The sequence below is a fragment of the Microlunatus panaciterrae genome, from assembly GCF_016907535.1.
In the GTDB taxonomy this organism is placed as follows: domain Bacteria; phylum Actinomycetota; class Actinomycetes; order Propionibacteriales; family Propionibacteriaceae; genus Microlunatus; species Microlunatus panaciterrae.
In genome coordinates this window covers 1,661,845-1,775,047 of the sequence record NZ_JAFBCF010000001.1, presented here as the reverse complement: position 1 = coordinate 1,775,047, position 113,203 = coordinate 1,661,845, and the positions used below count along the sequence as shown (strand labels likewise).

Genomic DNA, 113,203 nt, shown 5'->3' with positions numbered 1-113,203 from the left:
AAGATCCTGGGCGTCCCCGAGTTCGCCCCGACCGGGTCCGCGTCCTACCTGCTGGACCGCTACGGCATGTCGCCGGCCGGCATCCGGGACGCCGCGGTGCAGACCATCGCCCGGCGAGCGTGAGGCTCAGAGAGCGAGCAGGATGCCGCCGACGACGAAGCCGACCAGCAGGATGGCGCCCACGATCAGCAGCTGACGGTCGGAGAGCCCCATGAACTTCGCCCCGACCTTCGGGTTGGGCGGCAGCGACCCGCGTGGGCTGGCCGACAGTCCGGCCAACAGCGCATAGCCGGTGGCGGCGAGGAACGCCACACCGATCACGATGTAGGCGGCCTCGGACTTCATGATGCCGATGACCACGCCGGCCACACCGGCTGCGATGCCGAAGATGCCGCCGATGATGGTCTGGATGGTCTTGAGGTTCATGACGTGCTCCTTGGTGAGATTCGTGCTCGCCAGAAAGAGGCGCCGGCCGCCAAGTCAGATACCCGCACCGGTGAGGTATCACCAGAGCGAAGCCGCCCTCCTTCAGTCATGACGACAGAGCCGCCAGCTGGCCCAGGCACGCCGGCTGGCGCTGTGCCGTTCACTGTCACGGCTCCGGCCGAGCTGAAGCTGGCACCCGACCGCACCGGCACGACCACCTTCACGGTCACCAACCTCACCGGCCGTCCGGTTCGGGCCAGGTTGATGCCGCGCGGGGATCGTGGAGCCGAGACCTTCTCCTTCGCCGTGGTCGGCGGAGCGGAGATCCCGATGAGCGTCGGCAGCACCATCACCGCCGACGTGCGGGTGGTGGTCCCCCCGACAGCCCCGGCGGGCCAGCACCTGCTGATCCTCGAGGTCGTGGCCGAGGACGACACGGAGACGGTAGTCGGGCAGTCGGTCGCGTTCTCCGTAGGTGCGCCGTCCGTGGTGCCGGTGAGACCCCGACGCAAGTACCACTGGCTCAGGATCGCGCTGATCGTGCTGCTGTCACTGTTCGCCCTGATCGGCCTGCTGGTGGTCGGCATCATCGTGCTCGCGGTAGTGAGCAACTGAGCAATTGGGTGATGGGGTGGCAGTTGCCGGTCGTGTATCAGGGCCGGGCGTGGAAACTCTTTGCCAGTATGACCATAGGTCCCGCCGGCGGGGGTGGAGCTCCGGTTCCCCCACCCGGGGCGCCGACGCCGTTCTCGGTGAAAGCGCCGCCCGAGCTCACGCTGGCGGCTGACCGGACCGGCAGAACGACTTTCACCGTGACCAACCTGATGGGTCGGCCGGTACGTGCGCGACTGGTGCCCAAGGGCGGCGACGGCGCCGAGGATTCCTGGCTGTCGGTGACGGGCGAGACCGAGGTACCACTGAATATCGGCGGCACCCTCACCGCGGACGTGCTGGTGCGGGTCCCGGACACCGCTCCGGAGGGCAAGCGCACCCTGCGACTCGAGGTGGTCGCCGAGGACAACACCGAGATGGTCTCCGGCCAGTCGGTCTCCTTCACCGTGCCTGCCCCGGTCGAGCCGAAGAAGTTCCCCTGGCTGCTGATCATCATCGCTGTGGTTGTGCTGCTGGTCATCGGCGCGGCCGTCTGGTTCTTCCTGCTCCGGACCGACCCGACGCCCAAGGTCATCTCCGCGCCGGTGGTGAATGGGACTCCCCAGGTCGGGAAGCAGCTGACCGCCGACGAGGGTGAATGGGACTCCACCATCGACAGGTTCACGTTTCAGTGGGAGTCCTGCACCGCCGTCGGCGTCTGTGCACCCGTCGCCGGCGCCACCAAGTCCACCTTTGTCGCCACCGACGCTGAGGTGGGGCGCACCCTGCGGGTCACCGTGACAGCGGTCACCAAGCGCGGGGCCAAGGGCATGGCCTCGTCGACGGAGACGGCCAAGGTGGCCTCCGACAAGGTGGCCATGCCGGACTTCGTCGGCCTGAGCGTGAGCCAGGCGCAGCGCCTGGCTCAGCAACAGGGCCTCACCTTGTTGATCAACCTGGTGGATCCGCCGATCTGCGGCCCGAGGATCCTCACCCAGAGCATTGCTGCCGGAACACCGGTGGACCCGGGGAGCAGCGTCGCCCTGACGGCGCACAAGGCGATCAAGCCGCCGTTCTGCTTCAGGGACACCACCCGGCCGACGCTCAAGCAGACGGCGAAGTGAAGATCATGACCCTACTGATCATCGCCATCATCTGCGGGGTGCTGCTGGCCGTGTACATCGCGGTGGCACTCGTCCTGAAGGCGTATGACCTGCACAGCCCGCGCGGATGGTTACTGCTGCTCCTCGACTGCACCTGGAGCCTGCCGAACACGCTCCTCGGCACCCTGATCGGGTTGCCGCTCTACGCGATCTTCGGCCGGCCCTCGGCGGCGCAGACCCGCGGCCAGGGCTGGGTCAGCTTCGCGCCGCGTTCGACCACCGGCTTCGGCAACAACGTGTTGCAGACGCTCGGCACGGTCAACCTCGGCAGCGCCGGTCAGCATGAGCGGATGCACCTGCTGCAGGCCCGCCTCTTCGGTCCCGCCTACCTGCCGATCTTCGCCCTCTCCTATGTCGTCACCTTCCTGGTGCAGGGCGGCTTCACCCTGCTGGTGGGCCTGATCCTCAAGGCGACCGGGGTGCGCCGCAGGGCGGCACTGCAACCACCCGGCAAATCCGCGGTCCACGGCTTCTTCGGCTGGATCTACTACGCGACCCCGTTCGAGGTGTGGGCATATGCCAGCGGCAACCCGTAGCCAGACGCCTTCCGCCCAGGGGATCCTGGCGGCTGAGCTCTCGGCGATCCGTGACTGGGTCCAGGACCGGTCGGGGCTGCCGTGCCAGATCGGCCCGGCAGACGACCGGGCGGACAGCTACATCCAGCTGTCCACCGTTCGGTTGGTCGCCGGCGTGCACAACTCCGATCCGGTCGCCGCCCGGGTGGACGCCCATGTGCTGGTGCTGGCGCACGGGCCCGACCACGCCGCCGCCGCCGATGCCGCGGCGGCGCTGATGGTGCAGGCACTGGTCGAACGGTCCTGGGAGCTGCTGGCCGGACAACCCGATCCCGAGCTGTGGCGATCACTCGGGCTTCCGCCGGCGCCGGCGTTCATGATCACCGTGCCGGTGCGGCTGCCGTTGCACCGTGCTGTCGCCCCGCCGGTACGCCGGCCGTTGAACCTGAGGGGCGGCGGGTTGCGGCAGGTCCAGGGGCGGGTGCTGGCCGCGGACGGGACCCCGTTGTCCGGGGCGGTGATCAGGCTGCATCCGGACGGCCAACCCGTCACCACGACCCACAACGGTCGCTGGACGCTGTCGCTGCCGAGCGGACCGGTGCACCTGGACGTCACCGCCAAGGGCCTCTCCGCCCGACACGACCTGGCCGAGCAGTCCGGCGCCGACCGCCAGGACGTCGACATCGTGATCGACGTACTGGGGGCGGCCGACCACCAGGCCGAGCCAGCAGACCAAGACACGCCCGCCCATCCCGAGACGCCTGCAGACCAAGAGAGAGGGAACTGACCATGCCGATCTACCGCACGCCGGGGGTGTACGTGGAGGAGGTGCCGAGCAAGGCACATCCGATCGAGTCCACCGGCACCTCCACCCCCGCCTTCATCGGTACCGGTGGCAAACCGGACGCACCGAGTGGGCCGGTGGCCATCACGAACTGGAGCCAGTTCGCCAACACGTTCCTCGGCGAGGGACCGATGACGCCGTTGGCGCACGCCGTCAACGGGTTCTTCCTGAACGGCGGCTCCCGCTGCTACATCCTCGACATCGGACCCTCCGGCACGCTGACCGGCACCGCCGAACGGCCCGGGCTGGCGGTCCTCGAGGCCATCGAGGAGGTGGCCATCGTCGCCGCCCCCGGCTTCACCGACCCGGCCGACTACGACGCCCTGATGACGCACTGTGAGCTGATGCGGGACCGGCTGGCGATCCTCGACCCGAAGCAGGGCATCAAGGACCTGATGTCGCTCACCCGGGTGGCCGGGGTCGAGGTGCCCGACTCCGATGCGACGCCGGCAGCCGATGCCGGCGAGGGTGGGGGGCAACACCCGCCGCGCCGGTCCGGCGAACCAGACGCGGACGCCCCTCGTCCGTCGCTGTACAGCGCGCGCTACTACCCGTGGTTGGTGGTGATGGACCTCAACACCGGAAAGCCGGTGCTGGCTCCGCCGTCCGGGCACATGGCCGGGGTGTGGGCCAGGACCGACTCATTGCGCGGCGTGCACAAGGCGCCGGCCAACGAGGTGCTGCGGGGCGTGGTCGGGGTGGAGCGGCGGGTCACCCCCGCCGAACAGGGCGAGCTCAACAGTGCCGGTGTGAACGTGATCAGGTTCTTCGACCGACTGGGCATCCGTCCGTGGGGCGCGCGGACCGGGGCCGGCCCGAGCGCACCGGAATGGCGCTACCTGCCGGTGCGCCGCCTGTTCTGCATGGTGGAGGAGTCGATCGCCCAGGGCACCAGCTGGATCGTGTTCGAACCGAACGACCGGCTGCTGTGGAACCTGGTCAAGGCCGATGTGTCGGCCTTCCTGACCCGGCTCTGGCGCGATGGCGCGCTGATGGGCCGCACCCCCGCCGAGGCGTTCTATGTCAAGTGCGACGAGGAGACCAACCCACCGGAGGAGATTGACGCCGGACGGTTGACCGTGGAGATCGGCATGGCGCCGGTCAAACCCGCCGAGTTCATCGTGTTCCAGGTCTGCCAGTTCTCTGGTGGCACCATCACCGAGGAGGGAAGCAGCCGTGGCTGAGAGTGCAGTCGGAACGTGGGTGGACCCGTTCCCCGCCTTCAACTTCAAGATCATGATCGGCGGCGAGGCCGTCGCCCACTTCACCGAGTGCTCGGCTCCGGTGGTCGACGTGGGCACCGCGGAGTATCGCGAGGCCGGCCAGTCCCAGCTGGTGCACCAGATCCCCACCATCACCACGTACCACGACATCTCGCTCCGCTATGGCCTGACGTCGTCGACGGTGATGTGGGACTGGTTCTCGGCTACGGTCCGCGGCGCCGTCGAGCGGAAGGGCGTCTCGATCGTGCTGTTGGACTCGGCCGGGTCACAACCGGTGCTCCAGTGGGACCTCGTTGGTGCCTTCCCCAAGCGATGGATCGGGGCGGTGCTGCGCGCCACTGCCAGGGAGGTCGCGGTCGAGGAGATCGTGCTCGCCTATGAGTCGCTCGGGCGGGCGGCCTGACCATGACCAGCGCCGGCAGCGGGACGAGCGGAGTGCGCACCGCCTTCCGAGGGGTGGTGTCCTCGTTCGGCGTGCTGCTGCGCGAACTGGCCCGCAGCGTCGGCCGGGCGGTGTCCGACGAGGAGCGGAGCAGGCCGGAGCCCGGTCGCCCGGGCGACAGCTCGGGCCCTCCGCAGGCCTGGCTGGACTACGTCAACGCCCACGATCCCGTCTGGCTGCGGCCCGCCGCACCGGCGGAGGGCGGGAAGCTCGACCAACCCACCCCGGTCACCGTTCCACCGACCCTGCTCGCGACGCACCCGCGGCAGAACCACCGGTGGGTGGAGTCGCAGCGACCCAGTGCCCTGCACCGGGTGGTGGACCGGGGCCGGCGCTGGGCCGCGGTCAAGGTCGCCGGGACCGCTGCGGAGACGGCCGACGGTTCGACAGACCGCTCCACGGACAGGGGGAGCCCGACCCCGGCCGCGGACGTCCGGCGACCGACCGGACCGACCGCCGATCGTGGCACTCCGCACTCACCGGGACTCGGCGCAACACGCCCAAGCTCGGAGCCTCAGCCCTCTCCAGCCGAGACCGGCTGGCCGTGGTCAACCGGCCCGACGGGTCGGCGGGGCACTGGCGAGCCTCGGACCGACCAGGCCGGGGTCGGCCGGGACGGTGTCGACCGGCCCAAGGACGATCTGCGGCGGGAGGAGGGGGAGCGGCCACCGGACCGGCGACCGGTTCGCCGGGGTCGGCTCGTCCCGACCGGGGTCGTGGCCGCGGATGACGAGAGACACCCCCCGGCACGCACCCAGACTGCTCCGCCCCCGCCGGCTCGGCGGTTCCAGGTCCGGCCGACCACCACCCCCCAGCAGTCAGCCGACACCACTACCCTCCAGCCGTCAGCCGACACCACCACCCTCCAGCCGTCAGCCGACGGGCAGCCCTTCGACAGGCTCAGGGCGCGGACGGTCGTCCCACCTGTACAGCAGGCACCCACACCGCCGCCCACCGCCATGCCGCGCCCGAGCGAGAGCCGGCAGCCGGTGGCAGACCGGTGGCCGACGCTGCCCGAGCCGGACGACGATGAGCCGGGAACCGGAGCCGTGGCTCGGCTCTGGGAGCTGCTCCAGGAGCAGCGCACCGATCCCGTGATCAACGAGCAGCGGAGGCGATGATGGAGCGCGTCACCTTCATCGTCACCGACAGCGGCAACCGGATCACCTGCCTGCTCAACCCCGAACACCTGGTCCAACGTCGACGGGCCGGGCTGCGCCGTCCGATGGCTGCGACCGGGCCGATCACCGGCAGCGCCCTCAGCGACGACGTCCTGCTGCACACCGGGGGAGGCCGGACGGAGATCGACCTCGACCTGCTGTTCGACGTCAGCCTGGCGCCCGAGACGCCGCCGGTCACGGACGTACGCCAGCTGACCAAGCCGTTGTGGGACCTGGCGGAGAACCAGGAGCCCTCGATGGACGGTGCCCGGATGACGACCGTACGGTTCCTGTGGGGCAAGCCGTGGAACGTGCTGGCGGTCGTCGAGTCGGTGGCCGAGCGGCTGGAGCGGTTCGACTCCGGTGGGACCCCGACCCGATCCTGGCTGAGGATGCGGCTCCGCCGGGTGCCGGATCCCACCCCGCCGGCAGCCGACCCCGTGCCCGGCACGCTGCCCGCCGGCGAGGAGCTGACCACTCTGGCGCAGGCGGCCGAACCGCAGGAGATCCACAACGCGCTCAGTCCCGGTGTGGGCCCGGACGGGTCTCAGACCGGGGGAGAGCGGCTGGACGAGCTGGCCGCCCGCTACTACGGCGGACGTTCCTGGCTCTGGCGGCTGATCGCCGCAGCCAACGGGCTGGACAGCGCGCCCTGGGCGCCACCCGGGGCCGCGCTGGTCATCCCCGAGCCACCGACAGGGGCGATGTAGATGTCCGCGGTCAGTTCCGGCGGCACAGCGGTCCTCTCGGTGCCGAAGGTCACCGTCGAGGTGGACGGACACGAGCTGCCGGTGCCGACGGCCGCAGCTCTGGGCCCGGTCCGGGTGCGTTACGAGGTGTCGACCCCGTCGGTCTGCGAAGTCGACCTGGCGGCACCGAGCGGTAGCCTGCAGCTCACGCACGGACAGGCCCTCACGCTCAGACTCGAGGGTGCGTCGCGGGAGCTGTTCGAGGGCGAGGTGGTGGCCATCCGGCACCACCTGGGCCCGGACGGGACGCACCGGGTGGTGCTGCGTGGCTTCGACCGGAGCCACCGGCTGCGCCAGAACGCACCGATCCGCACCATGACCGATCTCACCGTCGCCGACCTGGTGCAGGCGGTCGCCGGTGACTACGGGCTGGGAGTGGACGCCGAGACCCCGGGGCCACGGCTGCCCAGAGTCATCCAGCAGGGCCAGTCCGATCTCGACCTGGTGAGCCGGCTGGTGGCCGAGGCCGGCCTGTGGTGGCAGCTGGACCAGGACCAGGACCAGCTCCGGCTGTCCTCCTGGCGCCCGAGTGGCGACCTGCGCCGGCTGACGTGGGGTGAGGACCTGCTGGAGGTGACGGTCGCCAGCGACGCGACCGCGGCCACCGACTCCGTACGTGCGCTCGGCTGGGATCCGGTCGAGCGTGCCGTCTGGGACGTGACGGCCACCGGTGCGCAAGGTGGCGCGTCGGTGGCCGCCCAGCTGGACCGGCTCGGGGGAAGCGGCGAGCGCGTCCAGGCGGGTCGGATCTGGGCCTCCACCGACCAGGCCGAAGGGTCGGCGCGGGCGGAGCTGGAGGCGCGGGCGCGGGCGGCAGTGACCCTCCGGGCGGTGGTCCGCGGTGACGCGGAGTGGCGGCCCGGTGACCTGCTCCAGATCGAGGGGGTGGATACCGACCTCGCCGGACCGCACCAGATCACCATGGTCGAGCATCTGGTGGATGCGGTCAGCGGCTATGTCTGCATCCTCGCCGCCGAGGACCCCCCGACCCCGGCCGTACCGACGCAGTCGCGGTCGGCGACCGTGCTCGCTCTGGCGGAGGTGGTCGACGTGGAGGACCCAGACCTCGCCGGCCGGGTGCGGGTGCGACTGCCTGCCCTGGACGGGATGGAGACCGAGTGGCTGCCGGTGATGGCGCTCGGTGCCGGCCGGGACAAGGGCCTGCTCTGCCAGCCGGACAACGGAGACACCGTCGTCCTCCTGCAGCCGGCCGACGACCCCGGTCGCGGCGTCGTCCTCGGGGGTCTGTTCGCCGGCACCCTGCCGGCCGAGGCCGCCGGCGTCTCGGAGCGCGCCGTACGCCGGTTCTCGTTCGCCACCCCCGACGGGCAACGGATGCTGCTGAACCGTGATGGCGATGCGGTGGTGATCAGCAATGCGGCCGGCAGCCGGATCGAGATGACCGCTGACGCCGTTCTGCTGCACAGCGAGGCGAACCTGACCGTTGAGGCGCCCGGACGGCGACTGCTGTTCCGGGCCCAGACCATAGACTTCGAGCGAGGTTGAGATGCCCGACGCCGTCCTCTGGCTGACCCAGGACGCCGATGTGCGTTGCACCCACCGGCTGGGCCGGTCGCCGCAGCAGCCGACCCAGGACCTGGTCCGGATCGACGGGCGGCAGGTGCTGGTCGTCCCCGACCCGGTCGGCAGACCGATCAACGGGTGCCCCAACATCGGGGTCGCGATCAAGCCGTGCACCAATACCCTCGCCATGCGCGCCGGCCAGTCCACCTACATCCGGATCATGGGGCGCTTCGTCGTCCGTGCCGATCTTGACGGTTTCACCGACGGTACGCCGCCCGGGGCGGTGCACTACGAGGTGGTGAACCCGGCTCAGAGCCTGGTCGGGGAGACGCCATGAACGTCCTGTCCGGGCTGCGGTTCGCCCATCCAGACTTCGACCAGACGACGGGTGTCGGGCTGGTCTGCAACGCGGTCGGGCGGCTCGAGCGGGTGGAGAACGCCGCCTTGTTGCGTCAGTCGTTGCTGATCCTGCTGTCGACGTTCCCGGGGGAGCGGGTGATGCGTCCTGACTATGGCTGCGAGCTGCTCGCGCTGGCGTTCGCGCCCAACGACGACACCACCGCCGGGCTGGCCATCCACTACGTGCGACAGGCGGTGGAGCGGTTCGAGCCGCGGGTCCGAATCCTCAACATCGACGCGGCCCGGGCGCCCGACGAGCCACATCGTCTCGACGTCGTTCTCGACTACCAACCGCGACTGGGTGGGGGCGTGGACTCCCTCTCGGTCGGCCTGCTGCTCGACTCAGGATCCGAGGAGGTCTGACATGCCGCTACCGGTACCCAACCTGGACGACCGTGACTTCGCCCAGCTGCTGGCCGAAGCCAAGGCGATGATTCCGGCCCGCTGTCCCGACTGGACCGACCTGTCGCCGGGGGACCCGGGCGTCACCCTGCTGGAGCTCTTCGCCTACCTCACCGACTCGATGCTCTACCGGCTGAACCGGATCCCGGACAAGGCGTTCGTCCAGTTCCTGAACCTGGTCGGGGTGACCCTGACGCCCCCGGCCGCTGCTTCGGTGGAGCTGACGTTCTCGTTGCGCAAACCGGGCGATCGACGACTCGTCATCCCCAGGGGGACGCGCGTCACCACCGCCCGATCCGGTCCCGTGTTCACCACCATCGTTGAGGCCGTGATCGACGCGGGCGAGACCACCACCACCGCGACCGCGCTCAACTGCGACCTCAACCATGCCGAGATGTTGGGCACCGGCACCGGACTGGGCGGGCAGAGCTTCACCGTCGCCCATCCGCCGATCGTCCTCGACTCGGGCGACGGGGCCGACCTGCTGATCGGGGTCGAGGTGCACCAGGGTGAGCTGGACCAGCGGGTGCCGGCGATCCGTCAGGACGGGATCAGCTATCGACTCTGGCGGCAGGTGCCACACTTCGGAGTCGATCATGAGGACCAGCACGTCTTCGTCGCTGACCGCACCGCCGGGACGATCACCTTCGCACCGTCGGTCCGGCACGTCCGTGGCCCGGAGGCCGCGCCGCTGGCCGACGTACCGGGAGCGGGCCGCAAGATCTGCAGCTGGTACCGCAGCGGCGGGGGTCTGGCAGGCAATGTGCCGGCCGGAGCACTGTCCGTACTCAAGGACCCGATCCCGGGCGTCGAGGTCACCAACGTCGCCGCAGCCACCGGCGGCCGGGACGTGGAGCAGCTCGACAATGCGCTGCTACGCGGCCCGCACCAGCTGAACTCGCTCGAGCGGGTGGTCACCGCCCGCGACTACGAGCGGCTGGCGGTCAACTCCAGCGGCGGGGTCAGCCGTGCCCTCGCGCTCACCCGCGCCTCGCTCTGGACGGGTGCTCCGCCGGGGGAGGTGCAGGTCCTGCTGCTGCCCAGTGTGAGCGACGACGAGGCGCCGACGGTGACGGCGGCGCAGCTCATCGAACGACAGTCCCCGCTGGCGCTGGACCGGGTCCGCGAGGCGCTGGCCGATGCCCAACCGCTGGCCACTCGATCCGTGGTGGGCTGGACGGGCCTGAAATCCTTCCACCTCGAGGTCACGGTGGTGGTGCACCGAGCCGAAGACCGGGAGGCGGTGTCGGCCCGGTTGCTGGAGCGGCTGCGCCGGACCCTCAGCCCGCTGCCGATCGACGGGGGGCAGGGCTGGCCGTTCGGTGAGGCGCTGCGCGCCTCGACCGTCTATGACGTGCTGCTCGGCGAACGTGGAGTCCGCTACGTCGACTCGGTCCGGCTGGTGGTCGACGAGGTGCCGGGCGACGTCTCGGCGCTTGTCCGCGACCCGCACCAGGCCCACACCTGGTTCTGCGGCAGCGGCACCAGGGTCTTCCGCTCGCTCGACGACGCGGACGGGTGGGAGCTGGTGTCCAGCTGGGTCGACGAACAGGTCGAACGGCTCGCCACGGCTGAGGGCAGCCCAGGGCTGATCCTGGTGGCGACCCGGGTCGGCAAGACCGAGACCAGCCGGATCCACCTGTCCCGCGACTACGGCGAGACCTGGGAGAGCGTGGCCGAGTTCTCCTTCCACGTCGAGAACTTCTGTGCCGGGACCACCGGGACGACGGCGGTGGCGTTCTTCGCCACCGACAACGGGCTGTTCCGGCTCGACCTCGTGCCCGGAGCCGTGCCGGAGTCGATCCTGGTGGAGGCCGCCACCCCGGCCAAACCGTTCTATGACGTGGAGATCGTCTCCTACCCGGGAGCCGACCTGCAGGTGGCCGCAGCCGCACAGGAGCTCGGTGGGGTGTACCTGTCGTTCCAGAGCGGCAAGGCGGGCACCTACCAGCCGCTGGGGATGAAGGGGGTCGACATCCGGCTGCTCCGGCTGCAGCGCACCCCTGGACGGCGCTTCCTACTGACCGGGGCGTTCGCGATCGGCGACGAGGCCGGAGCCGGGGTCAGCCGGATCGAGCTGCTGCCGTACCAGATCTCACCCGAAGGGTGGCGGGCCGTCGGGAGCCAGTGGGTCGGCGGCATCTGCCGGGACCTGACCACGATCGGTGACCGGATCTTCGCGGCCAGCGCCAAGTCGGGGGTGACGGTCAGCGACACCGGCCGGGACGCCGTGCCGTGGCGGGCCTCCGCGGTCGACTGCGGCCTGCCGCTACGCGAGGTGGGCCGGTTCGAGCCGGTGCTCGCGGTGTCCGCTTCGGACGATCTGCTGCTGGCCGGCTGCGTCGGCGGGGTCTATTCGTCCAGGAACGCGACCCGCTGGGAGCACGCCTCTCAGCAGGTCTTCTCGGAGCGGATCTCGCTGCCGCGCACCTGGCTGTTCGCACCGGGAGCGCACGAGCTGACGGTCAGGTACGACGATGCGCGCGGCTGAGATCGAGCTGCTGCTGCCCGAGGTGATCCGGCGGACCTGCGTTCCCGGTTCACCGATGGCGGCCATGCTCGCGGTGATGGAGGGGCTGCACGAACCGTCGGAGGCAGTCCTCGCTGACCTGCCGGCCGTACTCGACCCGCTGCGCACACCCGAACGCTTCGTCTCGATGCTGTCCCGCTGGGTCGACCTGGAACGGCTGGCGGAGGCGGACGGTGGCGGGATCGAACCGGCCAGGATGCGGCTGCTGGTGGCAATGTCGGCTGTGCTCGGCCGCAGGCGGGGCACCCGGCGAGGGCTGCTGGACGTCCTCACCCTGGCGACCGGGGTCGAGGGGTTCCTGATCGACGAGGCCGTCCCGGGAGCCGACGGCCACCCGCGTCCGTTCCACATCAAGGTGACGGTGCCGGCAGGGGCCGCGGACCTGGTCGGCCTGGTCGGCGCCATCGTCGAGCAGGAGAAGCCGGCGCATCTGACCGCGGAGGTGGTGCAGGCCGACGAGGCGCCCGCGCCGGCGCCCGGCGCCGAGGACGAGGACACGTCGGCGACCGTGCTGATGCCCGCGGTGCCGGCAGCGGGAGGTCAGCCATGAAGAAGGTGGCCCTGGTGGTGCTGGTCGTGATCATGGTCATCGTGGTCGGAACCCTGGTTGCCGGCCGGGTGGGAGGCAACCGGGGCAGCTCGCAGGACCGTGGCCTGGCCGGCTTCGTGGACTCGTTCGCTCCGCACACGGATGTCAAGCCGGCCGACGTCGCCGGGGCCAGTTGCTTCAACGCCGCCCTCGGCGGCTTCGCGGTGGAGCAGTCGTCGGTCTGCCAGGTGAGGATGCCGAGCAAGGCCAACCGGATCACGCTCTGTCTGGTGCAGGGCCAGCTGTCGGCACTGACGATCAAGGGCCGGGACTATCCCGCCCAGCAGCTGGGCAAGAAACCGATGGGATGCGATGACCCGCTGAAGTTCTCGCTGTACGACACCGGCTCGGTGCTCGTGATCGGCTGCCTGCCGTTCAGCGCCCCGTGTCAGATCAGGGTGGTCTAGCCGGGCGTTTGTCGCGCCAGCGCCGACCCGCCGCCCTGACGACCGAGCTGGAGGAGGCGCAGGGCGCCGACGATGCCGCCGATCAAGATCACCAGCGACCAGATGGCACCGACGATGGAGATGATCAGGGCGCCGATGGCGTCGGTGATCGAGACCAGGATCCCGGGCACGATGCTGTGCAGGATGGAGGTGAGCAGGGTCAGCAGCAGCGCCGTCAGGAACAGCAGCACCAGGCCCTTGCTCAGCAGGAACCGTTGCTGCGCGATCACCAGCAGGATCGCCCCGAGCACCTGGAGAACGATCACCACCCCGAGGATCAGCGCCGAGCCGCCGGTGTCGAACGAGCCGAAGATGGCCAGGTAGGCCAGGGTGCCGAAGGGGGCGGCCAGGAACAGCGAGACCATCAACATCAGTGCCACGAAGGCCACAATGGCCAGCACGATTCCGCCGAGCAGCCCCAGCAGGCCCCCGACGATGCTGACGATGCCCTGCACCGTCCCGGTGGCGCGGTCCCCGATCAGCAGCGGCAGCGCTGTCAGCACCAGGATCAACAGCAGCAGCCCGTTGACCAGCGCCAGGTCGGGGATGGCCAACCCGGGCGGATCCTCGGCCCGGGTCTGGGACAGCTGCTGCTGGGCGTCGAACGGGTCGATCCCGCGCTCCGCCAACTGGGCTCGGACGAACGGGTCGTTCATGGCCGAGCTCACCCGCTCACCGAACGGCGGCGGCCCGGTGAAGAGGTTCGAGCCGAGGCAGATCAGCAGCACCAGACCGATGGCGACCAGGCTGCCGATCAGGAAGGGGCGTCGCAGTTGGTCCACAGCAGTCCTCCCCACGCCTGGGCACTCGGTCCTGCAGGAAGGAGCACGCAGCCGGCTCCCAGATACCGGCTGTGCCCGCTGAGTTCAGGGCAGCTCGCCTGACGTCCGGCCGTTCCGCGGCCGACGGTGCTGCCAGGTATCCGCAGGGTGGACGGGGCCGTTCCCTCGCACCGGAGGTGAACACTAAGGTGCACACCATGGGTCCACAGAAGCTTCGGGTGGCAGTTCTCGGCGCCGGCATGATCGGCGAGGTGCATCGGCGGGCCGCCGTGCTCGGCGGCGCGGAGGTGGTGGGCGTGATGGCGTCCAGCCCCGATCGGTCGAAGGAGGTGGCGGCCAAGTGGGACGTGGAGAAGGCCTACGCGAGCATCGACGAGGTGGCCTCGTCGGACCTCGACGCGGTGCACATCTGCACTCCCAACTCATCCCACGTGCCCTACGCCATCCAGCTGATGGAGGCGGGCAAGCACGTGCTCTGCGAGAAGCCGCTCGGGATCAGCCTCGCTGATGCCGAGCAGGCCGCCGCGGTGGCTGAACGGACCGGCGTGGTCAACACGATGCCGTTCGCCTATCGGTTCCACCCGATGGTGCGGGAGATGCGGGCCCGGGTGCAGAGTGGCGACTTCGGTGCGGTGAACCTGATCCACGGCAGCTATCTGCAGGACTGGCTGCTCAACCCGCAGGCCACCAGCTGGCGGGTGGACCCGACACAGGGCGGTCCCTCGCGCGCCTTCGGCGACATCGGCTCGCACTGGTGTGACCTGATCGAGTGGGTGACCGGTGACCGGATCGCCGAGCTGGTGTCGACCACCTCGATCTCCATCCCGCAGCGGCCGAGCAAGTCGGTGGCGAGCTTCAGCGGCGCCGTCAACGACTCGCCCCTGGTGGATGTGACCACCGAGGACAGCGCTCTGGTGCTGTTCCGGACCGCGAACGACATCGCCGGCTCCACCGTCATCTCCCAGCTCAGCGCTGGCCGCAAGAACCGGCTGTGGGTCGAGGTCGACGGCGCCAAGCAGAGCGCGGTCTTCGACCAGGAGCTGGCCGAGCAGCTCTGGATCGGCGCCGAAGAAGCCACCCAGCTGCTGGTCCGCGACCCCACCCAGGGCTCCGCGGAACAGCGCCGGTTGTCCAGCCTTCCCGCAGGGCACGCTCAGGGTTATGCCCAGTGCTTCGAGAACTACGTGGCCGACTCCTACTCCGCCATCCGCGGCGAGGTGCCGGACGGTCTGCCCACGTTCGCCGACGGCGCCCGGGCGGCAGCCATCTGCGACGCGATGCTGACGTCAGCCGCCGAGAAGCGCTGGGTGACCGTCTGAGCGCACCAGGTCGATCTCACAGATAGCCCGACCGATCCGACCGACGCCGGCTCCTCGGCGGCGGCGCCGGGGGAGGACGGATGATGGAGGCCTTGTTCCGCGACCAGGACGCGGGCTCGGGTCGGCGACTGGTCGCCCCCGGTGCTGTTCACCTTCCCGGCTGGCTCAGCCTGGCCCAGCAGCAGTTCCTGGTGCGCCAGTTTGAGGACTGGTCCAGCGGTCCGGTGCCGATCCGGGCGGCGCGGCTGCCGGGCGGTCGCCAGATGTCCGTCCGGATGGTGTGCCTGGGTTGGCACTGGCAGCCCTACCGCTACACCCGGGAGGCGGCCGACGTGAATGCTGCGCGGGTGCTGGAGCTCCCCGAGTGGCTGGGGGATCTGGGGCGCCAGGCGCTGGCCAAGGCCTACGAGGACCCCGGGGCGGCCGAGGCGTACCGCCCGGACGTTGCGCTGGTGAACTTCTACGACGACGCGGCGACTATGGGGATGCACCAGGACAGGGACGAGAGATCCGACGCACCGGTGGTGTCGTTCAGCGTCGGTGACACCTGCAGGTTCAGGTTCGGGAACACCGAGACGCGCACCGGCCCCTACACCGATGTTGAGCTGGTCTCGGGCGACGCCTTCGTCTTCGGTGGTCCGTCCCGGTTCGCCTACCATGGCGTTCCGCGCATCTTCCCCGGGTCGGCCGACCCGCGCTGCGGGCTCAGGTCGGGTCGAATCAACCTCACCCTGCGGGTGACCGGGCTTCCCAGATCGCCATCATGAGTGACGAGTCCGCCCTTGACGCGGACTGAACGACCGTTCAATACTGCTGAACATGCGTTCAGTTGCGGGTGCGGAGAGTCCCTCTGCTGGGCCGTCCGCGGTGGTACGGATCAGACAGGCCGCGCTGAGCCTCTTCGGCGAGCAGGGATACGAGAGCACCTCCGTACGTCAGATCGCCGGAGTGGCCCAGGTGTCGGCGGCCCTGGTCCTCCACCACTACGGCAGCAAGGAGGCGCTGCAGCAGGCCTGCGACGCCTACGTCCTCGACTTCCTGGCGGAGAGTCGCCGCAGCGCGCTGCTCGGTACGGGCGCGGTGCCGACCGTGGCGCGGTTCGTCGAGGAGCATCCGGAGGTGGTGCCGATGAGCCGCTACCTGCGCCGCACCCTGATCCGCGGCGGGACGGCGGCTGCCCGCGTGTTCGACCGGATGGCTTCGGACAACGTGGAGAACCTCCGGCTCGCCGAGGAACAGGGACGGGTCCGCCCCTGTTCCGATCCGCGGGCCCGAGCCGCGCTGCTGACCGCGTGGAACGTCTCGATGCTCATGGTCGGAGACGTCGCCGCCGGCTGGCTGGGTGGCAGCTCCGTGTTCGACCTCAGGATGGGCGAGCGGCTCGAGGCGGTGGCGATGGACCTCTTCACTGACGGCCTGCTCGCCGATGGCACGCTCCGGCAGGAGCTGCTCGCCGGCGCGGGCGACCCAGCAACCACGTCTGGCGATGTCAGGGGACGGGCGACGTCAGGGGATGGGCGATGACAGGGGGCGGGCGATGACAGGGGGCGGGCGATGACAGGGGGCGGGCGATGACGTCAGGAGCGGTGGCGCACGCCTGGGTCCGCGACCTGGGCGACCCGGGTGCCGGGCTCGGCGAGGTGGGCGGCAAGGGGGAGTCGCTGGCCAGGATGATCGGTGCCGGCTTGCCGGTCCCGGGCGGCTTCCACCTCACCACCTGGGCGTACCGGGATTTCGTCGAAGGGCACGACCTGCAGCCGCAGATCGAGGCGCAGGCGGCCAGGGCCGCTCAGGGCGAGCCCGAGGAGGCGTCGGCCGCCATCCGCGCCTTGTTCGTCGAGCATGAACCGCCGGAGGCGTTGCGGGCGGGCGTCACCGAGGCCTATGACCTGATGGGCGCGGGCGCGGTCGCGGTGCGCTCGTCCGCCACCGCCGAGGATTTGCCGGGCCTGTCGTTCGCCGGCCAGCAGGACACCTTCCTCAACGTCGAGGGTGTCGACGCGTTGCTGTCGGCGGTGAAGCAGTGTTGGGCCTCCCTGTGGACCGCGCGAGCAATGCGGTACCGCGCTCGAGCGCGCATCCCGACCGGAGAGGTCAGCATCGCGGTCGTCGTCCAGCGCCTGGTCGCGGCCGAGGTGGCCGGCATCATGTTCACCGCCGACCCGGTGTCGGGTGATCCGAGCCGGCTGCACATCAATGCCGCCTTCGGGCTCGGTGAGGCCGTGGTCGGTGGTCAGGTGACGCCCGACAGCTATCTGGTCGATGCCGGCACCGGCCGGTTGACAGCCAAGACGGTGAGCGAGAAGCTGATCATGACCGTCCCTACCTCGAGCGGGACCGAGGAGCGGCCGGTACCCGTGCGGCGGCGTACCGAGGCCACGTTGACCGATCCGCAGGCGGAGGGGCTGGCGGTGTTGGGGCGGCGCCTGGCCGCGCTCTACGGCCGCCCGATGGACGTCGAGTGGGCTCTGGCAGGCGGCGAGTTCACCCTGTTGCAGGCGCGGCCGATCACCACCGGCGCCGAGCGCGATCCCTGGAACGACAGTCGCGAGGTCAACTGCCTGTGGACCAACACCAACGTTGGCGAGGCGATCCCGGATGTGATGACGCCGGCCACCTGGCACCTGGTGCAGGAGTTCCTGGCCGAGGCGATGACGACCTCGGCGAACGAGAAGTACAAGGGGTTCGGCCAGGTCGGCGGGCGGCTGTATCTGAACCTCAGCATGATGATGTCGCTGAGTGCCGCGCTCGGGATCAGCGAGCGGAGGTTCCGCCGGATGACCCAGGAGGTCTTCGGGCCGCTGCCGGACGGTCTGGCCATCCCCAAGGTCCGGCTGAACCGGGTCGAGCTGGTCCGCACGATCGTGCCGATCGGCCTCCGGGTGGTGCTGAACGCCAGAAGGGATCTGCGGCGGCTGGGGGCCTACATCGACGCCCATCCAGCACTCTGCGACCGGCTACGGGCCGAGATCGCGACCACCGAGACCGCCACCGATCTGGTCCGGCTCTGGCGGGAGACTCTTGACCCGGCCTTCCACGAGGGCGGCCGGATGCTGTCCGCGTCGACCAAGAGCTCCGGGACCTCCTTCGTACTCACCCGGCAGGCGCTGCGCACCCTGGTCGGCGAGGCGGACGCCAATGCGATCACCGCGGGCATGGGCAAGGAGACCGGCGAACTGGCCAGCCTGGGCCTGCTGATGGGGCTGGAGAAGCTCGCCAACGGCGAGATCGACCGGGATACCTTCAACCGCACCTACGGTCACCGCGGACCGCATGAGCTCGAGGTGTCGATGCCGCGTCCGGGGGAGCAGCCCGACTGGGTCGACGAGCAGTTGCGACATCGCCGGCCGGGTGACCGAACCGCACGCGAGCTGCTCGCACGACAGGAGCGGGCCCGCGACGAGGCCTGGGCCCGGCTGCAGCGTACGCATCCGCACAAAGCGGCTCGGCTGCAGAGGAAGCTCACCGTATGGTCGCGAATCGCCAGGGAACGGGAGGCGGCGCGGACCGAGGTGGTGCGGTTGTTCTGGGTGCTGCGGGACTACCTGCTGCGGGCGGGGAAGCTGACCGGTCTCGGCGACGACGTCTTCTTCCTCGATCTCGACGAGGTGGCCGCGGTGCTGGACGGCACCGAACCGGATCTGGCCCTGATCGGGCAGCGGCGGGATGCCTACCGCCGCTATGCCGAGCTGCCGCCGCTGCCGTCGCTGATCAGCGGTCGCTTCGACCCGTTCAGTTGGGCCGCCGACCCTGAACGTCGCAGCGACCTCTTCGTCGAGGGTGGTGGGATAGCCACGAGCGAGACGATCTCGGGCAGCCCAGGCTCCGAGGGGGTGGTGGTCGGTACGGCCCGGGTGCTGGCCGACTTCACCGAGGGGGCGGCTCTTCGGCCGGGCGAGGTCCTGGTCACCAACATCACCAATGTCGGCTGGACGCCGCTGTTTCCGCGGGTCGCCGCGGTGGTCACCGACATCGGCGCTCCGCTCTCGCATGCCGCCATCGTCGCCCGCGAGCTCGGCATCCCGGCGGTGGTCGGCTGCGGGAACGCGACCATGCGGATCAGGACCGGTGACCGGATCCGGGTGGACGGGTCGGCTGGCACTGTCGCCGTGCTCGACCGGCGGGAGGAGGCCCTGCAGCAGGGCTGAGCCAGGCCCTCTTCGGACTGGCTCGGGGCGCGCAGGCAGAATCGAGCCATGGCATGGGATCTGTCCGGCAGAGTCGACCTGGTGGCCCGGTCGCTGCTCGGTGCCACCCTGCGGCACGGGCCGGTTGCGGTCCGCCTGGTCGAGGTGGAAGCGTACGGCGGCCTCGCCGACCCCGCCTCGCACGCGGCCCGCGGCCGGACCCCGCGCAACTTGGTCATGTTCGGGCCCCCGGGGCACCTCTACTGCTATTTCTCCTACGGGATGCACTGGAACGCCAACGTGGTCTGCGGGCCCGACGGGACGGCATCCGGCGTGCTGCTCCGCGCCGGCCGGGTCGTCGACGGGATCGAGGTTGCCCGCGCCCGCCGGGGCAGTTCGACCGATCGCGACCTGGCCCGTGGGCCCGGCCGGCTCGGTCAGGCGCTGGCGATCACCGGCGCGCTCAAGGGCACCTATCTGCTCGACGGTGGGCCGCTGAGGTTGACGCCGCCCGAGCACCCCCCGGACCGGATCGCCAGTGGGCCGAGAGTCGGAGTCGCGCTGGAGGCCGACCGGCCCTGGCGGTTCTGGATCGACGGCGACCGACACGTGTCCGCCTACCGGCGCAGTCCACGGGCCCCGGCCCTGGACGCCCCCATCGTGCGGTGACGGGCAGCTCGTGGTTGGGCGGTGCGGTGATCAGGCCAACGGGTGCAGGGAGCGGAGCATCGACGGGATGAACTCGGCCACTGTCGGATGGATCGGCAGCGCATCGCGTACCGCCGGATAGCGCACGCCGGTCTGGATGGCCAGCCCGACCAGCTGAGCCAGGTCATCACCGTGCAGGCCGAAGAAGGTGGCGCCGAGGATCTCCTCGGTGTCGGCGTCGACCAGGATCCTCATCAACCCGGTGGTCTCGCTGTCCAGGACGGCCCGGCTGACCCGCGACATCGGCACCTCCGCCTTCAGCACCCTGCGCCCCGACCGGCGGGCCTGCGTCTCGGTCATCCCGACCCGGCCGAGCGGCGGGTCGGTGAACATGGCGTAGGCGGTGATCCGGCCGTCGACCGTACGTGACTCGTCCAGCAGGATCTGGCTGTCCTGATAGGCGGTGTGGGTGAAGGCGCCGTGGCCGTTGACATCGCCCAGCGCCCAGACTCCGGGCACCGAGGTCTGGAACCGCGAGTCGATGGCGATGAAGCCGTGGTCGTCCAGGGCCAGCCCCGCGTCACCGATCAGGTCGGCGTTCGACCGCCGACCGGTGGACACCAGCAGGTGGCTGCCGGTCACCGCCGAGCCGTCCCGGAGGGTGACGACGATCTGATCGCCCTGCGCAGCGACCTGGTCGGCCTGACCGGCCACCACCCGGACGCCCTCGTCGGTGAGCAGCTGTTCGATCAGCGTGGACACCTCAGGGTCCTCCCTGGCCGCCACCCGCTCACCGGCCACGATGGTCACCTCGGACCCGAACCGGTGGAACATCTGGCCGAACTCCAGGCCGATGTAGCCGCCGCCGATGACGACCAGGTGCCGGGGCAGCTCGGTCAGCTGGAGCAGCTCCACCTCGGTCATCGCCGCCACCGACTCCAGCCCGGGAATCGGTGGCCGGGTGGCCCGGGCGCCGAGGTCGAGGAAGACCCGACGCGACGTGAGCACTTGGCCGTCGACCGTCACCGTGTGCAGACCGTCAGCGGCGGTCTGGAGCCTGGCTGTGCCGCGGTAGAGGTCGATGTTCTGCTCGCCCTCCAACCAGTCCACGAGCCCCTGGCGCATGGCGTCGATCATCCGGTGCATCCGCTCCATCACCGCGGTGAAGTCCACCGTCACCTCACCGGTCCCGATGCCGTACTCCGCTGCCCGACGGGCCCGGTGGGCGGCGACTCCGCTGGCCCGGAGCGCCTTGGTCGGACGACAGCCATGGTTGAGGCAGGTGCCACCGACCTGCTCCATCTCGACTACCGCGACCCGTTCACCGCGCCCGGCGATGTCGCCGGCGACTCCTGGTCCAGCCTGCCCGGCCCCCACCACGATCGCGTCGTAATCCGTCATCTGGCTACCTCCTAGGTGCCCTCCAACCTATGTGAGATGGCCCACAGAGCGCTGCGGCGGGTGGGCACTCCGGTGCCGCCTTGCCTAGACTCCCACGGGTCGATAACGAAATGATCTCGATCCTTGAGGATGGTGGTTCCCGGTGGCACGACCACGCCCCCGTAGGGCGGCGCGGCGCTCCCTCGCTGCACGGATTGGGTTGCCTGCACGCACAGGGTCGGCTGCACCAACGGGGTTGGCTGCGCGGATTGCGCGCGTGGCGGCCCCCGGCGCAGCCCTCGCCATGGTGGTCACCGGTGTCGCTGTGGCGGCCTGGCCGGACTCGAACGTCGTCAGCGCCGAGCCGCCGCCGACCCAGTCGTCCAGCCAGCCGACCAGATCCCCGGCGGACGGTGCGGTGCAGCGCCCCACCGAACGGACGGACCGGTCGAGTCAGCGTCCCGCGCTGTCGCCGTCGGCGAGCAGCCAGAGCGTCAAGAAGCCGGCGACTGCCCGCACGCCGGCCAAGAAGCGACCCTCCCGGGCCACCTCCTCGGCGGCTCCCAAGGCCATCGGCACCCGGTTCGCAACGGTGAGCCTCAAGATCCGCACCCAGGCGGCCGAGCGGGCCGGGTCGGTCACCGTGGTCAGGCCAGGCAGCCGGCTGGCGATCACCGGCGTCACCGACGGCAGGTGGACCCAGGTCCGCTACCAGGGTGAGGCCCGCTGGGTGACCGGCCGGTACCTGTCCAAGACCGCGCCGAAGGCGGGGCCGAAGGCGGGGCGGACGGGGCCGAAGGCGGGGCAGAAGTCGACCCGGACCTCGGGCGGCATCTCAGACGCTGCCTGCCCGTCCGGTTCGGCGGTCGAGAACGGGCTGACTCCGGACGCGGTCCGGGTGCACCGGACGATCTGCGCCAACTTCCCGCAGGTGAAGGCGTACGGTGGCGTGCGGCCCGACTCACTGCCGGAGCATCCCTCGGGCCGGGCGGTTGACGCGATGATCTCCGATTCCGGCACCGGCTGGCGGATCGCCAACTATGTCCGGGCGAACGCCCGTCGGCTGGGCGTCAGCCAGGTGATCTATGCGCAGCAGATCTGGACCGTCCAGCGCGCCGGCGAGGGGTGGCGATCGATGCCGGACCGCGGCTCGGCCACCGCCAACCATTACGACCACGTGCATGTTTCCGTGTACGGAAACGCCGGCAGCTCCTGACCTCCGGGTAGGTCGCTCGACCCGCTCCGGGCGGTGCTTTCGACCCCTTGTGCCCTACCCAGGCGCGACCTAGTGTTTTGTCTATGGTCGTGGATCCCTACGAGGTGGTGCTTGGCGCATTGGCCATCGCCATCATGATCTGCGTGCCCATTCTGGCGGTGTTCGTCTTCGACCTGCTGGTGGGCCGTTGGGACCAGACCATCGAGCACTGGCGCAACGTCCGCGCGCTGCGCAACCAGCACGGGGTGCCGATCGAACGACTCGCGGCGGACCTGCGCCGGCTCCGCGCCGACCTGAGCCATGACGAGACCAGGTCGGCCACGCATCAGATCGGTGCTCGACTGGCCTATGACGGGCTGCTGATCCAGGCCTGCGACATGCTGGGCGTCCAGCATGACCTGCGCGAGACGACGGCCGGGTTCGACCGCGACATCGAACGTCTCCGGGTCGAGGCTGCGCTGGAGTCTGCCGGGCTGGTGCTCACCGACCCGCGCCGTCGCGGCCAGGACGTCTGGTAGCGCCGCTACCGGTGGAGACGCCTCTTGAGCCGAGTGGGAGCTCGGCGAGCACGGTCGCGACCCGGCGCCGGAACGCGTTCATGTCCGACCAGTCCCGACTGGGGTGGACGCGGTTGGTCAGCAGCACAGCGACCAGGCGACGGTCGGGGTCGACCAGCAGTGAGGTGCCGGTGAAGCCGGTGTGCCCGAAGGTGCGGCCACGGCCGGCAAGGTCGCCCATGAAACCGCGGTCATCGATCCGCCAGCTCAGCCCCGACTGGTAGTCGTTGTCGATGCTGGCAGGGAGCTGCGGCGTCAGCATCTCCGCCATCGTCGCCGCGGACAGCGGACTGGTGCCGTCGGTGATGGAGGCCGGGCCGTCCAGGAAGAAGCGACCGAACCTCAGCAGGTCGGCCACGGTGCCGAACAGGCCGGCATTGCCCGAGACGCCGTTGAGGGACGCGGCGTTCTCGTCGTGCACAATGCCACGGGTGTCGTCGGCACCTCGGCACTCGGTTGCGGCGACCCGGTCGATGTCGTGTCTGCCCAGCCGGTCGAGCGGACGGTAGCTGGTGTCGGGCAGGCCCAGGGGCCTACACACGATCCGCTGCACGAGCTGGTCGAGGCTCTCGCCGGTGAGGCGCTGGGCGAGCAGTCCGAGCGTGATGTAGCCGGTGCAGGAGTAGCGGAACCGGGTGCCCGGCTCGGCCTCCAGCGGGCAGCCGAGGACGGCGGCGGGTCTCGCCGCGGCCTCGCGGACATCTCGCCAGATGAAGATCTCCGCCGGCAGCCCGGAGGTATGGGTGAGCAGCTGGCGGACGGTGACGCGGTCACGGACCGGGGCGCGGTACTCAACCAGGAAGTCGCCGACGGGGTCGTCCAGCGACAACCGGCCATCCTCGGCCAGGTGCAGGATCACGGTTGCCGTGAACAGCTTCGTCAGTGAGGCGAGATCGACGACGGTGTCGACGCGCATCGCGACCTGTTCCGAATCCGGCAGCAGCCGACCGGTCGCATCCGCGTAGCGACGGGCCTGACCGACGCTGGTGGTCCAGCTGCCATGGTCGCTGACGAGGCCGAGCACCGCACCCGGGAAGACCGGATGCGGTTGGGAGGTGATTCCCTCCAACAGCAGCGACTCCAGTGCTGAGCGCAGTCGAGCGTCGGGCCAGTCCCGTCCGGACGCACCCTGAGCAGCCGCGGGCGGAGAGCTGACGGGCTGGGAGGACACGTTCCGGTGAGGCACGCTACGACTCTAGGCGAACCACCACCGGGGCCCGCAGCAGAGCCCAGTACCCTGCGCTAGGTGAACAACTCCTCGGCGCACCGGATCCTGGCCTCACTCTCGACCGAGGAGAAGATCGGTCAGATCATTGCCACGTCCGTCGGGCACCATGCCGTGGACCAGGTCAACGCCGCCGGCGCCTCGTCAGACCTGGCGGCCGCTGGCGCCATTACGGCGGGCGTGCTCCGCACCGCGGAGGAGATCGCCGAGTTCCATCTCGGAGGCGTCTGCTACTTCCCCTCCCGACCTGACGGACAGCTGCCCGGCGAGGTCGCCGAGATCACTGCCCGACTGCAGCAGGCCGCACCGATCCCGCTGCTGGTGTCGACCGACCAGGAGGGCGGCCGGGTCGCCCGGCTCCGCCGAGGCTTCAGCCTGTTCCCGTCCGCGATGGCGCTCGCCGCCATCGGTGACCCCGCCGTGGCCCGGCAGGTGGCGCGGACGAGCGCCGAGGAGATGCGGGCTGTCGGCATCAACCACGTTTTCGCCCCCGACGCCGACGTGAACTCCAACCCGGCGAACCCGGTGATCGGGACCCGCTCGTTCGGCGCCGACCCGGAACGGACGGCCGAGTTCGTGGTCGAGATGATCGCCGGGTACCGCGAGGGTGGAGTGGCCTCGACGGTCAAGCACTTCCCCGGTCACGGCGACACGGCCACCGACTCGCACCTTGGCGTACCGGTGCTGGAACGCTCGGAGCGGGACTGGCGCGCCGTCGATCTGCCGCCGTTCCAGGCGGCCCTTCGAGCCGGGGTCGACACGGTGATGGGGGGCCATCTCGTGCTGCGGTTCGCCGGTCCGGAGCCCGCAACCTACGCGTACCCCATCATGACGACGATCCTGCGCGACGAACTGGGCTTCGAGGGCCTGGTGGTCTCCGACGCCCTTGAGATGGAGGGTGCGGTTGCCGGCCGCGACCCGGACGAGGCCGTGGTGGACGCGCTGCTGGCCGGGATCGACCAGCTGCTGATGCCGCGCAGCACCGCCGGTGCGGTGGCTGCCCTCCGCCGGGCGGCGGCCGACGGGCGGCTGCCGATCGCCCGCCTCGACCAGGCCTGTCTGCGGGTGCTGCGGCTGAAGGAGTCGCTCGGCCTGCTGACGCCACCGCAGCAGGCCGCCCGTGGAGTGGTGGTCGGCCGGCAGCAGCCGGCGGCGGTGGACCTGGCCCGTCGGGCGGTCACGGTGATCGGCACCGTCCGGACGCTGCCGGTCGGCACGAATGTGTTGCTGGTCGCCGACCCGGCACTGGTGGAGGATCTGCGACTGGGGCTGATGGACCGCGGTCTGTGGGTCACCGTCGCCGGAGCGGACCGCTGGAGCGACCCGCAGGAGCTGGCCTCAAGGGCGCCCGGCTTCGATGCTGTCCTGGTGGTCTGCAACGACGCGTGGAAGAACCCGGAGCAGAACCCGCCGGTGGCCGAGCTGCTGGCCGAGCTGCCCGACGCACTGCTCGTCGCGGTCGGTACGCCCTACGACGCGGCACTCGCAGACGGCAGGCACAGCGCCTGGCTGACGTACGGTTTCAACCAGACCCAGGCACTCGGTCTGGCCATCGCCCTCACCGATCCGGAGCGTCCACCGGCCGGCAGCCTGCCGGTGCCGCTGCAGGATCAGGCCGTCTCAGGCCCAGCGGTCTGAGGGACGCCCACCGCAGGCACGATCTCGGGGTCTGGGGCGGCGTGAAGGCGGAGATCCGGCTCCGGATGTCCCCGCCGGGGAGGCAGTGCCTGGCCGGGCCGCCGCCGCGGTGGCGAGCGTCACGTGCTGAGGATCACGCTCCCGGAATGATCCGGAGGGTCGCTGGCGTTCTATAATTAGTTCGAATTCGAAAGATTCGATTGCAAACTCTACGAGATCGTAAAGGGATGGTTCATCATGTCACGCCTCGGGAAGGCCTTCCGCAGCCACCGTGAGTCCAGCCGCAGCCGCCGCGAGCTGAATCGCGCGATCGCCAACGCCGCCACACCGGCCATGCGTGATGAGCTGATCCTCGTCGCCCAGCGACGGGACTACGGATTCCGCGGCTGACGCTCCCGCTGGACACCGGACAGTCACGCGCAGTGCAAGGAAACGACCACTCGTCGGCTGACGGGTGGTCGCTGGCCGCGGTGAGGTCCCCGAGTGCCGCGGTGACTGGTCGATTCCTGTCACGAGCCGCAGCGGAGCGTGCCTGCTGGCAGGCTCAGAGGCCGAGGCGGGCCGCGAAACCGGCCACCAGCTCCGCGACACCGGGTAGCAGCCAGCAGGTCCCGACCACCAGGCCGGACAGGTTGGCCAGCAGGAAGCCGAGGATCCACACCGTCGCCGGCAGCTGGGTCAGCTCGGCGAGCTGGTCCGGGTCGGAGCGGCCATGGGGTCTCCGCCGTCGCTGGGCGGCCAGTTCGATCAGGGGCTTGGGGGCCGCCAGCAGCAGCACCCAGGTGATCAGATAGGCGATCAGTGACTGGACCGTCGCGGTGAGATACCAGCTCACCCCGACCATCGCCAGCCCGACCACCAGCAGGGCGACGAAGCCATAGAAGTTGCGGACCTGCAGCAGCATCAGGGCCAGCAGGACGACCAGCAGCCAGAGCAGTCCGAGGCTCCGGCCGGCGACGAGCAGCAGTGCAGCGCCGAGGCCGAGCAGTGCCGGTCCGAGGTAGCCGGCAGCGAGCATGACGACCATCCCAGGCCCACGTGGCCGTCCGCTGGAGATGGTCAGACCCGACGTGTCCGAGTGCAGCCGGATGGCCCGCAGCCGGCGGCCGGTGAGGACCGCGGCCAGCGCATGACCACCCTCGTGGCTGATCGTGACGATCAGCCGCGTCCACGACCAGCAGGCGGGAACGAGCACCAGGACCAGGCCGAGCACTGCCAGCAGGCCCACCACCTCCGGCTGCGGCGTCGGCTGGACAGCGGTGGCTCTCCGCCAGATCTCCAGGATCAGTTCCACCATTCAAGCCTGCGGGATCAACCTGTGGATCCGGTGCCTTGCGGCCAGACCTCGGTCGGCGACCGGCCGATCACAGGCTGCCGGAAGACCAGAGCAGATCGCTGGTGCCGGCCAGCCGACCGGCGAAGGCCACCGCCTGGGCGTCGGTCAGCGCGCTGACGAAGTCGATGATGCCTCGGCCCCGGCCCATCCGGGCCAGCTCGGTCTCGGAGGCGCGGCCGGCGAGCAGCTCAGGCGTCTGCTCGGTCACCCGCCGGTAACCCAGGTCGGCGCAGTTCACCAGGTCGAGCAGCCGGCGAGGGGCTCTCCCGGCGTCGATGCGATCCGACAGCCACTGGTCGAAGCCGGTCACCAGTCGGGTCAGCGTCTCGGCCTGGCCGCGCTGGAACATCGCCAGGTCGGGCCGGTCGAGGATGAAGTACTGGTGGACGAACTTCAGCACCGACACCTGGTGCCAGGCCTCACGGGTCAGCTCGACGAAGCTCGACCGCACGTGCGGCTGTGCTGTCAGGACGACCGAGGAGATCAGGTGGTGGATCCAGCGCGAGGTGAAGCCGGAGATGGCCCGGTCGGCCGCCATCGACCCGTCGTACGGCTCGGCCAGCACACCGTCGACGAACTCGTCCCCGACCAGCAGCACCGCGTCGCCGAAGGCCTCCTCGTCGAAGATCCAGCCGTCCTTGGCCCGCAGCCGACGGCGTAGCCGCTCCAGCCCGGCACCGGGCATCCGGCCGTGGCTGAGCAGGTCGCCGTCGGAGAGCGAGCCGAAGCGGCGCCGGTCGGCGTCCCAGGACCGGAACTCGCCGGAGACCGGAGAGAACTGCAGCACCCCGGAGCGATGGAAGTCCTCGACGTCGTGCAGCGAGTAGGCGATGTCGTCGGCCAGGTCCATCACCGAACACTCCAACGTCTGCCGACCGGGCGGCAGGTCGGGGAAGGCCTGTAGCACCGTCTGCATCTCGGCCAGGTCCAGGTCGTACGCCGAGAACTTGGCGGCACCGGGTCCGTCGGGGCCGAGTCCCGCGCCGCGCGGTGGCTGCGGCCAGCTGGCGGGATGCGGGTCAGGCGACTGGGACCGGCCCCACGGGTACTTGAGCACGGCGGCCCGGGTCGCGGCCGTCAGGTTGAGCCCCTCGTCACCCGGCCCGTGCACCTCCAGCTCGGTCAGGATACGGAACGTCTGGGCGTTGCCCTCGAACCCGTCAGGCAGGCCGAACTGCTCCCTGGCCAACCGGTCGAGCACCCGCTCGCCCTGGTGCCCGAACGGTGGATGGCCGAGATCGTGCGACACGGCAGCGGCCTGTACGACGACATGGTCGAGCCCTCCGAGGCTGCGGATCAGCTCCGGTGGTTGAGTGGCCAACAGCCCGACCGCGATCCGACGGGCTACCGCCGTGACCTTGATGCTGTGCGTCAGCCGGTTGTGCACCACGCTGCCGGTGGCCCCGGCGGTGATCACCTGCGTGACCTCGGCCAGCCGCGAGAACGACGGTGCGAACCTGATCCGCTCCAGGTCGATCCGCGAGGGCGACTCCGCGCCCTCGTGCGGGTCGGGTTCGGCGCGGGCGCGGGCGAGCCGAGGATCCATAGCGGCAACCTACTGGACGTCGCCCCGGCACGGTTGAGGTGGCTGACGGCCCCTCAGTAGGCTGCCGACAACTGACACTCGACATGATGAGGTTGCGATGACGACTCCGGTGGACCCCACGACCACCGCCGCCTGGGCGGCGCTGACGGACCTCCACAGGGGTCTGCGGCCGGATCTCCGGCAGTGGTTCACTGCCGAGCCGGATCGGGCCGAGCGGCTCTCCTTCCAGGCGGCGGACCTGTTCGTCGACCTGTCCAAGAACCTGCTCACCGACGAGGTGCTCGCCGCGCTGCTGCAACTGGCCGAGCAGGTCGGGCTGGCGGAGCGGACCGAGGCGATGTTCTCGGGTGAACACATCAACATCACCGAGGACCGCGCCGTGCTGCATACGGCGCTGCGTGCCCCGGCCGACGTCGAGATGGTCGTCGATGGTGTCGATGTCGTAGCCCAGGTGCACAAGGAGCTCGCCAAGGTCTACGCCTTCGCCGATCGGGTGCGCAGCGGAGAGTGGACCGGGGTCAGCGGTCGTCGGATCGAGACCGTGGTGAACATCGGCATCGGCGGCTCGGACCTGGGGCCGGTGATGGCGTACGAGGCGCTGCTTCCCTATCGACAACAGGGTCTGTCGGCCCGGTTCGTCTCCAACATCGACCCGACCGATGTCGCTGAGACGACCAGGGACCTCGATCCGGAGACGACGCTGTTCATCGTCGCGTCCAAGACCTTCGGAACCCTGGAGACGCTGACCAACGCCCGGCTGGCCCGGAGCTGGCTCCTTGATCAACTTCGGTCCCGCGGAGTGATCGGCGACGACGAGGCGGAGGCGAAGAACGCCGTCGCGAAGCATTTCGTTGCCGTCTCCACTGCTCTGGAGAAGGTCGCCGACTTCGGCATCGACCCGGCGAACGCCTTCGGCTTCTGGGACTGGGTGGGTGGACGCTACTCGGTCGACTCGGCCATCGGCACTTCGCTGGCGGTCGCCATCGGACCCGAGCGGTTCGCCGAGTTCCTGGCCGGGTTCCACGCCATGGACGAGCACTTCCGCACCGCCGACCCCAATGAGAATGTCCCGGTACTGATGGGGCTGCTGAACGTCTGGTACAACAACTTCTTCGGAGCGGCCACCCATGCCGTACTGCCGTACGCGCAGTATCTGCACCGGTTCCCCGCCTACCTGCAGCAGCTCACGATGGAGTCCAACGGCAAGGGTGTCCGCTACGACGGAACCCCGGTCACGACCGATACCGGCGAGGTGTTCTGGGGAGAGCCCGGCACCAACGGCCAGCATGCCTTCTATCAGCTGATCCACCAGGGCACCCGGCTGATCCCGGCCGACTTCATCGCCGTAGCCACCCCGACCCACGCACTGGTCGATGGCGACAAGGACGTGCACGAGCTCTTCCTGGCCAACTTCTTCGCGCAGACCAAGGCGCTGGCGTTCGGCAAGACCGCGGACGAGGTCAAGGCTGAAGGGACCGCGGACGAGATCGTCCCGGCCCGCGTCTTCAGCGGCAACCGACCGACCACCTCGATCATGGCTCCGGCGCTGACCCCCTCGGTGCTGGGCCAGCTGATCGCGCTGTATGAGCACATCACCTTTGTGCAGGGTGTGGTGTGGGGGATCGACAGCTTCGACCAGTGGGGGGTCGAGCTCGGCAAGCAGCTGGCCACCGAGCTGACCCCCGCTGTCGAGGGCGACGCCGACGCGCTGGCCAACCAGGATTCCTCCACCCGCTCCCTGATCGGCTACTACCGGGAGCACCGGGCTCGCTGACCCTTCGGGCCCTGTGCTCGTGCCCTGAGCCTGCACCCGTGCCCTGAGCTTGTCGAAGGGCCAAACCACCGCTCTTCGACAAGCTCAGAGCGCGTTGGACGGCCCCTGAGCCTGTCGCCGCGCCCTGAGCCTGCACCCGTGCCCTGAGCCTGTCGAAGGGCCGCTCCCGCCTCTCACCGCCAAGCCCTGAGGAGGTTGGAGTGTGCCCAGAAGCGAGCTGACTACACCTCGGGCCCTTCGGCCCGGAGCTTGTCGACCTCGGACATGGCGTTGCGCAGGTCGGCCAGCCAGGACTCGGCGTGCTCGCCGACCAGCTTGACCGCCCAGGCGAGCGCCTCGGAGCGGGACCGGGCGACGCCGGCGTCGACGAGAGTGTCGAGCACCTGCCGCTCGGGCTGCTTCAGCCGGGTCATCACCGGCACCGAGATGTGGGTGAAGAGGGCATGGACGTCGCCATGCTCCGCGCCCCAGGAGACCTTGCGGCCGTAGCGCGCCTCAGCCTCGTCGGCGATCTCCATCCGCTCGGCCCGGGTGTCGGCCCGGAACCTGCTGATCCGTCCTTCGGCCGCAGCGCGGTCGCTGGGCGTTTCGTCGGCGAGGGTCCCGATGACGGTGATCTCCTCCCGATCGACGGTGACGTTGACCTCGCGGAACCAGTCCGCGGGCAACCTTCCCTCGAACCAGGCTGCCGCGTCATCGGCCGGCGGAACGTCGACGTTCTGCCAGCCGCCTGGGCGGCCGAAGCCACGATGCCGCCGACCTTCTCCGTGGCCGAAGCCCCGTCCTCGACCGCGGCCGCCGGGCTCTTCCGATTCTGAATGCCTGTTCATCAGCATCCCTTTCTGCTTACGGTAATCCAGTGATTACATAATTACAGCGTAGCGCAGCGTGGTCAGTTGGCAAGGAGGTTGAGCCGTCCACATGTCAGACGCGCAGGATCCGGCGGTCGGACGCTCCTACGCTGATGGGGTGTTGGTCGGTGTGGTGGTTCTCGCGGTGGTAGTGACGTTCGTCGGCGTGTTCTCGCTGTACCGGAGGTCGACCGATGGCGTGTTCGCGACTGGACGTACCCCCACAACCCCTCCCACAGCCGCGGTCGATCCTGGTCTGGCTCCGCCGGCCGCCGCCCAGGATGAGCTCGGCCTGGTCGAGCCGGATCGCGAGATCATCGTGGAGGGTGAGGTCGGCGAGCAGCTGGGGGAGCGCGCCACGGTGCTGCAGTTCTCGAGTGCCTTCTGCGCTCCGTGCCGGACCACGCGGGTGCTGGTGTCCGCTGCCACCGCCGACCTGGCGGGCATCGCCCACATCGAACTGGACGCCGAGGCGCACCTGGACCTGGTGCGGCGACTCCGCATCGTGCGTACCCCGACGGTGCTGATCCTCAATCGGGCCGGCGTGGTCGTGAACCGGGCGCAGGGCGTTCCGAAGCGCGCGGAACTGCTGGCGGCACTGGGTGCAGCGGTCGGCTGAGCCGTCGCGTCGGCCACGATCACATCCCGTCAGTTGCACGAGGGATAATCTCGCTCATGTCATCCTCCGGCTCCCCGGTTCCCGTCGTCGACCCGCGAGGGCAGCGTTTCGCTGCCTCCGTCACCTCCGTTGTGCTGGCCGTGGTGCTGGTCCTCCAAAGCCCCTGGCTGTTGGCTCTCCAAGCGGTCGTCTTCGCCCTCGCGGTCGTGCTCGGACCCGGCCGGTCCCCGTACGGATTGGTGTTCGCCAAGTTGATCCGGCCCCGACTCGGACCGCCGGAGCACCCGGAGGACGCACGACCCCCGCGGTTCGCGCAGGGGGTCGGACTGGTCTTCTCGCTGGTCGGCCTGGTGGGCTACTTCAGCGGTCTGACCCTGCTCGGCGCCGTGGCCACCGGCCTGGCGTTGGCGGCTGCGCTCCTGAATGCCGTGATCGGGTTCTGCCTCGGCTGTGAGCTGTACCTGCTGCTGAAGCGCCTGACACCCGCCCGGTCCTAGGCGCCGCGCGAACACAGGCTCGGGGCACCGATGCGGGAGGCCCTTCGACAGGCTCAGGGCGCGGTTGCGGGGTCAGGGCGCGGTTGTGGGGTGCGCCCAACGCGCTCTGAGCTTGTCGAAGAGCGACCGGGTCAGTGCGCGTCCAGGGCGCCGTCGATGCCGTACTCGCGGGGGCCGAGGACGGGGTCCCGTCGGGTGACGAGATCGATCACTGCCTTCACACAGGCGACCTGGTCGCGCACCATCCCGTTACGCCACGGCTTGGCGAACCGGCGTGCCGATTCGTCACCGACCCCGACGGCCGACAGGCCGAGTCGCCGCGCCGTACCGACGGCCCGCGGCACGTGATAGCTCTGGCTGACCACAATGACCCGATCGACGCCGAAGATCCGCTTGGCCCGAGCGCAGGAGTCGTACGTGTCGAACCCGGCATAGTCGGCCACCACCTTGTCCGCCGGGACTTCCCGCTCGATCAGGTAGCGCCGCATCGCATCGGGCTCGTTGTACTCGGGTGCCAGGTTGTCCCCGGACACCAGGATGGCCTCGACCTTGCCGGCGTCGTAGAGTCGCCTGGCCAGATCGAGTCTTGCCGCGAGGAACGCCGATGGGTTGCCGTCGGGATGGACCTTGGCGCCGAGCACGAGGGCCACCGGCGCCGCCGGTACGTCGGACTCGTCATAGAGGTGGCCCGCCGCGGCGGAGCGGATGTAGGCGACGGATCCCACCAGCGCGGCTGCGCCTGCGGACCCGAGCCCCAGCACGGCGCAGAGGGTGAGCTTCATCGCAGACGGCAGCAGTCGACCAGGCATGAGCCCCAGGGTAGGCGAGCACCGCCACGCAACGAGAACAGCGTCTTGACCGATCCGCAACATTCTTCGGCCCGCGGACGGCGACACCCTGTGACATCATCATGGTGGATGTATCCGAACAAGCCGGGAGGGCTCCTCCCGGTGTACGTCCAGTGGTGGGGGCCTGATGCCGATCTTCGTCAGTTATGCGCGGGACGACCGCGTCGTCGTGGATCAGCTGCGCCGCGACCTGCACAAGGCCCACAACGTCGTCTGGCTCGATGACGAGCTGACCGGCGGCGAGACCTGGTGGGAGACCATTCTCGGCCAGATCCGGCAGTGTGACGTCTTCATCTTCGCTCTGAGCCCGCACTCGCTGCGCTCCCGGGCCTGCAAGGCCGAGCTCGACTACGCGATCGCCCTGCGCCGCCCGCTGCTGCCGGTGATGGTGGCTGATGCCCCCATCCAGGCGGCCCGGCCCGAGGTGTCGAACGCGCAGATCGTCGACTTCCGGGTCCGTTCCACCGACTCGGTGATCGACCTGCTGGGTGCGGTCGCCCGACAACCGAAGGCGCCGCCGCTGCCCGACCCGCTGCCGCAGCCGCCGGTCACCCCGTTGTCGTACATGAACCAATACCGTGACCTGCTGGACCAAGACTCCCTCACGTACAGCGAGCAGGCCCATCTGCTGCTCGATCTCAAGGAGCATCTCGACGACGACGACGACCTGGTCACCGCCCTGCAATTCATCTGGGAGCTCCGGCAGCGCAACGACGTTGCCGCCAAGATCGTCAAGGACGTCGATCTCGTGCTGGCGCGCTACCCCCAGCAGATGGCACCGATCGTGCAGCGCGGCAGGAACGCGGCCGAGCAGGGCCAGCAGAACACCCCGCCGGCGCCCGCGCAGCAACGTCCTGCGGACAACGGCACCCGTCAGCAGTCGTACCCGAACCAGCAGTATTCCCCACCCGGCCAGCAGCAACGCCCTGCCACGGTCGGCGGGGTGGGCTATCCGACCGGGCCGGCCAACCAGGTGCGTTATCCGCCGCCGAACCAGGGTGCCCAGCCCCGCTACCCGGCTCCCGGGCAGCCCAACCTGAGGCCAACCCAGCAGCCCAACCAGCAGGCCGTTCCCCAGCAGCGGATGGGTCCCAACCAGGGTCCACGCTTTCCGGCCCCGGCCCCGGGGCAGCGCATCCAGCTTGCCCCGAACCAGCTGCCCGCGCAGCCCCGGCCGATGCCGCCACCGAAGCAGTCGAACGGTACGCTCCGCGCCATTCTGTGGAGCGCGGGCATCCTGTTCGCCCTCTTCATCGGCTACATCTTCCTGCTCGCGCTGGCCTCGGGCTAGAGCCTGGTGGAGCTGACCCTGCGGCCGGTGTCGCCCGATGATCTTGACCTGTTCTTCGACCATCAACAGGATCCGGCAGCGGTCTGGATGGCCGCGTTCACTCCGGCCGATCTGCCCAGCCGGGTGGCCTTCGACGCCCGTCAGGCCCGGATCCTGGCGGAGCCGTCGATCGTGGTCCGGACCATCGAGGTGGATGGGGTGGCCGTCGGCCATGTGCTGAAGTACGAGCTGGATGGTGACCCCGAGGTGAGCTACTGGATCGGCCGTGAGCACTGGGGCCGGGGGATCGGCACAACGGCCCTGGCCCGGTTCCTGGCGGTGGAGATCACCGAACGCCCCGTCTTCGCCCGGGTCGCGCAGGACAACGTCGGCTCGCTCGAGGTGCTACGCCGAAACGGGTTCGTCATCGTCGCCGAGGGGTCCGGGCCAGCCGAGGGGAGAGGCCGGATGGTCAAGGAGTACCGGCTCGAACTGAGCGCGGACACGGTCGGCCCGGCGGAGCTGCCCGGGTGAGGAGTCGGTCAGGCCTGGGCGTGCTGCTCGGCGGCCCGCAGCCGACCACCGTGCCGGGCGAGAAGGTCACGCGCCTCCGCCGGCGCCAGGCCTGTCTTGATCACCAGAATGGCCTCCTTGACCGACCCCTGCACGGTGTCCAGTGTCGTGCGGGCGACCTCGGCGGAGGCTCCGGTGGCCAACATCACCGTCCTCAGGGCCCGGGAGCGGAGCTTGTCGTTGGTGGCCTGCAGGTCGACCATCAGATTGCCGTAGGTCTTGCCCAGCCGGATCATCGCCAGCGTGCTGATCATGTTGAGCACCAGCTTCTGCGCCGTCCCCGCCTTGAGCCGGGTCGAGCCGGTGATGAACTCGGGGCCGACCACGACCTCGATCCCCACCTCGGCGACACTGCTCGCAGTCGACCCGGGATTGCTGCTGACCGCGACCGTGAAGGCTCCCGCCTCGCGGGCGTACTGCAGTGCTCCCAGTACGTAGGGGGTGCGACCCGAGGCGGCGATCCCGACCACCGCATCCTTAGGCCCGACTCCCAGTGCCTCAAGATCAGCGGCACCCTGGTCGGCCCGGTCCTCGGCGTTCTCGACGGCATGCTGGATCGCGACCGTACCGCCGGCGATCACCCCGACGACAAGATCAGGACTGACGCCGAAGGTGGGCGGGATCTCGCTCGCATCGAGGACGCCGAGCCGTCCGGGGGTGCCCGCGCCGACGTAGAGAAGCCGACCACCGTTGGCGATTCGCTCAGCCACCCCGTCGACGGCGGCGGCGATCTCGACCTCCGCCGCCGCGACCGCCTGCGGCACCTGCTGGTCCTCGGCGTTCATGGCCCGTACCAGGTCCGTGGTCGACCAGGTATCAAGATCGCGGTAGGCCTCGTTCACCGACTCGGTGATCAACAGGTCGAGCTCCCCTCTCACCTGCTCGCGCGCGGGCGTCTGTTCGGTGCTGGGGTTCACGCTGAAGCGACCTTTCGTTGCTCGTTGACAAGGTTTGTCTTCACCCTACGGGGACCTGGCGCTGGCCGCTGGACCTAGACCGAATCCGCTGGCCCGACTTCCGGTGGGCTAGCGTGCAACGGTGGCCGCACCGTCGAGAACGCCGCAACGGCGTCTGCGGGCGATCTTCATCGGTCGAGACTTCGCCCGACTGTGGGGGTCGTTCGGTCTCACCAACCTCGGCGACGGCGTGATGCTGGCAGCGGGACCGTTGCTGGTGGCTTCGCTGACCGACAGGCCCTTCCTCGTCGCGGCGGCCGCCTTCGTGCAGCAACTGCCCTGGCTGATCTTCGGTCTCATCTCCGGTGTGGCGGTCGACCGGCTGGACCGCAAGACGATCATGGTCGTGGTGAACCTGTGCCGGGCATCGGTGCTGGCGCTGCTGGCCGGGTGCGTCTTTGTCGACCTGGCCTCGATCTACCTGGTCTATCTCGCCCTCTTCCTCCTTGGCGTAGCCGAGACCCTCGCCGACAACGCCGGTCTGGCGCTGGTGGCACAGGTGGTCAGTCCCGAGCTGCTCGGTACAGCGAACTCGAGGCTGATCGGCACGATGACCATCACCAACCAGCTCGCGGGCCCACCGCTCGGCGCGCTGTTGTTCTCCGTCGCCGCCGGCCTGCCGATCGGTGTCAACGCCCTCTGTCTCTGCCTGGCCGCGGCACTGGTTAGCCGGGTCCGGGCAGAGTCGAGCCCTGAAACGGCCGCCACCTCCGTCAGTCCTCCCAGATGCGCCCGCCCGCGCAGGTCCGTCGGCGCGGACATCCGCGCCGGGGTCGGCTTCCTCTGGGCACATCCCGGCCTGCGCACGCTGGCGCTGGCGATCCTGGGTATGAACGTGACCTTCATGGCAGCGTTCTCGGTCTGGGTTCTCTACGTTCGTGACCTGCTCGGGCTCTCAGCCGTCGGATTCGGGCTGTTGACCACGGTCGGCGCTGTGGGGGGCCTGGTCGGCGTGGTCCTCTTCCCGCGGTTGGAGGGGCGCTTCGCCACGTCGACCCTGCTCAGAGTCGGGCTGGTGACCGAGACCCTTACCCATCTGGCCCTGGCGCTCGGCCGGCACTGGGTCTCGGCCGCAGTCACCATGTTGGTGTTCGGTTGCCATGCCAGTGTCTGGGGATCGGTGGCGCTGAGCGCCCGCCAACGGGCGACACCGCAGCACCTGATGGGCCGAGTCAACAGCGTCTATCAGGTCTTCTCGGTGGGGGGAGCGGCGGTCGGTGCCCTCATTGGCGGCGTGGTGGCACAGACGTTCACCGTCGTCACGCCGTTCTGGTTCGGCTTCGTCGGGATGGTCGTGACGACCTTCGTGGCCTGGCGCCAGGTGGTCCTGGTCGAGACGGAGCAGCTCCAGCCGGTCGACAGCTGAGCGGTTGCTGCCAGACTTCTGGGGACGAGGCGCCCGCCGTACGCCGAGAAGAACTCGGGTTCTGATGACTTTTGGGCCGGGATCGGGCCGTGGAGCCGTGATTTCTCGCGTTCTGTTGACTTCTCGATCCGGGGGTCGGCTATGCGGATGCAAGATGTCGCGTTCTGATGAGTTCTGGGCCGGGATCGGGCTGTGGGGCCGTGATTTCTCGCGTTCTGCTGACTTCTCGATCCGGGGTGGCCGTGCGGACGCAAAAGTCGCGTTCTGATGAGTTCTGGGCCGGGATCGGGCTGTGGGGCCGTGATTTCTCGCGTTCTGATGACTTTTCGCGAGGGCGGAGGGCGAGGGAGCGGCAGGGCGGAGGGGGCGTGAGGGCGAGGGCGGAGGGGGCACAAGGGCCAGGGCGAGGGCGGAGGGCGAGGGCGGCGGAGTCGGCGAGCGGCCCGGAGCCTGGGGGATGGGAGGATGGCTGGATGCCAGAGGGTGACACGGTGTGGCGGGCGTGCCAGTTGCTCAACCGTGCGCTGGCCGGTCGGGTGCTCACGCGGTGCGAGTTGCGGGTGCCGTCGCTCGCTACCGAGGACCTGACGGGGGCTACGGTCTGTGAGGTCGTCTCGCGTGGCAAGCATCAGCTGTTCCGGTTCGACAACCGATTCACGCTGCACACCCACCTACGGATGGACGGCAGTTGGCGTGTCTTCGATCACGGGGCGAACTGGTCCGGGGGACAGCCCTTCCAGATCCGGGTCATGCTGGCCAATGCCGATCATGACGCCATCGGTTATCGGCTGCCGGTGGTCGAGCTGCTCCCGACGGCGGATGAACCGAGCGTCGTCGGTCACCTCGGGCCGGATCTTCTCGGACCGGACTGGGACCCGGCCGAGGCGATGCGCCGGATCACCGCCGACCCTGGTCGGACGATCGGCGAGGCCCTCCTCGACCAACGGAACCTGGCCGGCATCGGGACCCTTTACCGAGCCGAGCTCTGTTTCCTGCAAGGGATCCATCCCCGGACGCCGGTCGGCGAGATCCGCAATCTCGAACGGCTGGTGCGGCGGGCCCAGCAGCTGCTGTCCGCCAACCGTGCCCGCCCTCAGCAGAGCACCACCGGCGATCTGCGAACCGGACGCCAGACGTACGTCTTCGGCCGTGCCGGCAAGCCGTGCCGCCGTTGTGGCACCACCATCGCGTTCGAGGAGTTCGGCCCCATCGGGCAGGAGCGGACCAGCTACTGGTGTCCGCGTTGCCAACCCGCCATCGGCGGCTCCGGCTAGCCGCGGCCGCCCACCCTGGTCAGCTGGCGCCGACCGCCGACAGCGCGTTGGCGACGGTGATCGCGGCCGCGGCCGACCACGCCTGCGGCCGGCAGGCGGAGGGGTAGGGAACCCCGCTGGTGCCCTCGCCCGACCAGAGCTCGGGGAAGCGCCGGTCGAACACGGTCGAGGCCTGCAGCAGTCCCTGTACCAGTCCGCCGGCGTGGTGGCCGAGGCCGGAACGCACCAGACCGTCGATGACGATGGCAGTGTCGTGTGGCCAGACCGATCCACAGTGATAGCTGAGCGGGGTGTAACCGCCGGCCGCCGCTGACATGGTGCGCAGGCCGAGGCCGGAGTCCATGTCTGCAGCGGTCACCCGGCGGGCGACCAGCTCGCTCTCCTCGGGACTGAGGATCCCGGTGCCCAACAGGTGACCGATGTTGCTGGTGACGGAGTCGACCCGGCGCTTCTGCCCGTCGAGGGCCAACGCCGGGAACCGGTCATCACCCTCGCCACACCAGAACTGGGCCCGGAACCGGTCGGCCAGCTCCGCCGCCCAGCCGCGCCAGTGGTCGCCGCCCTGCTGCCCGAAGTGGTCCAGCAGCTCGGCTCCGCCGACCGCCGCTTGATAGGCGTACGCCTGGACCTCGCAGAGGGCCACCGGACCGGTGGCGATCGTTCCGTCGGCGAACCGTACCGAGTCGCCGGAGTCCTTCCAGCCCTGGTTGGCCAGACCGTGGCCGGACTCGTCGATGTACTCCAGGAAGCCGTCTCCGTCGGCGTCCCCGTAGTCGCCCATCCACTGCAGTGCCGCGGTCAGGTTGGGCAGCAGCTGCCGTACCTGGTCCTCGGGCGCCCCCGCCTTCCAGACGTCGTGCAGCAGGCAGATCCACAGCGCGGTCGCGTCGATGGTGCCGTAGTAGAGCGGCGGCAGCGACATATCGGCGAACGCGGAGGTGCCGCGGCGCAGCTCGTGCATGATCTTGCCCGGCTGCTCGGCCGTCTCGATGTCGGTCTTGGTGCCCTGGAAGCGGGCCAGGGTCCGCAGCGTGCTGAGCGCATGGCCGAGGTCGACCGGCAGCAGCAGCCGCGCCGTCCAGAGGCTGTCACGGCCGAACAGGGTGAGGTACCACGGGGCACCGGCGGCGTAGAAGGGCAGCTCCGGCTCGACCGCGGTGGCCATCCGCAGGCTGTTGAGATCGGCCAGCGACTGCTCGACCCACGGCCGCAGCCGATGGTCGTCGGCCCCGGGCGAGCCGACCTGCGTCAGGACCTGGTCGGTGAGGCCCGCGATGTCCAGCCCCGGGTGCGGAGCGGGAATCACGGCACCGCCGCTGTCGGTGATCGCCAGCTGCCAGCCGACGGTGGTGGCCGCCTTGGCCGGCACCGTGAGCGCCCAGCGCATGGTGAGGGCGGTGCCGTCGTCGCTGGTGCTGAGATCGGCCCCGGTCGCCAGCAGGGCGGCACTGACCTCGCCGCTGGACCAGCGGACCGGCTCGCCGCTGCCGCTGTCCAGGCTGAAGAGATGCAGCGGAGCCGCCTCACCGTTGCGGATCTGCTCAATGGCGGTGAAGTCGGAGCGCAGCACCACCTCGACGGTGCACTGGACGTCCTCCGGGAGGTCTGAGGAGAAGAACAGGGTCTCTTCGACAAGGCCGGGAGAGACCCGGCGCGTCCGGTCGAGGCGGAGCAGCCGGTCCGGGACCGAAACCAGGCCCATGCCGATGTTCCGCAGCAGGCTGGTGAACGTCGCCGTGTCCGCCCCGTACTGGGTGGCGATGTGCTCCGGCGACTTGCCGTCGACCAGCACATGGATATCGGACAACACCCTGATGTCGGCGTGCAGCACCCCCTGGGCGGTCGGCCCGTCGGCCAACCCGGACACGTCGCCGCTCGCCGCGGACAACGTCTGGGTCGGAGCTGCGAACGTGGTGACCAGGTCGTGCAGGAAGGGCTGCAGCTTCTGCGGCATGGACGCTCCAGAGTGGGCTCGGGGGTGGTCGTCCCACACTAATGCCCCACCAGGAGGGGAGGGGCCCGCGCCCGGCGGCGAGCGATGGCTGTTCGGGCCGCAACCTGTGGCGCGGTCGGCGATGATGGTGGCGTGGTCACCGCAGCGGACGGATCGGCAGTCACAGCCACCCCGAGCGGAATCGGGCCTGCCTTCGTCGGGCGGTCGGCGGCGGCGGCCGAGATCGTCAGGATCCTGGCGGCGACGAGGCGGTCGCAGGGCCAACTCATCCTGCTGACGGGAGAGGCTGGAGCCGGCAAGACCCGGCTGGCCCAGCACGTACTCGAGCAGGTGACCGGCCTCCGGGTGGTCTGGGTGCCCGGTCGCGGGCCGGCGGCCGGCGACGGCTACTCGGTCTGGTCCCAGGTGCTGCTGGCCCTGACCGGCCGGGAGGAGCTGGCACGCCTGGTGCGGGCGCCGTCACTGCTGGCGACGGTGCTGTCCCGCGGATCGGGGCCCGCAGGCCCCTCGACCGAGTTGCCGGAGTCTATGCCAGCGGTGCCGGCAGGGATGGCTGACCTGGAGGCGTTGCAGGGCCGGTTGTACGCAGAGCTGCAGCGGGTGCTGGCTGCCGGCAGCGCCAGTGAGCCGCTACTGCTCGTACTGGACGATCTGGAGGAGGCGGACGCCTCGTCGCTGGAGCTGCTGGTCCACCTGGCGGCCGAGCTGCCGCGGATGCGGGTGTCCGTACTGGCGATCACCGACGACAAGGCACCGGAGTGGTCTCACCGGGAAGGGCTGCTGGCCGGTCTGTTTCGTCATGCCCGGACGGTGCCGGTGGGCCCACTGACCGCGGCCGAGGTCGCCGAGCTGGCAGCGCCCCGCACCGACCCGACCGTGGCCGCGGCGATCATGGAGCGGACCGGCGGACACGCCTTCACCGTTGTCGAGCTGATGGGCTGCCTGACGGGCGACTCGGCGGTGGATCTCGAGATTGTCGGAACGAGTGTGCCGGGCTCGGTCCGAGCGGTGGTCGCGGAGCGGGTGGAGGGCCTGCCCGCCGCCGCCCGTCGGCTGGTCGAGCTTGCGGCGGTCCTCGGAGACATCGACGTCCAGGTCCTGGCCGCGGTGAGCAGGACCGACCCGCTGCAGGTCCGCGCCGGACTGGAGCAGGCCGGTCGGGCCGGCCTGCTCGAGCCGGGCGGCGGGGAGAGCTGGACCTTCCGGCACGCGCTGGTGCGAGACGCCCTCCTCGGTCTGCTCGACGCCAGCGAGCGGAGCGACCTGCACCTTCGGATCGGGTCGGAGCTGGCCGTGCTGATCCAGCGTGGTCGCCAAATCGACCCGGGCACGGCAGCCCGGCATCTGCTGCTGGCTGGTCCGGCGGCGGCTGCGCTGGCGCTGGAACAATGTCGACGCGCGGGAGAACGGGCGATGACGCTGATGGCCTATGCCGGGGCGGTCGAGTGGTTTGAGCGGGCCCTGGAGGTGGCTGCCAGCACTGGGATCGGGGTGGCCGAGCAGGCGGAGCTGCAGATCGGCCTCGGTGAGGCCCGGATCGGCGCCGGGCACCGTGAGTCTGCCCGGACCGCGCTGCTGCAGGCGGCGGATCTCGCGGACCGCTGCGACCGGCCGGATCTGATGGCCCGGGCGGCGCTGGCGCTCGGGTCGGGCTACACCGGGTTCGAGGTGCCGATCCTCGACCAGGACCAGATCGAGCTGCTCCGCAGCTGCTGTGCCGTACTGCCACGCGACTCCGCGCTGTGGGTCCAGGTCGCGGCCCGGCTCTCGGTGGCCTCGACAATGCTGGTCGATGATCTCGAGCGGTTGGAGCTGGCCGAGGGGGCGGTCGAGAGGGCCCGTCAGCTCGCGGAGCCGGCCGTGCTGGCGTATGCCCTGTCCGCCCTTTCAGACGCCAGGTCGGGTCCGGACTGCTGCCATCAGCGCCTGGCGCTCGGCCAGGAGATGCTGGAGCTCGCCCAGCGTCAACACGACCGGCCGTTGGAGCTGCTGGGCCGCCGGTTCCGGCTGGTGGCGCTGCTCGAGCTGGGCTCTCTCGGCGAGGCGGCGACCGAGGCGCGCGCATTCCGGGTGGTGGCGGACGCCCTGGGCCAGCCGCTGTACGGCTGGTACGTCCCGTTGTGGCGGGCCATGCGGGCGCTGGCCGAAGGCCGACTCGAGGACTGCCGGCAGGCGATGGCGCAGACCCGCGCCCTCGGCGCGGCAGCCGACAGCTCCAACGCCCTGACCCTGGTGCTGACCCAGCAGTGGTGCCTGTGTGCCGAACAGGACGACCGGGTCGCGCTGGCCGAGATGAGCCGGGAGTTCAATCCCGAGGACTTCGGCGGCGTCTGGGCCTACGTCACCCGGGCACTGGTCTCGGCCCAGCTCGGGGAGACCGACCGGGCCCGGGTGGAGCTGGATGCCGCGGTCCCGCTGCTGCGGCGGGCGCCGCGCGACTCCGAGTGGCTGCCGATGATGGCCCAGTTCGCTGAGGTCGTCGCCGTTCTCGGGCCGCATCCGGCTGCGGCACCGGTCTACGACGAGTTGGCGCCCTACGCCGACCTCTTCGTGGTTGAGGGTATCGGGGCCGCGCTGCGCGGCCCGGTGCACCGGCATCTCGGGCTGCTGGCCGCGGTGCTCGGGCGGCGTGCCGCGGCGGAGGCGCATTTCCTGGCCGCCGCGGAGCAGACCAGCGCGGTCGGCGCCTCCCTGCTGCTGGCCCGGATCCAGCGTGACGCCGGACTGGCGCTCGGCGACGCCGCACGGCTGGCTGAGGCCCGCGAGCTGTACCGCCGGCTCGGCCTCGAGGCGCGCGTCGCCGAGATCGACGCACACGGTGCGGGCGCGCCGACTCCGGTGGCGGGACCAGCCCGGCGCGGGGCGACTCCGTCCGGTGCCGTCTTCCGCCGCGAGGGCGAGAGCTGGCGGGTCGGTACGGGCGGCTCCACCAGCCTGCTGCACGACTCCAAGGGCCTGCGCGACCTGGCGTTGCTGCTGGCCCGACCCGGCCGCGCCATTGCCGCGCTGGACCTTGCGACTGCGACTGAGGGTGCACCGGGCACCGCGCGTGCGGAGCGGTCCGACGGTCTGAGCCGGTCCGCCGACACCGGTGAGGTTCTCGACGCGGCCGCGCGCTCGGCCTATCGACGGCGACTGGAGGATCTCGCCGAGGAGCTGGCGGAGGCGGACCGGTCCGGCGATCGCGAGCGATCATCACGGTTGTCGGCGGAGCAGGACGCTCTGCTCGAGCAGTTGACGGCTGCGTACGGTCTCGGCGGCCGGGTGCGGCGGGCGGGCTCCGACGCCGAACGGGCACGTACGGCGGTGACAGCGAGGATCAAGGAGGCCATCAGGCGGGTCGAACGGGTCCAGCCCGACCTCGGCCGGCATCTGCGCCACGCAGTCCGGACCGGCACCTTCTGCGTCTACGACCCGGAGGAGCGGCCCGACTGGGCCCTCTGAAGCCTCCACCTCCACGTGCGCTGAGCTTGCCGAAGCGCCCTGCCGCGCGCGCTGAGCTTGTCGAAGCGCCCTGCCGCGCGCGCTGAGCTTGTCGAAGCGCCCTGCCGCGCGCGCTGAGCTTGTCGAAGCGCCCTGCCGCGCGCGCTGAGCTTGTCGAAGCGCCCTGCCGCGCGCGCTGAGCTTGTCGAAGCGCCCTGCCGCGCGCGCTGAGCTTGTCGAAGCGCCCTGCCGCGCGCGCTGAGCTTGTCGAAGCGCCCTGCCGCGCGCTGAGCTTGTCGGGGAGCCCAGACACGTGCGCTGAGCTTGCCGAAGCGCCCTGCCGCGCGCTCACACCCTGCTCGTTCTCACACCGTGCGGCCCGATCTCACGCAGGACTGGTATCAACCATTTCCACGAAGGGAGAGGACATGCCACGCACCAGCAAGGCGGAGGCGCCGATCGCCCTGGACGAGCCGATGATCGAGGGACGGTACGTCGAGCTCGGGGGCTACACGGTCGGTTTCGAGACGCACAAGGCCGACTTCGATCCGGCACCGCTGTTCGCGGGTCTGCCGGATGACCGTTGCCATTGTGAGCACTGGGGGACCGTGACCCGGGGCCGGGTGATCTTCCGGTACGCCGACCACGACGAGGAGTTCAAGGCCGGTGACGCCTACTACGGCGCGCCCGGTCATCTGCCGCTGATCTTCGCCGGTACCGAGCTCGTCGAGTTCAGTCAGACCGATGCTCTGCGGCAGACCAATGCCGTCCTGGAGGCGAACATGGCGCGCACTCAGCCGGCGGAGGTCTAGCGGTGGACGAGACTCGGATGAAAGAGCTCGGCGCTGAGCTGATGCGGCTGATGGAGACCGGTGTCGCCGCGGCGGGGCTGTTCGCACCCGACGTACTGCTCGACTTCACCCCACCACAGTGGCGGCTGCAGGCGCGCGGAGCAGGCCAGGTGGTCGAGTCGCGGCGCCGGCTGCATCCCCAACCGGGCACGGTGCCCCGCTACCGCATCGATGCGACCGCGCACGGGTTCGTGATCGAGTGGGAGGAGCGCTGGCAGCAGGACGGCCAGACGATGTACTGCCGTGAGATGGCACGTGCCGACGTCGTCGACGGCGCGATCACCGAGTTGTCGGTCTACTGCACCGGGGACTGGGACGAGCAGACCCAGGCCCGGCACGCCCGGGATGTCCGCCTCCTGCGGCCCTGAAACCGCCTGTGGGCGGGATCCCTACCGAGGTCGGTAGCGATCCCGCCCACAGCGCGGGTCAGTGACGGCTCAGTTGAGCTCGTCTGGGTGGCCGCCGATGCGGTTGCCTGCGTCCAGCGCGTCGATCGCCGCGACGTCGTCGGTGCTGAGCTCGAAGTCGAGGACGTTGAAGTTCTCCTCGATCCGGGCGGGGGTGACCGACTTCGGGAAGACGATGTAGCCCTTCTGCAGGTGCCAGCGCAGGATGACCTGGGCGGGGGTACGGCCCAGGGTCTCCGCCAGCTGCTGGATGGTGGCGTTGTTGAGGTCCTCGGCCTGCCCAAGCGGGCTCCACGCCTCGGTCTTGATGCCGAACTCGTCGTTGACCGCCACCACGTCGGACTGGGCGAAGGTCGGGTGCAGCTCGATCTGGTTCACGGCTGGCACGACGGAGCTCTCGGCGATGGTCCGGCGCAGATGGTCGATCTGGAAGTTGGAGACGCCGATCGACCTCGACCAACCGTTCGCCTGGATCTCCTCGAGCGCCTTCCACGCCTCGACGTAGTTGTCGTTCTTCGGTGTCGGCCAGTGGATCAGGTAGAGGTCGACGTAGTCCAGCCCGAGCTTCTTCAGGCTCTCCTGGGCGGCGTTGATGGCGTCGTGGTGCGCATGGTTGGCGTTCCACAGCTTGGTGGTGACGAACAGCTCCTCGCGCGGGATCCCCGACTCGGCGATGGCCTGACCGACACCTTCCTCATTGCCGTAGATGGCTGCCGTGTCGATGTGGCGGTAGCCGACCTGGAGGGCCTTGGCCACGGCGGGCACGATGTCCTCGGTCGAGACCTGCCACACTCCGAAGCCCAGCTGAGGGATCTGATGGCCGTCGTTGAGGGTGATGGTGGGAACCTGCGACATGGATGAACTCCTTGACTCGTCGTACGGGGGAGGGGGCGGGCGCACGGCCGCTCAGGGGTCGATGCAGCCCCGATCAGGGACAACCTCGACATGCCGAGAATATTCCCTGGCCCGGAAGTGAAATACTTACCTCTTGTGTCGTCACTTCCATCCCTGCTGACTGCCAGGGTCGAGGCCGTTGCCGGTATCGACCCGGAGCTCAGGCCCGCCACCAAGCCGCAGTTCGGTCATTTCCAGTCCAATGTTGCGTTGCGGTTGGCGAAGACCGAGGGCCGGCCGCCGCGCGAGGTCGCTCAGCGGATCGTGGACGCACTGGAGGTGGACGACCTCTGCGAGCCGCTCGAGATCGCCGGACCCGGGTTCATCAACTTCCGGCTGCGGTCCTCGGTGCTGGCTCGGGCGGTCAGCGAGCAGCTCGCCGACCCGCGCTCGGGTGTGCTGGAGGCCGAACAGCCCAGTACGGTCGTGATCGACTACTCGGCCCCCAACGTCGCCAAGCAGATGCATGTCGGGCACCTCCGCTCGACGATCATCGGAGACTGCCTGAACCGAGTGCTCCGCGCCGTGGGGCACACCGTGATCGCGCAGAACCACATCGGTGACTGGGGAACCCAGTTCGGCATGCTGGTGGAGCAGATCCTCGAAGATCAAATTGACGTCGCCGAGCTGGACCTGGCCAGTGCCGAGGCCCTGTACACGAAGGCCAACGCGCACTTCAAGTCTGACGACGCGTTCGCCAACCGGGCCCGCGCGCGGGTGGTGGCGCTGCAGTCCGGCGATGCGGAGACCCGGGAGATCTGGCAACAGCTGATCGACATCTCACTGGCCGGTTTCAATGCCGCGTACGCCAGGCTGGGCGTACTGCTCACCGATGATGATCTTGCCGGGGAGTCGACGTACAACGATGATCTTGCTGCGGTGGCGGCCGAGCTGGAGGCCGACGGGACGGCAGTGATCGACGACGGCGCACTGTGCGTCTTCGTCGAGGGCTTCAACTCGCCCATGATCGTCCGGAAGCGGGACGGCGGGTTCGGCTACGCCACCAGCGATCTGGCCGCTGTCCGGCGCCGGGTCCGCGAGCTCGGTGCACATCGGATCATCTACGTCGTTGGCGCGCCGCAGTCGTTCCACTTCGACCAGGTGTTCGCGGTCGCGCGCAAGGCCGGCTTCCTGCCCGACACCGTCTCGGCCGAGCACGTCGCCTTCGGTCAGGTGCTCGGTCCTGACGGGAAGAAGTTCTCCACCCGGGAAGGGACAGCCGTCACCCTCAACACGCTGCTGGACGCGGCCGAGGAGAAGGCGGCGCCGGCGATCGCCTTGGCGGCGGTCAAGTACGCCGACCTGTCGACGGGGCTGAACAAGGACTACGTCTTCGACGTCGACCGGATGGTCGCCACCACCGGCAACACCGGCCCGTACCTGCAGTACGCCCACGCCCGCGTCTGCCAGGTGCTGCGCAAGGCGGAGGCGGAGGGCCTGGTCGACCAGCAGCAGATCACGGTGCTGGACGAGCCCGCGGAGCAGAGCCTGGCCCTGCTGCTGACGCGGTTCGGCGAGACCGTCGAGGAGGTGGCGGCGACCCTGCAGCCGCACAAGCTGTGCACCTACCTCTACGACGTGTCCGGCGCGCTGGCCGTGTTCTACGAGCAGTGCCCGGTGCTGAAGTCCGAGGGCGAGGTGCGCGCGTCCCGGCTGGCCCTCTGCCAGGCCACCCGCAAGGTCCTCGCCGAGGGCCTGGACCTGCTCGGCATTGAAGCCCTGGAGCGCATGTAGCCCACCTTGGGGGCTCGGTCGGTTTCCCAAGTCGACTTGGGAAACTCGTACATGACTGGGCAAATTTCCCTGGTCAAGTGACAGTTTCCCAAGTCGACTTGGGAAACTGAAACCACGACGCCCCGACTCACCCGGAGGGTACGGGGGTAAGGGCGAAATGCTGCTCGACTGTACGGGCCAGGGCCGCGGCGGGCTGGGTACCGTCGACCACCAATGAGCGGTAGCCCGTTCGGGCGGCCTGCTCGGCGATGGCCCGGGCGAAGACGGCGTCCCGCCGCATCCAGCTTTCGAATGCCGCTGCCGGATCGGGAGTATCCGCCACCAGCCGCCGGGCCCACTCGCGCTGTCCGTAGTGCCGGCGCTGGAACGTCTCGGTCGGCACCATCCAGATGGCCGTGCCGGACTCGACGCCGTGCTCGGACAGCAGCTGCGGGGTCAGCGCCGCACCCTCCACCAGCAGGTCGCCCTCCAGCGCGGCCAGGTCGGCCAGGACGCAGCCGAACTGCTCTCGAGCCAGGGCGAACACATCAGCCACCTGGACGTCGACCGGTTGGCCGAGGCGCTGCGTCGTCGTCAGGGCGAGCACCTTGGTGAACACCGGTCCGGTGGCACCGAGGCGCAGCGCGTGTTCCTCGAAGAAGTCGTCGACGCGATAGTGCCGCAGCCGATGGCGGTCGGCCAGCAGCTCGGCCACGGTGCTCTTGCCGGCACAGGGCGACCCGCCGATCCACCGTACGGTCATCGAACCCGGCGGCTCACCGGAGCAGGTCGGGGTGCACGAGCTTGTCGTTGGCCAGCCACGCCGCCCCGACGATTCCGGCGGTGTTGCGCAGCTCTGCGGGAACGATCTTGGTGTTGAGCTTGAGCTTCGGCAGGAACTTGTCCGCCTTGCGGCTCACCCCACCGCCGACGACGATCAGGTCCGGCCAGAACAGTCGCTCGACGACCTCGTAGTAGCGCTGCAGGCGTGGCACGTACTCGTCATAGGACAGCCCCAGGTTGTCCTTCACGCTCGCCGCGGCCTGGCTCTCCGCGTCGTGCCCGTCGATCTCGAGGTGGCCCAGCTCGGAGTTGGGGATCAGCACCCCGCGGTAGAGCAGCGCGCTGCCGATGCCGGTACCCAGCGTGGTCAACAGGACCAGTCCCGGATGGTTTTTCGCGGCGCCGTAGTGCACCTCGGCGACCCCGGCCGCATCGGCATCGTTGACCAGGTAGATGTCGCGACCGAGGTGATCCTCCATCAGCTTCTCTGCCTCGCAGTCGATCCACGCCTTGTCGATGTTGGCCGCGGACCGGGTCATGCCATGCGTCACCACCGCCGGGATGGTGACGCCGATCGGGCCGGTGCCGATCTGGTCGGCGAAATGCGCCACAACCTCGGCGACCACTTTCGCCACGTTCTTCGGAGTCGACTTCTTCGGTGTCTCGATGCGCAGCCGATCAGCCGTCAGTTCGCCGGTCTCGAGGTCGACCGGCGCCCCCTTGATGCCGCTGCCGCCGATGTCGATGCCGAGTACGAAACGATCGCTCATGCGGCTGAGCCTAGCCGCTCCGCCGCCGCCCGTCTGCAGCCCTGTAGGCGATGCACGACGTCCCTGTCGGGAGCTACCCGGAACGGCGCCCGGGCCAAACCCTTGCCCCCACTAGCCGCCGGCGACATAATCGCCGGTGGACATGAACGTCCTGAGAGCGAGGAGCGCCGCCGCATGACTCAGCTTGATGTGAACCCGATGGACTTCGTGATCCTGGGGATCTACTTCGCTCTTGTGGTGGCGATCGGTTTCCTTGCCAGGCGCGCGATCGCCACCAGCGAGGACTTCCTGCTGTCCGGCCGATCCCTGCCGGCCTGGGTCACCGGGCTGGCCTTCATCTCGGCCAACCTCGGCGCGATCGAGATCCTGGGGATGGCGGCCAACGGCGCCAAGTACGGCATCTCGACGGTGCACTTCTATTGGATCGGTGCCGTCCCGGCGATGGTCTTCCTGGGCCTGGTGATGATGCCGTTCTACTACGGCTCTCGAGTACGCAGCGTGCCCGAGTATCTGCTGCGCCGCTTCAACCCGGCGACGCATCTGGTCAACGCCCTCAGCTTCGCCCTGGCCGCGGTGCTCACCGCAGGCGTCAACCTGTACGCGCTGGCGTTGGTGATCAAGGCACTGCTGGGCTGGCCCACCTGGGCCTCGATCCTGATCGCTGCCGGCTTCGTGCTGGCCTACATCACGTTGGGCGGCCTGTCCGGAGCCATCTACAACGAGGTGCTGCAGTTCTTCGTGATCTTGGCCGGTCTGATCCCGCTGGTGATCATCGGTCTGAAGGACGTCGGTGGCTGGAGCGGGCTGAAGGAACGGGTCAGCAGCAAGAGCGCCCTCGGCGCGGACGCGTTCTCCACCTGGGCAGGCACCGGTGTCGGCCACTGGACCAACCCGTTGGGTGACTGGATCGGCATTGTGATGGGGCTGGGATTCGTGCTGTCCTTCGGCTACTGGACCACCAACTTCGCCGAGGTGCAGAGGGCACTGTCGGCGAAGAACCTGTCCGCGGCGGAACGGACCCCGTTGATCGGGGCGTTCCCGAAGATCTTCATCCCGGCCGTGACCATCATCCCCGGTCTGATCGCCATCGCCATCCTGCCCAAGTTCGGCCAGAAGGGCTCCGGGACCGACTACAACGACGCGATCCCGATCCTGATGAACCACTACCTGCCGAACGGCGCCCTCGGTCTGGCCCTGGCCGGTCTGCTGGCCGCCTTCATGGCGGGCATGGCAGCCAACGTCAGCTCGTTCAACACCGTCTTCACCTACGACATCTGGCAGTCCTACATCCGCAAGAACTTCCCGGACCACTACTACCTCAACGTGGGTCGGATCGTAACCGTGGTCGGCATCATGATCGGCGTCGGTACGGCGTTCATCGCCTCCGGCTACAGCAACATCATGGACTACATCCAGCTGCTGTTCTCGTTCTTCAACGCACCGTTGTTCGCCACCTTCATCATCGCGATGTTCTGGAAGCGCTGCTCGCCGTGGGCCGGTTTCGCCGGGCTGATCGCCGGCACCGCCGGTGCCGGCATCTTCCACCTGATCGGCCCGAACATCGCCTACTTCCACGCCGGCCAGACCATGTCCGGCGAACCCAATGCCCAGATGATCAACTTCTTCGGCGCCATCACGGCCTTCGTCGCCGATGCGGTGGTCACCGTGATCGTCACCCTGGTGACCCCGCCCAAGCCGGTCGCCCAGCTCGCCGGTCTGGTCTACGGCGTGCCGGACCCCAACGCCGGCGACCCGCACGAAGGCTATGTCCGACGGTGGTGGGAGTCGCCGAAGCTGTTGGGCTTCACCGCACTCGGCATCGTCCTCGTCCTGTCCATCATCTTCGCCTGAGCTGAGAGGAGAAACCCATGGCTGAGGAAACGTCCTTGGTGAAGTCGGCTGCCAGCAAGCTCTTCGATATCAGGTTGATGATCGGCGGTCTGTTCGCGCTGTACGGGGTGATGCTGACCGTCTACAGCTTCTTCACCTCACCGGCCGAGCTGGCCAAGGCGGCGGACATCAACATCAACCTGTGGCTCGGGCTGGGCATGTTGGTGCTCGGCGCCCTGTTCCTGCTCTGGGCCAAGCTGAGCCCACTGCAGCATCCCGACGCGGAGGAGGGCGGCGCCGCCGAGGACAGACCCGCGGAGCGGCCCCGACGGCGACACTGACGCGCCGATTCGGCTGTGGCGACCGCCTATCCCGGGATCAGCGCCCGCGCAGCTGCCGCAGGCTCCACGGGTGCACGGCAGGGTCCATCGAGTAGTAGACGGCGTAGAAGCGGCGGTAGACATCGACCCAGTGCGCGATGTCGTCGCCGAGCCGCTCCCTGGCCACCTGCAGCAGCCACTGCGCGTCGGCGTCCGCCCCCGGATAGTGCTCGAGCTCGAGGAAGGCGATCGCCCCGGTGACATCCATCAGCGGGTCGGCGGCCAGCGTGTGCGGGCTGAAGTCACCGATGCCGGTCACCACCACGGAGCCGTCCGGGCGACGGCTGACGTAGGCGTTGCCCGGGCCCAGGTCGCCGTGCACCAGCGCCGGCCGGCAGACCCGTTCGGCGATGTCCCGACGGAGTCTGGCCAGGACGTGGTCGGCGTGCGGCAGCTCATGGCGCAGCTCGACGAAACCGAGGCGGGTGGCCAGCTCGAGCTGGGAGTCGAGCAGGTCTGCGAGGGAGGCGAACCGGCGCGGCTCGTCTCCGAGCAGCCGCGCAAACGCAGGCTGCGCCGCATCGGCGACGGCGGGCAGCGGCAACCCTTGCAGGGCCAGTGCGGCGTCGAGGAAGCTGTCCAGCGCGATCCGGCGCTCACCCTCCGGAGCCGAGGCCAGCCAGCCCGAGAAGTCGCGGCCCGACATTCGGCGGTCAATACTGAAGCGGCGACCCTCCAGTTGGCCGACCTCCAGGATCTGCGGCAGCTCGAGGCCGATGTCGACCCCGGCCCAGCCGCGATAGAGCGACGCCAGGGCCTCTTCATGGCGGGTCGGCTCAGAGCCGCGCTGATCAGAATCCGCGTGGTAGAGCCGCAGCACCCGGCTGTCGTCCAGGGCGAAGACGCGTGACTCACCGCCGGCGCCGAGGAACTGGTCGGTGCCGATGCCGAATCGGGCCAGCACCGTCTCCTCGTCCCCGAACGGTGCGAGCGTCGGGTCTGTGCCGGTGTGTCGAGGGGCCGGCGTGGCCGCTCTCCGTGCCGTGGCGGCCCGGTCCAGCTGAGTCAGCGCGAGGCGCCGGGCGCTGCTGACAGCCAGATGCTGGGCCACCAGGTTCACCGGGCCCTTGGGGGTGTCGACATGCACACTGGCCAGCGACATCGAACGCTGCAGCGGCCCCTGCTCGATCCTCACCGACTGCGTCTTGGCATGCGGCACCACGTTGCGGTGGTGGATGAGCCAGCCGTGCTCGCTGACGATCACCCGGTCGTCGTACCCGTACCGCAGCGTCCAGCCGTCGAAGGGCCGGATCCAGCGGACCCGTCTCGGCGGACGTTCGAGCACGACAGCGTCCAGGTCCACTCCAGGCAGCACCCGGCGGAGCGCGACCCGCAGTTCAGCGGTGGTCGCCACCGGCAGCAGCACACTGGTCGCGTCGGACTGGTTGTCGTCACCGCCCTGGGAGCCGTACCCGAGGATGTCCACGTCGACCCGGTACCAGTCGAAGGGTCGCCAGAGGATCGACTGGGAGATCCGCAGACCCTGGATCCGGTCGACCGGTACCGACTGGCTGGCCAGGTTGGTCAGCCCGCGGCTCACCCGGAGCCCACGACCCGACTCGGCCAGGGTGAAGTTGAACTGGGCGAACACTCGGCGGCTGATCATCGACAGTCCGCCGATGACGAGCGGGATCAGGCCGGGCAGCGCGTAGGGGACCACCTGGAAAACGGTGGTGACGACGAACAGGACCAGGACGGCGCCTACGGTGAGCAGCCAGTCGCTGGAGAGCAGGAACCCGCCGACGAGCCGTTGCGGCGAGATCGTCACCAGCGGCCGCTCTGCCGTGCTCAGATCCGTGAGGGGGCTGGCCGGCGGACGCGCGGCCGTGTCGGCGACGCTGGTCCGCTCGCCGTGGGCCCGGGCCAGAAGATAGTCACGCAGCTGGGTCGCCGAGGAGCGGGAGAGGTATCTCAGCTTGGTGGTGCTGTCTCCGGCCCCGACCTCCAGGCGCAGCTCGGCCAGACCGAACATTCGGGCCGCCAGCGGCTGGAGCACGTCGATCGACTGCAGCCGTTCGAAAGAGATGCGCTTGGAGTTCTTGAACAGCGCGCCGGTCTCGATCCGCAGCTCCTCGTCGTCGATCACGAACCGGGTGAAGTACCAGTTGATGAAGCCGGCCAGGCCGGCGAAGACGACCGCCACCGCGACCAGCGGCAGGATCCAGTGCAGGTCGGACACCTGGTACCGGTCGTTGCTGCCGTCGGGAACCATCTCCCGCCCGAAGCCCAGCACCACCGCGACCAGCACCACCCAGCCACGGATGAAGGGTGTGAGCGGGTGCGGCCGCTCAGTCTGCTTCACCCCAGCAGCGGCAGTGGCCTGCTGGGCGCTCGGTGCGGGGTTGGGCAGGCGGATCGGGTCGGTCGCCTGGTCGACGTCGCTGCCGTGGATGTCCGATGGGGTCTCGCTCATAGGCCGGAGGAACGGGCCTCGCCCAGCTCGGTCAGTCGGTCACGCAACCGGGTCGCCTCGGCGGGGGTAAGGCCCGGGATCGAGGCGTCGGTGGCCGCTGCGGCCGTCACCAGGGTGACGGTGGCGAGACCGAGCGCCCGCTGCAACGGCCCGGTGCCCACCTCGACCAGCTGCATCCGGCCGTACGGCACGGCGACGAGTGAGCGGAACAGGACGCCGTGGGTGATGTAGAGGTCATCCTCGCGCTCGACATAGCCCCAGGACCGCCAGCGCCGATCGGCTATGGCCCATCGGGTGGCGAGCAGGACGAGGCCGGCCACCCAGATTGCCGCCGGGATCCACCACTCGTCGGTCAACAGGCCGATCACCACACCGGCGACGACAGAGACCGCCGGAACCCAGATCAGCGTCGAGACTCTCAGCAGCGTCCGGTAGCCCGGCGACAGGCGCCGCCACTCGAGTTCGGGGGGCGCAAAGAGTTCTTCCATAACCCTCTCAGGCTAGGGCCTTGCGCCAAACCGATGGTCCCTTGGGCCCTCGCACCTTCACGTCGCCCAGGATGTTGATTCCGGTGATCACGATCGTCGGGCGACTGGGGTCGGGGTCGCCGATGCCCTTGATCGAGGAGCCGCCCAGGACCTTGGTGGACTCGTCCCGGATCGTGGTGCCGGGTGGCACTCGGAGGACCAGGCTGCCCAGGAAGGTGGTGCCACTGATCTCCAGCACCGGCGCATCCAGCGTCGCCTCGGTCAGATCGAGGCGTACCGAGGCCATGAACGCGTGGGCGATGGTCAAACGCCGCATCCGCCACCTGCCGACCCGCTTCACGTCGGACAGGACGGCGGTCAGCCGGTCGGGTTCGTCGAGGCCGCTGTCGGGTGCCATGGTCGGCGCGGAGCGAGGCGACGTCGCCACCAGGTCTGCGGTCAACGCCTCAAGCTCGGCGAAGGTCCGCGCCGACAGCAACGCACTCATCCGCTCATCGTGCTCGTCGCGGGTGATCCGACCCTCGGCGTAGGCGGCGTGCAGGACTCCCGCCACCTGGTCGCGGTCCGCGTCGGAGGCCCGTAGGCTGCCCGAATCCATGATCATCGCCCTCTGGGCCAGCCGCCCGAGCCCTTGTCCGGCTTCGGTCCTCTGATGGACACTCCGCCGAACAGCGACAGTCCTTTCACCACGAGTACCGGGGCACCCGCCTGGTGATCCCCGACGTCCTTGATGTCTGTGCCGCCGAAGATGCCCGCCGTCTGGTCCCGCACCTCGATCCCGGCCGGCACCTTGATGTCGAGGCCGCCGAAACACCAGATGCCCGAGAGCTCAACCACCGGGTCCTCGAAGACGGCCTCCCGCAGGTCCAGGTCGATGCCGCCGAACAGGGCGAACACCTGGGTGTGCTTGCGGACCCGCCACTTTCCCTTGCGGCTCGCGCCACCGAAGATCGCGACCAGCCGTTCCGGCTCGGTGTGGGCGTCGCGGGTGTCGATCAGTGATCCCTGCTGGGGCTGGCCGGCCAGTCCGTTCGGCGTGACCGGGCCGGTGAACACGAGATCCCGAGTGATCGGGATCAGGTCGTCGAAGGTCCTGGCGGCAAGTACGGCGGTCAGCCGCTGGTCGTGCTCCTCACGGCTCAACCTGCCCTCGGCGTACGCCGTGTTGAGGACGGTGGCGACCTGTTCGCGGTCGGCGTCGGAGGCGCGCAGGTTGCCGCCTGCCACCGGACCGACGTCGGAGGGCTCGGGAACGCCGGAGGGCTCGGGGATGGCTGGACTACTCACCCTTCTACGGTAACCGTCGGCAGCGGGTCGAGCGCCGAGTTTCCCGCCGTTTCAGGGACGCGCCGGGGGAGTCGGGGGCCAACCCTGACCCCAAGGAGCACCCCCGACGACAGCCCGGTCACGCGCGGGTCGTGCTCAGCTGTAGGTCTCCCAGTAGCGCCAACCCTCCTGGTTGGTGGGGAACTTGATCGCGCCCTTGGCGATCAGCTGGGTCGTGCAGGTCGGGGTGTCGCGGTATTTCTTCCAGTACACCTTCTTGCCCCAGGAGACGTACTGCGCGTGACCGTACTTGTTGCTGCTGATCTTGTGGGAGTAGTTGTGCGTCACCGTCGAGGAGTTGGTCTTGGTCAGAGAGGCGCTGATCGAGACCTTCGCCTTGGCCAAGATGGCACCGGCCTCGGTCTCCGCTCCGGCGGTGACCTGGTAGCTGGCCGACTTGGTGAAGTCCCGGGTGAGGCTCATGGTGCCGCCCTTGCCGTCCTTGTAGATCGGCAGGCCCTTGAAGGGCACGTACGTCGAGACGGCGCGCAGGCTGTAGCGGATGTCGTCCGGGCAGGCCGCGTGCGCGGAGGTCGTGGTGGCCGCCATCAACCCGGCCGAGGACAGCAGGGTCGTGGCGATCGCGACCGCCACCTTGCGCAGGGACTTCTTCGTGTTCCGCATGGATCTCCTTGGACGATGAAAGCGCTCCCCCGCGAGCACAGTAACCGGCTCCAGGGGCACCGGCAATGGTGCGTCCGGGACAGCCTCGGCGACTGCACCCCGGCCAGTTCGGCCGAACAGCAGCTTCGATGGCGGACCGGACGCTGCTACACTTCTGCGCGCGGCCACGGTCGTCTGCGGGTGTAGTTCATTGGTAGAACGCGACCTTCCCAAGGTTGAGAGGCGAGTTCGATTCTCGTCACCCGCTCCAGCGCGTCTGTCCGGGGTCCCCCTCCGCGCCGCCCGGTCAGAGATGGTTTCGGCGCCGTCGTGCCCGGGTAGTGTCAGGGCAGGGGATAGGGGACAGATGGCGCGTACACGAGGACGACCCTTCCGCCGGCGCGTGCGCTGGCTGGCGGGTCGGGCGGTCGACTCGGTGCTGGCCCACCCCGGCCCGATACGCCCGATGACCGAGGCCCTCATCCAGCGGGTCGAGTGGCACCTCGCCCAGTCGGGCCAGCTCCCTGCCCGGGCGACCGAGGCTGACCGTCCGCGCATCAGTGACGTAATGCTCCGGAGGCTGGTCGCACAGTTCACCGGCCGGGACCCGCGCCGGATCGCCATCTTCGGGGCCGACCCTGCGGACCAGTTGGCCGATCTCGTCCTCCAGCGGTGGGCGGGCGTCACTGTCATCGTGATCAGTACCGAGCCGCCGGCTGGATCCAGCGGTGAGGCCTCACCTGACCGGTTGATCCGCTGCGAAGCCCTCAAGGGCGCGTCCGCCCTGCATGCAGCGCTGGCGGCGTACGGACCTTACGACGCCCTTGTCGACGCCACCGGGACCATGCCACATCAGCAGCTCGACCGGCTCCGCCGGACCTTCTTCCAACTCAGGCGTGGGGGTGCCTACCTGGCACTGACCGAGGAAGGCGTCGCCCCCGACGGCAGCCAGCAGGTCGATGCCCCGCCCGGCAAGGAGAGTCTGGCCGACTTCATCGGCCGGCTCGCGGAGGCCAAGCTGCGTGGTCGAAACGCGGTGCTGGCGCTGCCAGCCGCCGACCGGGGCTTCGGCGACGGAGTACGTACGATTCTCGTCCAGAACGGCGTGCTCGAGATGGTCAATGCGCTGCACTCCCTGGCCAAGATGCGCTACACCGAGATGGACCAGGTGATGCTGCGCCGCCCGGAGTTGGGGTCCGTACTCCAGCGACGTCCGGCCCTGACCTTCACCTCCCCGAGCACGGTGACAACCAGCCAGCCGCACCTGGATGGTCTCTTCCCTCGCGCGTTCGAGGTGCCCAGCCTTGCCCTCCGCGACTACGGCCGGACCGTCTGTGCTCCGCACCAGGTGCTGATCAAGGACGGCATGCTGCTCCCCGACACCTACCGTCACTTCCAGAACCGTCGATTGCGCAACCGCCATCTCGATGAGGTCACCATGGAATTCGCCCGCTACCCCAAGAAGCTGTCGGCGCGGAACACTCTGCCGGGAGAGTACTTCTTCCTGGGCTCGGAGTACCCCCAACACTTCGGGCACGTGATGACCGAGCAGCTGTCCCGACTGTGGGCCTGGCCGGAGGCGAAGCGGCGGTTCCCCGGGCTCAAGGCGCTGGTCCAGCTGCGGTCCGATCGCACCGAGCTGGCCAAATTCGAGCGGGCCGTCTTCGCCGCGGCCGGGATCGCACCCGAGGATCTGATCGGCACCCACGGCGTGGTCCAGGTGGAGAAGATGCTGGCCGCGACCCCGATGCTCGTCAACTTCCGCTACGTGGACCCTGGTCTTGCCCAGCAGTGGGATCGAATCGGCGACGCGTTGTCGGCGGAGGCTACCGGGACGGACTACCCGGCCAAGATCTTCATCTCCCGAAGGGGTATCACCAAGCGTGAGTGTCGCAACGCTGCCGAGGTGGAGGCGGTGTTCCACAGCCATGGGTTCATGATCATTTCCCCCCAGGACTACCCGCTAGCGGAGCAGGTGATGATGTTCAGGCGGGCCGAGGTGATCGGCGGCTTCGCTGGCAGCGGCCTGTTCGGCATCGGGTTCAGTCGAGAGCCCAAGCAGGTGATCATGATCCGCTCGGAGAGCTACACCGCCGGCAACGAGTATCTGCTTTGCTCGATCCGTGGCCATCGGCTGGACGTGATCTGGTGCGATCCGGAAGCCCGTCATCCCGCGGGGCGTTGGGAACATGACGCTTTCCAGTCCGGCTACAGCTTCGACTTCGAACGGGACGGAGCCTTTCTGGACAGCCTGCTGGCGGACAGCTGAGCCGCCGGGCAGGCAACAGGTCTGCGCCGCTCCTGGAGCGGCTCAGCAGCGACTCATCGGTATTCGAGCGGAACGACGGGCAACGGTGGCAGGTCTCTCACCGTCTCGGGGTGTCGACAGCGCAGCGGAGGCTTGTCCTCGCCCACGAGTGCCTGCAGCCCGTCAGCGCCGACCGCGGCCAACGCCAGCCGACAGGCCGAGCGCTCCGCAATCGCGGTCCACACCTGCAGGTCGCCGCCGATCCCGCCGGCGGCCAGCCGGGCGCCGTCGGGAGACCACGCGACGGCGTAGACGTAGGCGCTCCGGGTCCGCATCGCTGCCCCCACGGAGGCACCGGTGGCAGCATGCCAGAGCCTCAGGTTCCCGTCCGAGTCACCGGTGGCGATCTGCTGTCCGGTGGGCGACCAGGCGACACTACGGATGTCTCCCGTACCGGCCTCCCCGGACGCTCGACGAACGACGACAGGCGGTCCGATCTGGCTGCCGGAACGCGCGTCCCATCGGCGGAGAGTGGAGTCCAAGCCACCACTGGCCAGCTGCGTCCCGTCGGGTGACCAGGCGATCGACCGGGGCTTGGCTTGGTGACCCGACAGCCGCTGGCCCACGGGCCGGCCAGTGCTGGCGTCCCAGACCCGAAGCCACAGGTCGCCGCTGGTCACCAGCCTCGTTCCATCGGGTGACCAGGCGATCGGGGCCGCCGTCAGCAGCCGGTCGAGGGCCTGCCCGCGCAGCTCCCGGATGACCTTGCCGGTCCGTGAGTCCCAGATCCGTGTGGTCAGGTCGTTCAGCGCGGCGGCGATCATCGCACCGTCCGGCGACCAGGCCAGGTCAACCGCCCCGACGTCGCTGTCCTGCAGGGTCGTCAGACTGTCCCAGCTGCGCACGTCCCACACCGTCACCGGGAGGCCGTCGCCCCCGGTGGCGAGCCGGTCATCCGTTGGCGCCCAGGCCAACGCCTTCAATGGCCCTGCCGCGGTCGCGGTCAGCGGGCGGCCGAGAACCGCTCCGGTATGAACATCCCGGATGCGGACGACGCCGTCTTCCCCGGTTGTCGCCAGCCGGTCCCCCGTGGGCGACCAGGTGAGGCGTCGGACCGTCTCGGTGTGCGCCGGCGACGGCGCGACCGAGTGTCTGGAGAAGTCCCAGAGCCGGACCGTGCCGTCGAGGCCGAGCGCCACGAAGGCCCGGCCGTCGCTCGACCAGGCCCCATGGCTGACCTCGACCGCATTGCTCATGACCGGGTCGCCGATGGCCTTTCCGCTGCGGGAGTCCCACAATTGCACGGCGCCGTCACTGTGCGTACTGGCCAGCACAGCCCCGTCTGGTGACCAGCTGACCGATGAGGCGATCGTCGCCCTTCTCGGCTCGGCGGTCGGGAGCCGGCTCGCTGAACGGATATCCCACCGCGCGACCGCGCCGGAGGAGGTCGAGGCGGCGATGCTGCGGCCGTCCGGCGACCAGGCGAGGGAGGTGAGCACCTCGGCAGCACTGTCGGTGGCCAGGGTCCGCAGCAGCGCACCGTCAGCCGAGCTGAACAGAGCCGCCGAGCGGCCCGTCCGCACAGCCAGACTGCGTCCGTCCGGCGACCAGGCGACTGAGCTGACGTCCGCAGCGGCGACGAACGGCTGACGGCCCGAAGCGACGAGGGGTCTACGGCCCAGGGGCCGGCCGGTGGTCGGGTCAACCATCCAGACGCCGTCCTCCGCACCGATCGCCAGCCGCGTCCCCTGCGGCGACCAGGCCAGCTCGCTGATCAGGGACAGCCCAAGGGGGACCCGGAATTGATCTCCGGTGCGCACATCGAGGAGCCGCACCACCGAGTGCAGACCGCCGTCGGTCAGGCCCGCAACGGCCAGTCGCGCGTCGCGGGGTGACCAGGCCAGAGAGTCCACCGACTCGGCGACCTTGACGGCTGCGCCCTGCGCTTTGAGGGTGTCGCCATTCCAGATCCTCACCCGGCCCGCGTCATCACCGGTGGCGAGCATCGCCGCCCCGGGCGCCCAGGCCACCGCGGCGAAGTCGGTGGATCCGTTGTCCATGATGCCCCGTGGACGCAGCGGCAGCCTCCCCAGCCGCTGCAGAGCGGAGGCCATCACGCTCCTGGCCTCCGGAAGCGGTGTCGTCGTGCGCAGCTCTGCCTCGACAGCGAACGCCAGCGCTGCCCACACCGTGCCCGCGGTGGCGGATCTGGTCGCCGCCAGCTGTGCTTCGGCCACCGCAGCCTGCCGGCGGGCCGACTCCGCTTCGCGATCCGCTCGGCGGGTCTGGAGCACTGCCAGGGTCGCTGCGAGCAGGGCGAGGACGAGCAACACCACCAGCGCAGCGACGGCGACCCGCCGGATCCGGCGCAGTCGTCGGTGTTCGTGCAGATCGTCGCTGTCCAGCTCCGCCTTGGGCCTCCCGTGGATCGGCGCGGCAAGATCGCCAATGGCGGACCGGAAGCGTGGATCATCCAGGTGCAGATGGTCCGCAGTCGCCCAGCTGAGCACCACGTACAGCGGTTCGCTGCTGAAGACACCGACGTCTGTCAGCGCCGGCGGTGCCGCGGTCGAGGTCAGCGGGTCGAACGCCCGGCGCTCCTCGTCCCAGCTGAGCCGCCCGTTCGCCAGAACGAGCAGCATCGCGTCGGCTCTGCCCGCCGAGATCCAGTACTCCAGCTCGCGCTGGACATACTGGGAATGCGCTGCCTCCTCGGACAGGATGACGACCAGGAAACGCGAGGCGTCGAGATTCTTCGTGATGCTGGGCCACAGCTGCGGACTGGCGGCCAGATCGGTCCGGTCCAGGAAGACCCGCAGAGCCCGGGGCTTCCACAGTGGCCGCGCCAGCCGATGCAGTCCGCGCTGGATCGCGGTGGCGACAGCCGCATTGGCATGGCTGTAGGAGATGAACGCGTCATAACTCGTACGGTTGGCGGAGGGTCCGGGGCTGGTCTCGGACGGCGGCTGAGCAGAGCGGACGGACATGAGACCGGCAGCCGCTCAGCCGAGCTCGGTGACCGTCCGGGTTGCACCCTGAGCGTGAAGGTTCATGCCGTCCCCATCCTCGACTCTGCCAGAGATCCTACCCGCGTCCTCGAACCGCAGTCGGCTGCGCGCGTCGATCATCGTCACCACTCCCTCGTCCAGCCGTCTTCGCGTACGTTCAGGGTCCTCACCCAGGGTCTGCCCTGTGCGACGTACGACGAATGTGCGCGAACAACGCCTCGGCAGGGTCCTTCGGCCCTGCACCGCTGCCGTCGGACCCGGAACGATGATCTTGTGACGACGACCGTGGTGCAGACCACCGGGCTGAGCAAGTCCTACGGCCCGACCAGGGCACTGCGCGACGTCAGCCTGTCCATCGAGCGGGGTGAGGTGTTCGGCTACCTCGGCCCCAACGGGGCCGGCAAGACCACCACGCTTCGGTTGCTGATGGGGATGATCCACCCCTCCGCGGGCAGCGCCGTGGTGCTCGGCCTGGATGCCTGGCGGGACAGCGTGAAGGTCCATCGACTGGTGGGCTACCTCTCCGGCGAACCGGCACTCTATGACCGGTTGACGGGACGTCAGCACATCTCCTTCGTGTCTCGCCTTCGGGGTCGGGGCGGTGACAGGAAGGCCGGTGGGCTCGCCGATCGGCTGCACCTCGACCTGCAGACGCGGGCCAGGTCGCTGTCCAAGGGCAACCGGCAGAAGCTCGCCCTGCTGCTGGCGCTGATGTCGGCTCCACAACTGCTGATCCTGGACGAGCCAACCAGCGGTCTCGACCCGATCGTCCAGAAGGAGGTGCTGGCGTTGCTGGCTGAGCACACGGCGGGCGGCGGCAGCGTCCTGCTGTCCTCCCACCTACTGGCGGAGGTCCAGCAGGTGGCTGACCGGATCGGTGTGATCCGAAGCGGTGAGCTGATCGCGGTGGAGAGCCTGGAGGCGCTTCGCGGCAGGTCGCTCCATCACGTCTCCGCACTATTCTCTTCCGCCGTTGCGGCGGCGTCGTTCGCGCGGCTCCCGGGCGTTCGCGACCTGCAGGTGACGGACCACAGCCTGACCTGCAGCGCACCGCAGAGCGCTCTGGACGCACTGCTCAAGCAGGTGGCCCAGCATGACGTGGTCGACTTCAGATGTGCCGAGGCCGACCTGGAAGAGACGTTCCTCGCCTACTACGGGACCGGCGATCACCATGCTGGCTAGCGTCGGGTTGAAGGCTCTCTACGACCAGCGGCGTGCGCTGCTGGCCTGGGCCCTCAGCCTGGTCCTGATGGCGGCCATGTATGTGGCGATCTGGCCCAGTGTGCGGGACCAGCCGTCGCTGAGCGACTTCCTTGACCAGATGCCGGAGGCGATGCGTTCGCTCTTCGTCTCGGCCGGGGCTGACATGTCGACGCCCGAGGGGTATGTGCAGGTCGAGCTGTTGTCGTTCATGGGTCCGCTGCTGTTGATCATCTATAGCGTCACCGCCGGTGCGGGAGCGGTCGCGGTCGAGGAGGATCGGCACACGCTCGAGCTGATGTTGGCCAACCCGGTCAGCCGTACCCGGATCGTGCTGGAGAAGTTCGCGGCGATGACCGTCGGCACGTTCCTGCTTGGTGCGGTGATGGGAGGATCGCTGATCAGCGAGGGCCTGCTGGTGGACATGAAGCTGCCGATCGGGCCGATGCTCGCGACCATGTTCCACATGACCATGCTGGCGATGGTCTTCGGCACTCTCGCGCTGGCGATCGGTGCAGGCACCGGACACCCCGGGATCAGCCGCGGCCTTCCGGCCGTAGTGGCGGTCGTCGCCTACGTGGTCAACGGCCTGGCGCCCCTGGTCTCCTGGCTGAAGCCGTGGCAGCGGGTCTCGCCGTTCTATCAGTACGTCGGGCACGACCCGATGCGCAACGGACTGTCCTGGTCATCACTCGCTGTTGCCCTGGCCACCGTGGTCGTGCTGGTGGTGGTGGCCGTGCTGGTCTTCAACCGCCGCGACGTCGCAGCCTGACCGGTCCATTGCCGCAGGTGTGCTCCGGGGGCCCTTCGACAGGCTCAGGGCGCGTACTGCCGCCGGCTCGGGGCCCTTCGACAGGCTCAGGGCGCGTACTGCCGCCGGCTCGGGGGCGCACCGAAGTGCCTGCCGGGCTACTCCGCGGAGCCGATGTCGACGGTGTTGGGCCCGGAACGGCCACCGCCGGGGCCGGCGGGTTCGGCAACAGCCTCGAACGTGTGGCTGCCCTCGGACTGGGCGGGCACGCCGTGGAGATAGCCGTCACCGTCGGGAGCTGTGCACTCTCCCGGCTCGAGCCAGGGCGACTCCCAGGTCACGCCGCTGTCGGCATCGTCGACCCAGATGGTGACAGTGGCGGTGCCGGCCGCGTCACCGGTGTTACACACACCGAAGGCCGCCTTGAGCTCCTCACCGGCACTCGGTACCGGGGAGTTCTCGGCATCGATCCGTACGCCGGTCCCGTCGAAGTCGAACGCGGCAGCGCCGCCCTCGCCCTGATCATCCACTGCAGCGTCCTCGGTCATGGTGTCCTCCAGCTAGGTGCGGGCCGGCCGCCCGCGGCTGCGGAGCTCTGGTCGGCCCCACTGGAGAGCAGAGGCGTCGGAGAGGCGCCCAGATACATCAACAGGCCAGTGTCAGGAGGACTGGTTCTGCTGCCCGCCGCCCGGCTGGGACAGCAGCGACTCCCGCACCTGCCGGCGCAGCACCTTGCCGATCTGCGACCGGGGAAGCTCGTCCACCACGACCACCCGCCGCGGCACCTTGTAGGCCGCGAGGTGTTGCCGGCTCGCCTCACGGATCGCGGACTCGCTGGTGTCTGCACCCTCGGCCAGGACGACGGCCGCGACCACCTCTTCGCCGCCCGCCGTGGGCAGTCCCACGGCCGCTGCGTCCACCACTCCGGGCACCCGACGCAGGGCATCCTCCACCTCCGACGGGTACACGTTGAACCCGCCGGTGATGATCAGCTCCTTGATACGGTCGACGACACGGATGAAGCCGTCCCGGTCCATCTCGACGATGTCGCCGGTTCGTAGCCAACCGTCCGGCAGCAGCACCTTGGCGGTCTCCTCCGGTTGGCGCCAGTAGCCGGAGAACACCTGTGGACCGCGCAGCAGCAGCTCACCGGAGGCACCTGGTTCGCGATCCTGGTCGGGGTTCTCCGGGTCCACCACCCTTGCCTCGGTGGACGGGAAGGGCAGGCCCACCGTGCCGATCCGGCGCGCGGTGGAGATGGGGTTGCCGACCGCCACCGGCGACGCCTCGGTCATCCCGTAGCCCTCGGCCAGCAGACCTCCGGTCACCTCTTCCCACAGTGTGGCCGTCTCCGGCGGGAGCGCCATCGCTCCCGAGATGCCGTAGCGGGCCGACGACAGGTCCACTCCACGTTCCTTGGCCGCGGCTGCGAGCCGCTGATAGACCGGCGGCACCGCCGGCAGGAAGGTCACCGGACGTCGCTTCATCGCCGCCAGCACCTGGTCCACGTCGAAGCGCGGGAAGAGGACCAGGGTTGCGCCGATACTGATGGCGAAGGTCAGGCAGAGGGTCAGTCCGTAGGCATGGAAGATGGGCAGGATGGCATAGATCGTCTCCTCGCCGGCCCTCAACCCGGGGACCCAAGCCCGGCCCTGGATCGCGTTCGCCAACAGGTTGCGATGGCTGAGGATGGCCCCCTTGGGCGTGCCGGTCGTACCGCCGGTGTACTGCAGCACGGCGACATCCTCGCTGGACGGACGCGGATAGGTCGGGTCGATGGGCTCGGCCGCGGCCAGCAGCTTCTCCCACTGCAGGGTCCCCGGCGCCGGCGCGGTCATGGCCGTCCGGGTCCGCCGGGCGCTGGGCATCGGCACCCGCAGCAGCCACCGCTTCAACCTCGGCAGCGCGGTGGTCATGTCCACCGAGACCACCGTACGGACGGAGGTGTCAGCCGCGATCTGCTGAAGCACCCTCGCCGCCTTGTCCCACACCACCGCGACCTCGGCGCCGTGGTCGGCGAGCTGGTGCTGCAGCTCCTGGGGCGTGTACAGGGGGTTGTGCTCGACCACGATCGCGCCCAGTCGGAGTACGGCGTAGAAGGCGACCACGTGCTGCGGGCAGTTGGGCAGCACCAACGCGACGCGGTCGCCCGCCTGCACGCCGAGCCTGCGGAGTGCCTCGGCGGCTCGGGCGACCGCAGTCTGGAGCTCGGCATAGCTGGTCGTGGCGCCGAAGAAGTCCAGCGCCGGCCGCGGGCCGAACCGCCGGCTCGACTCGTCGAGCAGGTCGACCAGCGACTGGTTCGGCACCTCGACGTCGGCCGGCACCCCGGCGGCATAGCTTGTCAGCCACGGTCGTTCCGGCAAGGTGCTCATGGTGTTCCTTCCAGGCAGCCAGTGATGACTCGAGTCTGGCAAAGACCGCCTCGAGTGGCAGCCAGTGGCTCGGATCGGGCCGTGATTCGAGCCACACGCTGCCGCTCGACCGGCCTGAAGCGTCAGGTGCGGCGTCGTACGGTGAGATACAGCCGGTGCGCGGTGATGATCAGCGTCAGCCAGGCCGCTCCGAGCAGCCAGGCGAAGATCACGTCGGTCAGCCAGTGGTGGCCGAGGAACACCCGGCTCAGTCCCATCGCCACGGCCCAGCCTGCCGCCAGCGCGACGGTCAGGATCCGCGCCAGCAGCGACGCCAGGTGGGAGAGGACGAGGTAGGCGACCAGCCCGGCGATGACCGTGCTGTTGAGCGTATGCCCGCTGGGGAAGGAGGGCGAGGTCTCGAACGGCGGCACGGCGTCGATGGTGGGTGGCCGCACCCGGCCGACCACCGCCTTGCCGACGGTGGTCATCGGCAACGAGCCTGCGACGGCGATGATCATCAGGATGGCCGGCGTCTTGGATCGCCAGGCCAGCACCATGATGAGGGTGATGACGGTGGCGATGATGGTCATACCGATCGGGCCGCCCAGGTTGGTGAACCAGGTGACCAGCTGCTCGTTTGCCGGCGTCCGCAGAGACATCGCTTCCTTCAGCGCCGGCCGGTCCAGTCCGGCGATCCCGTCACCCTCGTCGACGGCGTCGTAGACCGCTGACCCGGCGGCAACGAGCCCCAGCAGCAGGACGGCGCCGGCCGCAGCCGTGACCACCAGCACCACATGGGCCGACACCACCTGGGCCAGTGACGAGGCGAGAGCCACCAGCCAGTGGCCCAGCCGGGTGTGCCATCGGGTCAGGTCCCGTTCGCCGATGGTCTGCTGTTGCGGGTCCTCATCGCGCAGCTGCATCCTGCCCCTTCCGTCACCGTACGAAGTCGTCAGCGTACGCCTGCCCTGTACCCCGGACCAGGCGGTCGCACGCAGCCGGCGCGCTGCAGCGGGACGAAGGGCTGAGCCCTCAGAAACGCAAGCAGGGCCGGCCCGACCTCACGGTCGGACCGGCCCAGGCTCCGGATCAGTTGTCTCGCCCGCCCGTGACCGGGCAGGAGGGAACTAGCGAGGCGTGGCCGCCTTCTGCAGCTGCTCCTCGTACTCCTTGCGCATCTCGTCACCGGCGGCGCTCTTCCAGGTCTTGATCAGGTCGTCCATGGTGGAGAACGGCTTGCGGCCCTGGATGATCTCGTTGATCGCGTCGGTGAAGTTCTTGTCCGCGGTCGGGTTCTTGGTCGCCGCCGCGTTCGAGAACAGGCCGACGGTCGGATTGCTGATCCCGGTCGGGATCTCCAGCGACTGGTAGTCGTGCTGGGTGTCGGCGTCCTGCGGCCGGCCCGGCTGGTAGATGGCGTAGGGCGCATCCGCCAAGTAACGGATCGGCAGCACGGTGTTGGCGGTGCCGACCTTGGTCAGGCTGGGGTTGCCCTCGGAGTTGACGGTGTGGTCGACGCCCTCCTGGCCGTACAGCCGGTACATGTGCTCCTCGGTGCCGAACGGAGCAGCAAGGTAGTTCAGCACACGCAGGATCAGCTTGATCTTCTCCGGGTCGTCCTGCTTCTTCAGGCCGGTGATGGAGTAGACGCCACTGCCGTAGGCCCAGTGGGCCAGCCCGCTTCCGTCCCGCTTGTAGCTGGGCATCAGGCCCAGCTTGAAGTTGGGGTTGGAGGCGTTGTCCAGGATGTACTGGGTCCACCCCGGGTAGCCGTCGGCCGCGTTGATGGCCACCGTGCCGGCGTTGAAGAGCTGCTTGAACGGCTGCGCCGGGTTGAACGCGTCCGGGTGGATGACACCGGACTTCCACATGGCGATCAGGTCGGTGATCGTCTGCTTGTACTCCTCGGTCTCGTAGGTGTTGGTGAGCTTGCCACCCTCGTTGCGCCACGAGTTCGGCTCACCGTTCATCCGGCCGAGCAGCTGGCGGGGCTGGTTGATCAGGCCGTACGCCCAGCGGCGCTTCTTCCGGTCGGTGAGGGCCTTGCCCGTCTCGACCAGCTCGTCGTAGCTCTTCGGCTCCGGCGACAGCCCGGCCGCCTCGAACAGGTCCTGACGGATGAAGTGGTAGGCACCGATGGCACCGCGCGGGATCGGGATGCCGTACAGGGCGCCGTTGTAGACGGCCGACTTCCAGGTCCGGGTGGGGATGTTGGCCAGGTTCGGGTAGTCCTTGATCGCATCACCGGCGAGGTATTCGTCGAGTTTGGTGAAGCGCTTCTCCAGCAGGGCAGGGAAGTTGGCGACCACCTGCATCTGCAGCATGTCCGGCAGGTCGTTGCCGGCGATGGTGGTGGCGAACTTCTGGGTGTAGTCCGCGTTGCCGACCATCTGCAGGTCCAGGGTCAGACCGAGGCGCTTGTTGAGGCCGGCCCAGTAGCTGTTCTTGCTGGGGCCCGGCGGAACTGCGTAGTAGATGTTGGCCATGCCGGAGAGGGTCTCCCCGTTGCCGGGGGTCTCCTCGACCGACTTCGGCCGGTCCTTGGGGTAGTTGCGGAAGGCCGGGTCCACGCCCTGCTCCGTTCCCGGCAGGTCTGGCTTGACACCGGTGTACGCGATGTAGGTCGGCAGCTTGACGGCACTGTTGGCCGTCGCTGTGTTCTTGCCGGAGTCGCTGCTCTTTGAGCAGGCGCTCAACGAGCCGACACCGGCGATCAGTGCTGCACCTCCGACACCGGCGAGCAGTGTGCGCCGGTCGAACGTGTAGGCAGGCATGGTTCCTCCTTCAGGCGACCAGGTCGGTCGGTTTGGTCTTGGTACGAGACAAACGGGTGGAGCTGGACGGTGGACAGCGGGCCATCAGCCCTTGACGGCGCCGATCATGACGCCCTTGGCGAAGTGCTTCTGCAGGAACGGGTAGACGACCAGGATGGGAACGATGGCGACCACCAGGATGGCCATCTGCAACGACAGCTGCGGTGGTAGGGCCTCGGTGCCGGCGGCCACCTGGTCGCCGCCGATGGTGGTCTGGTTGACGACGTAGGTGCGGAGCACCAGCGCCATCGGCCACTTGTCGGTGCTCTGGATGTAGAGCATGGCGTTGAAGAACGCGTTCCAGTAGGCGACGGCGTAGAACAGGCCGATCACCGCCATCACCGCCTTGGACAGCGGCAGGACGATCTTGAACAGGATGGTGGCGGTAGAGGCGCCGTCGATCGCGGCCGACTCGAACAGCTCGGCCGGCAGCTCCTGGAAGAAGGCCCGCATGACGATCACGTTGAAGGCGTTGACGAGCACCGGCAGGATCAGCGAGGCGTAGGTGTCCAGCAGGTGGAACTCCTTCACCGTGAGGTAGGTCGGGATCAGGCCGGGGCCGAACAGCACGGCTCCGAGGACGAGGGTCAGCATCGGCTTGGCGCCCCAGGCCCGGGGCCGGGACAGCCAGTAGGCCAGGCCAGCCGTGGCCGCCAGTGACAGCAGGGTCCCCACCACGGTGATGCCGATCGAGATCAGCAGCGCACGGGTCACGACGCCTCCGGTCACGATCGCCCGGTAAGCCTCGAACGTGATGCCCTTCGGCCACATCACCATCCCGCCGCCGGAGTCGTTGATCGTCTTCTGGTCGGCGATCGAGGTGGCGATCACGGACCAGAACGGGATGATCACCAGCAGCACCGAGACAGCCAGGGCGATGAACTTCAGCACCTGGACGACAGCGCTTGGCTTCTCCATCCAGATCGGACGCTTGGAGCCGGGGATCGTCCGGCGTTCCGTGGTTTCGCCGATGGTGGCCTGTTCGAGTGTCGTCATTTCTCGTACACCCCTCGCTCTCCGAATACGTGCGCCAGCTTGTTGGCGCCGATCACCAGGAACACGCCGACCACGCCCTTCACGAGTCCGACCGCGGTGGACATACCCCAGTTGCCGCCGAGGATGCCGTTGTTGTAGACCCAGGTGTCCAGCACCTCGCTGGCGTCTCTGCCGACCGGCCCCTGCTGCAGGATGATCTGCTCGAAGCCGACCGAGAGGCTGCTGCCCAGGCGCAGGATGAGCAGCAGGATGAAGAGTCCGCGCAGCGATGGCAGCGTGATGTTCCACAGCCGCTGCCAGCCGCTGGCTCCGTCGACGGCGGACGCCTCGTACAGCTCCTGGTCGATCCGGGAGAGGGCCGCCAGGAAGATGATCGTGCCCCAGCCGGCGTCCTTCCAGATGGCCTGGCTGGTGATCAGGGCCTTGAACAGCTCCGGAACGCCGATGATGTGGATGATCGGCAGGTCGTGCTGCACGAGGAAGGTGTTGAGCATGCCGGCGTTGCCGAGCATCTGCTGGAAGAGCGCCACCACGATCACCCAGGACAGGAAGTGCGGAAGATAGAGCACCGACTGCAGCAGCCGCTTCAGCCGCTCCCCGGCCAGGCTGTTCAGCAGCAGGGCCAGTACCAGCGGCACCGGGAAGACCAGTACCGTCTGGATCAGCGTCAGCACCAGGGTGTTGATCAGGGCGTTGATGAACTCCGGGTTGCCGTCGACCAGGAAGGAGAAGTTGGTGAGGCCGGTCCAGGAGGACTCGAGGATGCCCAGATAGGGCTGGTAGTCCTGGAAGGCGATCACGTTGCCGAGCAGCGGCACGTAGTGGAAGAGGATCAGAGCGAGACCGCCGGGCAGTCCGAGCAGCAACAGCAGCTTGTCCCGACCGAGCCGGCGAGGCGTCCGATGGACCGAGACCGCGGCGTCAGCGTCGGTCCGCATAGGGGATGCCGGTGAGGCTGGGGACTTTGGTAAACGCTTACCCGCCAGGATTGGCTGTCGGCCCATGTGATGTCACCTACTTCATTGGAGGGCCGATTCGTGACCCGCGAGGTTCTGGATCTCCCAGATGGCGTGCTTGACAATTGCCGCGTCGGGTGGACGGAGCCACCGAACACCGTGAGTGTAGGCGTCGGGTTCGAGCACTGTCAACGCTTTCCGCATGCGTCCGGCCCGGGTTCGGCAACATCTGGAAAGGGCTTGCCGAACCCCTTCGCCCGTGGCATCATGCGCGGCTCGTCCGGTGCGGCCGGCGGCTCCTGGGGCCGCCGAAGGCCCGTAGTGGTCACGCCCAGGACCAGCCCGACCACCGGTGCACGGCGATGGTGATGACCGGGCCCTGAGGGGGATCCGGACTGTATTGCGGATACTTCGTGACCAGGGCGTCGATCGCCCTCGTCCGCATCGTCGTCGCCCGTTCCGACCCCGTGGCCAGCACTCGGGCCGTTCCGTCGGCTCGGACCCACCACAGCGCGGTCCAATCCTCGTCGTAACGGTCCCACAGCAGGGCCACTCTGGGGTTCTGCCGGATGTTGCGTAGCCGGCGGAGGTCGTGGCTGGTCTTGGGCTTCTGGTCGATCCCGATCACCACTGCCGTGTCGAGCAGCGCGAACGTCACCGGCACCAGGTGCGGCTGAAGGTCGGCACCGACCGTGGCTAGCCGGGCGACCCGGGCGGCAGCGGCCAGCTCTTGTGCGGCAGCCGCCTCAAGACGGCTCACGTCCGCTCCCGGCGAGGCGCGCGGGTCCCGCTGTTCCGAAGGCTGCGCAACACCCCCTCAGTATGCCCGCGACCGGTGGGCAGGAGCCCTCCGCCGTTGGATCGTTTCGATCTGGCCCGGCCGCGGCGCAGCTACCGGTCGGTAGGATTCAGCCGCTGGACTTCCTTGCAGGAAAGGAGATTCGATCCACTAGGTTGGTCGTGCACTCGCGGCCACGTGTGGCCCGGGCAGCTGGTGGGAGGCAACGGCGATGCAGGAGGACGTGACCCTGATGGAGGCTCTGTCGGCGTGAGGACACTGACGACGGTCGCCGACCTGCGCCGGCACCTGGCGGAGCGGCGCGCCCGCGGCGGGTCGGCTCTGACCGGCTCGGCTGTGGCCCTGGTGCCCACCATGGGCGCCCTCCACGAGGGCCACCTGTCGTTGATCCGCGCCGCCGCTGCAGAGGCGGACACGGTGGTGGTCTCCGTCTTCGTCAACCCGTTGCAGTTCGACGACCAGCTGGACCTGGCCCGCTACCCACGCGACCTCGACCACGACGCCGAACTGGCCGCAGCAGCCGGTGCGGCGGTGCTGTTCACCCCCGACGTGCGGGAGATGTACCCGCCAGGGTTCGCCACCACCATCTCGGTGGCCGGGGTCACCGACACCTTGGAGGGTGAGCATCGGGGCCGGGCGCATTTCGACGGCGTGACCACCGTCGTTGCCAAGCTGTTTGCGATGGTGGGCCCTGAGATGGCCTACTTCGGCCAGAAGGACGCCCAGCAGGTGGCCGTGATCCGCCGGCTGGTGGCGGACCTCAACCTACCGATCCTGATCAAGGTGCTGCCCACGATCCGCGAACCCGACGGATTGGCGATGTCCAGCCGGAACGTGCGGCTGAGCATCGTTGAACGGAACCGTGCGCTGGCTCTCCCGGCAGCACTCGCGGCAGCGCGCGAATGCTGGCTCGCGGGTCGGCGCGACGTCGGCGAGATCATCGGCGCGGCCAAGAAGGTGCTGGCCGACCGCGGGGTCCAACCTGAGTACGTCGCGCTGGTGGACCCCCACACCTTCGCTCCGGTCTGGGGCGACACCGCCGGCGTCGTGCTCCTTGCGCTGGCGGCCCCGGTCGGGCAGGTCCGCCTGATCGACAACGTGCTCCTTCAGCGCGAACCGAGTGAGCGGAAGGCCTGAAATGCACCGAGTGATGCTGAAGTCGAAGATCCACCGGGCCACTGTCACCGACTGCGACCTGCACTACGTGGGATCGGTCACCATCGACCCCGAGCTGCTGGCCGCCGCGGACATCCTGGAGCACGAGCAGGTGACCATAGTCGATGTTGACAACGGATCGCGGTTTGAGACCTACACCATCGCCGGCCTCGCGGGGAGTGGTCAGCTGACGATCAACGGTGCTGCGGCCAGGCTGGTGCATCGTGGTGACACGGTGATCATCATCTCCTACGGCCACTACGACAGCGCTGAGGTGGAGACGCACCAGCCTCGGGTGGTGCACGTCCAGGCAGACACCAACGCGATCATCCGCGTCGACGACGCTGTCGACGCCCTGTTGACCGGTCGTTGATCACGGTGAGCTACGCCGCGGCCGCCGAAGGACAAGGCAACGACCGGGCTCGGGTCACCGTGCCCACCCTCGCTGAGATGAAGCGCACCGGTGAAGCCATCGTCATGGTGACGGCCTATGACCACCCCAGTGCACGTATCGTCGAGGAGGCGGGGGTCGACGTCGTGTTGGTGGGCGACTCGGGCGCGATGACGGTGCTCGGCTATCCCTCCACCGTCGAGGTGGGGCTGGAGGAGATGCTGATGATGGCCAAGGCTGTCCGTCGCGGCCTGTCCAGGCCGTTGCTGGTGGGCGATCTGCCGTTCGGCAGCTACGAGGTCTCCAACGAGCAGGCGGTCTCCACCGCGATCCGGTTCATCAAGGAGGCCGGCTGCGATGCCGTCAAGCTCGAAGGTGGTGGGCCGAACTCTCAGCGGCGGGCCGAGGCGATGATCAACGCCGGCATCCCGGTCATGGGCCACGTCGGTCTGACCCCGCAGACGGCGGCCGCCCGAGGCGGCTTGCGGGCCCAGGGGCGGACGGCGGAGGCTGCCGAGCGGATTGGCCGGGAGGCGCAGGCGCTGACCGCCGTCGGCTGCTTCGCGCTGATCTTCGAGGCGATCCCCGCCGCAGTCACGGCAATCCTGATGCCCATGATCGAGATCCCGGTGATCGGCATCGGGGCCGGCGGGGCGACGGATGGACAGGTGCTGGTCTTCCACGACCTGCTCGGCCTCGGAGAGGGTCCCAGAGCCCGGTTCGTCAAGCAGTACGCCGATCTCCATTCACCGATGGTGGACGGGGTCGGCAGCTTCGCCCGCGAGGTCCGCGAACGTGGCTATCCTCAGCACCACCATGAGTACGGCATCGCACCGACCGAGCTGACGGCGCTTCAACAGCGACTGAACGGACCGGACGCAGCGGACCGCTGAGCCATCCTGCACACCCCAGGGTCAGTTCAGCTCGGCCATCGCCGAGCGCGCCCTGACCAGAGCACGCTCAGCCTGGTCGGCCTCCCGCTGCAGCTGCTGGTGCTCCTTGCGCGCGAACCGGGCCGCCTCCCGCGCCGCCTTTTCCTCCTGCTCGGCCGCGCGGAGGCGGTCTCGAAGCTTCTCCACCTCCTCCGCCAGGTGGTCTGCCGTCGCAGTCGCCTTCTCGGACGCGGTCGACGACCTCGCCGCCTCCCGGGCCGCCGCCTGGTAGCTCTGCTCGGCCTCCGTCACCGCGGATCGGGCCGCGCGCAGCGCGCCGTCGTCGGCTGCCGCCACCGGCTGGTCACCGGCCCGGGCGGCTTCGGGCGGTTCGGCTTCCGGCGTCGGCGGCACCAGCGAGAGGAAGTCGGTGGGACCGAAGCCGCCGTAGCTCGCCGCCTGCACCACCCGACCGGTGCGCACCAGCTCACCGACGTCCGGGTCCGCCAGCGCAGCCTGAAGGGTCTGGCTCACCTCTTGACGGGTAGCATCGGAGGCGACGTGGCCGTGCCGCCCGGCGATCTCCACCGCGAGCCGGACCAGGCCTTCGACGGCGGCACGTCGCTGGTTGGAGAGCCGCCGAAGGTCCGGGCCGGAGAGCCGGCGCTGAGCCTCGCCCAGGGCGGCACCGAGATCGAGCAGCTCGTTCAGCTCCTCCGCCGCCTCCCGAGCCAGCAGGTTGACCAGCCAGGCCGAACGGGTCGGTCGCCGCAGTGCGCCGATCGCCTTCACCAGCGACCTGTCCTTCGCCTCCCGCGCCTCCGCGATCCGTTGCTTGCGCAGTTCGACGAACTCCTCCGGTGCAGCACCGTAAAGCTCATCGGCCACCGCTTCGAGCTTCATCAGCCCATCCTGCCCCACTGGATATGCAGTCTCCACCACGTACCGCCGACCGAGCCACACCATGATCAGGAGAACACCCATGAACTGGCAACAGACCACTATGAAGAGCACAGCGACAGCAGACCCACGCCGTCTGTTCATCGTCACCGGCGGGCCGGGCAGCGGCAAGACCAGTCTGCTGGATGTGCTGGCCTCACGAGGCCTCGCAACCACCGAGGACGGGGCCCGGGCGATCATCAAGGATCAGCGCGCCGTCGACGGTCCGGCGCAACCGGGCGGCGACCTGCAGTTGTTCGCCGAGCTGATGCTCGGCTGGGACATGCGCAGTCACCGGCAGGCGTTGCTGTTGCCGGGACCCGTGGTGTGCGACCGGGGTGTCCCCGACCTGATCGGCTTCTTCCCGTTGCACGGACTCGCCGTGCCCGACCACTTCCGCCGTGCCGCCGCCGTGTACCGCTACAACCCGACCGTCTTCGTCGCACCACCGTGGCAGCAGATCTACCACCAGGACGCCGAACGGAGCCAGGACTGGGCTTGGGCGGTACGGGCCCACGCGGGCATCGCCACCACCTATTCCGAGCTGGGCTACCGCGTCGTCACGCTTCCGCGCGCCAGCGTCGAGGCGCGGGCCGACTTCGTGCAGGAGATCATCGATGACCGGCTGAAGTGATCAGCCAAGATCTTCCCGCGGCGTCCGTGAGCCATTACGCTCTGCAGTCAAGTGGCCGTTCGACAGGTTCCTTCTTCAGGCGTCGGGACGCACTTCAGGCGACGGGGGTAGTGATGAAGCGGATGCAGATTCTCGGCGGCGTGGTGGCCATGATGCTGGGCGGGACGGTGCTGGCGGCACCGGTTGCCGCCGCCGCTGCCCCGACGGTGATCAAGAACACCGTCCAGGAGCTGTCCTGTGTGTTCGACACCCTCGAGGGAGGCACGGTCTACTTCTTCGCCGGAGCGAGCAGCATGGACCAGTCCTCCGGATCGGGCATGTTCGTCGAGGACGAGACCGGGGTGCCGTTCAGCGGGGAGGGTGGCACGGCCACCTTCGGCTCCAGCTTCACCGGCACGGTCACAATGAGGGACGTCGACACCGGGCAAGCGGTGGGCGAGGTCTCCGTCGTGGCCAGCCTGGAGCGGGGCGAGCCACGAACCGACAACATCCGTGAGCGATCTGGCAACAGCTGGACCACCGGCAGCACGGTGACCACTGACTACACCGTTCTGGCCCAGACGGTCACCGTCCCTGGCTACACGGTTCTGCCGGAGGCCAACGACTGCAGCGGATCGGAGATCATCTTCGACGTCCGCACCACCAACCCCGCTGCGCAGGTCTACGGCGACACCGAGTTCGAATCGGCGATCTGTGCCCTCGAGGGGCTGCCCTATGGGGAGGTCCGGCTGACCGGATCGGTGCAGGAACCGTTCTTCGAGGTGGTGATCGACGACCAGGTGAACCCGCTGAAGGCCTCTGGGGAGGTGCTGATGCAGGGGCACCGGGGGAGCGGCTCGGCACCGCTGAGCTCTCTGGTCACCGGCGACCAGGTGGCGGTGCTCAATCTCACCCTCGACCTGCAGCGGGCGGGACGAAGGCAGGCGGAGTCTGTCGCAGAGCCGGGCTGGAAGGAGCGAGTGTCGTGGGTGCCCTACCACGCCAGTGTGGACGTGACCACGTCGGACGGCCGAGCAGGTCGGGCGAAATGCGACGCTGAACAGGTGACCACCAAGATCATCATCGGCCCGCACGCCGCGCAGCAGCAATAGGCACAGAACCTTCACACGACATCCCCGGCTTCTCCCGGAGCCAACTCGTAGGCTCGTCGCATGACCGGAGAGACGAGGCCGATACGTGTACTGGTGGTTGAGGATGATGTCACAATCGCGCAGGCGGTGGCTTCGCGGCTGACAGCCGAGAGTTTCGAGGTCAGAGCCGTCCATGACGGTACCGACGCCGTGGCGGTGGCGGCGGAGTGGCGGCCCGACCTGCTGGTGCTGGACGTGATGCTGCCCGGTCTTGACGGGCTCGAGGTCTGTCGCCGGGTCCAGGCCCTGCGCCCGGTGCCGGTGTTGATGGTCACCGCCCGCGACGACGAGTCGGATGTCCTGGTCGGGCTGGGGGTCGGGGCCGATGACTACCTGACCAAGCCGTTCAGCATGCGTGAGCTGGTGGCCCGGGTCCGGGTGCTGCTCCGCCGGGTCGAGCGGGCTGCCGAACTGGCCCGGTCGGAGGTCACCGCCCAGCCTGGGCCGCTGCTGATCGCGGACCTGGAGATCAACCATGCCGAGCGACGGGTTCGCCGGGCCGAGCAGGACATCCACCTCACTCCGACCGAGTTCGACCTGCTCGCCTGTCTCGCCGCCCGGCCGCACACCGTGCTGACCCGGGAACACCTGCTGGCCGAGGTCTGGGGGTGGCGGGATGCATCCGGGACCCGAACCGTGGACAGCCACGTCAAGTCGCTACGCCGCAAGATCGGGGCCGACGCGCTGCGCACCGTCCACGGTGTCGGCTACGCCCTGGAGCTCGGACGATGAGCCTGGCGCTGAGGCCACTGGACCGGTTCGGCTCGATCAAGATCAAGTTGGGGGTGCTGGTGGCGGCCTCGGTGACTGTGGCCGCGGTGTTCGCCGCGGGTGGGGTCAAGCTCGGCTGGCCACCGCACTACACTATCCCGCTGGCGGTGCTGGTCGCACTGGCGGTGACTCAGCTGCTGGCGCACGGGATGACGGCGCCGTTGCGGCAGATGACGGGCGCGGCCCGGGCGATGGCGATCGGCGACTACCGCCAGCGGGTCAGCGACACGTCGCGAGACGAGGTCGGTGAGCTCGGCCGGGCCTTCAACCGGATGGCGACCGAGCTGGCGCAGGTGGAGCAACAGCGGCGGGAACTGATCGCCAACGTCTCGCACGAGCTGCGTACCCCGATCTCGGCCCTGCACGCGGTGCTGGAGAACATCGTCGACGGCGTCTCGGAACCCGACGAGCAGACGCTGAGGACCGCGTTGGCCCAGACCGAGCGGCTGACCCGACTCGTCACCGACCTGCTGGATCTGTCCCGGGTCGACGCCGGAATCGTCCCGATGGCGGTTGAACCGATATCAGCTCAGCACCTGCTCGACGATGCCGTGATCGAGGCATCGGTGGGAGTCAGCAAGGTCAGCTACGACGTCGACGTTGTGCCGCCGACACTGGTGCTGACCGGTGACGCCGAACGGCTCCGGCAGCTGATCGCCAACCTGCTCGACAACGCCGGCCGGCACAGCCCGGACGGCGGGGTGGTCACCGTCCGCGCCCGTGCCGAGGGCGACGGCGTCGTGATCGACGTGCTGGACGAGGGCCCGGGCATCCCGCCAGCCGAGCGATCAGCGGTCTTCGAACGCTTCAACTCCGGCCGGTCGGCCCGCGACGGTGGCACCGGCCTCGGGCTGGCCATCGCCCGATGGGTGGTGCAGCTGCACAACGGCAGCATCGCCGTCGCTGACTCACCCCGCGGTTGTGACATCCGCGTCACGCTGCCCAGCCCGCAAGGAGAAGCCCAATGAGCCAACCCACACCGTCGGTGGGGGCGTCGACCGTGACCGTTTCGGAGCGCCAGGCCCGGTCGATGCCCGGCCGGAGACCTTTCATCGGGCCGCTGCCGCCGCCCCTGACGGGAATGGACGCCCTGTTCGGCCGGGCCTGGCCCGATCGTCGAACCCCCGGCCGGCCACGACTCGTGGTCGCCGCGGCCGTCGTCGCCGCATCTGCCGCCTTGATCCTGCCCGGATCGGAGCCGGGCGCGGGACTGTTGTTGATCTTGCTGGGGGCGTCCGGCGTGGTGGCATCGGCGCTGCTTCCGATGGCGAACCGCAAGACTATGGCGGCTCTGGTCCTTGCTGCGCTGTTGTTGACGCCGATCGTGCTCCGCGACGCCGGTTGGGTCGTTGCGCTGTGCCTGCTCGCCGCGTTCGTGGTGGCGGCCGGGGCGCTGGTGCAATCTCAGTCGGTGACGGGCATGGTCGTCGGTGCACTGGCCGTCCCGATGGCCTGGTTGCGAGGACTCCCGTGGTTGCGCAGATGCTTCGCCACGCTGCCGAACTCTGCTCGTGCCTGGTCGCTGGTCCGTACAGCGGTCATCTCGCTGGGCCTGCTGATGATCTTCGGCGCACTCTTCTCCTCCGCCGATGCGCTGTTCGCCCAGTGGATGCGCGCAGTGCTGCCGCAGCTGTCGTTGGACGACCTGCCATTCCGGGTGGCGATCTTCGTGCTGGTGGCCGCGGCCACCCTGGCCGGAGTGTTCGTGGCGCTCGCTCCGCCCGCTGTCCAGCGACTCACCCCGAGACGGCCCAGACCGGTCGGTCGCTGGGAGTGGGCGGTGCCGGTGGCGGCCGTGGCGGGTCTCTTCGTGACCTTCCTCGCCGCCCAGCTGACGGCCCTGTTCGGCGGCCATGACTACCTGCGCCGGACGACCGGGCTGACCTACGCCGAGTACGTCCACCAGGGCTTCGGGCAGATGACCGTCGCCGCCGCCATCGTGCTGCTGCTGGTCGCCGTCGTGGCCCGCCGCGCACCGCGTCGACTGGCCGCGGACAGGCTCCTGCTGCGGATACTGCTCGGCGGGCTCTGTCTGCTCACTCTGGTGATCATCGCTTCCGCGCTCTACCGCATCCAGGTCTACGAGCAGGCGTACGGGTTCACCCGGCTCCGGCTGCTGGTGACCGCCTTCGAACTCTGGCTGGGCATCGTGCTGTTGCTGGTGGCCACCGCCGGCGTCCGGTTGCGCGGGATCTGGGTGCCGAAGGCCGCCGTCTTCGTCGGAGCGGTGATGCTGCTCGGGCTGGCCTGGGCCAACCCCGACAGCATGATCGCGGAGCGCAATCTCGAGCGGTTCTCCACCACCGGCGACATCGACTGGCGGTATCTGCAGGAGCTCTCCGCCGACGCTGTGCCCACCCTGTCCACGCTGCCGGAGCCGTACCGTTCCTGCGTGCTGTCACAGTTCCGCGTGGGTCGCCAGACCTGGGTCGACTGGAACCTCGGCCGGCAACGGGCCGACGCGGTGGTGATCACGCAGCCGGCCGGGGACACCTCCGGCTGCTACTCCCTCCGGTCCCGTTAGCTCCAGGGCACCCGGCGGTGGTCAGGTGGGTACAGTGCGAGGCATGGCACCGGCACAGGAATGGACCTTCGACGGCTTCGACGGACGACGGGCGGCGCGCTGCTGGGTCAGGGGTACCCCCCGCTACGTCGCCCTGCTCTGCCATGGGTACGGCGAACACATCGGCCGCTACGAGTATGTCGCCCACACCCTGACGGGGCACGGAGCCGCGGTTTACGGGTTGGATCATGTCGGGCACGGCAAGAGTGCCGGCGAGCGGGTGTTGATCACCGACTTCGAGCTGGTCGTCGACGACCTGCACCTGCTCGCCGACCGGGCGCGCGCCGATCACCCGGGGCTGCCCGTGGTCCTGATCGGGCACTCGATGGGCGGGCTGATCGCGGCCAGGTACGCCCAGCGCCATGGCAGCGAGCTGGCGGCCCTGGTGCTCTCCGGTCCCGTCCTCGGACGCTGGGATGCGGTCACGCAGCTGTTGTCGCTGCCGGAGATCCCGGATACGCCGATCGACGTCGACACGCTGTCCCGCGACCCGGATGTCGGGCGGGCCTACGCCGCCGACCCGCTGGTCTGGCACGGCAAGTTCCAGCGCCGGACGCTGGAGGCGATGGCAGCTGCGCTGGAGACGATCAACGCTGGCGGTGACCTCGGTGAGCTCCCCACGCTGTGGATCCACGGAGCCGAGGACCTGCTGGTCCCAGTGGACGGCAGCCGGGAAGGTGTCGAGCGGATCCGGGGTAGCCGGTTCAGTCAGCAGATCTTTCCCGGTGCCCGGCATGAGGTGTTCAACGAGGAGAACCGGGACGAGGTGCTGTCCACGGTGACGCGCTTCATCGACGGCGTTCTCGGCTAGCCGGGCCGCGCCTCCACGACGGGTCGCGGGCCTGGACACACGGGCAGCGTCTACCATCCGGGTGACGGGGGGCGGTCCCGTTGTCGGCGTCGAGGAGTCCCATGAAACTGCGCATCCTTCCGATCATCATCGCCGCCCTGGTGGGACTCGTTGTCAGCCTCGTCGTCCCGGCCGCCGCACCACAGCTGGCGAGCCGGGCCGAGGCCGCCGGTTGGCGGTCCTGCGCGGTGAGGCTGGACGGGATCCGTACCAAGGTCGCAGCCAGACAGCGCACCGTGACCATCGTCAACCAGACGTCGCGGACCTACGCCCGGGTCTCCTTCTGGGTGCGCAGGGAGCACCGTGCGTGCTCGTTCGACCGCAAGTTCCTGACCAGGACGGCCAGAATCGGCTATGGCGGGACGGTGGTGGGCACCAAGCGCCGGCAGTCGACGGGCACCACTCCGCTGGGGACGTACACGATGACGGAGGCGTTCGGCAACGGTCCGGCCCCCGGCATGTGGCTGCCCTATCACCGGGTTCGCAAGGGCGACTACTGGGTGGAGGACAACGCGTCGCGCTACTACAACACCCTGCGCAACAGGAGTCAGGGCGGGTTCCGCTGGAGCCTCCCGAGCTCGAGCAGGAACGGATCGGAGTATCTGCCGCACTATCGCGATCAGTACCGCTATGCCGTGGTGATCAACTTCAACCGCCCGCCCGGTGCCATCCGCTACCGGGGTGCGGGCATCTTCCTGCATGTGAAGAGCAGTGGCCCGACCGCCGGCTGTGTCGGCATCACCCGGCGGCAAATGAGGATTGTGATGGCGTACCTGAAGCCGGGAGACAAGATCACCATCGCCAGGTGAGGCGGCTCAGATCGCGATCGTCAGCCGGGCCGCTCGGGGAGGCCCGCCAGCTTCTCAAGCAGGGCTGTCACGATCTCGGTCTCGGCGTCGTAGTAGTCCAGGCCCCACTCTGCCACCAGGGCGGGATAGCGGAACGCCTCGAGGTCGCCGAGGCCCGTCCGGACGGCCAGCAGATCGGCCCTGCTGACGGCAAGGTCGTCCACATACTGCTTCAGCATGCTCCGCAGCCGGTCCGGTTGCATCAGGGCGCCCATCAGCAGTTTGAGGGCCACCGGGTGCTTCAGGGTGGGGAAGTCGGTGGCGGAGCTGTTCAACCACCCCTGCAGCGACTCGAAGCCCAGCGCCGTGATCCGGTAGCGGCGCGTCCTGCGCTTCCCGCTGAGCTCGTCGCTGGCCATGACCATCTGCTGCCCGACCAGCCGGTCCAGCTCGGTATAGACCTGGCTCATCGCCGGCGAGACCCAGTAGAAGCGGAGCGTCTTGTCGGCTCGTTGTTTGAGCTCGTAGCCGGTCATCCCGGCTGACTCGGGACCTTCGAAGACGAAGAGGCCGAGCAGCGCGTAGGAAGTCGTCGACAGCTCTTGACTCACGTTCCCCACTGTACTATTCCTATTAGGAACAGCGCCCCTGAGGCAGCCGCTGTGGGCGCAGCGGGTGACCCCCTTCCCGACCGGGACAGGGCGCCATTCGCAACGGGCGCCGGCTACGTGACACCACCTGAAGGGCAACATCATGAGTGAGAGCATCATCCTGGTCGGCACCCGCAAGGGACTGTGGATCGGTCGGTCGGACGCCGAGCGGCGGCAATGGGAGTGGTCCGAGCCGGAGTTCCTGATGCAGGGCATCTATGCCACCTGCATCGACACCCGAGGCCCCGCGCCCCGTCTCTTCGTCGGAGCAACCAGCGAGCATTGGGGCCCCGGCGTCTACCGGTCGGATGACCTGGGGCACACCTGGACCGAGACCCAGGGGGCTGCCGTCCGATTCGACGAGGACATGGGCAGCAGTGTGGAGCGGGTCTGGCAGATCCGGCCCGGCGGAGTGGACGAGCCCAACGTCGTCTATGCCGGGACCCAGCCGTCAGCTCTGTTCAGGTCCGACGATCGAGGCGAGTCGTTCACCCTGGTTCGGTCGCTGTGGGACCACCCGCACCGGACGCAGTGGGGAGCCGGCTTCGGCGGCCAGGCCATCCACACGGTGCTGCCCCACCCCTCCGACCCGCAGCGGGTCACGGTCGCGATGTCGACCGGAGGGGTCTACCGAACCCTCGACGGCGGCGCCAGCTGGTCTCCGGCGAACAAGGGCATCAAGGCCTACTTCTTTCCTGATCCTTGGCCGGAGTTCGGCCAGTGCGTGCACAAGATCGCCAGTCATCCGAGCGCGCCGGACCGGCTTTTCGCCCAGAACCACCACGGCGTCTACCGCTCCGACAACGCCGGGGACGAGTGGGTCTCCATCGCCGAGGGCCTGCCGGCAGACTTCGGCTTCCCGATCGTCGTGCACCCGCACAAGCCGGAAACCGTGTACGTCTTCCCGCTGGTGGCTGACGGGGAGCGGATCCCGCCGCGCGGTGAGGCCCGGGTATGGCGTTCCGACGACGCCGGAGCCAGTTGGCGACCCTCGCAGTCCGGACTGCCCGACCACTTCTACGCCGCCGTGATGCGCGACGCCATGACTGTCGACCAGGCTGACCCGGCCGGGCTGTACCTGGGGGCGCGGAACGGTTCGGTGTTTGCGAGCGTGGACGACGGGGACACCTGGGCGCAGATCGCCGACAACCTTCCCGATGTGCTGTCGGTCCGGGCCGCGGTGATCTGAGGCCCGGTAACTGTCAGTGCAGCTGGGGAGGATGGACTCGACGACACCCGCAGAGTGCACGACAACACCCGGAGAGTGCAGTGCCGAGTGCAGTGCACAGGGCGGAAGGAGATCCGATGCCTGGGATGCCCCCCTCAGTCAGCAGTGAGCGGGAAGCGCTGCTCGCCTACCTCCTGCAGCAGCGGCAAGGTGTGAGGAACGCTGCCTACGGCCTGAGCGAGGAGCAGCTCCGGGCACGACCGACGAAAAGTGCGCTCACCATCGGTGGACTGCTCAAGCATTGCGCTCTGACTGAGCACGGCTGGGTGCAGATCATGCTGGGACATCCGGAGACCGCCGACGAGCAGGCCTACCTGGACCAGTTCTCGGTCCGCGACGACGAGTCGCTCGCCACGCTGCTTGCCGACCTGGACGAGGTGGGCCGGGAGACCGAAGCGGCGGTGGCCTCACTCGACGATCTGGGCCAGCGGGTGCAGCTGCCCAAGGCGCCCTGGTATCCCTCCGACCCGGACGGGTTCTCCGCCCGGTGGATCCTGCTCCATCTGGTCGAGGAGATCGCCCGGCACGCCGGGCACGCCGACATCATCCGGGAGCACCTGGACGGCGCCACCATGTATGAGTTGATGGCCGCCGTCGAAGGCTGGCCGGAAACCGACTGGCTGAAGCCGTGGCGCCCGGCGGCTGGAACGCCGAAGGAGACCGGCTGACCCAGGCCGCCCCGCAGTCTCGTCCCGCTCAGCGTCGGCGCGTTCGGGCCACCGAGTAGCCCGGGTCCTGACGGACGATCTCGGTCGGTCCGACCTCGCGCCGGAGCTCACCTCGGTAGGGAAGGTGCGAGTTGAAGACGGTCCACATCTCCCCGCCTGGCGCCAGCACTCGGCCGGCGTCGGCGATCATCTGCAGAGCCGTGCTCGAGTCACGGCTGGTGCCTCGGTGGAAGGGAGGATTGCACAGGATGAGGTCAGCACTTTGGGACGGCACCTCGCGCAGCCCGTCCGCACGCAGCACCGTGACCCGCTCCGTGAGCTGGTTCGCCGCCGCCGTCTCCGTCGCCGACCGGCAGGCGGCCGAGGACTCGTCGATCGCCAGCACCTGGGCCCGGGGTCGGGCCCTGGCCAGGCAGCAGGCCAGCACGCCGGTGCCGCAGCCGACGTCGATCACCCTGCTCGCGGAGGGTGGCACCTCGTCCAGCACGGAGAGCAGCAGCCTGGTGCCGTGGTCGATGCCTGCTCCGGCGAATGCCGCCCCGTGTGCGCACACCACCAGGCCCAGGTCCTCGTGCTGCCGTCGCTGCGGCCAGCGCGCTTCGCCGACGGGCCGAGGGTCGCTCGCTCGCAGGACCCGGGACTTCTGTCGGCCGAGGCTGGCCCCGACCCGACCGAAATGCTGCGCCAGGACGTCGTTCATCGCGCGGGTCATGTGTTTCACGCGACCACCGGCGAACAACTGCAGCTGCCCTGCTGCCGCGCCGGCTGCCGCCGCAGCGATCTCATCCAGCGCAGCGACGCTCTTGGGCAGTCGGAGCAGCAGCACCGACGCGCCCGCTACCGCCGCAGCGACCGAGTCCACAACGGTCAACCGGTCGTCGAGCCCGAGCTCCGCGGCCTCCCGACGGACCGCCTGCTCGGCCAACAGCGAGTCGCAGACCACTCGGACGGCCAGCTGCGGGTGGCGCCGGGCGGCGGAACAGGCCAGCAGGCCGGAGACATCGTCAACCACCGCAACGACGTCGGCACCGGTCAGAGCAGCGTCGGCCTCGTCGAGCAGCAGTCGATCCACCGGGTCGCTCGACAGGGGTTCATTCACTCGCTCAGGGTAGGTGGCGGACCGCCAGCATGCACACCGACGCGGCTCACCGGGAAGTTAGGCTAACCTAATAAAACCGAGACCGAGTACGTGTCGTTCGATAGGTCTACCCACACTCCGAAGATGAGGTATCGCCCATGCCGGAAGTACCCAGCCGCAAGCGTGTCGTCCGCAGCATCACCGTCGCCCGGACCGAGCAGCTCACCCCGGACATGGTGCGGGTGACCTTCACCGGCGACGACCTCGCCACCCTGCCCGACCTGCCGTTCACCGACCACTACGTCAAGCTGTTCTTCCCGCCAGCCGGTGCCGACTATGCGTGGCCGTTCGACCCGGACGAGCTCAGGGAGCGGCTGCCCGCCGACCAGCGCCCGGTGACGCGTACCTACACCATTCGCAGCTTCGACCGGGGCACCGGCGAATTGGCCATCGACTTCGTGGTTCACGGCGACGAGGGACTGGCTGGCCCCTGGGCTGCGCGGGCAAGGCCGGGCGACAGCATCGGCTTCTCCGGCCCCGGTGGTGCCTGGGCACCGCCGGCCGAAGCAGACAGCCACCTGCTGGTCGGTGACGAGGCGGCCATCCCCGCCATCGCCGCCGCGCTGGACCGGCTGCCGGCGCAAGCCACCGCGCGGGTCTTCCTCGAGGTGGCCTCGCCCGATCACGAGCAACCGCTGCCGCTGACCGACGACACCGTGGTCGAGTGGGTGCACCGCGGCGAGCACGGCCTCGGCTCCGGCATGGCGCTGGCAGCAGCAGTGCGGGCCGCCGGGCTTCCAGAGGGCCGGTTGTCGGCCTTCGTGCATGGCAACGCCGAGATGGTCCGCGACCTGCGCCGGTTCCTGTTCGTGGAGAAGGGCGTCGACCGGAAGCAGGTGTCGATCTCCGGCTACTGGCGCCCGGGCCAGACCGAGGACCGCTGGCAGGCGACGAAGCGCGAGTTCAATCGGCAGATGGACGAGGAGGAGTCCGCCGTCGCCTGAGTGTCAGACTGGGCAAATGGCCCCTGACCTGACAGTCCGCCGTTGAGCGGAGTCAACCAGAAGGTCGCCGTCGCTGTCGTCTACGTGTCCGGGTTGTTCATGAACATCATGGACATGACGATCGTCAACGTAGCGCTGCCGCAGATCGCCTCGGTGCTGCAGGTGTCGAGGGCCGACATCGGCACCATCTCGATCGCCTACCTGGTCAGTCTGGCGGTGGCCATCCCCGCCTCCGGCTGGATGGGGGATCGGTTCGGGCACCGCCAGGTGCTGCTGGTGGCCATCGTGCTGTTCACGATCGCCTCCGGACTGTGCGGAAGCGCGCAGAGCCTTGAGCAGCTGGTCGGCTTCCGGGTGCTGCAGGGCCTGGCCGGAGGGATGATGACCCCAGTCGGGATGGCGTTGCTGATGCGTACCTTCCCGCCGGCCGAACGGGTCCGGGCGGCGAGCATCCTCACCATTCCGACGGCGCTGGCTCCCGCCCTCGGACCGGTGCTCGGCGGCCTGCTGGTCACCACCTTGTCCTGGCGCTGGGTGTTCTGGGTCAACCTGCCGATCGGGCTGCTGGCGGTCGCTTTCGGGCTGATCTTCCTGAGGAGGCGGCCGCTTGACCATGCCGGCCGGTTCGACCTGCTCGGGTTCGTCCTGTCCGGCGTCGGCTTCGGCGGACTGATGTTCGGCATCTCCGAAGGCGCCTCGATGGGGTGGACGTCACCCCAGATCGTGGTGGCGCTGGTCGCCGGCGTGCTGCTGGTCACGGTCCTGGTGTTCCACCAGCTGCGGGTGCGGGAGCCGCTGCTCGGGCTGCGCATCTTCACCAACCGGCTCTTCGCCTTCACCTCGACCACGATGTTCCTGGCGTCGGCCGGCTTCCTCGGCTCACTGTTCGTGGCGGCGCTGTTCTTCCAGCTGGGGCTGCGCCTTGACGCCCTGCAGGCCGGGTTGCTGATCTTCCCGGAGGCGATCGGGGTGATGACCGGCGCTCAGGTGGTCAGCCGGGTGCTCTATCCACGTCTCGGGCCGCGATGGACGATCTTCGTCGGGTTGATCGGCTCGGCGGCCATGATGAACCTGATGTGGACGGTCACCGACAGCGACCAGGCCTGGCAGACCCGGCTGATCATGTTCGCACTCGGCTTCTTCCAGTCGCACAACATCGTCTCGTCCCAGGCGGCAGCCTTCGCCCAGATCAGTCACCAGGACATGGGTCGTGCCACCGCACTGCTCAACGCGGGCCGGCAGCTGGGCAGCGCCGTCGGCGTGGCGACGCTGGCCACCGTAATGGCCGCCCTCGCAGCCCCCGCGCAACCCGATGCCGGGCCGGGGCTGCTGGGGTTCCACCTGGCCTTCACGGTGGCGTCGGTCTTCTCGTTGGTCGGGCTGGTCACGGTGCTGCAGATCGACAACGCCGACGCCGCCGAGACCGTACGCGGGGGGAAGTCTCCGGCAGCAGCGACCCGCAGTTGAGCGTTCGGCCGCGCCCACCTGCGCCGCCCGGCGGCCCCCGAGCGTCAGGTCGGGCTGCGCGGCGGCACGCCATCGGACTATTGTCGGCCTCGTGCACCCCCTCGATGTCGGCGCCGTGACGCACCGCGGCATGGTGCGGGCGGTGAACGAGGACGGCATCCTGGCGGTCCCGCCCGTATTCGTGGTCGCTGACGGGATCGGCGGGGCGCGGGGTGGTGCAACGGCGAGCTCACTGGTGGTCGAGCAGTTCGCCATCCTGGCGCAACGGGAGCCCATCCGGCCAGACGACGTCCGGCACGCGCTGGAGGAGGCCCACGCGCACGTCCGCGCGCTGCATCAGCAGAGTCTGCCCGGCGCCGGCACGACCGCCTGCGGCGCGGTGGCCGTGGAGCTCGACCGCGAGCCGCACTGGTTCGTCTTCAACATCGGTGACAGCCGGATCTATCGGACCGAGGGCGAGGACCGCTCCCTGGTCCAGTTGAGTGTCGACCATTCGCACGTCCAGGAGCTGGTCGACGCGGGTGCCATCACCGCCGCCCAGGCAGCGGTCCACCCCGGCCGTAACCTGGTCACGAGGGCTGTGGGCTCGGAGGAGCAGTTCGACCCGGACTTCTGGCTGCTGCCGATGGTGCCCGGTGAGCGGCTGTTGATCTGCTCCGACGGCCTGCTGCGCGAGGTCCCGCTGGCGACGGTGCAGGACGTGGTCCGTCGGGCCGAGTCGGCACAGGCGGTCGTCGACCACCTGCTCGATCTTTCGCTGCGCGCCGGGGCACGGGACAATGTGTCGGTGATCATGGTCGAGGTCGGCAGGGAACGGGCAGCCGAGGACGGGTCCGGACGATGACTCAGGGCGCAGAACCCGATCCGGTGGGCCGGTGGCGGGCCAGCTATGCGCCGGGTGACTGGCTGGTGCTGTCCGGACCGACCTCACTCGTGGTGCTGCAGCCCGCCTCGCCCGAATGGTCGACGCTGATCAGCACGATCTGGGAGGGCGTCCTCGGGGCCGGCACCATGACGGAGCTGGCGTCGGTCCTGGCCCGTCACCGGATCGACCAGATGCCGAGCTTCGCCGCCTTCTTCTGGGCCGGTGACGAGATGCGTTCGCTGGTCCGCGGCGACGTCCGGCTGGTCGAGCCGGCGAGCGGGGACACCCTGGCTGACGGGCACGGGATCCAGACCTGGAGCGAGCTGGGGCTGGGTCAGGTCCCGCGGGTCCGGGTCGACCTGCCGCAGTCGGTGCCCGGCCCGCGGCTGCAGCTGCCGCTGGTGGTGGGGGTCGTCACCGCGTCGTCGCTGCTGATCGACACGTCCGAGACGGCGCTGGTGTTCTCGCCGCAGAGCGCAGCGCCGGAGGAGGCGCCCCGCCCGTTGGCAGAGACGGCGGCGGTGCCGCACGTGCCCGAGCCGCCGATCACCGCTGCCGACACCACCGCGGAGGATTCCGAGAGGGCCGAGGGTCACGGTTCACCGGCAGAGGGGGCCGCGCCCCAATCGGCGGCCACGCCGGAGTCCGCGTCGGTCGAACCGGGAGGCGAGCCGACACCCGAGCCCGGGCCTGAGTCGACGCAGGACTCGGACGTGGGCGAGCCGGAGCCGACCGAGCCCACCGCATACGCCCGGCAACCCGAGCTGCCCGAGTCGCCGCCCCCGGTGGCCACCGGCCCCGCGGCAAGCCCACCACCCGTCGGTCCACCGGTCGGGGCCGCGGTCGGCACAGGATTGGAGCCCACGGTCGGGCTCCCGGATCTCGGCCCCTGGGGTCTGCAGCTCGAGCAGCCAGCCCCCGAGCCGGTGGCGTCGGCGCCAGTGGCTGCCCCGCCGGTGGAGGTGGGCGGCCCGTCGCCCGGTCCAGAGGGTGGCCCGGAGCTCCCCGCCACCGGTGACGACAACGAGACGGCCGACACCGCGTTGATGGAGGCGGTGCCGCCGCAGCAGCCTCGCCGGTCGGGGGTGGCGATCCTGCGTTCGACGACCGGTCAGGTGGTCCAAGTGGACCGTCCGGTGCTGATCGGTCGGTCCCCGGTCGTCGACCGGTCCACCGGCGCCCCGGAGCCGCTGCTGATGGTCGTGCCGAGTCCGGGCCAGGACATCAGTCGTACGCACCTGCTGGTGGAACCGCGCGGCTGGCAGGTGGAGGTGACCGATCTGCATTCCACCAACGGCACGTTGCTGCTGGTGCCGGACTCCGAGATAGGTCCGCAACGGCTGGAACCGGGCAGGCCGGTGACCGTCGGGATCGGCTGCCAACTGGAGCTCGGTGACGGTGTCACCATCTCCGTCGACCCGGCGGAATGAGCCAGGTGGGCGGGCCCTGTCCGGTGCGCTGCGCCTGCTCGGCCATAGATTTGCGCCTGGACGTGAACGACTGCAGCATGCCGCACCCGGTCAGTGAGGAGTCTGAACATGGAAACGCCGAAAGCGGTGCCGACAGCCGGGTTGCCCCCCGGCGTCGAGCCGGGTGACCTGCTCAAGAGGTTCCTGGCGCACCTGATCGACTCGGTCGTCCCTGCCCTGGTGGTCGGCGTACTCACCGGAATCCAGTTGGCGATGGACCCGGGAGCCGGCCAGGTCGTGGTCGTACTGATCGAGGTGCTGCTGCTGCTGGGATGGTTCGTGCTGCTGTGGTGGATGTTCGCGACGCGCGCCGCCGGGCCCGGGATGCGGCTGATGAAGCTCCAGCTGGTCGGTCTGGCCGACGGTCGGCCGATCGGCTGGGTCCGCTTCCTGCTGCGCAGCCTGGTGCTGTTCGGTCTCGGTCTGACCGGGATCGGCACCATCATCATGCTGGTCCTTCTGGTCCAGCATCCGCGACGTCAGGGCTGGCATGACCTGGTCGCCAACTCGGTAGTGATCAAGGAACGGGTGCTCGCGCCCGCGCAACGGAGGCAGCCACAGGGGATCGGACAGGCGCAGCCGGACTACCGCGGTCACTCCTCCCAGACCTCGGCCACCGGTGGACCGGCCGCCTACGGCCCGCAGCAGAGTCCCTACCGGCAGCCGTCGGCTGGCTCGGCAGCCAGCGCGCCGGCATCAGCGCCCGATGCGGTTGCGCCGTCGGCAGGCCCTCAGCAGGGGTACGACCAGGCAGCGCAGTACGACCAGGCAGCGCAGTACGACCAGGCAGCGCAGTACGACCAGGCGCCCGCGTACGACCAGGGGCAGCAGTTTCGGCAGCAGCCGCAGGGTCAGCCGTCGGCGCCGGAGTACGGTCATCAGCCGCCCGGCTCCTACCCGTCGCTTCCGACCACGCCGCCGCCGGCACCCGTGTCGCCGTCGGCGCCGATCAGCTATCCGGCCGCCGGTTTCCCTCCCGGGCCCGCCGCCGCGCAGCCCGTCGGTCCCGTGGATGTGCCGGCCATGCCCGGCGATGGGCGACCGCTGGAGGAGGGCTGGAGCATCGAGCTGGACGACGGCCGCGAGATCGCCATCGAGGGACTCGCGCTGCTGGGCCGCAACCCGCAGCCGCGGCCTGGCGAGCAGGACGTGCAGTTGATCAAGTTCGCCGACGAGACCCGTACGGTGTCCAAGACCCACCTGGCGATCGGGGTGGACGCCGGTGGGCCCTATGTGATGGATCGCGGTTCCACCAACGGATCCACGCTCACCGACGAGTTCGGGGTGTCCAAGCGTTGCCCGGCCGGCGACGTGGTGCCGGTGAAGGAGGGGCTGGTGGTGTCGTTCGGGGACCACTGGCTCAAGATCAAACGGAGTTGAGCGTCGGCAGGCCCGACACAGTAAGGTCGGCCCATGCTGCTTTCGGATCGTGACATCAAGGCCGAGGTCGACGGCGGGCGGATCGCTCTCGAGCCGTACGAGGCCGAGATGGTGCAGCCGTCCAGCATCGACGTCCGGCTGGACCGGTTCTTCCGGGTGCTGGAGAACCACCGCTATCCGCACATCGACCCGGCCGAGGAGCAGTCCGAGCTGACCCGGCTGGTCGAGCCGGAGGGGGACGAGCCGTTCATCCTCCATCCTGGGGAGTTCGTGCTGGGATCGACCTACGAGGTCGTGACCCTGCCCGACGACGTGGCCGCCCGGCTCGAAGGCAAGTCCTCGCTCGGCCGGCTGGGACTGCTGACGCACTCCACCGCCGGCTTCATCGACCCTGGCTTCTCCGGCCATGTAACCCTTGAGCTCTCCAACGTGGCGACGTTGCCGATCAAGCTCTGGCCGGGGATGAAGATCGGCCAGCTCTGCTTCTTCCGGCTCTCCTCACCGGCGGAACACCCGTACGGCTCGGACAAGTACGGCTCGCGCTACCAGGGCCAGCGTGGCCCCACCCCCAGCCGCTCCCACCTGAACTTCCACCGCACGAAGATCTGACCCCTCCTTGGGGGGTCGCGGGTCGGCGGTGGTCGGTTTCCCAAGTCAACTTGGGTTTCTGTCACATGACGGGGCAAATTTGCCCCGTCATGTGACAGTTCCCCTAGTTGACTTGGGAAACCGACACGGGCGGCCGAGGGACCGACACGGCGCGCCGAGGGACCCGTCAGGCGCGGTAGACGGCGATCTCGCCGGAGGCGGTACGGGCCCGGATGGAGACGAACGGCTCCCCAGGGGCGGGCTCGCCGCTCGGCTCGATGGTGATCCGGATGTCGCCGGAGACCGAGTTCAGGTCCAGCCAGGCCGGCAGGTCGTCGGCGACACCGACAGTGATCGAGCCGGAGGCGGAGCGGAGATCGACCGAGCCCAAGGTGGACGGTACGGAGATGTCGCCGGAGCCGGAGTTGGCCCGGAGGTCAGACAGCAGCGACCTGATCAGCAGGTCTCCGGAGCCGGACTTCGCATGCACCGGGCCATGGGCCTCGTCGATCACGACATCACCCGAACCGGTGGTCAACCGGGCCGAGCCGCCGTGCAGCCGACCGACGGCGATGTCGCCGGAGCCGGTGCCGCACTCCAGGTCGCCGGCGCCAGGCAGGTGCACGTCGCCGGAACCGGAGGTGATCTTGGCCCGGCCGACGTCGGCGGTGATGGAGATGTCGGCCGACCCGGACGAGATGTCGTATGACAGCTCGGGTGGGACGCTCAGCCGCAGATGGGCGGTGGAGCCGCGGAACGGCCGGTTGGGCATCTCGATCCGCAGGTGGTCGCGGTCCTGCCGGACCTCGATGGCGCTCAGGAACGCCTCGTCGGTCGCATTCAACGACCCCTCGACGGTGTCCTCCAGGGTGCCCGGTTCGATGGTGATCGAGCCGGAGCCGAAGTGGTCGATGGAGATCTGCCGGACGTTGCTGTAGTCGAAAGTGCGGAAGCTCATCGGACCCACCCCTGCACGTTGCCGCGGGGGCCGTTGCCGCGGTGTCCCCGGTCGCCCGGTCCGCGCCGGTTCCGGCCGCCGTCACCGGGTTCGCCGAACAGCCCGTTGGGTCCGAACGGGCCATGCGGACCGAACGGTCCGTTGGGTCCGAACACGCCGAGCGGTGGCATCGGGGGCTGTGGCGGCTGCGGCCATTCACCACGACGGCGGTCGCCGAGGGCGTCCATCACGGCGCGCATCAGCCAGGCGTTGGTGGAGATGCCGTCAGCCGAGGCCGCCTCATCGACCCTGTTCTTGACCGAGCTGGGCAACCGCAGGCTGATCCGGGCGACCGGTTCGTCGTCCAGATCGGCGTCCGGCTCCGATGCCGTCTGCTCCTCGGGCTGGGGGAGCAGCAGGGTCGGCTCGCCACTCGTCTCCGGCACCGACACCACGAACTGCGGGTTACCGCCCGACATTCGGAGGTCGACCGAGGCGGGTGCCAGCTCGGCGCTGATGTCTCCGGCGGCGTCCGAGAGGGCCTGGATGAGCGCTAGCCGGGTGGAGGACTCGAGGGCCGCGCCCAACTTGAGCGCCACTTGTTGGCTGTGTTCGTCGGCCAGGGCCGCGGCATTGGCGACACCCTCACGGACCGACTCGACGTACGGTGAAAGATCCATGACGCCAGCATGACATCACAATGGCGTTACCACAAGCGCTCGTGGCGTCACAGTTGCGCTACTTGCGCTCCGCTGATCGGGCGACCAGTCGCCAGGGCAGAAACCGGACCGCTTGAATCCCGATCCGGAGGGCAGAGCCGGGCACCACCACCGATCGGCCGCGCTTCAGACCCTCCCAGCCGGCCGTCGCCACCTCGGCCGCGGACAGCACCGGCATCAGCGGGTTGGACCGCCGGCGAATCGGCGCATATCCCGCGACCGCAGCGAACTCGGTGTCGACCGGTCCCGGGCAGAGCGTCGTCACCTGGACCCCGGTGCCTTGCGTCTCCACGGTCAGCGCCTGGCTGAAGGACCGCACGAACGCCTTGCTGGCGTTGTACACCGCCTGGCCCGGGCCCGGGATGTACCCGGCGATCGAGGCGACGTTGAGGATGGCGCCATGCCCGCGATCGAGCATGCCGGGCAGCAGCAGCCCGGTCAGATGTACCAGCGAGGCGATGTTGAGCTGGATCATGGCCAGATCGGCGGCCAGGGCACGCCCGACGACGAACCGACCGTGACCGCCGACACCGGCGTCATTGATGAGCACGTCGACGGCGGCTCCGCCCAGGGCGGCGACGACCGCCTCGGCGCCGCCGGGGTCGGCCAGGTCCACCGGCACCGATGTGGCGTCGACGCCCAGCAGGACGCACTCCTTCGCCAGGGCCTCCAGACGCTCCGCCCGGCGTGCGACCAGGACTACGTCCAATCCATCGGCGGCCACCAACAGAGCGAGCTCGCGGCCGATCCCGGACGAGGCGCCGGTGATGACCGCACGACGCCGGGCGGCACGGCCGTCGGAGGGCGCGCTCATGTCCTGTCCGACCCGTACGTGTGGGCTACGTCCCCAGTCGTGATCGTGGTCATCACCCCTGTCGACGACGCTAACCACCCGGTCGTGCCCAGAACAGGGTCGATGGTCCTCCCGCGTCGCGGAGCAGGGGATGGCATGCTCTGAGCATGGATGTGGACCCGATGCAGGACACCGCGACGCCGGACAGCGCAGGGGCGGCGGACGTCGCCGCCGACGAACCCAGACCCGGGGATCTTCCCGTGCCCGGACACACGACGCCGCCCGGAGTCGACGATGCCACCATCGAGGCGCTGGGCAAGCTGTCGGAGGCCCTGGAGACCGCCGAACGGGCCCGTGGGCATCTCTACTCGTTCCACCAGCTGACCGGGTCGGCCGACATTGCGTTGGGTGAAGCGGTGAAGGCGCTGCGCTCCGCCGGGCACCAGCAGATCGCCGACCGCATCGACACGGAGCTGGTGGGTCGCAATGTGCTGCCGGGGCGATGGACGTTCCAGATCGTCGAGGCCTACGACGACGACTACTGGTCGCTGTTCCGGCAGCTCGAGCAGGAGGCCAGGGACCAGCTGGCCGTCGGCCGTCGGCACCTGTACGAGGCGCGGATGAAGCAGCGGGAGCGTACCGTCGGTCTGCCGGGCCACGAGGCGGGGCCGGCCGAGCCGCCCAGCGGTACAGATTCCGCCTAGTCCGCGACGGCTCAGCTGCGCTTGACCGACTCCAGCAGCAGTTGCGCCACGTCCAGCACCTCGACCGACTCACCGGCCGAGCCGTCCGCCTGTTTCGCGGTCAGGCCGTCGGAGAGCATCACCCGGCAGAACGGGCAGCCGGTGGCGATGGCCGCCGGGCCGTCGGTCGACGACAGCGTCTGCAGCGCCTCCTCGGTCCGGTTCAGGTTGATGCGGGTGCCGAGCTTCTCCTCCATCCACATCTGGGCCCCGCCGGCCCCGCAGCAGAAGGACTTCTGCCGGTTGCGCGGCATCTCGGCCACGGTGGAGCCCGGGATCGACCCAAGCAGGTCGCGCGGCGGGTCGTAGATCTCGTTGTGCCGGCCGAGGAAGCACGGGTCGTGGTAGGTGATCGTACGGCCGCCGACGCTTCCCTCGGCTGGGGCGATCGGGGTCAGCCTGCCCTCGCGCACCAGCCGGTTCAGCAGCTGGGTGTGGTGCACCACCTCCAGCTCGACGCCCACCTGCGGATACTCGTTCTTCAGGGTGTTGAGGCAGTGCGCGCAGGTCGTGACCACCTTGGTCGCCTTCGACTCCTTCAGGGTCTCGGCGTTCTCCACCGCGAGCAGCTGGAAGACGAACTCGTTGCCCGCTCGCCGCGCCGGGTCACCGGTGCAGGTCTCGCCATTGCCCAGCACGGCGAAGCTGACCCCGGCCGTGTGCAGGAGCTCGGCCACGGCCTGGGTGGTCTTCTTGGCCCGATCCTCGAACGCCCCCGCGCAGCCGACCCAGAAGAGGTACTCGACCTCGGTCAGGTCGGCCACGTCCTCGCCGACCACCGGCACCTCGAACGGCAGCCCCTTCGCCCAGTCCAACCGGCCGCGTGGACTCATGCTCCAGGGGTTGCCCTTGGTCTCCAGCCCCTTGAACAGCCCGTTCAGCTGGGACGGAAACTCCGACTCCATCATCACCTGGAACCTGCGCATGTCCATGATGTGGTCGACGTGTTCGATATCGACCGGGCACTGCTGGACGCAGGCGCCACAGCTGGTGCACGACCACAGCACGTCAGGATCGATGACCCCGGCATAGCCGGTCCCGTCGGTCTGGATCGGGCCCACCAGCGGTCGCTCCGCCTCGTCCTTGACCGACTGGGGGAGGTCGGCGCGAGCCGCCTCGGCCGCCTGCAGATAGGGCGCCTTCGCGTACGCGTGCTCGCGGAGGTCCATCACGAGCAACTTGGGTGAGAGCGGCTTCTCGGTGTTCCAGGCCGGGCACTGGGACTGGCAGCGACCGCACTCGGTGCAGGAGGTGAAGTCCAGCAGCCCCTTCCAGGTGAAGTCCTCCACCTTGCCGACGCCCAGGGTGGCGTCCTCGTCCAGCTCCTCGATCTGGGCGAAGTCCACCGGTCTTCCGTCGACCAGGACCGGCTTCAGGGCGCCGAGCGCCGGCCGGCCGGACGACTCGCGCTTGAACCAGATGTTGGGCCAGACCGTGAACCGGTGCCAGGCGACGCCCATGGTCGTGTTGAGCCCGATCACCACGAACCAGGCCATCGAGATGATGATCTTGACCGCCGCCACAAGGATGATCGACCGCTCCAGCGCCGGCGTCGACACGCCGGCGGGGAGCAGGAAGAAGGTGAGCGGGAAATGCACCCGGGTCGCGTCCGGGCCCAGCAGCCGGAACTCCATCGCCCGCAGCGCCAGGACGCAGAGCACGATGCCGAGGATGGTCAGCTCGACATAGACCGCCTGCCAGGTGCGGGAGCCGAAGAACCGGGAGCTGCGGCCGGAGTGGCGCAGCAGGAAGCGGACCGTCATCAGAAACACGATCGCCACCAGGCCGGCCCAGGCGATCAGCTCACTGGCCCACTCGTACACCACCCAGTGGCCGATGATCGGCAGCGCGAACCGGGGGTCGAACAGCTGTCCGTACGCCGTCACCAGGGTGAAGAAGAGCGCGCCGAAGGCGACGAACACGAACCAGTGCGCGATCCCGATCCGGTTCCACTGCAGCATCCGGGTGTGGCCGAGCGTCTCGGTGAGCAGGTGCCGCCAACGCGCGGCAGGGTTGTCGTTGCGTCCTGCGGTCGGTCGGCCCAGCCTCACCACGCCGACGATGGCGGCCACGGCCCGCGCGAACAGGCCGACCCCGACCACGGAGACAGCCAAGGCGATCACGATGGCGACAATCTGCACGGAGAACTCCATCCGAGTCGGGACCACCCAGCGTAGTGGTCTGGTGGCGCGCTCCCCGGCGACCGGCCGGGCGGGATCCACAGCCAAGGTTACCAGCGAGTAACTTCCAGCTCGGTCGATGACGCGGACCGGTGGCCGACCGGGCGCTGAATGGCCGGCTACACCTAGCGGCTGTGGTGCTGCGGCTGCTGACCGGCGGCCTGCGGTACGCCCTGCGGGGGCAAGCCCGGCTGCGGGAACCGGGCGCTCTCGGGATAGCCCGGATAGGCCTCGGTATACGACGGTGTCCAGGGTCCCGCCTCGACGGTCGCGTCGCTGCCGCGCCGCAGCGGACGGTCCAGCAACTTGGCCACCACAGCGAGCAGGATGGCCGGCAGGAAGCAGAGCAGGGTGACCGTCATCGCCACCAGAAGGTTGAAGGCGACACTCTGGTCCCCTTTCTGTGCCACCGCGATCGAGGCCATCGACAACAACAGGCCGACCGCGAGGGCCACCCAGTAGAAGACCCGGACCACCTTCGCCCTGGTGCGGTTGAGCGGGATCAGCAGGAGCGCACCGGCACGATCGCGGAGGGTCTTCACCCGAGGCATGGACTGGTCCTCGATCACCGCTGCGGCCACCGTGGCATAGGAGCGCTCGAGGTCGTCGAGGGCGCGGGCCGCCTTCTCCCGGTGGGATGCCTCGTCGGCGACCTTGGCGTGCGCGGTCAGCCAGGCATCGATGTAGGCCACCTCCTGAGTGGCCTGACGCAACGAACGGTCGCGCCGGTCCTCCCAGTCCCGCCGGTTGCGCCACTCCTTGAACCCGACGGCGAGAGCCGCCAGCAGAGCGGTCAGCATCGGCCCGATGACGGCAGCCAAGATCTGCGGATCCATGGTGGTTCCTCCTCTGCCGGGCATCCTAGGGCCAGGGCCTTCGCTGCCGCTGGGTGATGTGGTTGCAATTGGATGACGTCCATACCCCTCGCGCGGTCGTCAATATCCCCACCCGCCGAGCCGAGTCCGCGGAAAAGCGTCATCGGCCCGTTAGGGTCGTTTCGAACCCCCAACAGGTGGGGGCAGCAGATGAGGTTCGTGTGATCGAGTTCGAGTCAGTGAGCAAGCGCTACCGGGATGGGACGTCGGCCGTGGTCGACCTGAGCCTGACCATCCCCTCCGACAAGATCACGGTCATCGTCGGTCCGTCCGGCTGCGGCAAGACCACGACGCTGCGGATGATCAACCGGATGTTGGAGCCGACCTCGGGTCGGATCCTGTGGGACGGTGCGCCGCTGCGGTCGAAGCGCAAGACCGCGCTGCGCCGGCAGATGGGCTATGTGATCCAGAGTGGCGGGCTGTTCCCGCACCGCACCGTGCTCGAGAACATCGGCACCGTGCCCGGCCTGATCGGCTGGGACCGCGCCAAGACCCGGAAGCGGTCGCTGCAGCTGCTCAGCGACGTCGGCCTGGAACGCAAGCTGGCGAACCGCTACCCGGCACAGCTGTCCGGTGGGCAGCAGCAGCGGGTCGGAGTGGCGCGGGCGCTGGCTGCCGACCCGATGGTGATGTTGATGGACGAGCCGTTCTCCGCCGTCGACCCCGTGGTGCGGGCGGAGCTGCACGAGCTGTTCCTCGGCCTGCAGCGCGAACTCAGCAAGACCATCGTCCTGATCACCCACGACATCGACGAGGCGATCAAGCTCGGTGACCAGGTGGCCATCCTGCGGATCGGCGGCAAGCTCGCGCAGGTGGGTACGCCGCAGCAACTGCTGGACGAGCCCGCGGACGACTTCGTCGAGGGGTTCGTCGGTCGCGACCGTGGCTACCGGGCGCTCTCATTCCTGCCGGCCAGCGGGCTGTCGCTCAGCCGGGTCAAGGCCGTACGGGATCCCGCCTCGGCCACCGGGCCGGAGCCCACGCTGGTGATCGACGCCGATGCCCGGCCGTTGGGCTGGGCGGATGCCAGTCGTCCGGGTGAGGTGCTGCATCTGGGTGCCATCTTCGACCCCGAGCGGGACACGCTGCGGGCCGCACTCGACTCCGCGCTGACCTCGCCGGTAGGTCTTGCCGTTGCGGTCTCAGGACAGAGTGGCCGGTATGCCGGCATCGTGTCGCCGGCGGAGATCCTGTCCCAGGTGACCGACTCGCGCGCGTCGATCGCGCACTCGGTCTCGGTACGCCAGGCCGAGGCGAGGCTTGCCGCCGGAGGTGGCGACTCCGCCATCGCGGACGAGAATGCTGCCGACGCAGACCAGGCCGGAGGCGAGGCCGTCGCGGCAGACCAGGCGGAGGAGCAGTCGAACCGGGAGGGGCCGGGCACCGAGCGCGAGGTGCTGCTGGTCGGGGACGAGCCGGTGGAGATCGACCGTTCCACCGACGGGCCCGCGGCCACCGGGGTCCCGGAGGCGGCGGACGTGACCGCTCCCGACGCCGAATCGCCCGACACCGATTCGTCGGATACCGAGCACGCCGAGAGCGAGCACGCCGAGACCGAGCACGCCGAGCACGTCGCCTCGGGGGAGGCCGACGCCGAGCAGGACGGCGTCGGGCCCGCGCCCCGCCATGCCGACCTCGACGCCGAGCATGGTGAGGTCGGCCAGCACCCGGACGAGAAGTGGGAACGGTGAAGAGCCTCGACTGGACCTGGATCCAGAGCAACCTGAGCTACATCGGTGACCTGCTGCTCCAGCATGCCGTGCTCGCCATCCTCCCGGTGCTGGCCGCACTGGTGGTGGCGCTGCCGATCGGCTACCTGGTCTATCGGACCGGGCCGGTGGCGAACGGCTTCCTGTCGGTGTTCGGGGTGATCTACTCCATCCCGTCGCTGGCGTTGTTCGTGGCGCTGCCCGTCATCCTCGGCACCCAGATCCTCGACCCGCTCAATATCGCCGTCGCGCTGGCCATCTATTCGGCTGCGCTGCTGGTCCGCAGCGTCGTCGACGGCCTCCGCTCCGTCCCGGCCGACGTGAAGCAGTCGGCCACCTCGGTCGGCTTCGGTGCCGCGCGCCGGCTGCTGCGGGTCGAGCTGCCGCTGGCGATGCCGGTGATTTTCGCCGGGCTGCGGGTCGTCACCGTGTCCAACATCGCCCTGGTCAGCGTGGCTGCGGTAGTCGGCGGCGGCGCACTCGGGCAACTGTTCGACCGCGGCTTCCGGAACAGCTTCTACACCCCGATCATCGTCGGACTCGTGCTGACGCTGATCCTGGCCCTGCTGGCCGACGCGCTGATCCTGCTGATCCAGCGGGGCGCCCTGCCGTGGGCCCGAGGGAAGAGGGTCGCATGAACCTGTTCGCGTTCCTCGAGAACCCCGAGAACTGGCCCGGTCCCAACGGCATCTGGGCCCGGGTGGTCGAGCACCTGATCTTCACCGGCCTGTCCGTCGTGGTGGCTGCGCTGATCGCCATCCCCCTCGGCATCCTGATCGGCCACACCGGCCGCGGCAACTTCCTGGTGATCGGCGTCAGCAATGCGGCCCGGGCGATCCCGACCCTGGGTCTGCTGGTGCTGGTCGTCACCCTGCTCAGCACCGGCACCTGGCCTGTCGTCGCCTGCCTGGTCGTACTGGCGATCCCGGCCATCCTGACCGCGACCGCGGCCGGCATCCAGAACGCCGACCGCGAGGCGGTGCACGCCGCCCGCGCTCTCGGCATGACCCCGGGACAGGTCGTCAGCAAGGTCGAGTGGCCGTTGGCGCTGCCGTTGGTGATCTCCGGCCTGCGGAGCGCCACCCTTCAGGTGGTGGCCACTGCGACCGTCGCCGCGTTCGTCTCCTCCGGCGGCCTGGGCCGACTGCTGATCAACGGTCAGCGGCTGCAGGACTACCCGCAGATGTTCGCCGGCGCCGTGCTCGTTGCGGCGTTGGCTATTGTCTTGGATGTCGTTCTGGGGGCGATCGGCTGGGCCGTCGGCCGCAGAGCCCGCCCGAGGGGCAAGACCGCCGAATCGCCGGCAGCGGTCCCGGCATAACCTGAGTTCGACAGTAGGGAACTCCCACCTCGAAGGCGGAGCAGTTATGAAGATCATCAAGCGCACAGCGCTGGTCGCAGCCGCGGCAGCCGTCACCCTCGTCCTGGCCGCCTGCGGTTCCAACTCGAACCCGCTGTCCGGCGGGTCCGCCGCCCCGGACTCCGGCGGCCCGATCGTCGTCGGCTCGGCGAACTTCACCGAGTCCGAGGTGCTGGCCGAGCTCTACTCCCAGGCCCTGGTGGCCAAGGGCATCAAGGCCTCCACCAAGCCGAACATCGGCTCGCGGGAGGTCTACATCAAGGCCCTGCAGGACAAGTCGATCTCGATCGTGCCGGAGTACATCGGCAACCTGCTGCTCTATTTCGACAAGACGAGCACCGCCTCCACCAAGAAGGAGATCGAGGCGGCCCTGCCCGATGCGGTGGGATCGGACCTCAAGGTGCTCAAGTCGTCGGCAGCCGCCGACCAGGACGTCTATGTGGTGACGAAGCAGTTCTCCGAACAGAAGAACGTGAAGTCGCTCAAGGACCTGAAGCCGATCGCCTCCGGCCTGGTGCTCGGCGGCCCGACCGAGCTCCAGGACCGCGCCTACGGCCCGCCCGGACTGAAGGAGCTGTATGGCGTGACGTTCAAGGAGTTCAAGCCGTACGACGCCGTTGCCGTCAAGGTCAAGGACCTCAACGACAACAAGATCCAGGTGGCGACGTTCTTCACCACCGAGAGCGTGATCGCCGACAACGGCTATGTCGAGCTCGAGGACCCGTTCAGCATGATCCTGCCGCAGAACGTCGTTCCGCTGGTGCGTTCCGACGTGGCCGGGAACGACAAGGCCGTCGCCGCCCTCGAGGCGGTCCAGGCCGCGCTGACCACCGAGGACCTGACCGCGCTGAACAAGAAGGTCGACACCGACCGCCAGAACGCCAAGGACGTCGCCGCCGAGTGGCTCAAGTCCAAGGGCCTCGTCTAGGGGCTGCGCCCTTCCGGGGAGCCATCTGTGGGGGTCGGTTTCCCAAGTCGACTTGGGAAACGGTCACTGGGCACGGGAAATTTCCCGTGCCCAGTGACAGTTTCCCTGGCTCTGTGCCGGAATGGTGAACCGTCGCGAGTGCGATGAGAGGGGTACCCGCGCAGTCGCGCCCGGTTCCCGTCGCGCATCCCCCTGTCGGAGAGACGCACTACCCTCAGCGGGTGGACATTGTGCTGGCGCCAGTCGAGAGCGGGGCGACACTGATCACCCTCGGTCCCGATCTGCGCCCGACCACCAGCAGCACCGTCGGGTGGCCCGACCTGGGACCGGCGGTCGAGGAGTACGAACGGCAGTCTCCCCGTTGGATCTGGGCCGAGACCGCTGCGCTGTATCCGCGACTGCTCCGGGCCGGGACCACCGTCGGTCGGTGCTTCGACCTGCGGCTGTGCCATGTGATCGTGCGCAACGCGACTGCCACCGCCACCTCGGAGCTCGCCCGGTCGGCCACCGGGCCGTGGGACGTGCCTGTGGTGCCCCTGGACGACCAGGGCCCGACCCTGCTCGACGACTCCGAACCCATCGGTGCCTTCAGCGCCGATCTCGTGCTGGCCGAGTACCGGTTGGTTGACGAGGCGGTGCGTCAGGCCACCGACCCGGGCCGGCTGCGAATGCTGCTCGCCGCCGAGTCCGCCGGCGCGCTGGTGGCCGCCGAGATGAAGTTCCGGGGGCTGCCCTGGCGGACCGATGTCCATGATCAGCAGTTGACCGAGCTGCTCGGGCCGCGACCGCGCCAGGGCGGCCGACCGCCGACCCTGGAGGATCTCGCCGTCCGGATCCGCGAGCTGCTCGAGGCGCCCGGGCTGAACCCCGACTCTCCGGTGGAGCTGCTGCGGGCGCTGCGGGCGAACGGGATCGAGGCGACCACGACCCGGAAGTGGGAGCTGGAGAAGTTCTCCCATCCAGTGATCGACCCCCTGCTGCGGTACAAGAAGCTGTCCCGGCTGCTGGCAGCGAACGGTTGGGTGTGGATGGACAGCTGGGTGCGGGACGGTCGGTTCCATCCCGACTACGTACCGGGCGGCGTGGTGACCGGCCGGTGGGCCACCAGCGGTGGGGGTGCCCTGCAGCTGCCGAAGCAGATCCGCCGGGCGGTGATGGCTGACCCGGGCTGCAAGCTGGTGGTGGCCGACGCGGCCCAGCTGGAGCCGCGGGTGCTGGCGGCCATGTCCCGCGACGAGCGGATGGCCGAGGCCAGTCGTGGGCTCGATCTGTATCAGGGGCTGGTCGACGCCGGCATCGTGGACAACCGGGCGCACGCCAAGGTGGCGATGCTCGGTGCACTCTACGGCGCGACTTCCGGCGAGGCGGGTCAGCTGATGCCGCGGCTGATGCGCGCCTACCCCAAGGCCACCCAGTGGGTGGAGGACGCGGCCCGCAGCGGTGAGCGTGGCGAGGTGGTCAGCACCTGGCTGGGCCGCAGCTCGCCGCGACCCCCGCAGTCCTGGCAGCAGGTCCAACGCCGCGCCAGCGAGGTCGATGCCGGTCAGCTCGACGAACGGCTGGCCCGTCGCAGGGCACGCGACTGGGGTCGGTTCACCCGCAACTTCGTGGTGCAGGGGACGGCGGCCGAATGGGCGCTGTGCTGGATGGCCAACCTGCGCCACCGGCTCAGGACGCTGGCGCGAGCAGGGGAGATGGACCCCCACCTGGTCTTCTTCCTGCATGACGAGGTCATCGTGCACACCCCGGGCTCGCTCGCACCGGCTGTGGAGGCGGCGATCCACCAGGCCGCCGACGAGGCCGGTCGGTTGCTCTTCGGCAGCTTTCCGGTCGAGTTCGCGGTCAAGACGGTGACTGTCGACAACTACGGCGAGGCGAAGTGACCCGGGTGGTGGAGCAGAAGGCAGGGCGCCGGCGGGTCACACCGCTCAGCCGGGCAGCCGCCAGCCCAGCCCGGGCGAGTCCGGTGCCACCAGATCGGCGTTCGAGTCCAGTCGAGGATCTGCCCGGACGGGGTTGGAGACGACCAGCGACTCGTAGTAGGTCGTGTTGGGGATGGCCATGCACAGATGCTCGTTCGGCAGTCCGCCGCCGTGCACCTCGGCGCGCAGCTGGAAGGAGTCGGCCAGGTGGGCGACCCGGAGGGCGCCGGTGAGGCCGCCCTTGAACCCGGCGCTGGTCCGCACATAGGTGGCGTTGGTCTGGGAGATGAAGTCGGCGACGGTCCAGTGCGCGCCCTCGGCCACCTCGGCCACCAGCAGTGGTACGTCGACCGCAGCGCCCAACCGCCGGTAGGAGCCGATGCTGTACTCCTTCATCGGCTCCTCGTACCAGAGGTAGCGCGCCTCGGCCAGAGCGCGACCGACATAGACCGCGTCGGCCAGGTCCCAGCCGGCGGAACCGTCGAACATCAGGTCGACGGTGGGCCCGACGTGGTCTCGCAGCGCCTGGGACAGCTCTGCGTCGCGTCTGGCGTCGCCCCACGCGTGCAGCTTGATCGCTGTGTAGCCGAGTGCCAGGCACTGATCGGCCACGTCCAGGTATTCCTCAACGGACCCGAAGGTGACCGTGCTGGCGTAGGCCGGGATCCGATCGCGATAGCCGCCCATCAGCCGATGCACCGGCAACCCTGCAGACTGGCCGGCGATGTCCCACAGGGCGATGTCCACCAGCCCGACGACGGTGGTCGGCATGTACTCCAGCCGGTTGATCTCCCAGATCCGCTGCCACAACAACTCCCGAGCCAATGGGTCCCGACCCACCAGCTCGTCGGAGAACTGGGCCTCCACCAAGGCCTGGACGCTGACCAGCTTGGTTGTGTGGGCGCGCCCGACCACGCCGTCGTCGGTCTCGATCACCAGGAACCCCTGGGGCTCGGACGTCGGCCGCCTCGGCAGCCCGTCCCGCCACGGCAGGGTGACGGCCGGTTCGTCCATCGGCTCGGTGCGCACATCCACGATCTTCATCTGGGCCTCCCGGCTGGAAAACTACATCCTCCGGAACATGATCGTCATCGGGGGGCTGGCAAGTTCAGCGAGCCTTGAGCCAGGCCAGCACCGCGAGCACGCGCCGGTTGTCAGAGCCGACGTCCGGCAGGTTGATCTTGCTGAAGATGTTGGACACGTGCTTCTCGACCGCCCCGGCGGATACCACCAGCTGGGCCGCGATCGCGGAGTTGCTCCGGCCCTCGGCCATCAGCCCGAGCACCTCGCGTTCGCGGGGAGTCAGCTGCGCCAGCGGGTCGGAACGCCGGGCCACCAGCAGCTGCGCCACCACCTCGTGGTCGAGCACGGTGCCGCCCTCGGAGATTGTCCGCAACGCGTCGGCCAGCGTCTCCAGCGAGGTGACGCGGTCCTTGAGCAGATAGCCGACCCCGCCACGGCCGTCGGACAGCAGTACGTCGGCGTAGGACAGCTCGATGTAGGCCGAGAGCATCAGCACACCGAGATTCGGGTCCCGTTTGCGCGCCTCCACCGCCGCCTTGATCCCGTCGTCGGTCATCGTCGGGGGCATGCGTACGTCGACGACGGCTACGTCTGGGTGGTATTCGTCGACCGCGGCCAGGAAGGAGGGCGCATCCTCCACGGACGCCACGACGTCACAGTCGATCTCCTTGAGCAGCCGGACCAGGCCCTCACGAAGGAGCACCGAATCGTCGGCGACAACTACCCGCATGCAACCAAGACTGTCACGAGCCCGGTGGTAGCACCGGGATGGTGGCGATGATCTGGGTCGGGCCGCCGGCGGGTGAGGAGATGGTCAGAGTGCCGTCGACGCCCGCCAACCGGTCCGAGAGGCCGGCCAGGCCATGGCCCTTGGCGATGCTGGCACCGCCGATCCCGTCGTCGGTGATGCTGATCACTGCTCGTGAGCCGAGCTTGTGGACCTCGACGTCGCAGTGTTCGGCGCCGCTGTGCTTCTCCATGTTGGCCAGCGACTCCGCGATCACGAAGTAGGCCGCGTTCTGTGCCGCGTCGGAGAGGTCGATGTCAGGGATGTCCACCGTGGTGCTGGCGTGACCGCGGGCGACCAGGGCCGTGATCGCTGCCCGCAGGCCCTGCTCGGAGAGGATCGGCGGCGCGATTCCCCGGGACAGGCTGCGGATCTCGGCCAGCGCATCCTGGGAATGCTTGAGGGCCTGGGCCAGCATCGACTTGGCTTCGGCCGGGTTGGTGTCGACCCGGCGCTGCGCTGCCGTGATGTCCATCCCGAGCCGCACCAGCCGCTGCTGTGGGCCGTCGTGCAGGTCACGTTCGAGACGGCGGAGGGTGTGCAGTTCGGCGTCGCCGGCAGCCGCCCGGCTGATCGCGAGCTCACTGAGCTGTTGCCGCAGCGCCGAGTTCTCGTCCACCAGGAGCCCTCGGGCGATACCGGCATGCAGCAGCATCAGCCCACGGAGCACGAAGGGCGCGGTGACCAGCAAAAGCATGCCGAGGATGGCGTTGACGATGATGTCTGCCAGTTCGCCGTGGTAGCCCATCAGCCACGCGAGGCCCTGCCGATGCTCGGGCAGCCATCGGCTCCAGAACCAGTACGTCACGCCGCCGACGCCGCCGGCCACCCAGATCATGGCCATTGGGAAGGTGACCAGACTGATCAGGAAGGTGATCAGGATGTGCAGCAGATCACGCCAGGATTGCGCGTGCCCGAGGCGCCGCAGTCGGCTGCGCAGGCCCGTCCCACCGTGCGGGTAGATCGGGCTGATCAGGTGCACGCCGGCGCTCGCCAACAGGCTGCGCTGGAACCGGGCGAATCCGCCGGCCACGATCAGCGCGCCCAGCAGCACGAACAGCCCGATCACCGTCCAGAAGGTCGCCACGCCGAGAAGGAAGACGGGGGCGGTGATGAGGAAGCCGAACAGGGACAGGATGAAGGAGCCGACAAGGTAACCGAAGTTGCGTCCTGAGCGGGCCAGTGAGCCTGCCGGCAGCATCCCCTCTGAGGTGACCCGCAGCTCGCCCATGACGTCATCATTGCGGATCGCACCGACAGTTCCGCGCCCCAAGCCCGTGACGTGCCCTGAGCTTGTCGAAGGGCCTGATCCGGTCACGTGCCCTGAGCTTGTCGAAGGGCCTGATCCGGGCACGTGCCCTGAGCTTGTCGAAGAGCTTGGGTTGTTGGGTTGGCCTTCGACAGGCTCAGGCCGCGTGGGGGGTCGGTCGTGCTCTGGCGGGGGTACGTGCCCTGAGCTTGTCGAAGGGCCTGGGTTGCTGGGTTGGCCTTCGACAGGCTCAGGCCGCGTGTGGGGTCGGTCGTGCTCTGGCGGGGGTACGTGCCCTGAGCTTGTCGAAGGGCTTGGGTTGTTGGGTTGGCCTTCGACAGGCTCAGGCCGCGTGGGGGTTTGGCCTTCGACAAGCTCAGGCCGCTGGCCGACAGGCTCAGGCCGCTGGCCGACAGGCTCAAGCCGGGGGCCGCCGTCGTCGCTCTGGTCTCGTGTTGCCATCCTCACCCTTCCAGCATCCAGTCTGCCCGCCCGATCAGCCATCCGGCTGCCAGGTGACTTCGCGCTGGGGTTATCCCCCCACAGGGTGGTGGTTGGCGGTGGTCAGTCGGCAGGCCGCGGAGGCGTGTGGGCGAGCGGCAGTCTGATCTGGAACTCCGTCCGTCCGGGCTCGCTGTCCACAGCAACAGTGCCGTGGTGGGCCTCGACGACGGCAGCGACGATGGCCAGGCCGAGGCCGGTACTGCGCCCGCTGACGGAGCCGGCCGACCGTACCCTGCTGGTGTCGGCCCGGGTGAAGCGTTCGAAGACCTGGTCGAGGATCTCCGGCGGGATACCGGGGCCGTCGTCGGTCACGGTGATCACCGCGTCGTCGCCGTCGAGACTGATCCCGGTCTCCACCTTGGTGCCCGGAGGCGTGTGGGTGCGGGCATTCGCCAGCAGGTTGGCGACTACCTGATGCAGCCGATGCTCGTCGCCGAAGGCGGTCACCGGTTCCTCCGGCAGCCGCAGCGACCAGACGTGCTCCGGTCCGGCAGCACGGGCGTCGCTGGCGGCGTTGATCACCAGCTCGGTCAGGTCGACCGGACGCAGGTCCAGCGCAGGCCCCGAGTCGAGCCGCGCCAGCAGCAGCAGATCCTCGACCAGCGCCGACATCCGCTCCGCCTCCGACTCGATCCTGGTCATCGCGTAGGCGGTCTCCTCCGGGACTTGGTCGCGTTGCCGACGGGTCAGCTCTGCATAGCCACGGATGGCGGCCAGCGGGTTGCGAAGCTCGTGCGAGGCGTCGGCGACGAACTGGCGTACCTTCATCTCGCTGGCCTGCCGCGCAGCCAGAGCCCCGTCGACGTTGTTGAGCATGTGGTTGAACGCCTGACCGACCCGGCCGACCTCGCTGGCCGGGTTGGCGTCCTCGGCCGGCACCCGCACCGCCAGCGCCACCTCGCCCCGGTCGAGCTGCAGCCGGGACACCTGCTGGGCGGTGGCTGCCATCCGGTTCAACGGTCGCAGGCTGTTCTTCACCAGGCTGCGTCCGACCAGGGCGATGCCGCCGACGGCGAGCAGCGACAGCGCGATCTCGACTCCCACCAACTGAGTCAGGGTGTGGTCGACCGGGAACAGCGCGACGCCCACCACGACGAACCCGGGGGCCGGGACGCCGTCGCTGATGATGGTGGCCCCGTAGGCCACCACCCTGTAACGGCCCAGATCCTCCAGGGTGATCGAGCTCTTGGTGCCGTCAGGATCGAGCCGTTTGAGCTGAGTCACCGCCTCCGGGGACAGTTTCGGGCGCTGGCCGCGCTCCTCGAGGATGGCGCTGTCGGAGGTGCCGTTGTTCGCGAAGGCCGCGACGATGGTTCCGATCGGCTGCCCGGGCTGCAGCAGGCCGCCGCGCGGGCCGTCACCGTCCCCTGCGCCGTTGCGGTAGCGGTCGGTGACGGTGTCGAGCTGGCGATCGAGCTGACCCATGAGAAGCTGGCGGGTGGCCAGTGTGGTGGCGCTGCTGAGCAGGATCGCCACCGCGGCCACCAGCAGCACGACCCGGAGGATGAGCTTGCGACCGAGAGTCCCGCGCCCGAACGGGCTCGGCGTCGTCACCACCGGCTGGGTATCGGTCATCACACCGCCGGGCGCAGGACGTACCCGGCACCGCGCATGGTGTGGATCATCGGCGGGTGGCCGTTGTCGATCTTCTTCCGCAGGTACGAGATGTAGAGCTCGACCACGTTGGCTTGGCCACCGAAGTCGTAGTTCCACACCCGGTCGAGGATCTGGGCCTTGCTCAGTACGCGGCGAGGATTGCGCATCAGATAGCGCAGCAGCTCGAACTCGGTGGCGGTCAGCTGGATCTCCACCCCGGCCCGGGTCACCTCATGGCTGTCCTCGTCCAGGGTCAGGTCGCCGACAACGAGAGTGGAGTCGCTCTTGGTCAGGGCTGCGCCGGTCCGCCTAAGCAGTGCGCGGAGCCGGGCGATCAGCTCTTCGAGGCTGAACGGCTTGGTGACATAGTCGTCGCCGCCGGCAGTCAGGCCGCCGATCCGGTCCTCCACCGCATCCTTCGCGGTGAGGAAGATGACCGGCACCTCGGGTGATTCGGCACGGACCCGACGCATCACCTCCAGGCCGTCGAAGTCGGGCAGCATCATGTCGAGCACGATCGCGTCCGGCCGGACCTCCCGGGCCGCCTTGACCGCCTCCGCCCCGGAGCCGGCTGTGCTCACCTGCCAGCCCTCGTACCGCATGGCCATGGAGAGCAGCTCGGTCAGGCTCGACTCGTCGTCGACGGCAAGGATCCGGACCGGCGTCCCGTCCGGTCGGGTCAGGGGCGTACGGCTATCAGCGCTCGACATGGATCAAGACTGGCACCGCAGCCGTGGTTGCCGCTATGAGGCGGCTGTGACTTTCCTGTGAAGGGGCGCGCCGTGCTCAGGCCGGCGTCCGCTCGTCGACCAGGTCTTCGTCCTCGGACTTGCCTCGGCGGAACAGCTGGTCGATCGAGGCCCTGCCGGCCCCGAACACCATCAGGACGAGCGCCAGCAGGCCGAGCGCGATCGTGTACTCATAGCCGCCCTTGTCGACGTAGACCCCCCGATACCAACTGGTGTAGGACACGATCAGGATCGCCTCAACCAGGAAGGCCAGCGCCACCAGCGGCGTGAGTGCACCGACGATGAGGAAGATGCCTCCGACCAGCTCCAGCAGGGTGCCGCCCCAGGCGGCCACTTCGGGGTATGGGGTGTGGAACTGCTGCAGATACTCGATCTGCTTGGCCATCCCTTCCACCTGCCAGCGCCGCCAGCCGTGGGTGACCATGATGGCGCCCAGGCCGATCCGGACGATGAGAAGGACGATATCTCGCAGCACCTGCAAGAACTTGGCCATGCCTGAAACTCTCCCGTCGATGTCGATCCCCCTGAGCGGCGGACCGACCCCAGGCTAATCAGGAACACGCCGCGGCCCGTTGACCTGGCTCGCGAAACGCCGTGAACGGGTCGCCCGGACGAACGCCCCACTCAGGGGTTACCCCGAGAAGAAGGTGAGCGGACCAGGCTCAACCCGAGTTGCGCGACTCGGGCTGCGGGTGCATAGTTGAGTCATGGCCGCTCAAGGTGAAAGTTGAGTGTGCCACGCTTAAGTCCTTGAAAGACAAACTTGAGCCACCTAGGCTCAACATCAGAACTCTAGATCTCATAGTTTTACGGAGGAATCAGACATGGCTCGTGCAGTCGGTATTGACCTCGGAACGACCAACTCGGTTGTCGCCGTTCTCGAAGGTGGAGAGCCCACCGTTATCCCCAACGCCGAAGGTGCGCGGACCACGCCCTCGGTGGTGGCGTTCGCCAAGGGTGGCGAGGTGCTGGTCGGCGAGGTCGCCAAGCGCCAGGCCGTCACCAACGTCGACCGGACCATCCGCTCGGTCAAGCGCCACATGGGCACTGACTGGAAGGTGAAGATCGACGAGAAGGACTACCGCCCCCAGCAGATCAGCGCCTTCGTGCTGCAGAAGCTGAAGCGCGACGCCGAGGCCTACCTCGGTGAGCAGGTCACCAACGCGGTGATCACCGTCCCGGCCTACTTCTCCGACGCTGAGCGGCAGGCCACCAAGGAAGCCGGCGAGATCGCCGGCCTGAAGGTGGACCGGATCATCAACGAGCCGACCGCGGCGGCTCTCGCGTACGGCCTGGACAAGTCCGACCAGGACCAGACCATCCTCGTCTTCGACCTCGGCGGCGGCACCTTCGACGTGTCCCTGCTGGAGATCGGTGACGGCGTCTTCGAGGTGAAGGCCACCAAGGGCGACAACCGCCTCGGTGGTGACGACTGGGACTCTCGGATCGTCGACTGGCTGGTGAAGCAGTTCAAGAACAAGAACGGCACCGACCTGGCCGCGGACAAGATCGCCCGCCAGCGGCTGCAGGAGGCCGCCGAGAAGGCCAAGATCGAGCTGTCCTCGGCCAGCGAGACCTCCATCAACCTGCCGTACATCACGCTGGGCGAGTCCGGCCCGCTGCACCTCGAGGAGAAGCTGACGCGCTCCGAGTTCCAGCGCCTGACGCAGGATCTGCTGGACCGCTGCCGCACCCCGTTCAACGCGGTGATCGACGACGCCAAGATCTCGGTCGGCAAGATCAACCACGTGATCCTGGTCGGCGGCTCGACCCGGATGCCCGCAGTGGTCGACCTGGTCAAGGAACTGACCGGCGGCAAGGACCCGCACAAGGGTGTCAATCCGGACGAGGTCGTCGCTCTCGGCGCCAGCCTGCAGGCCGGTGTGCTGAAGGGCGAGGTCAAGGATGTGCTGCTGCTCGACGTGACCCCGCTGAGCCTCGGTATCGAGACCAAGGGTGGCGTGATGACCAAGATCATCGAGCGCAACACCACGATCCCGACCAAGCGCTCCGAGGTCTTCACCACCGCTGACGACAACCAGCCGTCGGTGATGATCCAGGTGTACCAGGGTGAGCGTGACTTCGCCCGGGACAACAAGTCCCTCGGCAACTTCGAGCTGACCGGCCTGCCGCCGGCACCGCGTGGCGTGCCGCAGGTCGAGGTCGCCTTCGACATCGACGCCAACGGCATCGTGCACGTGCACGCCAAGGACCTGGCGACGGGCAAGGAGCAGTCCATGACCGTCACGGGTGGCTCGGCGCTGGGCAAGGACGACATCAACCGGATGGTGCATGAGGCCGAGGAGCACGCCGAGGAGGACCGCAAGCGGCGCGAGGCCGTCGAGCTTCGCAACGAGGCCGACGTGCTGGTGTTCCGCACCGAGAAGCTGCTCACCGAGAACGCCGACAAGATCACCGACGACGTCAAGAAGCCGGTGGAGGAGTCGCTGACCGAGCTGAGGGCGGCGCTCGAGGGCGAGGACAACGACGCCGTCAAGGCTGCGGTGGACAAGCTCAACACCACCAGCGCTGCTCTGGGCCAGGCGATGTACGCCGCCGCTCAGGCTGCGCAGCAGGCCGAGGCCGGGCAGGCCACCAGTGGTGAGCCCAGCTCCGATGGCCAGTCGGCGCCGACCGGTGCGGCCGACGAGGACGTGGTCGACGCCGAGATCGTGGACGAGTCCGACGAGAATGCCGGCTCGCGCGAGAGCAAGTGAGTGATCAACCGATGACGAACGACGCAGATCACGAACAGCATCAGGGACCGACGATCCGCGACAAGCGGCGGATCGATCCCGAGACCTACCAGGTAAGGGAGCCGCAGGCGACTGCGGCTCCCGCCGCCGGGACGGAGAGCGTGGACAGCGCAGA

106 protein-coding genes and 1 tRNA gene (2 of these 107 running past the window's edge) are annotated in these 113,203 nt (G+C 69.1%); 67 read left to right on the top strand and 40 right to left on the bottom strand.

Annotation, left to right across the window (positions count from 1 at the left end; all coding sequences use genetic code 11):
• On the top strand, window positions 1-123 hold the final stretch of the coding sequence (locus tag JOE57_RS08055) for a transketolase C-terminal domain-containing protein (protein ID WP_204917205.1). The gene continues 852 nt to the left of window position 1, outside the view; 123 of the gene's 975 nt are visible here — the last part of the coding sequence; its start codon lies beyond the left edge, outside the window; it ends in the stop codon at window positions 121-123.
• Window positions 124-126: 3 nt separating this feature from the next.
• On the opposite strand, the gene JOE57_RS08050 is transcribed toward JOE57_RS08055, so the two are convergent.
• The gene (locus tag JOE57_RS08050) at window positions 127-426 is read right to left on the bottom strand and encodes a hypothetical protein (RefSeq protein WP_204917204.1); all 300 of its coding nucleotides are present in this window, start codon (window positions 424-426) and stop codon (window positions 127-129) included.
• Between the two features lie 153 nt (window positions 427-579).
• Here JOE57_RS08050 and JOE57_RS08045 point away from each other — a divergent pair, with 153 nt between their 5' ends.
• From JOE57_RS08045 to JOE57_RS07980, 14 genes are all read left to right on the top strand, one after another.
• Window positions 580-1,041, top strand: coding sequence for a hypothetical protein (locus tag JOE57_RS08045; RefSeq protein WP_204917203.1), 462 nt, complete (start codon window positions 580-582; stop codon window positions 1,039-1,041).
• Between the two features lie 197 nt (window positions 1,042-1,238).
• Complete coding sequence (locus JOE57_RS08040) at window positions 1,239-2,141, top strand: PASTA domain-containing protein (protein WP_204917202.1); 903 nt, start codon at window positions 1,239-1,241, stop codon at window positions 2,139-2,141.
• Window positions 2,142-2,146: 5 nt separating this feature from the next.
• Window positions 2,147-2,716: a hypothetical protein gene (locus JOE57_RS08035; protein WP_204917201.1), complete on the top strand. Its 570-nt coding sequence runs from the start codon at window positions 2,147-2,149 to the stop codon at window positions 2,714-2,716.
• Window positions 2,697-3,482 carry a carboxypeptidase-like regulatory domain-containing protein gene (locus JOE57_RS08030; RefSeq protein ID WP_204917200.1) on the top strand — a complete coding sequence of 262 codons (786 nt, stop codon included), beginning with the start codon at window positions 2,697-2,699 and terminating at the stop codon, window positions 3,480-3,482. The genes JOE57_RS08035 and JOE57_RS08030 overlap by 20 nt, the downstream gene beginning before the upstream one ends.
• A gap of 2 nt (window positions 3,483-3,484) precedes the next feature.
• Window positions 3,485-4,723, top strand: coding sequence for a phage tail sheath family protein (locus JOE57_RS08025; protein ID WP_204917199.1), 1,239 nt, complete (start codon window positions 3,485-3,487; stop codon window positions 4,721-4,723).
• Window positions 4,716-5,165 carry a phage tail protein gene (locus JOE57_RS08020; protein WP_204917198.1) on the top strand — a complete coding sequence of 150 codons (450 nt, stop codon included), beginning with the start codon at window positions 4,716-4,718 and terminating at the stop codon, window positions 5,163-5,165. Before JOE57_RS08025 ends, JOE57_RS08020 begins: the two co-directional genes overlap by 8 nt.
• 2 nt (window positions 5,166-5,167) lie before the next feature.
• A complete protein-coding gene (locus JOE57_RS08015) occupies window positions 5,168-6,325 on the top strand; it encodes a hypothetical protein (protein ID WP_204917197.1) in 1,158 nt (385 codons plus the stop codon).
• Entirely contained in the window at window positions 6,322-7,074 is a 753-nt protein-coding gene (locus tag JOE57_RS08010; RefSeq protein ID WP_204917196.1) for a CIS tube protein, read from the top strand. The genes JOE57_RS08015 and JOE57_RS08010 overlap by 4 nt, the downstream gene beginning before the upstream one ends.
• The gene (locus JOE57_RS08005; RefSeq protein ID WP_204917195.1) at window positions 7,075-8,619 is read left to right on the top strand and encodes a phage baseplate assembly protein V; all 1,545 of its coding nucleotides are present in this window, start codon (window positions 7,075-7,077) and stop codon (window positions 8,617-8,619) included.
• Window position 8,620: 1 nt separating this feature from the next.
• Entirely contained in the window at window positions 8,621-8,974 is a 354-nt protein-coding gene (locus JOE57_RS08000) for a hypothetical protein (RefSeq protein WP_204917194.1), read from the top strand.
• Entirely contained in the window at window positions 8,971-9,399 is a 429-nt protein-coding gene (locus JOE57_RS07995; protein WP_204917193.1) for a GPW/gp25 family protein, read from the top strand. The genes JOE57_RS08000 and JOE57_RS07995 overlap by 4 nt, the downstream gene beginning before the upstream one ends.
• A 1-nt stretch (window position 9,400) precedes the next feature.
• Window positions 9,401-11,929, top strand: coding sequence for a baseplate J/gp47 family protein (locus JOE57_RS07990; RefSeq protein ID WP_204917192.1), 2,529 nt, complete (start codon window positions 9,401-9,403; stop codon window positions 11,927-11,929).
• Window positions 11,916-12,518, top strand: coding sequence for a phage tail protein (locus JOE57_RS07985; RefSeq protein WP_204917191.1), 603 nt, complete (start codon window positions 11,916-11,918; stop codon window positions 12,516-12,518). Before JOE57_RS07990 ends, JOE57_RS07985 begins: the two co-directional genes overlap by 14 nt.
• The gene (locus JOE57_RS07980; RefSeq protein WP_204917190.1) at window positions 12,515-12,964 is read left to right on the top strand and encodes a hypothetical protein; all 450 of its coding nucleotides are present in this window, start codon (window positions 12,515-12,517) and stop codon (window positions 12,962-12,964) included. Before JOE57_RS07985 ends, JOE57_RS07980 begins: the two co-directional genes overlap by 4 nt.
• On the opposite strand, the gene JOE57_RS07975 is transcribed toward JOE57_RS07980, so the two are convergent.
• Entirely contained in the window at window positions 12,961-13,785 is an 825-nt protein-coding gene (locus JOE57_RS07975) for a hypothetical protein (RefSeq protein ID WP_204917189.1), read from the bottom strand. The two genes, JOE57_RS07980 and JOE57_RS07975, sit on opposite strands and share 4 nt — an antisense overlap.
• A 197-nt stretch (window positions 13,786-13,982) precedes the next feature.
• Between JOE57_RS07975 and JOE57_RS07970 the strand changes: the two genes are divergently transcribed.
• The 5 genes from JOE57_RS07970 to JOE57_RS07950 all read left to right on the top strand — a co-directional run bounded on the left by JOE57_RS07970 (window position 13,983) and on the right by JOE57_RS07950 (window position 19,900).
• Entirely contained in the window at window positions 13,983-15,104 is a 1,122-nt protein-coding gene (locus JOE57_RS07970) for a Gfo/Idh/MocA family protein (RefSeq protein WP_239578885.1), read from the top strand.
• An 80-nt stretch (window positions 15,105-15,184) separates the two neighbouring features.
• The gene (locus JOE57_RS07965; RefSeq protein ID WP_239578884.1) at window positions 15,185-15,871 is read left to right on the top strand and encodes an alpha-ketoglutarate-dependent dioxygenase AlkB family protein; all 687 of its coding nucleotides are present in this window, start codon (window positions 15,185-15,187) and stop codon (window positions 15,869-15,871) included.
• A gap of 52 nt (window positions 15,872-15,923) precedes the next feature.
• A complete protein-coding gene (locus JOE57_RS07960; protein WP_204917188.1) occupies window positions 15,924-16,628 on the top strand; it encodes a TetR/AcrR family transcriptional regulator in 705 nt (234 codons plus the stop codon).
• 47 nt (window positions 16,629-16,675) lie between these two features.
• On the top strand, window positions 16,676-19,252 hold the full coding sequence (locus JOE57_RS07955) for a PEP/pyruvate-binding domain-containing protein (RefSeq protein WP_204917187.1): 2,577 nt from the start codon (window positions 16,676-16,678) through the stop codon (window positions 19,250-19,252).
• A gap of 48 nt (window positions 19,253-19,300) precedes the next feature.
• A complete protein-coding gene (locus JOE57_RS07950; protein ID WP_204917186.1) occupies window positions 19,301-19,900 on the top strand; it encodes a DNA-3-methyladenine glycosylase in 600 nt (199 codons plus the stop codon).
• Window positions 19,901-19,930: 30 nt separating this feature from the next.
• Here the strand turns inward: JOE57_RS07950 and JOE57_RS07945 are convergent, their stop codons facing one another.
• Complete coding sequence (locus JOE57_RS07945; RefSeq protein WP_204917185.1) at window positions 19,931-21,280, bottom strand: mercuric reductase; 1,350 nt, start codon at window positions 21,278-21,280, stop codon at window positions 19,931-19,933.
• 256 nt (window positions 21,281-21,536) lie between these two features.
• Here JOE57_RS07945 and JOE57_RS07940 point away from each other — a divergent pair, with 256 nt between their 5' ends.
• Both JOE57_RS07940 and JOE57_RS07935 read left to right on the top strand, forming a co-directional pair.
• Entirely contained in the window at window positions 21,537-22,475 is a 939-nt protein-coding gene (locus JOE57_RS07940) for an SH3 domain-containing protein (protein WP_204917184.1), read from the top strand.
• Window positions 22,476-22,558: 83 nt separating this feature from the next.
• Entirely contained in the window at window positions 22,559-22,993 is a 435-nt protein-coding gene (locus tag JOE57_RS07935) for a hypothetical protein (RefSeq protein ID WP_204917183.1), read from the top strand.
• On the opposite strand, the gene JOE57_RS07930 is transcribed toward JOE57_RS07935, so the two are convergent.
• Window positions 22,956-24,218 carry a serine hydrolase gene (locus JOE57_RS07930; protein WP_204917182.1) on the bottom strand — a complete coding sequence of 421 codons (1,263 nt, stop codon included), beginning with the start codon at window positions 24,216-24,218 and terminating at the stop codon, window positions 22,956-22,958. The genes JOE57_RS07935 and JOE57_RS07930 overlap by 38 nt on opposite strands.
• A gap of 60 nt (window positions 24,219-24,278) precedes the next feature.
• On the opposite strand from JOE57_RS07930, the gene JOE57_RS07925 reads away from it, so the two are divergent.
• Both JOE57_RS07925 and JOE57_RS07920 read left to right on the top strand, forming a co-directional pair.
• The gene (locus JOE57_RS07925; protein ID WP_204917181.1) at window positions 24,279-25,895 is read left to right on the top strand and encodes a glycoside hydrolase family 3 N-terminal domain-containing protein; all 1,617 of its coding nucleotides are present in this window, start codon (window positions 24,279-24,281) and stop codon (window positions 25,893-25,895) included.
• A gap of 237 nt (window positions 25,896-26,132) precedes the next feature.
• A complete protein-coding gene (locus JOE57_RS07920; protein WP_204917180.1) occupies window positions 26,133-26,285 on the top strand; it encodes a hypothetical protein in 153 nt (50 codons plus the stop codon).
• 154 nt (window positions 26,286-26,439) lie between these two features.
• Here JOE57_RS07920 and JOE57_RS07915 read toward each other — a convergent pair whose 3' ends face one another.
• Window positions 26,440-27,192: a M50 family metallopeptidase gene (locus JOE57_RS07915; RefSeq protein ID WP_204917179.1), complete on the bottom strand. Its 753-nt coding sequence runs from the start codon at window positions 27,190-27,192 to the stop codon at window positions 26,440-26,442.
• A 67-nt stretch (window positions 27,193-27,259) separates the two neighbouring features.
• A complete protein-coding gene (locus tag JOE57_RS07910; protein WP_204917178.1) occupies window positions 27,260-28,777 on the bottom strand; it encodes a deoxyguanosinetriphosphate triphosphohydrolase family protein in 1,518 nt (505 codons plus the stop codon).
• A gap of 97 nt (window positions 28,778-28,874) precedes the next feature.
• On the opposite strand from JOE57_RS07910, the gene pgi reads away from it, so the two are divergent.
• Window positions 28,875-30,551, top strand: a complete 1,677-nt coding sequence (pgi, locus tag JOE57_RS07905) for a glucose-6-phosphate isomerase (RefSeq protein WP_204917177.1) — start codon at window positions 28,875-28,877, stop codon at window positions 30,549-30,551.
• A 221-nt stretch (window positions 30,552-30,772) separates the two neighbouring features.
• Here the strand turns inward: pgi and JOE57_RS07900 are convergent, their stop codons facing one another.
• Window positions 30,773-31,381 carry a hypothetical protein gene (locus JOE57_RS07900; protein ID WP_275588324.1) on the bottom strand — a complete coding sequence of 203 codons (609 nt, stop codon included), beginning with the start codon at window positions 31,379-31,381 and terminating at the stop codon, window positions 30,773-30,775.
• A gap of 91 nt (window positions 31,382-31,472) precedes the next feature.
• Here JOE57_RS07900 and JOE57_RS07895 point away from each other — a divergent pair, with 91 nt between their 5' ends.
• Together JOE57_RS07895 and JOE57_RS07890 are read left to right on the top strand one after the other, a co-directional pair.
• Window positions 31,473-32,021, top strand: a complete 549-nt coding sequence (locus tag JOE57_RS07895; protein ID WP_204917176.1) for a thioredoxin domain-containing protein — start codon at window positions 31,473-31,475, stop codon at window positions 32,019-32,021.
• Between the two features lie 56 nt (window positions 32,022-32,077).
• The gene (locus JOE57_RS07890; protein ID WP_204917175.1) at window positions 32,078-32,518 is read left to right on the top strand and encodes a DUF4395 domain-containing protein; all 441 of its coding nucleotides are present in this window, start codon (window positions 32,078-32,080) and stop codon (window positions 32,516-32,518) included.
• A gap of 131 nt (window positions 32,519-32,649) precedes the next feature.
• Here JOE57_RS07890 and JOE57_RS07885 read toward each other — a convergent pair whose 3' ends face one another.
• The gene (locus tag JOE57_RS07885; protein ID WP_204917174.1) at window positions 32,650-33,327 is read right to left on the bottom strand and encodes a SanA/YdcF family protein; all 678 of its coding nucleotides are present in this window, start codon (window positions 33,325-33,327) and stop codon (window positions 32,650-32,652) included.
• A gap of 166 nt (window positions 33,328-33,493) precedes the next feature.
• Here JOE57_RS07885 and JOE57_RS07880 point away from each other — a divergent pair, with 166 nt between their 5' ends.
• Window positions 33,494-34,657 carry a toll/interleukin-1 receptor domain-containing protein gene (locus tag JOE57_RS07880; RefSeq protein ID WP_204917173.1) on the top strand — a complete coding sequence of 388 codons (1,164 nt, stop codon included), beginning with the start codon at window positions 33,494-33,496 and terminating at the stop codon, window positions 34,655-34,657.
• Window positions 34,658-34,663: 6 nt separating this feature from the next.
• Window positions 34,664-35,170, top strand: coding sequence for a GNAT family N-acetyltransferase (locus tag JOE57_RS07875; protein ID WP_204917172.1), 507 nt, complete (start codon window positions 34,664-34,666; stop codon window positions 35,168-35,170).
• An 8-nt stretch (window positions 35,171-35,178) separates the two neighbouring features.
• Here JOE57_RS07875 and murQ read toward each other — a convergent pair whose 3' ends face one another.
• Entirely contained in the window at window positions 35,179-36,126 is a 948-nt protein-coding gene (gene murQ, locus JOE57_RS07870) for an N-acetylmuramic acid 6-phosphate etherase (RefSeq protein ID WP_420827670.1), read from the bottom strand.
• Between the two features lie 121 nt (window positions 36,127-36,247).
• Here murQ and JOE57_RS07865 point away from each other — a divergent pair, with 121 nt between their 5' ends.
• Together JOE57_RS07865 and JOE57_RS07860 are read left to right on the top strand one after the other, a co-directional pair.
• Window positions 36,248-37,531 (top strand): MFS transporter, encoded by a 1,284-nt coding sequence (locus JOE57_RS07865; protein ID WP_338041216.1) that lies wholly within the window; start codon window positions 36,248-36,250, stop codon window positions 37,529-37,531.
• Window positions 37,532-38,004: 473 nt separating this feature from the next.
• On the top strand, window positions 38,005-38,805 hold the full coding sequence (locus JOE57_RS07860) for an Fpg/Nei family DNA glycosylase (RefSeq protein ID WP_204917171.1): 801 nt from the start codon (window positions 38,005-38,007) through the stop codon (window positions 38,803-38,805).
• Between the two features lie 19 nt (window positions 38,806-38,824).
• Here JOE57_RS07860 and JOE57_RS07855 read toward each other — a convergent pair whose 3' ends face one another.
• Window positions 38,825-40,759, bottom strand: a complete 1,935-nt coding sequence (locus tag JOE57_RS07855; protein WP_204917170.1) for a glycogen debranching N-terminal domain-containing protein — start codon at window positions 40,757-40,759, stop codon at window positions 38,825-38,827.
• Between the two features lie 132 nt (window positions 40,760-40,891).
• Here JOE57_RS07855 and JOE57_RS07850 point away from each other — a divergent pair, with 132 nt between their 5' ends.
• From JOE57_RS07850 to JOE57_RS07840, 3 genes are all read left to right on the top strand, one after another.
• Window positions 40,892-44,203, top strand: coding sequence for an AAA family ATPase (locus tag JOE57_RS07850; protein ID WP_204917169.1), 3,312 nt, complete (start codon window positions 40,892-40,894; stop codon window positions 44,201-44,203).
• A 407-nt stretch (window positions 44,204-44,610) separates the two neighbouring features.
• Window positions 44,611-44,994 carry a cupin domain-containing protein gene (locus tag JOE57_RS07845; protein WP_204917168.1) on the top strand — a complete coding sequence of 128 codons (384 nt, stop codon included), beginning with the start codon at window positions 44,611-44,613 and terminating at the stop codon, window positions 44,992-44,994.
• A gap of 17 nt (window positions 44,995-45,011) precedes the next feature.
• Complete coding sequence (locus JOE57_RS07840) at window positions 45,012-45,401, top strand: hypothetical protein (RefSeq protein WP_204917167.1); 390 nt, start codon at window positions 45,012-45,014, stop codon at window positions 45,399-45,401.
• Window positions 45,402-45,470: 69 nt separating this feature from the next.
• Here the strand turns inward: JOE57_RS07840 and JOE57_RS07835 are convergent, their stop codons facing one another.
• On the bottom strand, window positions 45,471-46,295 hold the full coding sequence (locus JOE57_RS07835; protein ID WP_204917166.1) for an aldo/keto reductase: 825 nt from the start codon (window positions 46,293-46,295) through the stop codon (window positions 45,471-45,473).
• A 135-nt stretch (window positions 46,296-46,430) separates the two neighbouring features.
• On the opposite strand from JOE57_RS07835, the gene argS reads away from it, so the two are divergent.
• Window positions 46,431-48,068, top strand: a complete 1,638-nt coding sequence (gene argS, locus JOE57_RS07830) for an arginine--tRNA ligase (protein WP_420827669.1) — start codon at window positions 46,431-46,433, stop codon at window positions 48,066-48,068.
• 127 nt (window positions 48,069-48,195) lie between these two features.
• Here the strand turns inward: argS and JOE57_RS07825 are convergent, their stop codons facing one another.
• The gene (locus tag JOE57_RS07825) at window positions 48,196-48,810 is read right to left on the bottom strand and encodes a cytidylate kinase family protein (protein WP_204917164.1); all 615 of its coding nucleotides are present in this window, start codon (window positions 48,808-48,810) and stop codon (window positions 48,196-48,198) included.
• Window positions 48,811-48,823: 13 nt separating this feature from the next.
• Window positions 48,824-49,600 carry a polyphosphate--glucose phosphotransferase gene (ppgK, locus tag JOE57_RS07820; protein ID WP_204917163.1) on the bottom strand — a complete coding sequence of 259 codons (777 nt, stop codon included), beginning with the start codon at window positions 49,598-49,600 and terminating at the stop codon, window positions 48,824-48,826.
• A gap of 174 nt (window positions 49,601-49,774) precedes the next feature.
• Between ppgK and JOE57_RS07815 the strand changes: the two genes are divergently transcribed.
• Both JOE57_RS07815 and JOE57_RS07810 read left to right on the top strand, forming a co-directional pair.
• Window positions 49,775-51,451: a sodium:solute symporter family protein gene (locus JOE57_RS07815; protein WP_204917162.1), complete on the top strand. Its 1,677-nt coding sequence runs from the start codon at window positions 49,775-49,777 to the stop codon at window positions 51,449-51,451.
• A 17-nt stretch (window positions 51,452-51,468) separates the two neighbouring features.
• Window positions 51,469-51,771, top strand: coding sequence for a hypothetical protein (locus tag JOE57_RS07810; RefSeq protein ID WP_204917161.1), 303 nt, complete (start codon window positions 51,469-51,471; stop codon window positions 51,769-51,771).
• Between the two features lie 37 nt (window positions 51,772-51,808).
• On the opposite strand, the gene JOE57_RS07805 is transcribed toward JOE57_RS07810, so the two are convergent.
• The 5 genes from JOE57_RS07805 to JOE57_RS07785 all read right to left on the bottom strand — a co-directional run bounded on the left by JOE57_RS07805 (window position 51,809) and on the right by JOE57_RS07785 (window position 56,661).
• Complete coding sequence (locus JOE57_RS07805; protein ID WP_204917160.1) at window positions 51,809-54,223, bottom strand: PH domain-containing protein; 2,415 nt, start codon at window positions 54,221-54,223, stop codon at window positions 51,809-51,811.
• A complete protein-coding gene (locus tag JOE57_RS07800; protein WP_204917159.1) occupies window positions 54,220-54,711 on the bottom strand; it encodes a PH domain-containing protein in 492 nt (163 codons plus the stop codon). Before JOE57_RS07800 ends, JOE57_RS07805 begins: the two co-directional genes overlap by 4 nt.
• Window positions 54,712-54,718: 7 nt before the next feature.
• Window positions 54,719-55,309, bottom strand: coding sequence for a DUF1707 SHOCT-like domain-containing protein (locus JOE57_RS07795; RefSeq protein ID WP_204917158.1), 591 nt, complete (start codon window positions 55,307-55,309; stop codon window positions 54,719-54,721).
• A gap of 2 nt (window positions 55,310-55,311) precedes the next feature.
• Complete coding sequence (locus JOE57_RS07790) at window positions 55,312-55,998, bottom strand: DUF1707 domain-containing protein (RefSeq protein WP_204917157.1); 687 nt, start codon at window positions 55,996-55,998, stop codon at window positions 55,312-55,314.
• Window positions 55,999-56,133: 135 nt separating this feature from the next.
• On the bottom strand, window positions 56,134-56,661 hold the full coding sequence (locus JOE57_RS07785) for a hypothetical protein (protein WP_204917156.1): 528 nt from the start codon (window positions 56,659-56,661) through the stop codon (window positions 56,134-56,136).
• A gap of 176 nt (window positions 56,662-56,837) precedes the next feature.
• Between JOE57_RS07785 and JOE57_RS07780 the strand changes: the two genes are divergently transcribed.
• Window positions 56,838-56,911: transfer RNA gene (locus tag JOE57_RS07780), tRNA-Gly, on the top strand.
• 96 nt (window positions 56,912-57,007) lie between these two features.
• Entirely contained in the window at window positions 57,008-58,909 is a 1,902-nt protein-coding gene (locus JOE57_RS07775; RefSeq protein WP_204917155.1) for a glycosyltransferase family 61 protein, read from the top strand.
• 53 nt (window positions 58,910-58,962) lie between these two features.
• Here the strand turns inward: JOE57_RS07775 and JOE57_RS07770 are convergent, their stop codons facing one another.
• The gene (locus JOE57_RS07770; protein WP_204917154.1) at window positions 58,963-61,875 is read right to left on the bottom strand and encodes a toll/interleukin-1 receptor domain-containing protein; all 2,913 of its coding nucleotides are present in this window, start codon (window positions 61,873-61,875) and stop codon (window positions 58,963-58,965) included.
• Between the two features lie 294 nt (window positions 61,876-62,169).
• Between JOE57_RS07770 and JOE57_RS07765 the strand changes: the two genes are divergently transcribed.
• The gene (locus JOE57_RS07765) at window positions 62,170-63,078 is read left to right on the top strand and encodes an ATP-binding cassette domain-containing protein (RefSeq protein ID WP_204917153.1); all 909 of its coding nucleotides are present in this window, start codon (window positions 62,170-62,172) and stop codon (window positions 63,076-63,078) included.
• Complete coding sequence (locus tag JOE57_RS07760; protein WP_204917152.1) at window positions 63,068-63,868, top strand: ABC transporter permease subunit; 801 nt, start codon at window positions 63,068-63,070, stop codon at window positions 63,866-63,868. The genes JOE57_RS07765 and JOE57_RS07760 overlap by 11 nt, the downstream gene beginning before the upstream one ends.
• Before the next feature lie 137 nt (window positions 63,869-64,005).
• Here the strand turns inward: JOE57_RS07760 and JOE57_RS07755 are convergent, their stop codons facing one another.
• The 7 genes from JOE57_RS07755 to JOE57_RS07725 form a co-directional block, all read right to left on the bottom strand.
• Entirely contained in the window at window positions 64,006-64,395 is a 390-nt protein-coding gene (locus JOE57_RS07755; protein ID WP_204917151.1) for a hypothetical protein, read from the bottom strand.
• Between the two features lie 111 nt (window positions 64,396-64,506).
• Window positions 64,507-66,222: a long-chain-fatty-acid--CoA ligase gene (locus tag JOE57_RS07750; protein ID WP_204917150.1), complete on the bottom strand. Its 1,716-nt coding sequence runs from the start codon at window positions 66,220-66,222 to the stop codon at window positions 64,507-64,509.
• 122 nt (window positions 66,223-66,344) lie between these two features.
• The gene (locus tag JOE57_RS07745) at window positions 66,345-67,127 is read right to left on the bottom strand and encodes a phosphatase PAP2 family protein (RefSeq protein ID WP_204917149.1); all 783 of its coding nucleotides are present in this window, start codon (window positions 67,125-67,127) and stop codon (window positions 66,345-66,347) included.
• Window positions 67,128-67,331: 204 nt separating this feature from the next.
• Complete coding sequence (locus tag JOE57_RS07740) at window positions 67,332-68,978, bottom strand: type 2 periplasmic-binding domain-containing protein (protein WP_204917148.1); 1,647 nt, start codon at window positions 68,976-68,978, stop codon at window positions 67,332-67,334.
• 84 nt (window positions 68,979-69,062) lie between these two features.
• Window positions 69,063-70,013, bottom strand: a complete 951-nt coding sequence (locus tag JOE57_RS07735; RefSeq protein WP_239578881.1) for a carbohydrate ABC transporter permease — start codon at window positions 70,011-70,013, stop codon at window positions 69,063-69,065.
• A complete protein-coding gene (locus tag JOE57_RS07730) occupies window positions 70,010-70,951 on the bottom strand; it encodes an ABC transporter permease subunit (RefSeq protein ID WP_204917147.1) in 942 nt (313 codons plus the stop codon). Before JOE57_RS07730 ends, JOE57_RS07735 begins: the two co-directional genes overlap by 4 nt.
• Window positions 70,952-71,294: 343 nt before the next feature.
• Entirely contained in the window at window positions 71,295-71,729 is a 435-nt protein-coding gene (locus JOE57_RS07725) for a TIGR03668 family PPOX class F420-dependent oxidoreductase (protein WP_204917146.1), read from the bottom strand.
• Between the two features lie 288 nt (window positions 71,730-72,017).
• Here JOE57_RS07725 and panC point away from each other — a divergent pair, with 288 nt between their 5' ends.
• From panC to panB, 3 genes are read left to right on the top strand one after another with little or no spacing between them, the layout of a single operon-like run.
• Window positions 72,018-72,905 (top strand): pantoate--beta-alanine ligase, encoded by an 888-nt coding sequence (gene panC, locus JOE57_RS07720; RefSeq protein WP_338041215.1) that lies wholly within the window; start codon window positions 72,018-72,020, stop codon window positions 72,903-72,905.
• A 13-nt stretch (window positions 72,906-72,918) separates the two neighbouring features.
• Window positions 72,919-73,296, top strand: coding sequence for an aspartate 1-decarboxylase (panD, locus tag JOE57_RS07715; protein ID WP_344242840.1), 378 nt, complete (start codon window positions 72,919-72,921; stop codon window positions 73,294-73,296).
• A gap of 5 nt (window positions 73,297-73,301) precedes the next feature.
• The gene (gene panB / locus JOE57_RS07710; protein ID WP_338041214.1) at window positions 73,302-74,207 is read left to right on the top strand and encodes a 3-methyl-2-oxobutanoate hydroxymethyltransferase; all 906 of its coding nucleotides are present in this window, start codon (window positions 73,302-73,304) and stop codon (window positions 74,205-74,207) included.
• 21 nt (window positions 74,208-74,228) lie between these two features.
• On the opposite strand, the gene JOE57_RS07705 is transcribed toward panB, so the two are convergent.
• Window positions 74,229-75,089, bottom strand: a complete 861-nt coding sequence (locus JOE57_RS07705) for a hypothetical protein (protein ID WP_204917143.1) — start codon at window positions 75,087-75,089, stop codon at window positions 74,229-74,231.
• 79 nt (window positions 75,090-75,168) lie between these two features.
• Here JOE57_RS07705 and JOE57_RS07700 point away from each other — a divergent pair, with 79 nt between their 5' ends.
• From JOE57_RS07700 to JOE57_RS07670, 7 genes are all read left to right on the top strand, one after another.
• Complete coding sequence (locus JOE57_RS07700; RefSeq protein WP_204917142.1) at window positions 75,169-75,759, top strand: AAA family ATPase; 591 nt, start codon at window positions 75,169-75,171, stop codon at window positions 75,757-75,759.
• A gap of 113 nt (window positions 75,760-75,872) precedes the next feature.
• Window positions 75,873-76,850 (top strand): hypothetical protein, encoded by a 978-nt coding sequence (locus JOE57_RS07695; protein WP_204917141.1) that lies wholly within the window; start codon window positions 75,873-75,875, stop codon window positions 76,848-76,850.
• A 60-nt stretch (window positions 76,851-76,910) separates the two neighbouring features.
• On the top strand, window positions 76,911-77,621 hold the full coding sequence (locus tag JOE57_RS07690; protein WP_204917140.1) for a response regulator transcription factor: 711 nt from the start codon (window positions 76,911-76,913) through the stop codon (window positions 77,619-77,621).
• On the top strand, window positions 77,618-78,628 hold the full coding sequence (locus JOE57_RS07685) for a HAMP domain-containing sensor histidine kinase (protein WP_204917139.1): 1,011 nt from the start codon (window positions 77,618-77,620) through the stop codon (window positions 78,626-78,628). Before JOE57_RS07690 ends, JOE57_RS07685 begins: the two co-directional genes overlap by 4 nt.
• Entirely contained in the window at window positions 78,625-80,184 is a 1,560-nt protein-coding gene (locus tag JOE57_RS07680) for a DUF4153 domain-containing protein (protein WP_204917138.1), read from the top strand. Before JOE57_RS07685 ends, JOE57_RS07680 begins: the two co-directional genes overlap by 4 nt.
• A 43-nt stretch (window positions 80,185-80,227) precedes the next feature.
• The gene (locus tag JOE57_RS07675; RefSeq protein WP_204917137.1) at window positions 80,228-81,034 is read left to right on the top strand and encodes an alpha/beta hydrolase; all 807 of its coding nucleotides are present in this window, start codon (window positions 80,228-80,230) and stop codon (window positions 81,032-81,034) included.
• Between the two features lie 101 nt (window positions 81,035-81,135).
• Entirely contained in the window at window positions 81,136-81,882 is a 747-nt protein-coding gene (locus JOE57_RS07670; RefSeq protein WP_204917136.1) for a L,D-transpeptidase family protein, read from the top strand.
• Window positions 81,883-81,902: 20 nt separating this feature from the next.
• On the opposite strand, the gene JOE57_RS07665 is transcribed toward JOE57_RS07670, so the two are convergent.
• A complete protein-coding gene (locus JOE57_RS07665; protein WP_204917135.1) occupies window positions 81,903-82,472 on the bottom strand; it encodes a helix-turn-helix transcriptional regulator in 570 nt (189 codons plus the stop codon).
• A 142-nt stretch (window positions 82,473-82,614) separates the two neighbouring features.
• Between JOE57_RS07665 and JOE57_RS07660 the strand changes: the two genes are divergently transcribed.
• Both JOE57_RS07660 and JOE57_RS07655 read left to right on the top strand, forming a co-directional pair.
• Window positions 82,615-83,700 (top strand): WD40/YVTN/BNR-like repeat-containing protein, encoded by a 1,086-nt coding sequence (locus JOE57_RS07660; protein ID WP_204917134.1) that lies wholly within the window; start codon window positions 82,615-82,617, stop codon window positions 83,698-83,700.
• Between the two features lie 116 nt (window positions 83,701-83,816).
• A complete protein-coding gene (locus JOE57_RS07655) occupies window positions 83,817-84,407 on the top strand; it encodes a DinB family protein (protein WP_204917133.1) in 591 nt (196 codons plus the stop codon).
• Between the two features lie 28 nt (window positions 84,408-84,435).
• Here the strand turns inward: JOE57_RS07655 and JOE57_RS19160 are convergent, their stop codons facing one another.
• Window positions 84,436-85,506: a methyltransferase gene (locus JOE57_RS19160; protein ID WP_204917132.1), complete on the bottom strand. Its 1,071-nt coding sequence runs from the start codon at window positions 85,504-85,506 to the stop codon at window positions 84,436-84,438.
• Between the two features lie 137 nt (window positions 85,507-85,643).
• Between JOE57_RS19160 and JOE57_RS07645 the strand changes: the two genes are divergently transcribed.
• The 6 genes from JOE57_RS07645 to dcd all read left to right on the top strand — a co-directional run bounded on the left by JOE57_RS07645 (window position 85,644) and on the right by dcd (window position 92,279).
• Entirely contained in the window at window positions 85,644-86,489 is an 846-nt protein-coding gene (locus tag JOE57_RS07645) for a siderophore-interacting protein (protein ID WP_204917131.1), read from the top strand.
• 42 nt (window positions 86,490-86,531) lie between these two features.
• Window positions 86,532-87,956, top strand: coding sequence for a DHA2 family efflux MFS transporter permease subunit (locus JOE57_RS07640; RefSeq protein ID WP_204917130.1), 1,425 nt, complete (start codon window positions 86,532-86,534; stop codon window positions 87,954-87,956).
• Between the two features lie 91 nt (window positions 87,957-88,047).
• Complete coding sequence (locus tag JOE57_RS07635; RefSeq protein WP_204917129.1) at window positions 88,048-88,800, top strand: protein phosphatase 2C domain-containing protein; 753 nt, start codon at window positions 88,048-88,050, stop codon at window positions 88,798-88,800.
• Window positions 88,797-90,251 (top strand): FHA domain-containing protein, encoded by a 1,455-nt coding sequence (locus JOE57_RS07630; protein WP_204917128.1) that lies wholly within the window; start codon window positions 88,797-88,799, stop codon window positions 90,249-90,251. Before JOE57_RS07635 ends, JOE57_RS07630 begins: the two co-directional genes overlap by 4 nt.
• A gap of 108 nt (window positions 90,252-90,359) precedes the next feature.
• Window positions 90,360-91,670, top strand: coding sequence for an RDD family protein (locus JOE57_RS07625; protein ID WP_204917127.1), 1,311 nt, complete (start codon window positions 90,360-90,362; stop codon window positions 91,668-91,670).
• A 33-nt stretch (window positions 91,671-91,703) separates the two neighbouring features.
• Window positions 91,704-92,279: a dCTP deaminase gene (dcd, locus tag JOE57_RS07620; protein WP_204917126.1), complete on the top strand. Its 576-nt coding sequence runs from the start codon at window positions 91,704-91,706 to the stop codon at window positions 92,277-92,279.
• Between the two features lie 166 nt (window positions 92,280-92,445).
• On the opposite strand, the gene JOE57_RS07615 is transcribed toward dcd, so the two are convergent.
• From JOE57_RS07615 to JOE57_RS07605, 3 genes are read right to left on the bottom strand one after another with little or no spacing between them, the layout of a single operon-like run.
• On the bottom strand, window positions 92,446-93,216 hold the full coding sequence (locus JOE57_RS07615) for a DUF4097 family beta strand repeat-containing protein (RefSeq protein ID WP_204917125.1): 771 nt from the start codon (window positions 93,214-93,216) through the stop codon (window positions 92,446-92,448).
• Entirely contained in the window at window positions 93,213-93,875 is a 663-nt protein-coding gene (locus JOE57_RS07610) for a hypothetical protein (protein WP_204917124.1), read from the bottom strand. The genes JOE57_RS07615 and JOE57_RS07610 overlap by 4 nt, the downstream gene beginning before the upstream one ends.
• A 58-nt stretch (window positions 93,876-93,933) precedes the next feature.
• On the bottom strand, window positions 93,934-94,728 hold the full coding sequence (locus JOE57_RS07605) for an SDR family NAD(P)-dependent oxidoreductase (RefSeq protein ID WP_204917123.1): 795 nt from the start codon (window positions 94,726-94,728) through the stop codon (window positions 93,934-93,936).
• A gap of 146 nt (window positions 94,729-94,874) precedes the next feature.
• On the opposite strand from JOE57_RS07605, the gene JOE57_RS07600 reads away from it, so the two are divergent.
• Window positions 94,875-95,411, top strand: a complete 537-nt coding sequence (locus JOE57_RS07600) for a hypothetical protein (RefSeq protein WP_239578880.1) — start codon at window positions 94,875-94,877, stop codon at window positions 95,409-95,411.
• Between the two features lie 11 nt (window positions 95,412-95,422).
• Here the strand turns inward: JOE57_RS07600 and JOE57_RS07595 are convergent, their stop codons facing one another.
• Window positions 95,423-97,591 (bottom strand): heterodisulfide reductase-related iron-sulfur binding cluster, encoded by a 2,169-nt coding sequence (locus JOE57_RS07595; protein ID WP_204917122.1) that lies wholly within the window; start codon window positions 97,589-97,591, stop codon window positions 95,423-95,425.
• 164 nt (window positions 97,592-97,755) lie between these two features.
• The gene (locus JOE57_RS07590) at window positions 97,756-98,466 is read right to left on the bottom strand and encodes a hypothetical protein (protein ID WP_204917121.1); all 711 of its coding nucleotides are present in this window, start codon (window positions 98,464-98,466) and stop codon (window positions 97,756-97,758) included.
• Between the two features lie 200 nt (window positions 98,467-98,666).
• Between JOE57_RS07590 and JOE57_RS07585 the strand changes: the two genes are divergently transcribed.
• From JOE57_RS07585 to JOE57_RS07565, 5 genes are all read left to right on the top strand, one after another.
• Window positions 98,667-100,196, top strand: a complete 1,530-nt coding sequence (locus JOE57_RS07585) for an ATP-binding cassette domain-containing protein (protein WP_204917120.1) — start codon at window positions 98,667-98,669, stop codon at window positions 100,194-100,196.
• On the top strand, window positions 100,193-100,852 hold the full coding sequence (locus tag JOE57_RS07580) for an ABC transporter permease subunit (protein ID WP_204917119.1): 660 nt from the start codon (window positions 100,193-100,195) through the stop codon (window positions 100,850-100,852). The genes JOE57_RS07585 and JOE57_RS07580 overlap by 4 nt, the downstream gene beginning before the upstream one ends.
• Window positions 100,849-101,535, top strand: a complete 687-nt coding sequence (locus JOE57_RS07575; RefSeq protein ID WP_204917118.1) for an ABC transporter permease — start codon at window positions 100,849-100,851, stop codon at window positions 101,533-101,535. Before JOE57_RS07580 ends, JOE57_RS07575 begins: the two co-directional genes overlap by 4 nt.
• Window positions 101,536-101,581: 46 nt before the next feature.
• Window positions 101,582-102,502: an ABC transporter substrate-binding protein gene (locus JOE57_RS07570; RefSeq protein ID WP_204917117.1), complete on the top strand. Its 921-nt coding sequence runs from the start codon at window positions 101,582-101,584 to the stop codon at window positions 102,500-102,502.
• 221 nt (window positions 102,503-102,723) lie between these two features.
• Entirely contained in the window at window positions 102,724-104,385 is a 1,662-nt protein-coding gene (locus tag JOE57_RS07565) for a bifunctional 3'-5' exonuclease/DNA polymerase (protein WP_204917116.1), read from the top strand.
• Between the two features lie 45 nt (window positions 104,386-104,430).
• Here JOE57_RS07565 and JOE57_RS07560 read toward each other — a convergent pair whose 3' ends face one another.
• The 6 genes from JOE57_RS07560 to JOE57_RS07535 form a co-directional block, all read right to left on the bottom strand.
• Entirely contained in the window at window positions 104,431-105,468 is a 1,038-nt protein-coding gene (locus JOE57_RS07560) for an enolase C-terminal domain-like protein (RefSeq protein WP_204917115.1), read from the bottom strand.
• A 64-nt stretch (window positions 105,469-105,532) separates the two neighbouring features.
• Window positions 105,533-106,177, bottom strand: a complete 645-nt coding sequence (locus JOE57_RS07555) for a response regulator transcription factor (RefSeq protein WP_204917114.1) — start codon at window positions 106,175-106,177, stop codon at window positions 105,533-105,535.
• 13 nt (window positions 106,178-106,190) lie between these two features.
• Window positions 106,191-107,465, bottom strand: a complete 1,275-nt coding sequence (locus JOE57_RS07550; RefSeq protein ID WP_204917113.1) for a sensor histidine kinase — start codon at window positions 107,463-107,465, stop codon at window positions 106,191-106,193.
• Window positions 107,466-108,047: 582 nt separating this feature from the next.
• Window positions 108,048-109,562, bottom strand: a complete 1,515-nt coding sequence (locus tag JOE57_RS07545) for a sensor histidine kinase (protein WP_204917112.1) — start codon at window positions 109,560-109,562, stop codon at window positions 108,048-108,050.
• Entirely contained in the window at window positions 109,562-110,293 is a 732-nt protein-coding gene (locus JOE57_RS07540; RefSeq protein ID WP_204917111.1) for a response regulator transcription factor, read from the bottom strand. Before JOE57_RS07540 ends, JOE57_RS07545 begins: the two co-directional genes overlap by 1 nt.
• 76 nt (window positions 110,294-110,369) lie before the next feature.
• A complete protein-coding gene (locus JOE57_RS07535; protein ID WP_204917110.1) occupies window positions 110,370-110,825 on the bottom strand; it encodes a DoxX family protein in 456 nt (151 codons plus the stop codon).
• A gap of 331 nt (window positions 110,826-111,156) precedes the next feature.
• Between JOE57_RS07535 and dnaK the strand changes: the two genes are divergently transcribed.
• Both dnaK and grpE read left to right on the top strand, forming a co-directional pair.
• The gene (dnaK, locus tag JOE57_RS07530) at window positions 111,157-113,049 is read left to right on the top strand and encodes a molecular chaperone DnaK (protein WP_204917109.1); all 1,893 of its coding nucleotides are present in this window, start codon (window positions 111,157-111,159) and stop codon (window positions 113,047-113,049) included.
• A gap of 11 nt (window positions 113,050-113,060) precedes the next feature.
• Window positions 113,061-113,203 carry the 5' portion of a nucleotide exchange factor GrpE gene (gene grpE, locus JOE57_RS07525; RefSeq protein WP_204917108.1) on the top strand. The gene runs 520 nt beyond the window's last position, so only the first 143 of its 663 coding nucleotides appear in the window; the start codon lies at window positions 113,061-113,063; its stop codon lies beyond the right edge, outside the window.

What these genes read in the sequence shown, in the direction of transcription:
- JOE57_RS08050 (WP_204917204.1), bottom strand. Translation starts at nt 426, where the DNA reads ATGAACCTCAAGACCATCCAGACCATCATCGGCGGCATCTTCGGCATC.
- JOE57_RS08035 (WP_204917201.1), top strand. Translation starts at nt 2,147, where the DNA reads ATGACCCTACTGATCATCGCCATCATCTGCGGGGTGCTGCTGGCCGTG.
- JOE57_RS08030 (WP_204917200.1), top strand. Translation starts at nt 2,697, where the DNA reads ATGCCAGCGGCAACCCGTAGCCAGACGCCTTCCGCCCAGGGGATCCTG.
- JOE57_RS08025 (WP_204917199.1), top strand. Translation starts at nt 3,485, where the DNA reads ATGCCGATCTACCGCACGCCGGGGGTGTACGTGGAGGAGGTGCCGAGC.
- JOE57_RS08015 (WP_204917197.1), top strand. Translation starts at nt 5,168, where the DNA reads ATGACCAGCGCCGGCAGCGGGACGAGCGGAGTGCGCACCGCCTTCCGA.
- JOE57_RS08010 (WP_204917196.1), top strand. Translation starts at nt 6,322, where the DNA reads ATGATGGAGCGCGTCACCTTCATCGTCACCGACAGCGGCAACCGGATC.
- JOE57_RS08005 (WP_204917195.1), top strand. Translation starts at nt 7,075, where the DNA reads ATGTCCGCGGTCAGTTCCGGCGGCACAGCGGTCCTCTCGGTGCCGAAG.
- JOE57_RS08000 (WP_204917194.1), top strand. Translation starts at nt 8,621, where the DNA reads ATGCCCGACGCCGTCCTCTGGCTGACCCAGGACGCCGATGTGCGTTGC.
- JOE57_RS07995 (WP_204917193.1), top strand. Translation starts at nt 8,971, where the DNA reads ATGAACGTCCTGTCCGGGCTGCGGTTCGCCCATCCAGACTTCGACCAG.
- JOE57_RS07990 (WP_204917192.1), top strand. Translation starts at nt 9,401, where the DNA reads ATGCCGCTACCGGTACCCAACCTGGACGACCGTGACTTCGCCCAGCTG.
- JOE57_RS07985 (WP_204917191.1), top strand. Translation starts at nt 11,916, where the DNA reads ATGCGCGCGGCTGAGATCGAGCTGCTGCTGCCCGAGGTGATCCGGCGG.
- JOE57_RS07980 (WP_204917190.1), top strand. Translation starts at nt 12,515, where the DNA reads ATGAAGAAGGTGGCCCTGGTGGTGCTGGTCGTGATCATGGTCATCGTG.
- JOE57_RS07970 (WP_239578885.1), top strand. Translation starts at nt 13,983, where the DNA reads ATGGGTCCACAGAAGCTTCGGGTGGCAGTTCTCGGCGCCGGCATGATC.
- JOE57_RS07965 (WP_239578884.1), top strand. Translation starts at nt 15,185, where the DNA reads ATGATGGAGGCCTTGTTCCGCGACCAGGACGCGGGCTCGGGTCGGCGA.
- JOE57_RS07960 (WP_204917188.1), top strand. Translation starts at nt 15,924, where the DNA reads ATGCGTTCAGTTGCGGGTGCGGAGAGTCCCTCTGCTGGGCCGTCCGCG.
- JOE57_RS07955 (WP_204917187.1), top strand. Translation starts at nt 16,676, where the DNA reads ATGACGTCAGGAGCGGTGGCGCACGCCTGGGTCCGCGACCTGGGCGAC.
- JOE57_RS07950 (WP_204917186.1), top strand. Translation starts at nt 19,301, where the DNA reads ATGGCATGGGATCTGTCCGGCAGAGTCGACCTGGTGGCCCGGTCGCTG.
- JOE57_RS07945 (WP_204917185.1), bottom strand. Translation starts at nt 21,280, where the DNA reads ATGACGGATTACGACGCGATCGTGGTGGGGGCCGGGCAGGCTGGACCA.
- JOE57_RS07935 (WP_204917183.1), top strand. Translation starts at nt 22,559, where the DNA reads ATGGTCGTGGATCCCTACGAGGTGGTGCTTGGCGCATTGGCCATCGCC.
- JOE57_RS07920 (WP_204917180.1), top strand. Translation starts at nt 26,133, where the DNA reads ATGTCACGCCTCGGGAAGGCCTTCCGCAGCCACCGTGAGTCCAGCCGC.
- JOE57_RS07915 (WP_204917179.1), bottom strand. Translation starts at nt 27,192, where the DNA reads ATGGTGGAACTGATCCTGGAGATCTGGCGGAGAGCCACCGCTGTCCAG.
- JOE57_RS07910 (WP_204917178.1), bottom strand. Translation starts at nt 28,777, where the DNA reads ATGGATCCTCGGCTCGCCCGCGCCCGCGCCGAACCCGACCCGCACGAG.
- pgi (WP_204917177.1), top strand. Translation starts at nt 28,875, where the DNA reads ATGACGACTCCGGTGGACCCCACGACCACCGCCGCCTGGGCGGCGCTG.
- JOE57_RS07900 (WP_275588324.1), bottom strand. Translation starts at nt 31,381, where the DNA reads ATGAACAGGCATTCAGAATCGGAAGAGCCCGGCGGCCGCGGTCGAGGA.
- JOE57_RS07895 (WP_204917176.1), top strand. Translation starts at nt 31,473, where the DNA reads ATGTCAGACGCGCAGGATCCGGCGGTCGGACGCTCCTACGCTGATGGG.
- JOE57_RS07890 (WP_204917175.1), top strand. Translation starts at nt 32,078, where the DNA reads ATGTCATCCTCCGGCTCCCCGGTTCCCGTCGTCGACCCGCGAGGGCAG.
- JOE57_RS07885 (WP_204917174.1), bottom strand. Translation starts at nt 33,327, where the DNA reads ATGCCTGGTCGACTGCTGCCGTCTGCGATGAAGCTCACCCTCTGCGCC.
- JOE57_RS07880 (WP_204917173.1), top strand. Translation starts at nt 33,494, where the DNA reads ATGCCGATCTTCGTCAGTTATGCGCGGGACGACCGCGTCGTCGTGGAT.
- JOE57_RS07860 (WP_204917171.1), top strand. Translation starts at nt 38,005, where the DNA reads ATGCCAGAGGGTGACACGGTGTGGCGGGCGTGCCAGTTGCTCAACCGT.
- JOE57_RS07855 (WP_204917170.1), bottom strand. Translation starts at nt 40,759, where the DNA reads ATGCCGCAGAAGCTGCAGCCCTTCCTGCACGACCTGGTCACCACGTTC.
- JOE57_RS07845 (WP_204917168.1), top strand. Translation starts at nt 44,611, where the DNA reads ATGCCACGCACCAGCAAGGCGGAGGCGCCGATCGCCCTGGACGAGCCG.
- JOE57_RS07840 (WP_204917167.1), top strand. Translation starts at nt 45,012, where the DNA reads ATGAAAGAGCTCGGCGCTGAGCTGATGCGGCTGATGGAGACCGGTGTC.
- JOE57_RS07835 (WP_204917166.1), bottom strand. Translation starts at nt 46,295, where the DNA reads ATGTCGCAGGTTCCCACCATCACCCTCAACGACGGCCATCAGATCCCT.
- JOE57_RS07825 (WP_204917164.1), bottom strand. Translation starts at nt 48,810, where the DNA reads ATGACCGTACGGTGGATCGGCGGGTCGCCCTGTGCCGGCAAGAGCACC.
- ppgK (WP_204917163.1), bottom strand. Translation starts at nt 49,600, where the DNA reads ATGAGCGATCGTTTCGTACTCGGCATCGACATCGGCGGCAGCGGCATC.
- JOE57_RS07815 (WP_204917162.1), top strand. Translation starts at nt 49,775, where the DNA reads ATGACTCAGCTTGATGTGAACCCGATGGACTTCGTGATCCTGGGGATC.
- JOE57_RS07810 (WP_204917161.1), top strand. Translation starts at nt 51,469, where the DNA reads ATGGCTGAGGAAACGTCCTTGGTGAAGTCGGCTGCCAGCAAGCTCTTC.
- JOE57_RS07805 (WP_204917160.1), bottom strand. Translation starts at nt 54,223, where the DNA reads ATGAGCGAGACCCCATCGGACATCCACGGCAGCGACGTCGACCAGGCG.
- JOE57_RS07800 (WP_204917159.1), bottom strand. Translation starts at nt 54,711, where the DNA reads ATGGAAGAACTCTTTGCGCCCCCCGAACTCGAGTGGCGGCGCCTGTCG.
- JOE57_RS07795 (WP_204917158.1), bottom strand. Translation starts at nt 55,309, where the DNA reads ATGGATTCGGGCAGCCTACGGGCCTCCGACGCGGACCGCGACCAGGTG.
- JOE57_RS07785 (WP_204917156.1), bottom strand. Translation starts at nt 56,661, where the DNA reads ATGCGGAACACGAAGAAGTCCCTGCGCAAGGTGGCGGTCGCGATCGCC.
- JOE57_RS07775 (WP_204917155.1), top strand. Translation starts at nt 57,008, where the DNA reads ATGGCGCGTACACGAGGACGACCCTTCCGCCGGCGCGTGCGCTGGCTG.
- JOE57_RS07770 (WP_204917154.1), bottom strand. Translation starts at nt 61,875, where the DNA reads ATGTCCGTCCGCTCTGCTCAGCCGCCGTCCGAGACCAGCCCCGGACCC.
- JOE57_RS07760 (WP_204917152.1), top strand. Translation starts at nt 63,068, where the DNA reads ATGCTGGCTAGCGTCGGGTTGAAGGCTCTCTACGACCAGCGGCGTGCG.
- JOE57_RS07755 (WP_204917151.1), bottom strand. Translation starts at nt 64,395, where the DNA reads ATGACCGAGGACGCTGCAGTGGATGATCAGGGCGAGGGCGGCGCTGCC.
- JOE57_RS07750 (WP_204917150.1), bottom strand. Translation starts at nt 66,222, where the DNA reads ATGAGCACCTTGCCGGAACGACCGTGGCTGACAAGCTATGCCGCCGGG.
- JOE57_RS07745 (WP_204917149.1), bottom strand. Translation starts at nt 67,127, where the DNA reads ATGCAGCTGCGCGATGAGGACCCGCAACAGCAGACCATCGGCGAACGG.
- JOE57_RS07740 (WP_204917148.1), bottom strand. Translation starts at nt 68,978, where the DNA reads ATGCCTGCCTACACGTTCGACCGGCGCACACTGCTCGCCGGTGTCGGA.
- JOE57_RS07735 (WP_239578881.1), bottom strand. Translation starts at nt 70,013, where the DNA reads ATGACGACACTCGAACAGGCCACCATCGGCGAAACCACGGAACGCCGG.
- JOE57_RS07730 (WP_204917147.1), bottom strand. Translation starts at nt 70,951, where the DNA reads ATGCGGACCGACGCTGACGCCGCGGTCTCGGTCCATCGGACGCCTCGC.
- panD (WP_344242840.1), top strand. Translation starts at nt 72,919, where the DNA reads ATGCTGAAGTCGAAGATCCACCGGGCCACTGTCACCGACTGCGACCTG.
- JOE57_RS07705 (WP_204917143.1), bottom strand. Translation starts at nt 75,089, where the DNA reads ATGAAGCTCGAAGCGGTGGCCGATGAGCTTTACGGTGCTGCACCGGAG.
- JOE57_RS07700 (WP_204917142.1), top strand. Translation starts at nt 75,169, where the DNA reads ATGAACTGGCAACAGACCACTATGAAGAGCACAGCGACAGCAGACCCA.
- JOE57_RS07695 (WP_204917141.1), top strand. Translation starts at nt 75,873, where the DNA reads ATGAAGCGGATGCAGATTCTCGGCGGCGTGGTGGCCATGATGCTGGGC.
- JOE57_RS07690 (WP_204917140.1), top strand. Translation starts at nt 76,911, where the DNA reads ATGACCGGAGAGACGAGGCCGATACGTGTACTGGTGGTTGAGGATGAT.
- JOE57_RS07685 (WP_204917139.1), top strand. Translation starts at nt 77,618, where the DNA reads ATGAGCCTGGCGCTGAGGCCACTGGACCGGTTCGGCTCGATCAAGATC.
- JOE57_RS07680 (WP_204917138.1), top strand. Translation starts at nt 78,625, where the DNA reads ATGAGCCAACCCACACCGTCGGTGGGGGCGTCGACCGTGACCGTTTCG.
- JOE57_RS07675 (WP_204917137.1), top strand. Translation starts at nt 80,228, where the DNA reads ATGGCACCGGCACAGGAATGGACCTTCGACGGCTTCGACGGACGACGG.
- JOE57_RS07670 (WP_204917136.1), top strand. Translation starts at nt 81,136, where the DNA reads ATGAAACTGCGCATCCTTCCGATCATCATCGCCGCCCTGGTGGGACTC.
- JOE57_RS07660 (WP_204917134.1), top strand. Translation starts at nt 82,615, where the DNA reads ATGAGTGAGAGCATCATCCTGGTCGGCACCCGCAAGGGACTGTGGATC.
- JOE57_RS07655 (WP_204917133.1), top strand. Translation starts at nt 83,817, where the DNA reads ATGCCTGGGATGCCCCCCTCAGTCAGCAGTGAGCGGGAAGCGCTGCTC.
- JOE57_RS07645 (WP_204917131.1), top strand. Translation starts at nt 85,644, where the DNA reads ATGCCGGAAGTACCCAGCCGCAAGCGTGTCGTCCGCAGCATCACCGTC.
- JOE57_RS07630 (WP_204917128.1), top strand. Translation starts at nt 88,797, where the DNA reads ATGACTCAGGGCGCAGAACCCGATCCGGTGGGCCGGTGGCGGGCCAGC.
- JOE57_RS07625 (WP_204917127.1), top strand. Translation starts at nt 90,360, where the DNA reads ATGGAAACGCCGAAAGCGGTGCCGACAGCCGGGTTGCCCCCCGGCGTC.
- dcd (WP_204917126.1), top strand. Translation starts at nt 91,704, where the DNA reads ATGCTGCTTTCGGATCGTGACATCAAGGCCGAGGTCGACGGCGGGCGG.
- JOE57_RS07615 (WP_204917125.1), bottom strand. Translation starts at nt 93,216, where the DNA reads ATGAGCTTCCGCACTTTCGACTACAGCAACGTCCGGCAGATCTCCATC.
- JOE57_RS07610 (WP_204917124.1), bottom strand. Translation starts at nt 93,875, where the DNA reads ATGGATCTTTCACCGTACGTCGAGTCGGTCCGTGAGGGTGTCGCCAAT.
- JOE57_RS07605 (WP_204917123.1), bottom strand. Translation starts at nt 94,728, where the DNA reads ATGAGCGCGCCCTCCGACGGCCGTGCCGCCCGGCGTCGTGCGGTCATC.
- JOE57_RS07600 (WP_239578880.1), top strand. Translation starts at nt 94,875, where the DNA reads ATGGATGTGGACCCGATGCAGGACACCGCGACGCCGGACAGCGCAGGG.
- JOE57_RS07590 (WP_204917121.1), bottom strand. Translation starts at nt 98,466, where the DNA reads ATGGATCCGCAGATCTTGGCTGCCGTCATCGGGCCGATGCTGACCGCT.
- JOE57_RS07575 (WP_204917118.1), top strand. Translation starts at nt 100,849, where the DNA reads ATGAACCTGTTCGCGTTCCTCGAGAACCCCGAGAACTGGCCCGGTCCC.
- JOE57_RS07570 (WP_204917117.1), top strand. Translation starts at nt 101,582, where the DNA reads ATGAAGATCATCAAGCGCACAGCGCTGGTCGCAGCCGCGGCAGCCGTC.
- JOE57_RS07560 (WP_204917115.1), bottom strand. Translation starts at nt 105,468, where the DNA reads ATGAAGATCGTGGATGTGCGCACCGAGCCGATGGACGAACCGGCCGTC.
- JOE57_RS07555 (WP_204917114.1), bottom strand. Translation starts at nt 106,177, where the DNA reads ATGCGGGTAGTTGTCGCCGACGATTCGGTGCTCCTTCGTGAGGGCCTG.
- JOE57_RS07550 (WP_204917113.1), bottom strand. Translation starts at nt 107,465, where the DNA reads ATGGGCGAGCTGCGGGTCACCTCAGAGGGGATGCTGCCGGCAGGCTCA.
- JOE57_RS07545 (WP_204917112.1), bottom strand. Translation starts at nt 109,562, where the DNA reads ATGACCGATACCCAGCCGGTGGTGACGACGCCGAGCCCGTTCGGGCGC.
- JOE57_RS07540 (WP_204917111.1), bottom strand. Translation starts at nt 110,293, where the DNA reads ATGTCGAGCGCTGATAGCCGTACGCCCCTGACCCGACCGGACGGGACG.
- JOE57_RS07535 (WP_204917110.1), bottom strand. Translation starts at nt 110,825, where the DNA reads ATGGCCAAGTTCTTGCAGGTGCTGCGAGATATCGTCCTTCTCATCGTC.
- dnaK (WP_204917109.1), top strand. Translation starts at nt 111,157, where the DNA reads ATGGCTCGTGCAGTCGGTATTGACCTCGGAACGACCAACTCGGTTGTC.